Origin of the sequence: Azomonas macrocytogenes, from assembly GCF_014191985.1 — a bacterium.
GTDB lineage: Bacteria > Pseudomonadota > Gammaproteobacteria > Pseudomonadales > Pseudomonadaceae > Azomonas > Azomonas macrocytogenes.
On record NZ_JACHXI010000008.1, the window covers coordinates 57,672 to 142,476 of the forward strand.

Genomic DNA, 84,805 nt, shown 5'->3' on the forward strand with positions numbered 1-84,805 from the left:
AAGTCGCGCCGCGCCGGATACAAGGCGAACCACTGGCGCAGTTCGCCAAGCAAACGCCGCGAATCCTCGAAGCGAAAACGATGCGCCAACGCCCAGGCCAGGTTGAGTTGCAAACCAATCCGGTGCTCATCGGTAGTCATCGGCAATTGTTCGAGCCAACGCAGCAGGGTGTCGATATCGCCCTGTTCAGCCAGCGATTGCGCCCCCGGCTCAGCCCGGCCTGACGTGTATTCCACCTTGCCGGCGGCCAGTGCATGGCGAATCGCTTCAGCCCATAGGTTCTGACCAGCGAACCAGTTGCCGGCACGCTCGTGCAGTTCGGCAAGGCCCAGTTCGCTGCGACGACGCAAACGTGCTTGCAGGACTTCGGCAAACAAGTGGTGATAACGGAACCACTCGCCGCGGTCGTCCAATGCTGCAACGAACAAATTGTGCCGCTCGATCCAGGCGAGCATGGCATGGCCATCGCTGCGACCGATAACGGCATTACAGAGTTCGGCCGTGAAGCGATTGAGAATGGATGTCTGCACCAGAAAGTCGTCTACTTCGGCTGGCAGCAACTCGAACACCACATCTTGCAGATAACGATCCACCAGGCGCCCACCATGGCCCAGACTATCGATGGCGCGCTCGGGATCGCTCTTCATCGAAGGTGACAACGTAGCCATCTGCATGCCAGTGATCCAACCTTCGGTCAGCTCCAGCAGTCGCTGCGTCTGGACGCAGCTCAGGGCCAGCAAAGCGGAATCGGCAAAATAATACCGAGCCTCTCCAAGATCGAAACGCAGCTCGTTGGCTTCGATCTCGATCAGTTGGTTATACGAGCGCAATCGGCTCAACGGTAGCGGCGGTATGCAGCGACTACCAAGCAGCACATGCAGTCCAGCCGGTGCATGCTCCAGCAGGCAGGAAAAACTGCGATGGATCGCGCCGTCGCGGATCACGTGATAATCATCGACGATCAGAAAAATCGGCGTACCCACTGCTTGCAAGGCATTGATCAGATAACCCGGCAAGCGTTCTATCGATGGCAAATCAGCGACCAAAGGAGCGAGCTGCTCTCTGAGATTCGGATGCAGCCCTAACAATGCCTCAAGCAGATACCGGCAGAAGTATTCAGGCACATTGTCGCTTTCATCCAGGCTCAACCAGGCAACGGCCTCGCCGCGCCCGTGCAACAGATTTCGCCACTGGGCGAGCAACGTAGTCTTACCGAAACCGGCTCCGGCACAGACCAGTGCCAGGGTACGCTCTGCCAACGCATCGAGTTTTTCCAGAAGCCGCGGCCGAGCCAGCAGTACACCGGGTGAGCGCGGCGGTACGAGCTTGGTAGTGATCAATGGCAAGCCTTGCGCCAGACTGTAGGCAGCCTGGCCCTGAGCAGGTGAAAAGGTACAATCGGGATGGGAATGATCCATCGTTCATCTACCTCGGGCCGGTCGTTCCGGCCTGTTTTTATTTTTTAAGCAAGCGCGAGTGAAACGCCTTCGAAAAGCCTGGATCCGGATACTGGAAGCAGTCGATGGCTTTTCATCTTCACCGTTCAAATCATGGACTACAGACTAGGCTAGAACAGCAGGATTCTGCGCCGATACCTAGCCTACATTAGACGCAGATCAAGCGGATATTCGAGAATCAGACGCAACTCATCAATATTGGATTCAGCCGTATGGTCGCCGCTTACCCGGTGGGTAGCCTGAAACATTTTGAACGTAAGATTTTTCGCCAGTCCGCCCTGCACTATGTAGCTGAGCCAGAAATTGCGCTCCCAATGCCGACCATGGCGAATATTTTTATAAGCGCTATAACCCGATGCGACATCGCGCCCATCGATATCGCTGCCACGGACATAACGGGTAATGAGCGTCAAACCGGGAATCCCCATTGCCGCAAAGTCATAGTCATAGCGAAACAGCCAGACGCGCTCGTTGGGATTATTGAAGTCAGACACCTGCGAGTTGGTATTTAAAAAGTAATCCCAAGTGTGCCAGACGTAATCGAACGGCGAATCCTTATCGATCCGGGTGTGCGCCACAGTGAAAGAGTGAGGGCCCGCAGTCAGGCCAACCTGAGCGCTCCACGAATCGCTTCTGAAATGCCCCAATAACGCTTTGCCGGTATCGCGGGTACGGTAATAGCGAAGATTGGCATTAAGAACCAACCTGTCGTTCAATGGCTGGATCCAATCGGCATAAAAGGCTGACTGATTCCAGATGTTGTCGAGTCGGCCATGATGCAGCCGCAGCATGAAGCGACTGTCATAGTTGTAATCGATACCGCCATAGACAAAATCGTCAGCCTGCTTGAAAAGCCCACCATACGCCGTCCCCAGATCGTTGTTGTGACCAGTGGCCGTACGATCGCTTTCAGATGTCAGCTTGCCGCCCTGCAAGGTCATCCCCTTGATTGAAGTATTCCAGAACAGGGCGCCGCGGAAGCTTTGCGGCAGCAGGCGAATATCACTGGTATTGAGCACAGGACTGGCGGGACGGACATCGCCATAGCGAAGCTCGGTATCGAAAAAGCGCATCTTCAATTCGTAATCGACCCTGCCGAATTCGCTCTTGGACCGGCCATCGCGATTATGACCACGACGCGGCAGCAAGCCGGGACCACCGTTGCCATCACCTGCCAGACCCTCTCCCCCGTCCAGCTTCACACCATACAAACCACGCAGATCCAGACCGAACCCAACTGGACCTCGGGTAAAGCCGGATTCGAAATTAGCGATCACGCCATGCGCCCATTCGGCACGCCGGCCTTTCTTTTCCTTGGTATGCGGATTGACCACGCTGTCACCATTGCGGAAATCCTGGGAGAAATAAAAATTGCGATTGAGCGCATGGAAAGCAGCATCCTCGAAAAAACCTTCTCCCACTGCCAGTCCCGGTAAAGCGAAAGCTGCACAAAGGCTGAAGACACAGCCCGGATTCTTGTCGTAGCGCATGGATTCTTTCCTATCGGCCAGCCGCGACGATCCACAGGACAGCCGAAGCCGTACCCGCTGGAGACGTAATGCGGGAACCTGTCGAATTGGTTTTGTCGTTGGGCGGATCAGGGCAACTCAGCAATAGCGCGCGTGTGCCACTCGATATGGCTCCCACCAGAAGCCTCGCCAGCGTTCGGACGCTGCCGGACCAACGATGCCGCAAAGGCGCAATGGAAGGTGCTCATCCAGCCGTGGTTTGCGCTGCATAGCGAGCTGGCCGAGTGATTCGAGCCAGAGGTCAGCCAGTGTCGAGAACCTCGCCCGACGACAGGCCTGCAGGCCATGGGCGAAAGAAAAGATGCGATAGAAAGGGTGTCGAGCCATTGTCGATTTACCTTGGGGCCGGTCTGTTTGACCTGTTCTTGTTTTCGATTGGTCCCGCTGACCGGCAGTACTTGCCAATAGCCGCCGCGGAGAACGCATTACCCCGCAACGATAATACCCCGTCCCTCTTTCAGCTCCCCCCCATCCGGGTAGCTAGCCCCCGTTCGCTGATTTTTCTACGGTAGGAAATGGCAGATGACAGCCAGCTATCACGAACGAGTCGTGGTGAATCCGAAATAATAAGAGAGGGCCTCCCATGTCCCAGGACAAGCAGAAACTGCTGCACGCCTACCGCAAGATGCGTGAAATTCGTACCTTCGAAGAGCGACTTCACAAGGAAAATACTACCGGTGAAATTCCCGGTTTCATTCACCTCTACAGTGGCGAAGAAGCCATTGCCGTAGGTGTTTGCGAGCACCTCAGCGATCAGGATTACATCGGCTCCACCCACCGCGGCCATGGCCACTGCATTGCCAAGGGCTGCGATATCCGCGGCATGATGGCGGAAATCTTTGGCAAGGAAACCGGCCTCTGCCGTGGCAAGGGTGGTTCCATGCACATTGCCGACCTATCCAAGGGCATGCTCGGTGCCAACGCCATTGTCGGCGGTGCCCCGCCTTTAGTAATTGGTGCCAGCCTCACCGCCAAAACCCTTGGCACCGGCGGGGTCGGCGTTTCTTTCACCGGCGACGGCGGTTCCAATCAGGGGCTGGTATTCGAGGCCATGAATATGGCGGTGGTTCTGAAACTGCCCACCATCTTCGTCTTCGAGAACAATGGTTATGGCGAAGGCACCGGCCACGATTACGCGGTCGGCAGCCGAGACATCGCCGGACGCGCTGCTGGATTCGGCATGCCCTCGGTGAAAGTGGATGGTACGGATTTCTTCGCCGTGCATGAGGCAGTCGGCGAAGCGATCAGACGTGCTCGCGAAGGTGGCGGACCCAGTGCCATCGAAGCCATCGCGTATCGCTGGCATGGCCACTTCGAAGGTGATCCCATGCTCTATCGCGCCGATGGTGAAGTGGAACGCCTGCGCGCGGAAAAAGACCCGCTGAAGATCTTCCGTGCCCAATTGGGCAAACAGATCGCCGACGCGGAGTTCGACGCCATCGACGCCGAAGTCGAGGCACTGGTAGACGAAGCGGTGGCCAAGGCCCGGGCGGATAGCTATCCACCCGTGGAAAACCTTCTCACCGACGTTTACGTGTCTTACTAAGGAGCGATGGAAAATGGCGATCAGAACTTATCGGGAAGCGGTACGCGAAGCCCTGGCCCAGGAAATGGAGCACGACCCGCGCGTGGTGCTCATCGGCGAGGACCTGTGTGGCGGACAAGCCGGCAGCTCGCCGCTGGAGAAGAACAAGGAAGCCCTGGGTGGCGTACTGGGGGTGACCAAGGGTTTGTGGACCCAGTTCGGCTCGTCGCGGGTGATCGACACGCCGATCACCGAGTCGGCGATTGTCGGCATGGCTGCCGGCGCAGCGGTAACTGGCTTGCGTCCGGTAGCCGAGCTGATGTTCATGGACTTCTTCGGCGTCTGCCACGACATGCTCTACAACCAGGCGGCGAAATTCCGCTACATGTTCGGTGGCCGGGCGAAAACGCCATTGGTCATACGTGGCATGATCGGCGCCGGCTACTCGGCCGCGGCACAGCATTCGCAGTCACCCTACAACATCTTTGCCACCACACCCGGCCTCAAGGTGGTGGTCCCCTCCACGCCCTATGACATCAAGGGTCTGCTGATCCAGTCGATCCGCGATGACGACCCGGTGGTGTTCTGTGAGCACAAGGCACTTTATGACATTAAGGGTGAAGTCCCTGAAGAGAGCTACACCATCCCCTTTGGCGTAGCCAACTACACCCGTGAAGGCACCGATGTAACCATCATTGCCCTGGCCGCCATGGTCCACAAAGCCAACGCCGTGGCCGACAAGCTGGCCAAGGAAGGCATTTCGGTGGAAGTGGTCGATCCACGCACCATCTCGCCACTGGATGAAGAAGGCATCCTCGAATCGGTGAGCTCCACTGGCCGCGTGGTGATTGTCGACGAATCCGCCGCGCGCTTCGGTTTCGCCCATGATGTCGCTGCGCTGATCGCCTCTCAGGCATTCCACTTCCTCAAGGCGCCGATTGTCATGGTCACCCCGCCACACACGCCGGTACCTTTCTCGCCGCCACTGGAGCAGGCCTGGATACCCAGCGTGGACCGCATCGAGGCCGCCGTGCGGCAAGTGATGGAGGCCTGACATGAGTGCCATACAAGGTATCGAAGTACCGAAATGGGGCCTTTCCATGGAGGAAGGCACCCTGAGCAACTGGCTGATCGCCGAAGGCGACAGCTTCAAGGCTCACCAGGAAATCTGCGAGATCGAAACCAGCAAGATTTCCAATGTGATGGAAGCGCCATTCGATGGTGTCTTGCGGCGTATCGTCGCCAAGCCAGGCGAAACCCTGCCGGTAGGCGGATTGCTGGGGGTCGTTGCCGACGCGTCGGTTCCCGACGCCGAAATCGATGCGTTCATCGCTTCCCGAAGCCAGACCAATGGTGCGCCAGCCCCGGCAGTTGCAGCGGCCCCGTCGCCAGCGGCAGCTCCGCCAGCCAGTGCGCCAAAAGCCGATGCTCCAGCCGCTGCGCAGGCCAGCCGCCCGAGCGAATCCACTCAAGCAAGCGTAGAGCCTGCCGGCGCTACCCAAGTTCCACAGCCACTGCTCGGCAAGACCGATGCCGGTAGTGTGTTCGCAACACCACACGCCTTGCGCCTGGCGAACGAGTTGGGGATCGACTTGGGCAAGGTAAACGGCAGCGGACGCGGCGGACGGATCTCGCTGCAGGATCTGGAAAACGCCATCGTAAGCCAAGGTGGACGCCTGGCAACGCGCCAACCGGTGCGACGCAACGCCGGCCCGCCCCGATCCCGTGCCGACGATAGCCGTATCCCGGCCACGCCACTGGCACGTCGATTGGCGGTAAAGCTCGGCGTCAATCTCAACGACTGTCGAGCCACCGGCTCGCATGGACGGGTCTGTCAAGCCGATGTGGAGCTGGTACACCATGCTCGTCAGGAAAACCTGCCAGCCCCACAGCAAGCGCTGGTGCATGTGCCCGACAACAGCTCGTTCGGCACCCAGCCGCTGTCGGCCATGCGTCGTGCCATCGCCGCACGCCTGCAGGAATCCAAGCGCAACGCACCGCATTACCGACTGACGGTCGATCTGGATCTGGAGCGCATGTTGTCGTTGCGCCAGGAAATCAATGCCTCGGTACCGGGCGTAAAAGTCTCGGTCAATGACCTGCTGATCAAGGCCTGCGCCCAGGCATTGCTCAAAGTGCCGGATGTCAACGTGCAATACGACGAAGCCAGCCAAAGCATTCGCCGCTATGCCGATGCAGACATCGCTGTAGCCGTGGCCCTGCCGGCCGGATTGATTACCCCCATCGTACGGGCCGCCAACCGCAAATCGATTGCGGAAATCTCCGAGGAAATGCATCGACTGGCAACCAAAGCCAAGGCCGGTACGCTAAAACCCGATGAGTTCCAGGGCGGCACATTCAGCCTGTCCAATCTCGGCATGCTCGGCGTACGTCAGTTCGACGCCATCATCAACCCGCCGCAGGCCGCAATTCTGGCGATCGGCGCCGGCGAACAGCGCGTCGTCGTACATGAAGGAGAAATAGCGATCCGCAATCAGGTCACCGTCTCGCTGTCGTGTGACCATCGGGTCATTGACGGTGCCCTGGGCGCGACTTTCCTGCAGGAACTCAAGCGCCTGGTCCAGGCCCCAACCCTGATGCTGGCCTGAGGATACCGACATGACCAACGACTATGACGTACTGATCATCGGTGGTGGGCCAGGTGGCTACGTAGCGGCGATCCGCGCCGCTCAGCTCGGGCTGCGCACCGCTGTGGTGGAGAAGCAGCATCTGGGCGGCATCTGCCTGAACTGGGGCTGCATTCCCACCAAGGCTCTGCTGCGTGGTGCTGAAGTGGCCCATACGCTGGCCAACCTCGAACAGTTCGGTTTTGCCGTGGAGAACCCGCGTTTCGATATCGGCAAGCTCGTACAGCACAGCCGTACTGTCTCTGCGAAGCTCACCAGCGGTATCGAGTATTTGATGAACAAGAACGGCATTGAAGTGATTCGTGGCCGTGCCCGCTTGATCGATAAATGCATGGTTGCCGTAACCGACGACAAGACCGAAATTCGTCTACGCGCCGCTCATATCATCCTCGCCACGGGTGCCCGTCCCCGCGCACTGCCGGGTATAGAAGCAGATGGCGAACGGATCTGGACGTACTTCCAGGCCCTGGTCCCCAAGGAGTTGCCAAAGTCTCTGCTGGTGGTCGGCTCCGGTGCTATCGGCATGGAGTTCGCCAGTCTCTACAACGACCTCGGCTGCGAAGTCACGTTGGTGGAACTGGCCGAGCGGATCATGCCGCAGGAGGATGCCGAAGTCGCAGCGCTAGTGCACAAGCAGTTCGAGAAGCGTGGTATTCGCATCCATACCAGCGCAGCTCTCGCTGCAGTAGACAAAGGCGGCGAACAACTGGATTGCCGTCTGCGCCTGACCAACGGCAGCGAGCAATCTCTAGCTGTGGAGCGGGTGCTGTTGGCAGCCGGTATCCAGGCCAACATAGAGGATATCGGCCTGGAAGCGCTAGGCGTGGTCACCGAGCGCGGCTTCATCAAAACCGATCAATGGTGTCGCACCAACGTGTTCGGACTGTACGCCATCGGCGATGTCGCCGGTGCTCCGTGCCTGGCGCACAAGGCCAGCCATGAAGCCGTGATCTGTGTGGAGAAACTGGCTGGCCTCGAAGGCGTGCATCCACTGGATCGCGACTACATTCCCGGCTGCACTTACTCACGTCCACAAGTTGCCAGCCTCGGACTCACCGAAGAACAGGCCCGCGCCAAAGGCCACACGCTCAAGATCGGCCGCTTCAACTACCAGGCCAACGGCAAGGCGTTGGCAATGGGTGAGGCTGAAGGTTTCGTCAAGGCCATCTTTGACGCCGACAGTGGCGAGCTGCTTGGCGCCCATATGGTCGGCCCGGAAGTGACCGAACAGATCCAGGGTTTCGGCATTGCCCATAGTCTGGAGGCCACGGACGAGTCACTGCAAAAAGTAATCTTCGCCCACCCGACGCTTTCCGAAGCCATGCACGAAGCCGTACTGGCAGCTTGCGGACAAGCATTGCATCAATAAAAGGAGCCGATTTTTGAGAGCGTGAACCCACAACCGACAATAAATGAGGAGATGCACCATGCCAAACAAGACGAAGTCTGTCACTTCGCCGCAAAAATTCTTCATCGGCAAGAATTTTCTGGGCGATCTGGGCAAGCATGTCCGCCCACTGGGCAACAATGCGTACGTTATCTGTGACGAATTCATCCTGGATCGGGCGGTTACCCAGGCAGAACCCTCTTTCAGTGCGTTCGGCAAAGCGGTTTTCGAGCGCTTCGGCCTGGAATGCACGCAGAAGGAAATCGACCGCAACCGCGACCTGGCACGCAAGGCCGAGGCAGACGTAATCATCGGCATCGGAGGCGGCAAGACGCTGGATACGGCCAAAGCTGTCGCTTACCATGAAAAATTACCAGTGGTGATTTTCCCCACCATAGCGTCGACCGATGCACCCTGTACTGCGCTTACCGTGATCTACAACGAGCACCAGGAATTCGAGCGCTACCTGTTCCTACCCAACAATCCCGATCTAGTTCTGGCAGATACGGAAATCCTTGCCGCAGCGCCGACACGCTTCTTTCTTGCCGGCATCGGCGACGCGCTGGCCACTTATTTCGAGGCTCGTGCCTGCTATCGTGCCAATGGCGAAAACTTGACCGTGATGAAAATGAAGCCTTCGCGCACAGGGCTCGGCCTCGCCCGCCTCTGCCTGGATATCCTGCTGGAAAATGCCGTCCAGGCACGCTTTGCCGTGGACAAAAACCTTTCCACCCAGGCAGTGGAAAACACTATTGAGGCGACCATTTACCTGAGCGGCGTCGGTGTCGAAGCGGCCGGAATCGCTGCTGCCCACGCCATCCACAATGGCATGACTGTGGTGCCATCCCTGCATGGCGCACAGCACGGCGACAAAGTGACTTTCGGCGTACTGGCACAGTTGATCCTGGAAAACGCACCGAAGGAAGAATTGGAAACCGTCATCAACTTCATCAAGGCCGTCGGCCTGCCGCTGACCTTGGAGGATCTCGGTATGGATAGCTTTATCGAGAAAGAATGGCGCCAAGTCGCCGAGCTCGCCTGTGCCAAGGAAGATTCGATGGGCAACATGCCGTTCGACGTCACGCCAGATGATGTCTACAGCGCCATCGTTACCGCCAACGACATTGCCAATGCCCATAAAAAGCTACCGATTCAAGGCCCGATTCACACCTCGGCCATCGCTTGAATCAACCAACTCCGGCTCTGCCACTTCATGCGGCATGTCGGCAGGACCGGATATTCTCCCGGCTACAGGAACAACTCCAGGAAGGCATCTCGAAGATGCTTTTCTTTTCAAGCTTTTGCTCTTCAAATCCAGTAGAACTCCGTAGCCTCCCAACCTATCGGACAAATGAAAACATCACATAAGAGCAAGGCAAAGAACGGTTATCATTGAATCGCCGATTCGGAATCGGAAGCTCGATCAGGCAAAAACAGTGCAGCACTGCTCGATAGAAGCATACGACTCCCATATTCAAGGCACCTTCTTTCTCTCCGGAACGCCCCCCTGGTATTCCGGTGACGAATCATTGATCAAGGATATTCATGAAGACCGTCTGGATTGCCGATGCCGCCTATTTATTCAATTTTGCCAGAGCGCGAAATGGAATCGATTATCTCAAGCTCAAGAACGAACTGGAAAAAGCCAATGGCGGTCCTATTTATGAAAGCTACTATCTGAACTCTATTCAGGACCCCTCAACAGAGGCGCAGAATGCATTCCATTCATGGATAAAGTCGGCCCCGCCCAAGGGACCGAAAATGCGTGTGCAGCTATATAAGCTCAAGGACATGCACAACAAATGTCCCAATTGTGCGCACCAGTTCGATCGTCAGGTTCAAAAGGGAGTCGATGTCGGAATAGCTACGCTGATGATCAAACTGGCTGCGCAAGACATCTATGACCGTTTGATTCTCAGCGCAGGCGATGGAGATTTCGAGGATGCCATTTCCTATATAAAGTCGGATCTGCAAAAGGAAATCTGGGTAAACGGCGCAGAAGCAAGCCTGTCTACCGATCTGCAGTCCTATTCGGACCGTGTCTTATGGCTTGACGATATGCTTCCGACAATCGATAAATCGACTTGAACATCAACCACTACAATCAGAAATCTTCCAGTTATCAACAGAACATGAACATTCTGATAAAAGAAAACCCTAGCGGCCTCTGTAAAATTTAAAGTGCAAATATTCTCGTATTAAAATACTGATACATCTATACAAGAACCGTTGACTAAGACAATTCACTCTCAAGCTGTTTGGAAGCATATCCTGACTGAGCATCGCGTAGCATCGAATCCAAGTTCTTCTCGATGTTATTGCATAAAGTGGTCATTTGAATCTGATGTTCACTGACACGAAATGGGCTTTGCAAGTCCGTTCCAATCTTTTCAATAGCCAACAACATGAATCCCACGACCGTAGACGCCAATGGAGTAAACCAACCCAGGGTTTCTACCAAGCCAATAGGAACGATCAGGCAAAATAGTGTGATGAAAAAGCGCGGGAAATAAACATAAGGATAAGGAAGCGGCGTATTCGCGATTCGCTCCATCCCTCCCTGGCAGTTGGAAAGTTCTACCAACGTGGACTCCATGCGGGCAAGCCGAATACTGTCCAGCCTTCCTGCCTTGTACTCCTTGGATAACAAGGCAGTTGAAGTTGTCAGGATATCATTGGGGAAATTGTTCGTGCTTTGGCTCAAACGAATTTCCTCAGGATGGAGAAGCGCCTCGACCTCACTGGTGCAAGGCTCCCCTTTCAAATGCGTGGACAGGCATTTCACGAAAGCCACATGACGCTTGAGCAACAGAGGCTTCACTGGATTGAGTCCACTCTCTGTATCATCAATCAGAGTAAGTACCTGGCGCGCATAACTGCGTGAATTATTCGTCAAGGTTCCCCATAGAGTGCGAGCCTCCCACCAACGATTGTACGCACTTGAATTCCGGAAACTCGTCAGAACGACAAGAGCCGAGCCCAAGAGACTAAGAGGCATCGACGGCAGGCTCAGGCGCGGATCCAGGACCAGCATGTAATCTACTGTAACAAAAATATCCCAGAGTAATAGCCAGAACAGAGACCAGCCAACATAAGTGAAGGTTTTAATCAGTAATTGATATTTTTGAAGGAAAACTTTCGACACGAATATCGTCTCAAGTTGGATTGAAAGAACAAGCTTTTGGTCAATCGACTTTTAGTTAAGCAGCTGCAGATTAAAATAAAATTAATGCGAATACGAATGTATTAGATAAAACATCGTTCAAGGTAGGTCAAGAACGTTTACATGATTCACGAATAAAAATTTCAATCGATGGAGTATGGTCACATACGTAGCCAATAAAAAAGGGCGACTTTAGTCACCCTTTTCATTTTCATTCGAACTGAAATCGATCAGTTCTGGTTTTCCATCTGAGCACGAATCAGATCACCAATAGTGGTCGGACCGGGTGCATCAGTTTCATGCTTGCGCAGTTCCTTGATGGCATCTTTCTCGTCATCTACATCCTTGGCCTTGATGGACAAGCTGATGACTCGGCTTTTGCGATCAATGCTGATGATCTTGGCTTCGACTTCCTCGCCTTCCTTCAGGACGTTACGCGCATCTTCGACCCGATCACGGCTGACTTCGGAAGCTTTGAGAGTAGCTTCGATCTCATTACCCAGATCGATGATTGCGCCCTTGGCATCGACTTCCTTGACGATTCCGCGAACGATGCTGCCTTTATCATTCAGAGCCGCATAGTTGGAGAACGGATCATCCTCCAGTTGCTTGACGCCTAGGGAAATACGCTCGCGTTCCGGATCGACCGACAAAATGACAGTATCCAGCTCGTCGCCTTTCTTGAAACGACGTACGGCTTCTTCGCCCGGTTCGTTCCAGGAAATATCGGATAGATGTACCAAACCATCTATGCCACCATCGAGACCAATGAAGATACCGAAATCGGTGATCGACTTGATGGTACCGGAGATACGGTCACCTTTATTGAATTGGCCGGAGAACTCTTCCCATGGGTTTGGCTTGCACTGCTTGATACCCAGAGAAATACGACGGCGCTCTTCGTCGATATCCAATACCATCACTTCCACCTCATCGCCAACCTGAACGACTTTGGATGGATGGATATTCTTGTTGGTCCAGTCCATTTCGGAAACGTGCACCAGGCCTTCGACACCTTCTTCCAGCTCGGCAAAGCAGCCGTAATCGGTCAGGTTGGTCACACGAGCCATAACGCGCGTACCTTCCGGATAACGAGACTTTATGGCGACCCATGGATCTTCGCCCAACTGCTTCAGGCCCAGCGAAACGCGGTTGCGTTCGCGATCGAATTTGAGCACCTTGACTTCGATTTCGTCACCAACATTGACGATCTCGGACGGATGCTTGATACGCTTCCAGGCCATGTCAGTGATGTGCAGCAAACCATCCACACCACCCAGATCCACAAATGCGCCATAATCGGTAAGGTTTTTGACGATACCTTTGACCTGCTGGCCTTCCTGGAGGGATTCGAGCAGAGCTTCGCGCTCGGCACTATTCTCTGCTTCCAGTACGCTACGGCGGGAAACGACAACATTATTACGCTTCTGGTCGAGCTTGATGACCTTGAACTCGAGCTCTTTGCCTTCCAGGTGAGTAGTGTCACGCACTGGGCGCACATCGACCAGGGAGCCCGGCAGGAACGCACGAATACCGTTGATATCGACGGTAAAGCCACCCTTGACCTTGCCGTTGATGATGCCTTTGACAATTTCTTCGGCGTTGAACGCAGCTTCCAGAACTTGCCAGGATTCAGCGCGCTTGGCTTTTTCGCGAGACAGCTTGGTTTCACCGAAACCATCTTCGACCGCATCCAGGGCAACGTGAACTTCATCGCCCACCTTGATGGTCAGTTCACCCTGCTCGTTGTAGAACTGCTCGACCGGGATGACGCCCTCGGATTTCAGGCCAGCATGCACAGTGACCCAGTCACCATCGATATCGACAACAATACCGGTAATGATGGCACCCGGCTGCATGTCGAGGGATTTCAGGCTTTCTTCAAAAAGTTCTGCGAAGCTTTCGCTCATGTTGATTCCTGCTGTTTTCGGGCCGCGATTGCCCAACTTCCACATTCCAGACTAATGTGGGGTTCGTTCATATTAAAAAAGGCTGCGGGCCTGTCTGGTATCCCGCATTCCCCCTTGTACAACGGAGCCACAAAACGGTTCGCACTCTTCAGGCTATTTTAGACCGCCCGAATGCTTTAAAAGGTCCCGAATGGCAACCTCTTCGAGAATCCTGCCTAGTACCTGCTCGATGGAAAGCACCGTCGAGTCCAGCTGGATAGCATCGACCGCCGGTTTGAGCGGCGCCACTGTTCGTTGAGTATCGCGCGCATCACGCTTGCGAATATCATCGAGAAGACTGCCGAGGGTAACATCCGAGTCACTCTCCTTCAACTGAAGAAAGCGCCGACGAGCTCGCTCTTCGGCACTGGCAGTCAGAAAGATTTTCAGGGATGCATCTGGAAAAACGACCGTTCCCATGTCTCGCCCATCGGCTACCAACCCGGGCAGTTGGCGAAACGCATGCTGGCGTAGAAGTAACGCGCTGCGCACAGCGGGCCAGGCAGCAACTTGAGAGGCTCCAGCACCGACATATTCGCTACGGATCACATTGGTGACGTCTTCGCCTTCCAGCATGATACGCTGACTGTACTCTGCCTCGGCAGGAAGAAACTGGACATCGAGATGGGTAGCAAGCACCCTGAGCAGCTCTTCGTTGGCCAAGTCTATGCCATGGTTACTGGCAGCAAGCGCCAGCAACCGATATAGCGCACCTGAATCCAGCAGGTTCCAGCCAAGACGCATGGATAGCAGGCTGGCTACTGTACCCTTGCCAGAGCCACTGGGTCCGTCGATCGTAATGACCGGCGCTACCCTCTTCATGAATGAGTTTCCTCGCTCACCCGCATGCCGGCTTGATTGGCAAGAGCCAGGAAGTTGGGGAAGGAAGTGGCCACGTTCGCACAATCGTGGATACGAATCGGAGCGCTGGCACGTAACGCGGCGACGCTGAAGGACATGGCAATCCGATGATCACCACAAGACCAGACTTCGCCGCCCCCGATTGATCCACCTTCGATGACGATACCGTCGGAAGTCGGATTGGCCTTTACTCCAAGGATTTGCAGGCCATCCGCCATGACCTGGATGCGATCGGATTCCTTGACTCGCAGTTCTTCGGCGCCACGCAGCACAGTACGACCTTCGGCACAGGCTGCCGCGACAAACAGAACCGGGAATTCGTCGATCGCCAGTGGCACCAAATCCTCGGGAATGTCGATACCCTTGAGCTTGGCGGAACGCACGCGCAGATCGGCTACCGGCTCACCGCCGACTTCACGCTCATTGAGCAATTCGATATCGGCACCCATCAGCTTGAGAATATCGATCACGCCAGTACGAGTCGGGTTGATTCCAACATGCTCGATCAGCAAGTCGGAGCCTTCGGCAATACTGGCCGCAACCAGAAAAAAAGCTGCCGAGGAAATATCGGCCGGCACCTCTATACGGGTAGATCGCAGCGTGTGTCCGGAACTGATGGCAGCAGTACGGCCATCGACCCGAACCGGATAACCGAAACCCCGGAGCATCCGCTCGGTATGATCACGGGTAGGTGCAGGCTCGGTAACCGAAGTTTCGCCCGAGGCGTAGAGTCCCGCCAACAACAGACAGGATTTCACCTGGGCACTGGCCATCGGCATGCGGTAATGCATAGCCAGCAGGCGTTGCCCCCCCTTGATCTTCAGCGGAGGCTTGCCATCTTCGCCAGTCTCGATCCGGGCGCCCATTTCCCGCAGAGGCTTGGCAACACGATTCATCGGCCGCTTGGATAGCGAAGCATCACCGGTCAGCACCGTATCGAATGGTTGCGCGGACAGCAGTCCAGCGAGCAGGCGCATGGAAGTACCGGAATTGCCTAGATAGATAGGGCCAGGCGGCGGTTTCAGGCCGTTCAAACCGACACCGTAAACGATCACGCGACCCTGGTTCGGTCCCTCGATGACGACCCCCATGTCGCGAAAGGCCTGGATAGTGGCCAAGGCATCCTCGCCTTCGAGAAAACCTTCCACCTCCGTGACCCCTTCAGCCAGCGAACCCAGCATGATCGAACGGTGGGAAATGGATTTGTCGCCCGGCACGCGAATTTGTCCAGAAAGACTACCACCATGATTCGCCAGGAAAATCAGATCTTTGGAATGCATAACGTCCACGTAGGCCCTGCGGGCCAGAATTTTACTGAAATGTTCGCGCGCCACCCGGGCGCGCGTGAAAACACCCAACAGGCGATGCCCATCCCGTGTATCGACTGCTGCACGCAGCACATCGAGATCGCTACGAAAAGCATCCAGGACGCTCAGCACGGCGTCGCGATTGGCTTGGAAGATGTCGTGCCACATGACCGGATCACTACCGGCGATCCGGGTGAAATCACGGAAGCCGCCCGCTGCATAACGAAAGATTTCCAGGTTTTCGTGACGGCGTGCCAGCGAATCCACCAGGCCAAAGGCGAGCAAGTGCGGCAGATGACTGGTAGCCGCAAGCACCTCATCATGGTGCTCTACATCCATATGCTCCACCTCTGCCCCCAGCGTTCTCCAGAGTTGGTCGATCAATGCCAAGGCAGACCGATCCGCGCTCAGCAAAGGTGTCAGGATGACCTTGTGGCGCTGGAACAATGTACTTTTGGCAGCCTCGACTCCGCTCTGTTCGGAGCCGGCTATCGGGTGTCCTGGAATGAAACGAGCTGGCATTTCGCCGAAAACCCGTGTCGCACAGCGCACCACATTACCTTTGGCGCTGCCCACATCGGTTATCACTGCACCGTTCAGATCAAGCTTCGCCAAACTGGCAAGCACCTGCTCCATAGCCAAGATAGGTACGGCCAACTGGATTACATCGGCGCCCCGGCAAGCGTCTTCAAGCGTCTCGGTACAGCGATCCACAACCCCCAGGCACACAGCCATAGCGCGCGAGGAAGCATCCAGATCAAAACCAACGATCTCCCGGAACAAACCTTTCTCGCGCAAGCCCTTGGCGAAAGACCCACCGATCAAGCCAAGCCCTACGACCGCCAACCGGTCAAGAATGGGCTCACCCTGCCAAGCAGAGACCGACCTGCTCACGGCGCCAACACCTTGCGCAGTGCTTGTAGAAAACGCTCGTTCTCATGTTCGAGACCGATAGATACGCGCAAGAAATCAGGCATCCCGTAACCACCAATCGGTCGGACGATTACCCCCTCTTTCAACAATGCCTGGTTGATCGGCGCCGCATCACGAGCGAAATTAACAGCGATGAAATTGCCCCGCGAAGGAATCCAGTCGAGCTTCAACTCCCTCAGACCCTGCTCGATCTGCCGCATTCCTGCAGCATTGACCCGACGACCTTCCTGCAGATAATCGGTATCGCCCAGAGCAGCACAGGCAGCAACCAGAGCGAGACTGTTGACATTGAACGGCTGGCGTACCCGGTTGAGTACATCAGCAATTTGCGCAGAAGAAACAGCGTATCCCACACGCAATGCCGCCAGGCCATAGGCTTTTGAAAAAGTTCGCGAAACCAATAAGTTGGCGTGCCGGGCAAGATAACTCATACCATTCGGCAGCTCTTCACCCTCGGCATACTCGATGTAGGCTTCGTCCAGCACGACCAGCACGTTTTCCGGAACACGCTCCAGAAAAGCGCTCAGCGCATCCGGCCCGAACCAGGTTCCGGTGGGATTGTTCGGGTTGGCGAGAAAAACGACGCGTGTATCGGCATCGATGGCTGCGAGTATGGCTTCGAGGTCATGCCCCCACTGCCTGGCCGGAACCACTTTGCCCGTGGCACCTACCGCCTGAGTAGAAATGGGGTAGACGGCAAAAGCGTACTGGCTGAACACCGCATTCAGACCAGGTGCCAGATAGGCACGGGCAATCAGATCGAGAACGTCGTTGGAGCCGTTGCCAAGCGTGATCTGATTCATTTGCACGCCATGGCACTGGGCCAAGCGCTGCTTGAGCTCGAAGCCATTGCCATCCGGGTAACGGGTCAACTCCGGCAATTCAGCCCTGATCGCTGCCAACGCTTTTGGACTCGGGCCAAGCGGGTTTTCGTTACTGGCCAGCTTGATGATACCGGCCGGATCCAGATTCAGTTCACGCGCCAGTTCGTCAACAGGTTTGCCGGGCACATAGGGCGACAGTTTCTGCACACACGGCAGAGCCTGGGCAAGGAAATCGCAGGTCATAGAAAAGCCTCAAGCTGCAAGCCTCAAGCTGCAAGTAGAGCCCAGCGGTATCCGCCGCTTGCAACTCGAAACTTGCGACTTGAGGCCGTTATTCACAATACCGCCTTCGGATAGGAGCCCAGCACCTTCAATGCAACCGCTTCCTGGCCAATTTTCTCTAGAACGTCCTTGATCAGCGGATCCTGATGATGTCCAAGAAAATCGATGAAGAACACATAAGTCCATTTACCACTGCGCGACGGACGTGTTTCTATCCGAGTCAAATCGATGGCGTTCTCGTGGAAAGGCATCAATAGCTCGTGCAGAGCCCCCGGTTTGTTGCGCATGGATACAATGGCAGAAGTCTTGTCGTCACCGGTCGGCGGGACTTCCTGATTGCCGATGATGAGAAAACGTGTGGAGTTATCCGGGCGATCCTCGATCTTCTCGAACAATCTGGACAATCCATACAGCTGGGCTGCCATATCACCGGCGATGGCTGCGCTGTTCCACTCGCCTTTCACTCGCCTGGCCGCATCGGCGTTGCTGGAAACCGCCACGCGTTCCACGTTCGGATAATGCGCATCCAGCCACTTGCGACACTGAGCCAGGGACTGGGCATGTGAATAGATGCGCGTAATGCGATCCGTCGCGGTATTTTCTCCGACCAGCAGGTGCTGATGAATCCGCAACTCTACCTCACCGCAAATGACGATATCGTGCTCGAGAAAGCTGTCCAGCGTGTGGTTGACCGCACCTTCGGTAGAATTTTCGACGGGAACGACGCCGAAATTGACAGCACCGCTGACGACTTCGCGGAAGACTTCGTCGATGGCTGCCATTGGCGTACTGATCACCGCCTGACCGAAGTGCTTGAGCGCAGCAGCTTGGGTGAAGGTACCCTCCGGGCCGAGATAGGCAACTCGCAGTGGATGCTCAAGCGCCAGACAGGACGACATGATTTCCCGGAACAACCGGGCGATCTCCTCGTTGCCCAGCGGCCCTTTGTTGATCTCCATGATGTGCTTGAGTACCCAGGCCTCGCGTTCTGGACGGTAGAACACCGGTGTCTCACCGGGCTTGAGCACTGCCATCTTCACCCGCGCCACTTCCTCGGCACAGCGCGCACGTTCGCTGATCAGTTCGAGAATGCGCTCATCAAGGTTATCGATACGAACCCGCAAAGCCTTGAGCTGGTCGGCTTCGCTCATGTCAGCCACGCTCCTTCTCGAATTCAGCCATATAGGCCACTAGAGCCTCGACCGCATCCAAGCCGAGTGCGTTATAGATGGAAGCCCGCATACCACCTACAGAGCGATGTCCCTTGAGATTGAGCAAGCCACGCGCATCAGCCCCCACCAGGAAATCCTTGTCCAGGCGCTCGTCGGCCAAGCGGAATGGCACGTTCATCCAGGAGCGGGCATTCAATGCAATGGGGTTAGTGTAGAAACCGCTGCCATCGATGTAGCCATAGAGCAGATCCTTCTTCGCCCGATTACGCTGCTCCATCGCAGCCACTCCGCCCTGCCCCTTCAACCACTCGAAGACCAAACCGGACAGGTACCAGGAAAAAGTAGCCGGTGTGTTGTACATGGAACCATTGTCAGCTGCGATCTTGTAGTCGAGCATGGTCGGGCAGACAGTGCGAGCATGGCCGATCAGGTCCTCACGGACAATTACCACGACCAGACCGCTGGGGCCGATGTTCTTCTGTGCGCCGGCATAGATCAAGCCGAATCTGGACACGTCGAGTGGACGGGAAAGCAGATCCGAAGACATATCCACTACTAGCGGGACGTCGCCAGTTTGTGGAATCCAATCGAACTGCAGGCCGCCAATAGTCTCATTGGAAGCGTAATGAACATAGGCAGCATCAGGGGTCAGCCGCCACTCATTCTGTCCAGGGATGGCGAAATAGTCATAGGGACGGGCAGTTGCAGCGACATTGACGTTGCCATAACGCCGCGCCTCTTCAAGTGCCTTGCGCGACCAGATGCCGGTTTCGACATAATCGGCAGTGCCCTCTTCGGGCAGTAGGTTCAACGGAATCTCGGCAAATTGCTGGCTGGCACCACCTTGCAGAAACAGGATCTTGTAGTTCGACGGTACATCAAGCAGATCACGCAGATCCTGCTCGGCCTTGCTGGCGATGGCCATGTAGTCATCACTGCGATGGCTCATTTCCATGACCGACAGGCCCTTGCCCTGCCAATCCAGCAGTTCCGCCTGGGCGCGTTGCAATACGGCCTCGGGCAGCGCAGCCGGGCCGGCACAGAAGTTATAAGCGCGTTTGCTCACGTCGTTTTCTCTCAAGTCATTGATTGCCGGCAATTCGCCACCGCTTGCCTATGTGCAAAACGGTCAATCTTCGTTATCGCCCGAAATCACCTCGGGAGGCACATCGCCGATACCGCCCTGCAGTTCGTCTTCACCTGATCCAGCGCTGGTCACCGCTATTTCCTTTTCCACCCCCTCAGCATCGAAGTCCGCCTCGATCCCCTCTTCGTCAGAAGGCTCCTGAACGCGCTCGAGACCAACCAACTGCTCACCCTTACCCAGCTTGATCAAGGTCACGCCTTGAGTGTTGCGACCAAGCGACGACACTTCGCTGACACGGGTTCGGACCAAGGTACCCTGATCGGAAATCAGCATGATTTCTTCACCCTCGAGCACCTGGATGGCACCAATGAGCCGACCATTGCGCTCATTGGTGACCATGGCGATAACACCCTGACCACCGCGTCCGCGCTGGGGATATTCATCGATAGAGGTACGTTTGCCAAACCCGTTGACGCTGGCAGTCAGAATCTGCGTACCATCCTCGGGAATAAGCATGGAGATCAGGTGCTGCCCTTCACTCAGGCGCATGCCGCGTACACCGCGCGCAGTGCGCCCCATCGTGCGTACGTGACGCTCCTTGAAGCGGATGACCTTACCGCCATCGGAAAACAGCATGACTTCGCGCGCACCGTCGGTAATGGCCGCAGCGATCAGGCTGTCGCCCTCTTCCAGCTTCAGCGCGATAAGACCGACCGTACGCGGGCGGCTGAATTGCACCAATGGAGTCTTCTTGACTGTACCGTTAGCGGTAGCCATGAAGATATAGGCTCCCGTCGGTTCATCCTTGCCAGAGTCCTCGCCGTCTACCGCTTCATCGGTTTCGGCTTCATCCTCCGCTAACACCTCGTCAAACTCTTCCTGCTCTGCCAGTTCATCCTCGTTGACTGGAACCTGTTGGCGGACGGCTTCCAGATCCACAGGCAGCATGGCGGTAATGTGTTCGCCTTCGGCCAACGGCAACAGATTGACCAACGGCCGGCCACGGGCCGCGCGGGAAGCTTCGGGAATTTCGTAGGTCTTCTTCCAGTACACCTTGCCAAGGCTGGAGAACAGCAGCAACGTGGTGTGACTGTTGGCAACCAGCAGATGCTCGATGTAATCCTCGTCCTTCACTCCGGAAGCGGAACGCCCGCGACCGCCGCGACGCTGAGCCTGGTAGGCGCTAAGCGGCTGGCTCTTGGCATAGCCACCGTGGGAAATGGTGACCACGCGTTCTTCTTCGGTGATCAGATCGGCGATGGTCAGATCGACCTGGGAAGCGACGATTTCAGTGCGTCGTACATCACCAAATTCCGCCTTGACCTTTTCCAGCTCTTCGCGAATGACTTCCATCAGCCGCTCGGGATTGGTAAGGATGCGGATCAGCTCGCCGATCTGGGCGAGGATTTCCTGATATTCAGCCAGCAGCTTCTCATGCTCGAGGCCAGTCAGGCGGTGTAGACGCAGATCCAGAATTGCCTGCGCCTGCTCGGGCGAAAGATGGTATTTGCCATCGTGCAAGCCATAGCAAGGATCGAGCTCATCAGGACGACAGCTTTCCGCACCGGCCCGTTCGACCATCGCCATTACTGCGCTGGATTCCCAGGGCGTGGCGAGCAGACGTTCCTTGGCCTCTGCCGGTGTCGGTGAGGTCTTGATCAGTTCGATCACCGGATCGATATTGGACAGGGCAACGGCCTGGCCTTCGAGAATATGCCCGCGTTCGCGGGCCTTGCGCAGCTCGTAGACAGTACGGCGGACCACTACTTCGCGGCGATGGCGGACGAAAGCTTCGAGCATTTCCTTGAGGTTGAGGATGCGCGGACGGCCGTCTACCAAGGCCACCATGTTGATGCCGAATACGCTCTGCAACTGGGTCTGGGCATAGAGGTTGTTGAGGATCACCTCCGGCACCTCGCCACGACGCAGTTCGATGACCACGCGCATACCGTCTTTGTCGGACTCATCGCGCAGCTCAGTGATCCCCTCGATTTTCTTCTCTTTGACCAGCTCGGCGATTTTCTCGATCAGGCGCGCCTTGTTCAGCTGGTAAGGCAGTTCAGTCACGATGATCTGCTGCCGGCCACCGACCTTGTCGATATCCTCGACTTCGGCACGGGCACGCACATAGATGCGCCCACGACCGGTGCGGTAGGCCTCGATGATCCCGGCACGGCCATTGATGATGCCTGCAGTGGGAAAATCGGGACCGGGTATGTAGCGCATCAGGTCGTCGATGGAAAGCTCGCTGTCGTCCATCAGCGCCAGACAGGCGTCGATGACCTCGCTCAGGTTATGCGGCGGGATGTTGGTGGCCATACCCACAGCGATACCACTGGAGCCGTTGACCAGCAGGTTGGGCACCCGGGTCGGCAGGACGGCGGGAATCTTCAGCGAGCCGTCGTAGTTGTCGACCCAGTCGACGGTTTCCTTGTCCAGGTCGGCGAGCAACTCGTGGGTCAGCTTGAACATACGCACTTCGGTGTAGCGCATGGCAGCAGCCGAATCGCCGTCCACCGAACCGAAATTACCCTGGCCGTTGACCAACATATAACGCAAGGAGAAAGGCTGGGCCATACGCACGATGGTGTCGTACACCGCCGAATCACCGTGTGGGTGATATTTACCGATCACATCACCGACCACACGGGCGGATTTGAGGTAGGGCTTATTCCAGTCGTTACCCAGTTCGCTCATGGCATAGAGAACACGCCGATGCACAGGCTTGAGGCCATCGCGTACGTCTGGCAATGCCCGCCCGACAATCACGCTCATGGCATAGTCGAGGTATGACTGTTTCAGCTCATCTTCGATATTGACCGGGAGAATTTCTTTGGCCAGTTCGCCCATGAAAGCCTGATTCCTTAATAGTCGGGGGTGTTGCAGAAAGCGCAAAATAGTAACACAAGGCCGCTAGTCGCTGGAGGCTCAAGACAGGCAGAGAGCAGATTTCGATAACCTCTTCAACCTCGAGCCTCCAGTGCTTTTCCAGCAATCAATGCAAACGCTTGCGGCTCATCAGCTCGGTCATTTTTTCCGCATTCGGCCGCTCGACCACGCCCTTTTCGGTGACGATGGCATCGATTAGGTCCGCCGGGGTGACATCGAAGACCGGGTTGAACACTTCGACCTCGGCGGCGAAACGCTGACCATTGAATTCCAGCAACTCCTGGCCGGCACGCTCTTCGATGGGGATATCGTCACCGTTTTCCAGGCCCATATCGATGGTCGAGCTTGGTGCCACCACCATGAAGCGCACCCCATGATGCATGGCAGTAACGGCCAATTGGTAAGTACCTATCTTGTTCGCCACGTCGCCATTGGCGGTTATACGGTCAGCGCCAACGATGACCCAGGTGATTGCCTTGGTCTTCATCAAATGGGCAGCAGCGGAATCGGTGTTCAGGCTTACCGGGACACCTTCGCCAGCCAATTCCCAGGCAGTCAGGCGAGAGCCCTGCAACCATGGCCGGGTCTCGTCGGCATGCACCAGCTCCACCAATCCCTCCAGGTGGGCGGCGCGAATCACACCCAGCGCTGTGCCGAAGCCGCCGGTCGCCAAGGCGCCGGTATTGCAGTGAGTCAGCAGATTTTGCGGGGAAGCTTTGTGCTTGCGAATCAGCTCCACACCGAATTGAGCCATAGTCAGATTGGCTTCGCGGTCGGAATCATGGATCGCGATCGCTTCAGCTTCGAGCACGGCCAAGGGATCTTCCCCAGGCTTGAGACGCCCGAGCCGCTCGCGCATGCGGTTCAATGCCCAGAACAAGTTCACTGCCGTGGGCCGGGAATCGGCCAAAGACTGGAAATCCGCCTCCAGCGCCTCACGCCAGTCGCCTCCTGCGGCCAGGCGAGCCTTCAACCCCAGGACCAGGCCATAGGCGGCACTGATACCGATGGCAGGCGCGCCACGGACCACCATCTGCCGGATGGCATCGGCAACGGCAACAGCAGAATCGCAGACCAGCCAGCACTCTTGCATGGGTAATTTGCGCTGATCCAGCAAATGCAGCCCGCCATCCCGCCACTCGATGGATTTCACCTTCTCGGCAGCCAGCAAACGCTCGCGCATCGTCACCCCTTCCCTACCCGTTACGGAATAAAAAGCTGGTCATTATACGCAAAATATACGAACTCAGTTCGCTCGAATTCCTGTCCGAAGAAAAAGCCCCTCGCCTCGTAAACCTGCGTCTTGTCGCGCTCCAAAAGCGTTGGCTTTGTTTTAGACTCCTCACTTTCCTTGAATCAGTGATCATCGCTATGCCCAATACCCAACAGGAACCTCTCGATCTTCTATTGCTGCCGACCTGGCTAGTACCAGTGGAGCCCTGCGGCGTAGTGTTGACAGAGCATGCCCTGGGCATCCGGGGCGGACGCATCGCCTTGATTGCGCCGCGGGCCGAGGCCTTGAAGCACACGGCGAAAGAAACCCGTGAATTGCCGGATATGCTGCTCGCACCCGGCCTGGTCAACGCCCATGGCCATGCGGCAATGACCCTGTTTCGCGGCTTGGCCGACGACCTGCCGCTGATGACTTGGCTGAAGGAGCATATCTGGCCGGCGGAAGCCAAATGGGTAAACGAGGATTTCATCCGCGCCGGCACCGACCTGGCCATCGCCGAGCAACTGAAAAACGGCATTACCTGCTTCTCGGACATGTATTTCTTTCCACAGGTAGCCAGCCAGCGCATGCACGAAAGTGGTATTCGCGCACAGATCGCTATCCCGATCCTGGACTTTCCCATTCCGGGCGCCCACGACGCCGGCGAAGCTTTGCGCCAGGGGCTGCAGTTACATGACGATTTGAAGCAGCATCCGCGCCTGAACGTAGCTTTCGGGCCGCACGCCCCTTACACGGTCAGCGACGACAAGCTGGAAAGTATCCGTGTACTGGCCGCCGAAACGGATGCCGGCATCCACATGCATGTGCATGAAACCGCCTTCGAAGTAGAAGAGGCTGTAAAGCAGCACGGAGAGCGTCCGCTGGCACGATTGGCGCGACTGCAGTTGCTTGGACCACGCTTTCAGGCCGTACACATGACGCAGATAAACGACGACGATCTTGCCCTGCTGGTCAAACACAACTGCAGCGTGATCCATTGCCCCGAATCCAATCTGAAACTGGCCAGCGGCTTCTGTCCGGTCGAGCGGCTCTGGCAGGCAGGAGTCAACGTCGCGATCGGGACCGATGGCGCAGCCAGCAACAACGATCTGGATCTGCTTGGCGAAACTCGTACCGCAGCATTGTTGGCCAAAGCCGTAGCGGGTTCTGCTACAGCTCTGGACGCTCATCGGGCCTTGCGCATGGCCACCCTCAATGGCGCCCGCGCCCTGGGTCTGGACGATTGCATCGGCTCGCTCGAAGTGGGCAAGTCCGCCGACCTGGCAGCCTTCGACCTGTCCGGCCTGGGCCAACAACCGGTCTACGATCCAGTCTCTCAGCTGATCTATGCCTGTACTCGCGACAGCGTCCGGCATGTCTGGGTCGCCGGCAAGCAACTACTGGACGCAGGCTGCCTGACTCGCATGGATGAACAGCAACTGAAGGCCTCGGCACGCGAATGGGGAATCAAAATCGCAGCTGCCGATAAAAAATCATAGCGACAGGCAGATATTGTTGGAGCACCGGCCGGATACATCTGTCTACCGCTGAAAACCGGTGCTTTCTGTAATTGTCACTCAAACTTGCGCCAATTCAACGCATCCTCAAACGGACCAGATCATGAGCAACGTCGACCACGCCGAAATCGCCAAATTCGAGGCCCTCGCCCATAAATGGTGGGACCAGGAAAGCGAATTCAGAACCCTGCACGAAATCAACCCGTTACGCGTCAACTGGATCGACGAGCATATCGCCCTGGCCGGAAAGAAGGTTCTCGATGTCGGCTGTGGTGGTGGCATTCTCAGTGAAGCCATGGCTCGGCGTGGTGCCAACGTGACGGGTATCGACATGGGCGAAGCCCCGCTTTCCGTGGCTCGCCTGCACCAACTGGAATCAGGTCTGGAAGTGGATTATCGTCAGGTTACCGCCGAAGCGCTGGCCGATGAGATGCCAGGCGAGTTCGATGTGGTCACCTGCATGGAAATGCTTGAGCATGTACCTGACCCCGCTTCGGTAATCCGTGCCTGCCACAAGCTGACCAAACCCGGTGGCCAGGTATTTTTTTCCACCATCAATCGCAATCCGAAATCCTATTTGTTTGCTATCGTCGGCGCCGAGTACATTCTCAAACTGCTCCCACGCGGAACCCATGACTTCAAGAAGTTCATTCGTCCTTCCGAACTCGGCACCTGGTGCCGCGAATCCGGCCTGGAGATCAAGAACATTACCGGTCTCACTTACAATCCGCTGACTCGACACTACAAACTGGAAGCGGATGTCGACGTCAACTACATGATCCAGACCAGCAAGGAGATCTGATGCGTCTGCGCGCAGTTCTTTTTGATATGGACGGTACCCTGCTGGATACCGCTCCGGATTTCGTCGCGGTGATTCAAGCCATGCGCCAGGCCAGAAACCTTCCAGCGCTGGCCGAGCAGCAGGTCCGCGCCGTGGTATCGGGTGGTGCGCGGGCAATGGTGTTGGGCGCCTTCGATACCGATCCGCTATCCGCGCAATTCGAGACACTGCGCCTGGAATTCCTTGAGCGCTATTCGCAGCACTGTGCCGTCAAAAGCCGCCTGTTCGAAGGCATGGAGCAACTGCTGCGGGATATCGAGCACGCCAGCTTGCGCTGGGGTGTCGTGACCAACAAACCTGTCCGCTTTGCCGAACCGATCATGCAACAGCTTGGCCTGGCCTCGCGCTCGGCAGTCCTGATCTGCCCGGACCATGTGAGTAAGAGCAAACCAGATCCGGAGCCGGTGCTGCTGGCGTGCAGCCAACTTGGCCTGGACCCGGCTACGGTCCTGTTCGTCGGTGACGATCTGCGAGATGTCGAATCCGGTCGCGCAGCCGGCTGCAAAACAGCTGCGGTCCGCTATGGCTACATCCACCCGGAGGACAACCCCAACCACTGGGGTGCGGACATAGTGGTAGACCACCCCATGCAATTACGCGAAGTGCTTGACCAGGCATTGTGCAGCTGCTGAAAAAGCTTCAAGCCCTGACCGGCTTTGCCTGCCAGCTTCAAAAGGAGCCATCATGTTTGACTACACCGCCCCGCCCAACCTTTTGCAGAACCGGATCATCCTGGTCACTGGTGCTGGACGCGGTATCGGGGCTGCGGCGGCCAAGGCCTATGCCGCCCATGGAGCGACAGTCCTGTTGCTAGGCAAGACCGAAGAAAACCTTAATCGTATTTATGACCAGATCGAAGCAGCAGGTTATCCGCAGCCTGCAGTGATTCCTTTCGATCTCGAAACAGCCCGACCAGAGCAATACATCGAATTAGCTGACACGCTGGGAAAGAACTTCGGTCGACTTGACGGCCTGTTGCACAACGCTTCGATCCTGGGGCCGCGTACCGCATTGGAGCAGGTCAGCGGAGAAAGCTTCATGCAGGTCATGCAGATCAACGTGAATGCCATGTTCATGCTAACCAGCAACCTGCTGCCCTTGCTGAAGCAGTCTACCGATGCTTCAGTGATTTTTACATCGAGCAGCGTCGGCCGCAAAGGCCGGGCCTATTGGGGACCTTATGCAGTATCCAAGTTTGCCACTGAAGGCTTGATGCAAACCCTCGCCGACGAAGTCGAAAACGTCTCGTCCATACGAGCGAACAGCATAAATCCAGGTGCTACCCGTACGCAGATGCGCGCCCAAGCCTATCCTGGCGAAGATCCCGACTCCAAGCCGTGCCCCGCCGACATCATGCCGGTCTATCTTTATCTGATGGGCTCCGACAGCACAGGTGTTACCGGTCAGGCGCTGAATGCGCAGTAGGCACTGACAATAGAAAATTGCCAGCAAACCCATCGAAAAAACAACAGCAAAGTGCCATCATACCGGCAGAGATGCTCTAGCAACAGCATATTCAAAGTCATTGAATCAGTGCAATGCCATGATTAAAAAGGACTTTTAAATACATGGCAAAAATCCTGCTTAACACAGGATCAGCATATTCATGTGTTCAAGGAATGGGCATGCAAAAGCTACCGCCAATCAGCAATATTATCGATTTCGATACCAGCAGACTCCCACAGCTGGAAGTTACTCGTCAGCGCAACCAGGTGCAGCCGGTCAAGAACAACATAGCGGACCTCCACCGGCAACTGGTGCTACAACTACAGACCAGCCTGGAAGCCGATCGGCTGTTGAGCATGTTCTTCGATACTGTGCGTGGCTCAATACCTGTGCGCGGACTGAATTACCAGCATGCTAGCACTGACCTACATCTGGAACTGGGCGAAAACGCTATCCACTCCATGCACTACCGCCTGAATCACCAGGGAGAAAACCTGGGGGAGCTGATTCTCCGGTCCGATTGCCATTTCGACGAATCCCAACTCACACAACTGGAAGCGCTGCTACCCTGCCTGTTGTTTCCGCTACGCAATGCCCTGCTCTACCGTAGCGTGATTCTGGATGCCCTGCGCGATCCGCTGACAGGGGCCGCTAACCGGGTGGCAATGGACCAAACCCTATCCCGCGAGATAGAAATGGCTCGGCGCCGTGGCGGCCTGCCATTTTCACTACTCATGCTGGATCTAGATCATTTCAAAAGCATTAATGATCGCCATGGCCACCAAGGCGGGGACGAAGTACTGAAAGCAGTAGTTGCATGCCTTAAGTTACAGTTGCGCAATATGGATATGTTGTTCCGTTTCGGCGGTGAGGAATTTCTCGTATTACTATCGAATACGCCGCTCGAAGCAGCCGGGATCGTAGGCAACCGTCTGTGTGAAGCCGTGGAAACACTGCCTTTCGTTTATAAAGGCGAAGCAGTACCGGTTTCCATCAGTATCGGATGTGCCACTTACCGTTTTCCGGAAAGTCTGGACGACCTATTGCGTCGTGCTGATGACGCGCTTTATCAAGCCAAGCGCAACGGCCGCAACCAATTGCGCATGGCGATCTAATCAACGATCACGCTTGAAGCCCGGCCGCTGACCATCTCCTGTCGGCAAAGAACGGCGCTTGGCTGGCGCACTGAGCTCTCCAGCCGGCTTGCGTAACTCGTCCGCTTCCCGTTTTTTTTCTGGTTTGCGCTCCGATTTCGAACGCTCGGCCAAAGGTGCATCTCTACGTTCGCTGGCAGGCCTGGGCTTACGTATCGGCTTATCGGCAGACTTCGGGTGATTCGTCACATCCGCTTCATGAGCAGGGCGCAAGACACGCTGCCGCTCGCTACGCGGCAATGGTTTGGCCGCCTTGCGCTGCATGCGGTCCAACTTGTCGCGTATTTTGGTTTTCATCTCGGGAAGCGGAATCGCTGCCAACCCTACTTCCTGGCTCAGGATATCCACTTCAGCCTGATTCATTTCCCGCCAGCGTCCCATTGGCAGATCCGATGTAAGAAAGACCGGTCCGAAGCGAACGCGCTTCAAGCGGCTGACCACTACACCCTGGGACTCCCATAGCCGCCGCACTTCACGATTACGTCCTTCCATCACCACACAGTGAAACCAGTGGTTGAAGCCTTCGCCGCCTGGTGCTACCTGAATATCGGTAAAACGTGCCGGACCATCTTCCAGCATGACGCCGGCCTTGAGGCGTTCAAGCATCTCTTCGTCGACTTCGCCACGTACGCGCACCGCATATTCGCGATCCATCTCGTAGGATGGGTGCATCAAGCGATTGGCCAGTTCGCCGTCGGTAGTAAAGAGCAAAAGCCCTGTCGTGTTGATATCCAGCCGACCAATATTGATCCAGCGTCCTTCGCGTGGGTTTGGCAAGCGCTCGAAGATCGTGGGTCGCCCTTCTGGATCATCGCGAGTACAGATTTCACCTTCGGGCTTGTTGTAGATCAGCACACGGCGCACAATCCTGGCAGCGTCCTCGCGACGAACCAGCTTGTCGTCAACCACGATGGCATCGTCCGGTTCGACACGCTGACCAAGCGTGGCAACCTTGCCGTTGACCTTGACTCGTCCCTTGGCAATCCAGCCTTCTACGTCGCGTCGCGACCCCATGCCCTGGCGGGCAAGGACTTTCTGTAACTTTTCGCCGCGCGGCGGCTGTTCCTGGCACTCGGTCGTTTCGGTCATACGGGCACCTCCCGGTGTGCGATTAGGCATGAAAGGGCGCGCATGATACGCCGCCAATCAGTGTGACGCACGAAGACAAATCCGGATTTTCAGCAGAAAAAAGCACAATCCATCGGCCAGTCGGCCAGATGATGCTCGACCTGAAGCAGGCTTGCCCATTCAGGTTTCACGAATGGAGCGATCTTTCGCTCCGCAGCCACGGCAGATGCTCGCGTCTTAAGGGCACCAGTAAATTTCCAGTGGATAGTTCAGAAATGCCCGGATGGGCATCTGCAAGGGATTAGCCCGCAACGCCTGGTTCAATGCCTTGAGCTTGCCCTGGCCATGAATGGCCAGGCACTGCAAACGTGCCGACGCCAACAGAGGATAAGTCATGCTGATACGCTGCCGCGGCTCGACAGGTGCCACCATTGGCATGCACAAGTCGGGACAATCAGGATCAAGTGCTTGTTCCAGAAGAGCATTACCGGGAAAAAGCGAAGCGGTATGACCATCCTCCCCCATACCCAACACCAGCACATCGATGGGGCGCTTGAGCACTGAAACCGCTTGCCCAGCCTGTTTTGCCGCCGCTTCCAGGCTACTTGCCGGATAATACAGGCTGACGAATTCCGCCTTGGCCGCTTCGTTGCGCAGTAGATGGCGACGCAACAGATTTTCGTTACTGTCGTCGTGATCGACTGGTACCCAGCGTTCGTCCACCAGACTGATCTTTACCCTGCTCCAGTCGAGCGGACGGATGGAAAGCGCTTCGAAAAAAGGCACGGGGCTACGTCCACCGGATACCAGCAGACTGGCAACGCCCTCTGTCTGCACGGCAAAATCCAAGGCTTCAGCCACAGTACTGGCCAAGGCTTCGGCCAGCCGGCTGGTATCAGCCAGGCTATGAGCCATCACCCCAGTGGGCAGATCCAGATCAGAGATCGCCATACCATGACCTCCCGTCACAAGTAATCAAAATAATGGAAACCATTGGTCTCCAGGAACCAGTCCGTTCGGGCCGCACAAGGAACCTTCGCATCGGTAGAAATTCGTGGCTAGAAAACTCAGGCGTTCGAGAAAACATCCACAGACACTCTCACTATCCTTATCGTCTTGCTCATGCAAGAATTTTACTCGATCCAGCCAGAGTGACATCGAAGCGGGATTTCGACCACCCGGTAGCGGTACTGTTCCTCAAAGTTTTTGGTTTCAGGTATCCATATCCAGTTCCAAAGCCACGCAGGCGCCCTCCAGGCCGGGATATTTAGCCGTCACAAGCTGTACGGGAATACCTTCTACGTAAGCAGTCATCTGCCCTTTGTCGTGAAATCCCTGCAGGAAGCCACTGGTCATCAGAAAGTCGGCAAAGCGCGGCAACATACCGCCAGCCAGGTATACTCCGCCACGGGCACCCAGGGTCAATGCGCTGTCGCCAGCCACTCGTCCGAGCCAAACGCAGAATTGCCCCAATGCCCCGGCGGCACAGGTATCACCAGCCAACGCGGCCGTGGTCACATCGGCAGGGGTCTGCAAATGCGGCGTAAACCTGTCCAACTCGCAGATAGCCTGATAAAGCCGCAGCAGGCCCTTGCCGCACAGTACGCTTTCCGCTTCGACATGGCCGATATGCCGATGCAATACCTCCCAAAGTGCCGCCTCGCGAGATGAACCGATCGGCAAGGAAACATGACCGCCTTCACCGGGCAAGACGATCCAACCGCCATCAAGCTTGGGCACCAGGCTGGCAACCCCCAGACCAGTGCCCGGACCGATTACCAGTCGTGGTCGATCCAACTCCGCCTCGCCCTTGCAGACATCTATCCACTCGCCCTGCTGCAGCCGGGTCATGCCCAGTGCCATGGCAGCGAAATCGTTGATCAGCAGCAATCGTTTCAGATCCAGCTCCTGCGCGAAGGCCGATCTGCTCAAACGCCAGTGATTATTGGTGAAATGAAATTCATCGCCCTGTACTGGACCAGCGCAAGCCAGGCATACCTTCTCCAGGTCTTCGACCAGTAGGTTCTGCTCCTGCAAATAGGCACGAACAGCCTGTACCGGCTCAGGAAAATCGGCCGTCTGCAATACCTGCACAGCTTCAAGCCCTTGGCCACGCCAAAGCGCCAGGCGAGCGTTGGTACCACCTATATCGCCCACCAGAGAAAATTTCATCGCAAACTCTCCAGAGACTCGGTGAAGGCACTGGCACCCTGCTCTGCCGTGCTGAATGCGGCACGCATGAAGGCGAACAATTCGCGCCCGCAGCCGATACCGGTTCCGGCAGGCTGCACGATGGCTTCGCGGCGATCCAGTTCGGCCTGATCGACTTGCAGGATCAGTTCCCCCGTCTGGCCATCGACCCGGATGATGTCGCCATCACGAACCTTGGCGATCGGTCCCGCATCGACTGCCTCGGGACAAACATGGATGGCCGCCAGCACCTTGCCCGAAGCGCCAGACATACGCCCGTCGGTCACCAAGGCAACCTTGTAACCCCGATCCTGCAACACGCCGAGAAAAGGCGTCAATTTATGCAATTCCGGCATGCCGTTAGCCTTCGGTCCTTGGAAACGCACCACGGCGACAAAATCCCTCTCCAGCTTGCCTGCCTTGAAAGCATCGGCCAGTTCGACCTGGTCATGAAAGACCATCGCTGGCGCCTCAACAACCTGGTATTCGGGAGCCACGGCGGAAACCTTGGCCACGCTGCGGCCCATATTGCCATGCAGCACTCGCAAGCCACCTTCCGGCGAAAAAGGCCGCTCGGCAGGACGCAGAATGCTTTCGTCCAGGCTGTCGGTCGAAATTTCGCGCCAGGCCAGTTGGCCACCTTCCAGAAAGGGTTCTTGGTAATAGCGATGCAGCCCATGCCCGACTACGGTATTCACATCTTCATGCAGCAAACCGGCACCCAGCAGGGTCCGAATCATGAACGGTACGCCACCAGCGGCATGGAAGTGGTTCACGTCGGCCTGACCATTGGGGTAGACCTTGGCCAGCGAGGGCACTACTTCAGAGAGATCGGCCATGTCCTGCCAGGTCAGCAGGATACCCGCAGCCCGGGCGAAAGCAGGAATATGCAGGGTATGGTTGGTCGATCCTCCGGTTGCATGCAGGGCCACCACGGAGTTGACGATAGCCTTCTCATCGACGATCCGGCACAACGGCATGTATTCACCACCGTGGTGCGTCAGGCGAGTCACCTGGCGGGCCGCCGCGCGGGTCAGTTCGTCACGCAGCGGCGTGTAGGGATTGACGAAAGACGAGCCTGGTAGATGCAGCCCCATGATTTCCATCACGACCTGATTGGTATTGGCAGTGCCATAGAAAGTGCAGGTACCGGGACCGTGATAGGACTTCATCTCCGATTCCAGCAATTCGTCGCGGCTGACCTTGCCTTCGGCATACAGCTGGCGAACCTTGGCTTTCTCCTTGTTGGAAATGCCCGACTCCATCGGCCCACCGGGAACGAAGACCGTCGGTAGATGGCCAAAGCGCAGCGCACCGATCATCAACCCCGGCACGATCTTGTCGCAGATCCCCAGATAGAGCGCCGCATCGAACATATTGTGCGACAAGGCAACAGCCGTACTCATGGCAATGACTTCGCGGCTGGCCAGACTCATTTCCATACCGGGCTCGCCCTGGGTGACCCCATCGCACATGGCCGGGACACCACCGGCGAATTGGCCGACCGAGCCAATTTCACGTAGCGCACTCTTGATCATTTCAGGGAAATGCTCGTAGGGCTGGTGCGCGGAAAGCATATCGTTATAGGCGGAAATGATTCCTACATTGATCTCGTTCATCAAACGCAGGCGCTGCTTGTCCTCGCCAACCGTGCAACCAGCAACACCATGGGCAAAGTTGGCACATTGCAGCCGGCCGCGCTGGGGGCCGTCGCTGGCAGCCTGATCCATTATTGCCAGATAGCGCGATCGAGTTGCACGGCTACGTTCGATCAACCGTTCGGTGACTTCCTGAACTCGCGGATGCATGTGTTTACTCCTGCTGCTTGATCAGTATGGGAATAACCATAATCCCAATTGACAGCAAAGATGACCCGACGCTCGAAAAAATCGGCAAAAGACAGGGCAATCGACCACAGCCACACGCTAGAAATACCGCTGTTCTGCCTACGCAGGCGAAGTGGAAACCTCGACCAGATGGATTCAGACAGTTGCACTATCGTCCCGAGCGGTGGAAGGCAACGTCAGCGTTACCAGAAAACCACCTTCGGGGTGATTGCCGAAAACCAGCGTACCACCATGGCGCTCTACAGCTCGCTTGGCAATCGCCAGGCCCAGGCCATGCCCCGATGCGGTCTGCTTCGGGGCTCGGAAAAAGGGTGTGCCCAGTTGCAGCAGATCCTCCGCTGCCACACCCGGCCCATGATCGCGGATAGTTATCACGAGCTGTTCCTGCCCAGAAATGGCCCGTACTTCGATCGGCTTCCCGACAGGATTGAAACGCAGCGCATTGTTCAACAGATTCTCCAGCGCACGCTCAAGCATATTCGGCCAACCACATAACACCAGGCCCGGTTCGATATGAATATCGATATCCTGCTCCGGCGCTCGCAAGCTGGCATTGGCCTTGAGTTGGTTGAGCATTTCCGGCAGATCGATGACCAGCGCCGCCCCTGGGTCAGCATCCAGGCGCGCCAGAGCAAGAATTTCGCCGATCAGCGCTTCGAGACGATCACAGTCCTTCTCCAGGCGCGGCCAGATAGCCTTGCCTTCCTCAGGTGTAGCCCGTTCGGCCAGTGCCAGAGCGATGCGCAGACGTGCCAGCGGGGAACGCAACTCGTGGGAGACATCGCGCAACAGTTGCCGCTGACTATCGATGAGGCTCTGCAAACGCGCCCCCATGCGGTTGAAATCACTCGCCAGAACGCCCAATTCATCGCGGCGGCGAGACAATTGCGCCAGCGAATTCTGCTGGTAGGCCGTCTGCCCCAGATCATGCACGGCACTACGCAGGCGGTTCAACGGACGCGTGATGGAAAGAGTCAACAGCAAGCTGAAACCAGTCAGTACGATTAATGCGATAGCCACAGCACTGATCGGCCAGAACAGACTGCCACGCTGCCAGGCAAACAACTCACCATGAGGGATGCGATAGATGAAAAGATAGTTTTCACCAGTCTTGGAGCTAGAGTACTCCTCCGTCAAACGCCGCCAGGGCAGACGACGGGAATTCCCCGATTCACGCTGCTCATAGGCTTCGGCTCGAGGGGGAAAGGTTCCCCGCACCACCGGATGACCGTTTTCGCCAAGCACCTGGACATCAATGTGATGGCGCCGCTTCAGTCTCTCTAACAGCTCTTGCGAGTCGTACTGACCGCGAGCTTCGTAAACATTCGTCCATTTCTCGGCAAGATTCCGTACCCCGGGATGCCGGCTGAGAATCCAGGAATCCTGCTGCAAGGCATAACCCACCAGGGTTGCCAGGCCGGCAACCAGGGCGATGGCCAGCCAGAAGGTCGCCAGTATTCGCCAGAACAGTGAACGTAGAACCGTTCTCCAACTGCGAGGTTCTGTACGAAAAATCATGGGTCGGCCAGTTAAAGTAAAAGTAGGGAACAAGGCAGAACCGGACGGGAACAATCTCCCATTCGGGAAATGTGTCCAAGCCACTCGCTTTGCCAGTGAATGACTACAGCCAGACTTGCAGATCGCCAGGATCATTCGATCGAGCCCAAGCTTAGCAAGTCGTCAAGAAATTACTGTACCCAGGGTCTGTTGACGTTTCGGCGTGAACCGCCTTGCTGCATCAACAGGCCCAAGACCTATAACCTTGAAATCAGCCTTAAAACGCTTACTTAGCACGAGCACGCGTAGATTGCGCTTTTTGGCTGATTTCGCCTCGCCAGGTTCTCACTTGCCAGCATTTTCAGCCGCCGATCAGTGCTTCTGGTCGCGCTCGGCTTTCCATTTGAGAAATTCAGCGTACTCCTGGCGCTTGGCTTCTATTTTCTTCTGTTTTTCATCGAACTCTTTCTGCTGTTCAGGGGTGAGCAAGTTACGGATGGAGGCGCGGGTTTTATCACGACTTTCATCCATTTCCTTTTTCATCGCGGCCTTTTCGGCTTCCGGTAATTTGTCCAGATAGCGCTTAGTGATCTCATGACGGGATTTCATCTCCTCGCCCACCAGCTTGCGTATATCGCGAGACTGTTCTTTGCTGAGATCGAGATCCTCCAATATCGGTATACCACCGTGACCAGGACGACCAGCGTGGCTTTCAGGACCACTATGGCTGTCAGGACCACCATGGCCACCGGCCATGACCATGGCCGGCAGGGCTGTAGCGAGAATCAGGGCAGCAAGAGTTTTGCGATTCATGGTCTTTCCTCTTTGTTGATCGGTCGGTGACCGGATGACTCCAGTCTAGGTATTGCAAGGTCAACAGCCGTCAGCGCCACGTAAAGGAACGGTAAAGCAGAAGCGGCACAGAGCAGCCCTGTAAAGACCGGAGAAACCGCGGGGCCAGCCAAACCCTGTGCCGAACCGGGATCAGAGCCCCTGATAGAGATAACCGCGCCCGCGCAGCGCCACTATGCGTGGACGACCATCTGCGTGCGGGCCGAGCTTGCGCCGCAAATTGCTGACATGCATATCCAGGCTGCGATCGTACAGAGTGAGTTTGCGGCCGAGAGCGAATTGTGCGAGCGCCTGCTTGTCCACTGGCTCGCCCTGCCGTTCCAGCAACGCTTCCAGGATACGACCCTCACTCACAGTGAGACTTACCTCATGCTGGTCGATAGTGGCAACGCCACGCGCCGAGCTATAGCTGAGATCGCCCAGCTCCAGGTGATTGACTGCCACTGGCGACTGACTGCGCCGCAACACGGCCCGCAGGCGAGCAGTCAACTCACGAGGATCGCAGGGCTTGGCCAAATAGTCGTCGGCTCCCAGCTCCAGGCCAAGGATGCGATCCAGGGGCTCGCCACGGGCCGACAGCATCAGCACAGGGAGCTCCGGGTGCTCATTACGTAACTGCTTGAGCAATTCCAGACCACTGCCGTCCGGCAGCATGACATCCAGGATGACCGCATCGAAATTGGCTTCGACCAGCAAGGAACGGGCACTCTGACCATCATGGCAAGCCACGACAGCGAAGCCCTCCTGAGAAAGCCAGCTAACCAGCAGTTCGCACAATTCCTGGTCATCATCAATCAGCAACAACTCGCTCATGCCGATACCATCGCTCCCATTATTTGAGGCGATGACCATGCGTGCCCTGCATTGGCTGGTGCAGTCGGGTACCAAAACATCTGCAGGTTTTCCTTATCGAGGCATCTACAATCGAGCAGTCTTTTGCTCAAGGAAGTACACGCTTGAATGGTTTGACCAATAGAGAGGCATAGACACCTGCAGCCTGATACGGATCGGCGGCGGCCCATTGCTCGGCTGCCTGCAGTGAATCAAATTCAGCCACAACCAGACTGCCACTGAAGCCGGCGTCTCCAGGATCGTTGCTATCCACCGCCGGATGCGGCCCGGCGAGCACGAGCCGACCTTCGTCCTTGAGACGCACCAGACGAGCCAGATGGTCCGGACGAGCCGCCATACGCTTTTCCAGTGAATGGGGGATATCGGTGGAGATGATGGCGTAGAGCATGGAGGGTTTCCTTTGGAAATTAGCGAAAGGCGCATCCTGCTGGATGGCGCGACCGGGCAATTACAGGCCACGATGGAACCAGAAGTGTGCCAAAGGAGCCAGAATTAAAATGCGTTATTGAGGATTCGGCCACTCTCGATATTTCATCGGTTTGCCAGACCAGGATTGCCGACCGAGGTTAAATTCCAACGCATTGGGTTGGACAAGGCCATCTGGCGTAACCTGGCAACACACTTTGATGAGATCGACCGATAAACGGCGCAGCGGCAAGAGGCATAATACCAAACCCGCCTAGCGATAAATGGCAGGGATTTCGTGCCCATCAAAAATCAGCTCGTATCCATTTGGCGGAGGAAAAGCATGACAGTCGACCTGCACTGCCACAGTACTGCATCAGACGGCACACTGACACCCAGCGCCCTGGTGGAACGCGCCCATAGTCGTGGTATACGAACCCTGGCCCTGACCGACCACGACACGCTGGAAGGCCTCGATGAAGCCCGTACAGCGGCGCAGGCCATGGATATGCAACTGATCAACGGTGTCGAGCTTTCCTGCTGTTGGTCCGGCGTAACCATTCATGTGCTGGGCTATGACTTTTCCAGTGATATCCCGGTACTGCATCAGGCCATGGACGAATTACGCCATGGACGCTGGCAGCGAGCACAGGCCATCGCCGAGCGCCTTGCCGACAAAGGTATGCCGGGAGCGCTCGAAGGTGCTAGAGCCATTCAGCATGAACTGGGCGATAGCGAAAACGCCCCGGCACGACCGCATTTCGCTGAATTCCTGGTACGTACCGGGCATGTGCGCGACCGTACCGAAGCGTTCCGCAAGTGGCTGGGGGCCGGCAAATTGGGCGATATCAAGCAGCATTGGCCGACCCTGGAACAGACAGTCGCCACCCTACGCACTGCCGGAGCCTGGATCAGCCTGGCGCATCCTTGGCAGTACGAACTCACCAACAGCAAGCGCCGCCGCCTGGTCCTCGCATTTGCGCAAGCCGGCGGGCATGCCCTGGAAGTGGCCAATGGCATGCAACCACTGCAACAGGTAGGCGCGCTGTCGAAGCTGATTCGCGAATTCGGCCTGATGGCCAGCGCTGGCAGTGATTTCCATACGCCGAGCCTCTGGTCTGAGCTTGGTGTTTACCGTCCGTTACCGGATGACTTGCCAGCACTTTGTCGACGGTTCCGTCTTGATCGCTGTCGTCTCCTTTCCGAGCAGGGGGCTGCATGAGCCTATTTCTCCAGATTCACCCGGACAATCCTCAGCCGCGCCTGATCAAACAGGCCGTAGACGTCCTGCGAGCCGGCGGGATAGCTATCTACCCCACCGATTCGTCCTACGCCCTGGGCTGCACAATGGGCAACAAAACGGGGCTTGAGCGTATCCGCCGGATTCGCCAGCTGGACGACAAGCATAATTTCACCCTGATCTGCCGTGATCTCTCCCAGCTTGGGATGTTTGCCAAGGTCGATACAGCGGATTTCCGGCTGCTCAAGACTCATCTGCCAGGCCCCTACACCTTCATTCTCGATGCAACCCGCGAAGTACCACGCATGCTGCTGCACCCCAAGCGGCGGACCATTGGCTTACGCATGCCAGCCCAGCCGATCGCCCAGGCATTGCTGGCCGAACTGGATGAACCGATACTCAGCGTGAGCCTGATCCTGCCTGGGGAAACCTTGCCAATGAGCGATCCCTACGAAATGCGCGATATCCTTGAGAGTCAGGTCGATTTGATCGTCGATGGCGGTTATGGTGGGCTGGAGCCCTCCACGGTTATCAGCCTGGTGGACGAAGAGCCGGAAGTGATTCGCGTCGGTTGCGGCGATCCGGAGCCCTTCATGGAAAAGGCGTAGGTCCCTACCTAAGAAAAACCGCCACTCCCTACAATTACGCCATGATCCCTAGTTGTCCGCAGGAAGCTCCCTATTCATGTCATGTTCAGAGATCGAAGCCAACCCTGCAGAAGAACCACGGGCCAAAGTCTATGGCGAAGCTTTCGACCGGCTGCCACAAGACCTTTATATTCCACCCGATGCATTGGAAGTGTTTCTCGAGGTATTCGAAGGCCCGTTGGACCTTCTGCTCTATCTCATCCGCAAACAGAACATCGACATTTTCGATATTCCGGTAGCCGACATCACCCGCCAATACATGGGCTACGTCGAAATAATGAAGACCGTGCGTCTTGAGCTGGCTGCCGAATATCTGGTGATGGCCGCCATGCTGGCCGAGATCAAGTCGCGCATGCTGCTGCCACGCCCGCCAGCAATACAGGAAGAGGAAGACGATCCCCGCGCCGAGCTGGTTCGCCGTCTGCAGGAATACGAGCGCTTCAAGACGGCGGCGGCGGATCTGGATGCACTGCCCAGAATCGGCCGGGAACTGCACGTTCCACAACTGGAAGCGCCTGCCGCCAAAGCCCGCAAGCTGCTCCCCGATGTCTGTCTCGAAGAATTGCTGATGTCCATGGCCGAAGTGTTACGCAGGGCCGAACTGTTCGAGAGTCACCAGATCGAGCGCGAAATGCTCTCTACCCGAGAACGCATGAGCGAAGTGCTGGAGCGGCTTCGAGACGGACTGTTCGTCCCTTTCGTTGCTCTGTTCCGGATCGAGGAAGGCCGCCTGGGGATAGTGGTTACCTTTATGGCAGTGCTCGAACTGGTCAAGGAATCCCTGGTGGAACTGGTACAGAACGAGCCCTTCGCCCCCATTCATGTCCGCGCACGAATCGAATAAATGAACCTCTCCGCCCCCCAGGATCTCGCACCACTGCTCGAGGCTTTCCTACTGGCCACCGGTGGCCCGCTCTCTATCGAGCGTCTTGCCGAACTGTTCGAAGAAGTCGAACGCCCTTCCCCGGCCCTGCTCAGGCAAGCACTGGCGATTCTGGATGAATCCTGCCAGGGACGCGGCTTCGAGCTGCGCGAAGTCGCCTCGGGCTATCGCCTGCAGGTTCGCGAGCGTTTTTCCCCCTGGGTCGGCCGGCTCTGGGAAGAACGCCCACAGCGCTATTCCCGCGCATTGCTGGAAACCCTGGCTCTGATTGCCTACCGGCAACCCATTACGCGTGGCGAGATCGAGGAAATTCGCGGAGTCGCGGTCAACAGCCAGATCGTCAAAACCTTGCAAGAGCGCGAATGGATACGCGTGGTCGGCCATCGGGATGTGCCTGGCCGCCCCGCCATGTTCGCCACTACCCGGCACTTTCTGGACTATTTCAACCTGAAGAACCTGGATGAGCTGCCGCCCCTGGCTGTGCTGCGGGAAATGGATATCGAGCCTCTTTCCAACGAGGAAGCGCCCGACTCGGAGCCAATCCAGACCAATGCCGAATCGATAACACCAGTCGAAAAGGAACAAACCAGCTTTCGCACCCTTCTGGCCGAGTTGGACGACATGGAACAGGGGCTCAAGACGGATTTCAGCGACCTACGCCAGGAGGACGAACCGACCAACGAATTCGAACCCCAGGACACGGAACAGCCATAAGCCGAATTTTGCCTGTACGCCGGCTTATTGTGGCCATGCACCAACGAAATTCGCCCGTTCAAGAGCAGGGGCTGTGCGTAGACCCACCTCAGGTGTGCCAGCATAAATAAAGCCGATGATCCTCTCATGGGCTTCCAGGCCAAGTCCACGAGCCACAAACGAATCATAAGCAAACTCACCGGTACGCCAGATCGCGCCGATACCTTGCGCATGGGCTGCCAGTAACAAGCCATGCGCCGCGCAACCAGCAGCGAGCAACTGCTCGATCTCCGGAACCTTGGGATGCGGCTTCGGGCTGGCGATTACGACTATCAGCAATGGTGCACGCAATGGCGTCTTGCGTGCCTTGTCCAGGGCTGCAGGCTGGACTTGCGGATCGCGCGCCAGGGCTCTGGCAAACAACTCGCCGAGTCGCTCACGCCCCTCACCTGCAATAGTGAGAAATCGCCACGGTCGCAGCAAGGCATGGTCCGGTGCACGCAAGGCTGCACGAAACATTATATCCAGCTGTTCTGGTGTCGGCGCAGGCTCGCACAGCCCGGCAACCGAAACACGACCTGACAGCAGCTCCAGAGCCTCCATTGGTACCTCCTTGATAAAACGGCAAAATCGACGAATCTTTCTGCCATGAGACAATCGTGTGGCAACTAAGCTCAAGCACCTATTGCATAGAGCAAGCCGATCCGGTGAAAAACGTGGCTGCAATAGCGGATTCAGCGGTGGCAAGCATAGATAGCGCGAGCCACGTCGCCATGCGAATTGTGCTATTTATCGATCCAGAAAGCCTCGAACTTCCATGCCAACATAGGGATTACTTTCAGTTCATGAACGATGCAGCACTTGAATACCGTTTACAGCCTAGGCGACATGAGTAGAATTGCGCCCTTGTTTTCGAAGCCGAGCCCACCTCAATGGCCATGCCGACGCTGCGCATCATCGGATTCATTCTCGGCATTTTCCTGATTACGCTAGCCGTCGGCATGATCGTTCCGATGCTGGCGCTGTTGGCTTTCGAGCGTAAGGATGACCTGCAACCTTTCATCTGGGCAGGTCTGATTACTCTGCTCACCGGTCTGACACTGGTGCTACCCGGGCGACCTGCCCACATCCACTTGCGCCCACGCGACATGTATTTCCTGACCACCATCAGTTGGCTGGTGGTCTGCTGCTTCGCAGCCTTGCCGATGATGCTGATCCAGCACATCAGCTATACGGATGCCTTTTTCGAAACCATGTCGGGTATCACCACTACCGGCTCCACCGTACTCACCGGGCTGGACAGCACCTCTCCAGCGCTACTGATGTGGCGCTCCATGCTGCAATGGCTGGGCGGCATCGGCTTTATCGGCATGGCGGTGGCCATTTTGCCGTTGCTGCGCGTAGGCGGCATGCGCCTGTTCCAAACGGAATCTTCCGATTGGTCAGAAAAAGTCATGCCCCGCTCGCACATGGTCGCCAAATACATCGTCGGCATCTATGTAGTCTTCACTCTTGCAGCCATTCTGGCTTTCTGGCTCGCGGGTATGAAGCCGTTCGACGCACTCAACCTGGCAATGGCCTCGGTATCCACAGGAGGGTTTTCAACCTCCGACTCATCGATGGGAAAATTCAGTCCGGCCTCGCACTGGATCGCGATCTTCTTCATGGTGCTGGGCAGCTTGCCCTTTACGCTTTACGTCGCCATGCTGCGCGGCCAGCGCATGGCCATGCTGAAAGACCATCAGGTGCATGGTTTTCTCATTATCCTGCTGGCCATCAGTCTGCTGTTCAGCCTCTGGTATTGGCAGCACAGCCAGGAAAGCCTGCCAGATGCCATACGCATCGCAACCTTCAATGTAGTCTCGGTAGTCTCGACCACAGGCTTCGCCCTGGGCGATTACAGCCAGTGGGGCAATTTCGCGTTTATGACTTTCTTTTATCTGACCTTTATCGGCGGCTGCTCGGGCTCGACGTCGGGCGGTCTCAAAGTGTTCCGTTTCCAGGTCGCTTATGCCTTGCTCAAAGCCAACCTCAAGCAGTTGGTCCATCCACGTGCAGTGATCCGCCAGCAATATAATGGCCATGCTCTGGACGAAGAGATTGTCCGCTCGATCCTGACCTTTTCATTTTTCTTCACTGTCACCATCGCCTTGCTGGCGCTGTGCCTGACCTTGCTTGGGCTCGACCCCATCACAGCGCTGACTGGCGCGGCAACGGCCGTGTGCAATGTGGGCCCCGGGTTGGGGCCGATCATCGGCCCGGCAGGCAACTTCGCCCCCTTACCAGATCTAGCGAAGTGGCTGCTATCGCTCGGCATGCTATTGGGACGGCTGGAAATCATCACCGTACTGGTATTGCTGACCAGCAGTTTCTGGAAGCATTGATCGCTCATCGTTAGCGATCATTGTGTCCCAGCGAGCGCTGCGGATCGATCCGGTCACGCACGCGCTGCTTCAACTCCTTCGCTTCAGGGAAACCGCCGTCGGCCTTCCGCTCCCAGATCTGTACACCATCGCAAGTGATGCGAAAGATGCCACCCGTTCCAGGCTCCAGAACGACTCGGCCAAGACCGTCGGAAAAGGTACTCAACAGTTCCTGAGCCAGCCAGGCCGCACGCAATAACCACTGGCACTGACAGCAATAGCAGATAACGATCTCAGGCTTGGTCTCCGACATGATGCACCTCTGCTTCATGACACCAGTCCAGGAAAGGCTCTCAAGGTTCCCTGGGCAGAGCCCGTTTATGAGCGGTTTTATCGTAGGTTTGCACGATGATTCCAGCCACTTCGTCGTCCACCTCATGGCCGAGCAGGAAAGCATCGATATCGCGATAGGTAACCCCATGGGCCAGCTCATCCGGCTTGCCGGGATGCAATTCTTCCAAGTCGGCAGTAGGAACCTTATGAACCAGGGATTCAGGCGCCCCCAAGGCAGCTCCCAGTTGCCGCACCTGATCCTTTACCAGCCCGGTAAGAGGCGTGAGGTCACAAGCACCGTCGCCGAACTTGGTAAAAAAGCCCATGACCGCCTCGGCACCATGATCGGTTCCAATCACCAACCCCTGCCGGGCATTGGCAATGGTGTATTGCGCCACCATGCGTACTCGCGCCTTGGTATTGCCCAGCACGAAATCACGCATTGCTGGAGTCAATCCTTCCAACTCCCCCGTAGCGGCGGCCACAGCCTGCACAGCAGCCTTGATATTCACCGTATGGCATTCATCGGGCTTGATGGTATCGATAGCCAGCTGTGCTTCTTCTTCGTCATGCTGAACATCGTAAGGCAAGCGAACGGCCAGGAAGCGATAGTCATCCCCCTCACCGGCAGCGCGCATGGCTTCCACTGCCTTCTGCGCCAACAATCCAGTAGTAGTAGAATCAATGCCGCCACTGATACCTAGAACCAGAGTCTTCATACCTGAGTCGCGAAGGCACTGCTGGATAAAGCGTACCCGATGATCGATTTCCGCCTGTATTGCACCTTTCCCATCAAAGGGAGGGCAAATTTTCAAGGCTGCGGCGATTTCAAGCTGGCGACTATGCATCGGGAGCTCCTTCTGGCCAATGGCCGATCTGCGAAATGGTTGGCTTACGGTAATCCGACCGCAACCTGTCGAAAAAATCATGGTCATCGACTAATCGTCGCTCGCCGCCAGCCTCAGGGCAAGCGTGAAAGCAAAGCGGCCAACACACTGTTTGCGAAGTAAAACCAGCGTTCACAGGAGAAAAGCAGCGCGTGAGCGCAAGTTTTCGGTCATCGCTCAAAAAAAACCTGACCTATGCTTGAAAAATAACGGCAAAGAACCAATTCTGGAAAAGGTGCAGCAGGTATCGTGCAATCGAGCTGAACCGGATCACCATCATTGGTGTGCAATTCAGTCGCCACACCGATTCATTCACAGAAAGAGGCTATCGCTTCGCACAGTTCTCACAGATTGTCACAGCTAATATGTTTTACTTTTACTAATATATAACTGTAGACGCAATTCCATGACGGGTTGGCCTACAGCCTCTAGATGATGTAGCCTTGCCCATTGAAAAAAGGTTTTCAGGAAACTCCTGTATGCCACAGCCAATGAAGATCCAAACGCAGCGACAAGTACACTGCAAAGACTGCAGTCTTGCTCCTTTGTGTCTGCCGATCTCCCTGAACATGCAGGATATGGATGCTCTGGACGAGATTGTCAGGCGTGGTCGCCCGCTGAAAAAAGGGGAAGTCCTGTTTCGGCAAGGAGATCAGTTCGACTCGGTCTTTGCTGTTCGCTCTGGGACACTACGCACCTTCAGCGTTACCGATGGTGGCGAAGAGCAGATTACCGGCTTCCACCTGCCTAGCGAGCTTGTCGGCCTATCTGGAATGGATACCGAAAGCTATCCAGTCACAGCCCAGGCTCTTGAGACCACATCGGTCTGCGAGATTCCTTATGAGCGACTGGATGAGCTCAGCGTGCTCCTGCCTCAGTTGCGCCGTCAGTTGATGCGTATCATGAGTCGCGAGATTCGCGACGACCAGCAGATGATGATGTTGCTTTCCAAGAAGACAGCCGACGAACGCATCGCCACATTTCTGATCAACCTGTCGGCGCGTTTCAGCGCTCGCGGGTTTTCCGCCAATCAGTTTCGTTTATCCATGTCGCGTAACGAAATCGGCAACTTCCTTGGGTTGGCAGTAGAAACCGTATCGCGCGTGTTCACTCGTTTTCAGCACAACGGAATCATCGAAGCAGAAGGCAAGGAAATCAGGATAGTGGATTACATTTCGCTTTGTACGATGGCGGGTGGTTCAATAGAAATTTGAAACAACGCCCCATCTTGCTTGCCTTTTTGATAAGACGACTGGCATTTTATGTTCGTTATAGCGTCGAGGCCATAAATATAAATGGCCTGACACTATAACGATCTTCAGTGAATACCCCACCATCTCTAGATAAACCTTGCCATAGCAGCCTGGAATGATTCAGGCATGGAATATTCCTGCTTTCATTCGGTAGATCAGCCCTTCCCTCTTGCCTGTCAACAGCTACATGACTGACTGGCTAATAAAGCCTTGGTAAGGCTGTTTTTCTTTGGAACAGGATATCCAGCATTTTTAGTTTCATACTTGCTTAACTTATCCAGATAGTCGCACGGAAGCGCATGAGAAGCTGCACTGTTGATAATATAGTCAAGATATTCCTTACTAGGCGCTTTAAAATCTCCTAGCGTTGATTTTTTATAAGTAAAAGCTGGATATACAGTTCCATTTTCGCCGATTACATCCACCGGAAATTGGAAATATATCCCGGTACCGTCCAGGCGAGCAGCATGAAAAACATCCAGATAATCAACATCGTTACAGGAAACCTCGTATACCACACCAAAAATACTTTCTCCTGGTTGCTCGAGCAGGCTTTCCAAGCCACCATCCCAACGATCGGAATGTCCAAAAAAGGAAATTTTATGATCAGGTAATCTTGCCACACTAATAAACTTCGAATGATCACAACGAGAAACAATCTGATCGCTATTCATATCCGAACCATAAGCAAAATAAAAAATAGGTGCTTCGTTTTTAGGTGCCATTACGCTGTCTACCTTTGTCATTTTTGAAAGACATCAGCCCAGATTAGCTGACAGTTTTCCGGAGTTTTAACTTTGGCCAAACAGTAACTTTAAGCGCATGACCAGAATTTCCAGAATCATCAAACTCTGCAATCAGATTCAGCTCATCAAGTTTATGAGAAAACCATCTTGGGACGTGATCGCAAAGGATTTCAAATTTCCTGAACAGATTTTTTTCCATAAAAGGAATTAACACTAATCTTGAATTTAGTGTCTTATCTTTTTTCAGGACATTTTCAAGATCGATTCGGTAATAACCTTCCTCGATACATTCCGGAAGTACTATCGTTTTATCTTCGCAATTGCTATGATTATTTAGAAATGCTTGCTTCCTGCCACCTTCGCCTTTCTTGCACCTTCCTGACTCCGATTCAGCCTTGGCTTTTTCCTCAGCCAAAGCTAATTCCTTCTCTGCCTGGATGTTAATTTCCATCTGCTCGACATTAGTCAGCTGTTCTGTAATAGCGCCATTTGATCTCCACGTATGAAACCCCATTTCCTCCTGTAAAATGGAATACGGCAATCCTCTCACTTCATCAGAAAGTAATATTTTACAATCTTCCAGCTGAGTGACTAATCCTCTTAAGGCATCCTTTACTTCTGATATGTTCATATCATCGGACATTTCAAGAGGCACTTCTTTCTTTAATTTCCAGCATTCCAAAGACTTTTCATAAAGAAGAGCACTGCCACATTTGTAAAGAGTGGTCATTTCTTTATGTTCATCAACGTAGGCTGCAATTTTCATATGGGCTCCTTATCAAGTTCACCACAAACAATGAGGTTTGACGGAGGAGAAGTTACATCCGCAGAATATTCTGCGGATGTATTTCAAAATGAAGAGTGCGAAATCAATAATAATTACTGATTTCTTACCAGACGTTGAGCAGCCATTCCTTGTTCTTCTTGTGCTCCATGTCGGCGAACAAGGTATTGGCCATCTGCTCGGCCAGCCATATCGCTCCGCCATAGCCAACGGTCGGATAGCGATACAGCCCCGCACGATCGTAAGTGGGGAAGCCTACACGCAGCATGGGAATGTTGTAATCGATGGAAATGAACCGACCCTTGGAGTGACCCAGGATGAGATCGAGTTCGAGGCCCTCGTTCTTGATGCGGTTTTCCAGTTCCCAGAAGTCCGCATTCATGACGATTTCCATGTCGTAATCGACATTCTCTTTGAGCGCCACGACACGCGGATCGTTAGGATACTTCGAGTTGTCGTCGCCCAGCAGCAGCAAGACAGGCTTCATCTCCAGGTCCAGGCAGAACTCCGCCAGTCCGATCACCAGGTCAGGCGCGCCGTAGATCGCGACGCGCTTTTCCGCCAAGAACATGTGGGTCAAGTCCGCCAAGGCATCGAGAGCGACACCACGCTCACGCACCAGCGACTGGGGAATCGGCTTGCCGGTCACCTTCCTCAAGTTCTGCAGGAAGCTATCCGTATTGCGGATACCGATCGGCGTAGGTCCGACGACGGCCGGGATCTCGAATTTCTTCTGGAGGAATTCGGCCGCCTTGTTGCCTTCGTAACGGTTCAGGGCAAAGGTCGCCAAAGCGTTCCCGGTGTCGACCAGATCCTCGATGGTGGTGTTGCCGTGGGAAACCGCGCTGCCATCCGGCAGCACTGGGGAGTCGAAGCTTTCGATCTCGAACAGCACGTTGGCTTCGATATCCATTTCCGCTAGCAGGTGCTTGAGCTCCTTCACATCTCCCGGGTTGACCCAGCCGGTGAGCAGGTTGATCTTGTCGTTGGGGTTCTCTCTTTTGGCAAAGTGACGAACCACATCCCTGACTGCCACATCGTAGCCGCTGATCATGCTACCGACGAAGCTCGGCGTGTGCATGGCGATGAGGTGGACTTCCCGGTCGGCGAACTTCTCTTTCAGCAGCCCTTCGTTGAGCTTCTTGATCACCCCGTCGACGTCGTCGCCGATGATTTCCGTCGAGCAGGTGGTGATGATTGGCACCACCTTCACGTCAGGGTAGCGGCTCAGCAGTACGTCGACCGCTTCCTCGACCCGTCCGCAGGCACCGAACACCGCGCCGTCCTCGTGCAGAGAGGAGGATGCTAGCTCGAAGCTTTCCTTGAAATGCTGGGAAAAGATCAGGCGGACGAACATCACGCAACCCTGTCCACCGTGAACAATACCGATGCAATCCTTGATACCGATACTGACGAACTGCGCGCCGGCCGGCTGGCAGGTGAAGATCGGGTTGACGGTACCAACCCGGTCTTTTTCCTTGATTTCGCAGGACATATCTATCCCCTCTCAATAATTTTTGTCAGATAGCTCTTCGTTGAGCGATCCACTGATGGTCAGATAGTCCAAACGAGCCTTGAGCGTATCGATCAGCTGGGCCAGCTCATCCTTGGACATTGCATTGATCCAGGTATAACGCTCCCGGTAGGCATCCACCAAGGACACGGCATCCACCCAGTAGCAGCGGTCGGAAGGCGTGCTGAGGTCCACTGGCTCACCACAGAGCAACTGCTTGGTCTTCTTGAGGATTTCCTCGTTCTGACGCTCGCGGTCCCAGTTGCGGGAATGGAACTGCCAGAGGCAGTGCTTCATGATGAAGTCGATCAGTTCCTCGACCTTGTCATCCATGGGCGTAGCAGGCGGCGGTGCAACCCGCTCTTTTTTCGTCGTCGCGGCTTTCATACGGCTCTCCTCATGCTCCGGCAGCGGCCTTGGGCTCGAAGGTCGGGTACTCCTTCTCGCGCAAATGGGACACGCTGTCGTAATTTCCGGTGTATTGGCGCAGGGTCTCGGAATTGCGCACTTCCTCGCTCAGGTTGCCGTCGGAAAGCATCTGGCGAGTGAGGAAGCCGCTGTCTGTGGGAACCTCGTCCTTGCTGATATCGATCCCGGAAAGCTGATGGATCGGCGAGTAGATGGCGTTGTAGATGTCCCGGGCAAAACGCACCCAACCTTCGAAACCCTTGTAGGGGCCGTTGTGGTAGGCGTGGGCGTTGAGGTAGGGAACCCGGACCTTCTTGGCCACTTCGCCAGGACGCTTACCGGTCAGGATGATATCGGGCTTGAGCATTTCCAACGCTTCCAAGCCTTCCAGCTCGTTCGGGTCGTCGATGGCCAAGGTGCCTTCGCCGCAGCGGGCGATGCCTTTCTCCATGTCGCCCTGGTGGCCAAACTTGGTATATACCGAGACCACCTTGAGGCCCATCTCCTGCTCGATCACATGCGCCCAGTGCCACAGCTTGGAGCCGCCCGGCCATAGGCAGACCTTCTTGCCCATCAGGCGCTCCTTGTACCAGTCGAGCTCAGGCTTCCAGCGCGCCACTTCCACGTCGATGATGGCCTTGGCCCGTTCTTCGATACCGAAGAACATGCCGATCTTGCGCAACGAGTCGGCCAGCGGCTCGAAGCCGAAGCCATCGATGTCCAGGCGCGGGATGCCATAGCGCACGCGCAGTTCATTACAGATGTACTCGGCCGAGCGGGCACACTCCAGCACGTTCAGATGGGCGCGGTGCATGGCGCGCAGGCCATCATAGGAACCGTTGCCGGTGAAGGTGGACAGCACCTGGATACCCATGCGCTTGAAGTAGTCCACCATGACTTCCTGGTCGCCCTGGATGTTGTACTCGCCCACGTAGTTGATCACGTAGTCGCTGGTAATTTCCGGCTCTAGGTTACCGACCTTCTGGTTGATCCAGGCGATGTTGATCTTGTGGTGTCCGCCCGACTGGCTGGGGCCGGCGAAACCGGGCGAGTTGCAGACGAAGATGTCCACCTCCGGCATTTCCTCCATCACTTCTTCGGCGATGGCATTGATGTCATCGCCGATCAGTGCGGTGGCGCAGGTCTGGTAGATGCTCATCCGCTTGATTTGGGGAAAGGCCTTGAAGGCCTCGATGATGTTTTGCTTCAGCAACTTCTCGGCACCGAAGACGATGTGCTTTTCCTTCACATCGGTCGCGTAAGTGTACTTGAGCTGGAAGTTGTCGTTATCGCTGATATAACGCTTGGTCTGCCACGTATCGTAAGTACAGCCAACCGGACCATGGCTGATGTGAATTACATCTTTCATGGGGCTGCCAATCACGTGCTTCGCACCGCAATAAGCACAGCCACGCTCGGAAATCGAACCGGGAATGGTATTGAGATATCCCTGGGGAAGAGCATCCGCAATGGTTTCGCCCTTGCCCTTTATAACGACATGCTGTTTCCGCTCGGGAATGACTTTGCTACTTTCAAATTCATGATGAGGCATGACACAAGTCCCCTTTTTTGCCTTTGATGGAAAGCTGTTTCAATCAGCCATGCCGTACTTGACGACCATATCTTCGAGCTGATCCATAGTGAGAGGCTTTGGAATCACGAATTCTTCATTCTCGATAATCTTGCGTGCAAGTTCGCTGTACTCCAGCGCCTGATTTTGACTGGCATCGAACTCAGTTACGGTTTTCTTGTTGAACTCCGCCTTCTGCACGATATTGTCACGCGGCACGAAATGAATCATTTTGGAACCGATGGCCGCAGTGAACTCTTCAAGAAACTCCTTTTCCCCATCAACTTTACGGCTGTTGCAAATGATGCCACCGAGACGTACACCACTCTGCTTCGCGTATTTGACCAGGCCTTTGCAAATGTTATTTGCTGCGTAGATAGCCATCATCTCGCCGGAAGCGACGATATAGACTTCCTGAGCCTTACCATCGCGAATCGGCATGGCAAAACCACCACAGACCACATCGCCCAGTACATCAAAGAAGACAAAGTCAAGATCGTCGGTATAGGCACCGTTTTCTTCCATTAAATCAATGGCGGTAATCACCCCACGGCCCGCACAGCCAACACCCGGCTCAGGGCCGCCAGACTCGACGCACTGGATATCCATAAAGCCTTTTTTGATCACATCCTCATTAGTGATCTTTTCCGCACCCCTGTCGCGCAACATGTCCATCAGGGTATCCTGAGGCTTACCACCGAGAATAAGACGGGTTGAATCTGCCTTGGGATCGCAGCCATGGATAAAGACTTTCTTATCGTGGAAATGAGCTAATGCGGCGGCCGTATTCTGAGTCGTAGTTGATTTTCCGATACCACCCTTTCCATAAATTGCAACTTTACGAGTCATATCCTAAAGATCCTCTATAGTCAGTAGTAATTTGTAATCAGCACTTCATGCTAAACATGTAATAGCAATGGGCATGCCAAATTCAACAAAATAAAAATCAAGTAAGCACAACAACTGAAAAAACGTTATCACAGCGCCATCAACAATAGATAATGCGTTGTTTTTAAAAGAATAAAATAAAAAAACACATCCGTACCAAAATGATTAATTTACATAAATGTAATCTTTTTAAATAAAATTAACATTTACCTAAAGGCTTTATATCTCAGTAGAATTTTAAATTTCTGTATTAAGGTAAATTCCAAAATCAGTATTTACTGTTTGTGTAATTTTCACGGTTGACGGATAAATTTCACCCAAGTCAAAATTCGGCATACTCCGCTTGAAGGTGGCATACCAGCAGGCACAGATATCCAATCAAGCCCAAGCGAGCTTTAAAGAAAAGGTCATCAGGAATCAATAGGAGATAAGAGATAAGAGATAAGAGATAAGAGATAAGAGATAAGAGATAAGAGATAAGAGATAAATCAGGAAGTAAACAGACTCAGGATACTATCGAAGCCAAACGATAGTTATCCTGAAAGTGGAGGATTAAAGCCTTTCAGCAAGATATCATTTTGAGGAAAATGTAAACAAGGATAAACACGCGTCTTGTCCGATCAGTAATACATCGATTGATACATCAAGAGCACGTTCTAATCATCATCGCAGTCAGTAGAACCGGCAATACGAAAAGTTTTGTAGTTGATATTATGCCGCTCCATTCGAACACCCAACATACGTCGCGTCAATCCTAGTTCTTCAGCAGCCTTACCCATGCGGCCATTATTATTTTTCAACGATTCCACAATCATTTCATACTCAACTGCTCGAATTTTCTCTTCCAGCGTGATACCAAAGGCCGTACCGGTTTCTTTCGAGGTTTGCAAGGATGGAGGAAGATCATAGCTGTGAATAACGTCATCGTCAGAAAGAATGACTGCTCGCTCAAGAATGTTTTCCAGCTCACGCACATTTCCAGGCCAGTGATAGCTGACCAACATGTTAAGAGCAGGAGTCGAAATGCGTTTGATCTCTTTATTATTTTCTTTCGAAAAAGCAGTAACGAAATGGTCAGCCAAAGCGATTACATCGCTACCGCGTTCACGTAATGGTGGAACAGTGATAGGAAATACATTAAGTCGATAATAAAGATCTTCTCGAAAAGTTCCTTTTTCTACCATTTCGATAAGATTACGGTTAGTAGCAGCAATAATACGCACATCTATTTTAACAGGCTTACTTCCCCCTACTCTTTCGAATGTTTTCTCCTGCAATACACGTAATAGTTTTGCCTGTATCGACAGACTCAACTCTCCAACTTCATCGAGGAATATGGTACCGCCATCAGCCTGTTCGAAATAACCTTTGTGCATCATCAGAGCACCCGTAAACGAGCCTTTCTCATGCCCGAACAATTCACTTTCAGCCAGGTTATCGGGTAAAGCCGCACAATTGGAAATGATGAATGGCCCTTCGGTATTCGTACTATTGTAATGAATGGCACCAGCTACCAACTCTTTACCTACACCACTTTCCCCCAGAATCAGTACTGTAGCCCTGGTATTTGCAACTTTTTCGATAAGCCGATAAACCTCCTGCATAGGCTTTGAGTTGCCGATGATATTTGATGGCTTGAATTTTTTCTTCAGCGCATTCCTCAAGCGGGAATTTTCATTTTCCAAACGAACTTTATCAAAATTTTCAATCAGATATAGCTCGACCGCTGGAGCGATCATTGAGGCGATCATCGATAATAATTCGACATCTTGCTTGAGCAAGTGCTGATTCATATAAACACGCTCGGCACCGATAGTCCCCAATACTTTTTGAGCACGCATGATCGGCACACTCAGAAAAACTGTATTGGCTTTCAGATTTCCTTTTTTTTCTTTTTCATTATGCGCGCGGGTACGATCAAGAAAATCAGGATTATTATGTAGACGTCGAGCAATAATTGCTTTACCAGTCTCTACTACTTTACCGGTAATTCCCTCACCCGATGCATAAATACCACGCCTTTTCTCTTCATCTGTCAAACCAAAGCTGTCATGAATGGAAATGGTTTCAGAATAACAATCATAAAGCGTCACAATGCCTCGGTGCATTTTCAATGGACGCTGTTGCATAACATTCAAGATAATGGAAAGAGAATCGCCGAGATCGGAGCTACTAGTAATGCTTTGACTAATTTTATAAAGAATCGGCAGCATACTTATACGGCATTCACCGGTAAAGCAGTGGCTAAATTCCTCAATAAAATAGTCGACATCCAATTCCAAAGTAACTGTATCGCTTATCGGCATAACATATACCCTTATCAAGCTTTAATTTAATACGAGCAAATTCAGGGCCAAAAAAATACTGAACCATATAATTAGAAAAGTTACAAATTAGTATTTTGTTCACAGGGGAACTTTAACTTTCCACACATAACCTCAATAAACCTATACTACTAGATAAAACGATATTTCAACGCTTTTCAACATGACATCGATCAGCATCATCAATAGTTATGCGCAAAATCGTAAAATTCCCCTTACAAGCTGGCAATATTTACAGATCATTCAAAATCTTATGACGTCATGGAATAAAAGAAAACTTACACAACGAATTAATCCCAATCAAGGGATTGGGACGATCCAGAACCATCAAGATATTTTTTAAATTAAATCTACATACATGTTAATTTTTTTCTGGAATATACAGTCCCCGTACAATTCAACCAATCACCGGTTGGATATTTTCATACGCATTACCCCACAAACCAAACACACTCAATAAACACTTATAAATCAATAAAATATAAGTCATGTCGTTTCCACAAAAATCCTATACCTCATGCAAAACAATACCCATCAACAATAAATGGCATATTTACTGCTAGATTCAGTCGATAAAAAGCCAAAGTGCTATTTTTATAAATATCCAAATCTGCCATTAACAAATAAATAGAATATCAATTCAATTATTTCTCTTACATGAAGGAATGACCTCATGAAAAATATTCTTAAAGAAGAAGCTATCGATTCAAATTCTTCAGTGTCATCTCTTAGTGAAGAAGCACGATTTAAAATCATTACCGAAACAATCGAAAAATTACGTCCTAACCTACAGGCAGATGGCGGTGATATGGAAATCGTTGCAATTGACGGATACAAAGTACGCTTGAGGCTAAAAGGTGTCTGCGCCGGATGTACCGCAGCAGGAGAAACCTTGGGAGGTATTCGTCGGCACTTGATGCTCGCACTAGGAGAGAACGAGCCAATACTGGTACTACCCGAACTGAAGCAATAGTTATTCATTAGTTATTCATTACGAAAAGAAGCTATTTCGAATAACTACTTATCTAGACTGAGCATGTATAAAGTAATTTACTGAATTCATGCCAAGCGAATGCCATGAATATTCATATGGCAGATTGGCTGGGTTCCAAGGAAAACTAATGAGCGAAGATAAAATCAAGCAAGAAGCACCGAGTGCTCGTACTCACGTCAAGCGATATAATTGGCTAGCCCGATATGATCGTGAAACCGTAGAGGAAATACTCGATGCAGTACCTCTGGCGCATGTGGGTTGCATGATCAATGGGGTTCCCTTCGTTACCCCCACCTTTTTCTGGAGAGAAGGTGATCGAGTATATTGGCACGGTTCAGCAGCAGGACGTATGTTCAAAGTCCTGGAGCAACAGGATATCTGCATGACGGTATCGCTACTGGACGGCTTGGTGATAGCGCGCTCGGCCTACAATTTCAATTGTAACTTTCGTTCAGTGATGCTGGTGGGGCGAGCAGAGCTGATCACTGATGAAGCGGTCAAGACAGAGAAACTGAAAAACTTCGTTAATGGCTTGATCCCAAAAGAATGGGAGCGCTTGCGTCCGGTTCATCCAAAAGAGATCAAGGCTACAGCTGTAGCGTCGATGTCGATCACAGAAGCATCTTGTAAAATCCGGACGGGACCACCCCAGGATGATGAGGAAGACTATGAGTTTCCATCATGAGCAGGTGTCATTCCTATTCGCTATCAGGTTCTACCACCAGAACCCGATCCCCGAAATCTTCCACATATTGAAATGCCAGATGACATTTTGAAGTTTCGCTTGGGGTAAAGAATGAATGGGTAATTGGCCGGGTGCTTCCACGCTCGGCCACCCACTGGTCTTTCAGATGTCCTGGAACTCAGTTGAAAATAAACAAAAAAACTGTTGAAGGCAGCCGATCGGAACAGTGTCTTTTCTGACTGCGCCCCTATCAGAACCGGACGGGCTGCCTTCCTGCCAGGGCGTGTGCCAAAGTACCGCCGTCTACCAGATCCAGCTCCCCTCCCAATGGAACACCATGGGCGATGCGGCTGATGACCAGCCCCTTGGGAGCGAGCAATTGAGCAATATAATAAGCTGTTGCTTCGCCTTCCACAGTTGGGTTGGTCGCCAGGATCACTTCGCCGAACGCCCCGTTGTCGATCCGTTCGAGCAGTTCGGGAATACCAATGGCTTCAGGCCCCAAACCATCGAGGGGAGAAAGTTGTCCCTTGAGTACAAAATAGCGCCCACGATAGCCGGTCTGCTCGACCGCGAAGACATCCATAGGGCTCTGTACGATGCAAAGCAGGCCAGCGTCACGCGCCGGGTCGGCACATTGTTGGCACAGCTCGTTTTCACTTAGCGTTCGGCATTGACGGCAATAACCGACACCTTCCATCGCCGTAGATAGCGCCTGGGCCAAGCGCAATCCTCCGCTGCGATCGCGTTCGAGCAAATGCAAGGCCATGCGCTGGGCACTCTTGCGCCCGACTCCGGGAAGAATGCGCAGAGCATCGATCAATTGCTGGATAAGCGGGCTAAAACTCATCGGTCTCCCGGGCAGGCTGCACAAATCAAAATTGTGATGCTTACTCTACCAAGCTCTTGCGTTTTAACCCGCAGACTTGAAGTTTACAATCTGCTCAGAACGGCATTTTGAAACCGGGTGGCAACTGCATGCCAGCGGTCATTCCAGCCATTTTCTCCTGATTGTTCTGCTCGATCTTGCGTACGGCATCGTTCACTGCCGCGGCAATGAGATCTTCGAGCACTTCCTTGTCTTCCTGCATCAGGCTGTCATCGAGAGCAACGCGTTTGACATCATGCCGGCCATTCATCGTTACACTGACCAGACCGGCGCCGGACTGCCCGATCACTTCGGCATTTGCCAGCTCTTCCTGCATCTTCTGCATTTTTTCCTGCATCTGCTGCGCCTGCTTCATCAGGCCGGCCATGCCACCTTTCATCATGAGATATCACCTCGGGGGTCGGAATGTTCCAGGGGTTCGATGGTGCCATCGCGGATGGTCGCAGAAAACTGAGCCATCAACTCTTGCACCAGTGGATCTGATCGAATGGATAACTCGGCAGCGCGTTGCCGCTCCTGGCGCCGACGTGCAGCGGCCTGGGCCGGGGTTTCCTGCTGCGGCTTGCACAGCTGGATATCCATCTTGAGCGGGCGTCCATGATATTGATTCAATGCCTCGACCAATCGGCGCTGCTGGGTTGCGTTGAAAAGCGAACTTTGCTCGGGATCCAGATGCAGCAACCAGCAATCTTCCTGCACCGAAACCAGCGTGCAGTTTGCCGCAATACTGGCAGTCAAACCGGACAAGCCCAGCTTGGGTAGCAGTGCGATCCACTCTGCCGCCAGGCCGACCGCGGGCTGGGCGGCAAGTTGTGGCAGCTCAGGCCGTACCTCGGGCTCAGCGTTGAAATATTCGAGACAAGCTTCAGCCTGGGTTGCCACTTCAAAATAATCTTCGTCGGTCAACTGCGGCTCTTCATCATCGAGCCTCTCTACCGGCTCGGCACAAGCTACTGGCTCCAGCAATGCGCCATCAAACGGGGGGGCGACCCATTCTTCATTAGCAGTAACGATAGCTATTGTTGGTGGTTCGTCCCACGGTACATCGACTTTCTCGACATTCGGTAATGGGTCGCTAGCGACGATGGCTTCGTTCGCTGGAGCAGCAGGAATTTCCTGTACCTTTTCGCTTGCGCCTCGCGGAACCGGATGGCTCTGCCCTGTCGAGTCAGAGCCGCTTGCAGTTTGCGGCTGCATAGCCGCTGCGGCCACCGGACCAATAAGAGAATCAGTCGTGGCCGGGCTGATCCTCAAGTGCTTTAGCGAGGTTTTCGGAGCACCTGGCGCATCGGCCGGACGAAACGCCAGCATGCGCAGCAGCACCATTTCGAAACCACTGCGCGAGTCAGGCGCCAGCGGCAGGTCGCGCCGGCCGATCAACCCCATCTGGTAATAGAATTGTATGTCTTCGGCAGGCAATGCCTGGGCCAGAGCCAATACGCGCTCACGGTCGCCCTGGCCATTATCCACCGCATCCGGCAACAATTGGGCGATGGCTATCCGATGCAGCACATTGAGCATTTCGGCCAGGACACCGGCCCAGTCCGGTCCCTGCTCCGCCAATCGCTGCACCACCTCCAGCATTTCTCGGGCATCGCCTTCCAGCAATGCCTGCAGTACCTCATACACCTGGCCATGATCGAGTGTGCCCAGCATCGTTCGCACATCTGCTGCCAATACCTTGCCTTCACCGAAGGCAATAGCCTGGTCGGTAAGACTCATGGCGTCGCGCATCGAGCCGTCGGCAGCACGTCCCAACAGCCAGAGGGCATCCTGCTCGAAGGGAATGCCTTCGACACCGAGCACATGGCTCAAGTGCTCGACCACGCGCTCGGGCGGCATATTCTTCAGGGCGAACTGCAGGCAGCGCGACAGGATGGTTACCGGCAGCTTCTGTGGATCGGTGGTAGCCAGCAGGAACTTGACGTGCGGCGGCGGTTCTTCAAGGGTCTTGAGCAACGCATTGAATGAATGCGTGGAGAGCATGTGTACCTCATCGATGAGGTATACCTTGTAACGGCCACGGGTCGGCGCGTACTGAACGTTATCCAACAGCTCACGGGTATCTTCGACCTTGGTCCGGCTCGCTGCGTCCACCTCGATCAGGTCGACGAAACGCCCTTCATCGATTTCCCGGCAGACCGAGCACTGCCCGCAAGGCGTCGAGCTGACACCTGTCTCGCAGTTCAAGCACTTGGCGATGATCCGTGCAATGGTGGTCTTGCCAACGCCGCGGGTCCCCGTAAAAAGATAGGCATGGTGCAGGCGCTGGTTATCCAGTGCATTGATCAAGGCCTTGAGCACATGGGTCTGCCCGACCATTTCGCGAAACGAGCGCGGACGCCATTTTCGAGCAAGAACCTGATAACTCATATCACCATCGCGGGATGTAACACGGGAATGCGCAATCCTAGCGAAGCAGGCCGCAAATTGCATCTGCAAGGGCACCGCCAGCCAGAAAACCGCCTCAGCACAATGTGGCGCCCAGCGCACGGACGACCGTCGTCAACGCCGGATCGGCATCCTCCAGCATCACACGTAGCCCATCGGTTTCACGACGGACCGGATAGTGCTTGCGCAGTGCATCGAAGCCCGCTTTGCGGTCTGTCGCATCACCTGCCAGGACGCGGCGAAAATCGGCATCGTCGCGGCGCGGGTCGTAGACTGCCCGGCACAGAATCGCCAGCAGCTCCTGCGCGGTGGTGTTCTTGCTGAAACTCAGGCTGCTCAGCGCCGGTGCCGGCATGAGCGCAGCGAGATTCACTACCGGCGCGACGCCCAGGTATGCGCAAAAAGCCTGGTAGATCTGCCCGGTACCACGCAATTTGCCATCGAGGCTGTAGCCAGCGATATGCGGTGTGGCAATCCGGCAGAGTCCGGCTAAATCGGTATCGACCTCCGGCTCTCCTTCCCAGACATCCAATACCACGCCCAGATCCGAGCGTTGCAGCAGCAAGTCGCACAGCGCGTGATTATCGACCACAGCCCCGCGGCTGGCGTTGATCAGCCAGGCGCCGGGACGCAGCCGGGCCAGGGTTTTCGCATCGAACAGGTGAAAGGTGGGATTATCACCCTGCGAAGTCAGCGGTGTATGCACGCTGATCACGTCGCATTCATCGAGAATGCGTTCAAGCGTCACGAAATCGCCTGCCACTTCGCTTGCCTGCCGGGGCGGGTCACAAACCAGCAGATTCCAGCCCAGGGTGCGCAAGACCTCGACCAGGCGCCCACCCACCTGCCCTGCACCAACGACACCATAGGTACGCGAAGCCAGCTCGATGTCCTCCTGCTCCGCCAGAGTCAACAGGCTGCCGAGCACGTAATCCACCACGCCGCGCGCATTGCAACCGGGCGCGCTGGCCCAGGCAATTCCGGATTGGGCCAGATAATCCAGGTCGAGATGATCGGTACCGATGGTACAGGTGCCGATGAAACGTACAGCTGAGCCTTGCAAAAGCTCACGGTCGACTTGAGTCACCGAGCGCACCAGCAAGACATCGCAGCCAGCCACGGCGGAGCGTTCGATGGCTCGACCGGGCATTCGGCGAATGTCACCGAACCCACCAAAAAAAGCATCGACCAGGGGAATGTTTTCATCGGCAAGTATGCGCATGGATGGCTCCGGGAAAAGCTGCTGATAACCTGTACGCTATGGGTTGCAGATTACCGCTATTCAAGCCTTCCGGCACCGTCGGACACAGCGTAGACTGCGCGACTTTCCCGGATCCAGGTAATCCCGGACATGAATGCCGGACGGCTGCGCAGCGAGTTGCGCGCCCTTATCGCCCTCGCTACTCCAATCATGATTGCCCAGTTGGCCGGCACAGCCATGGGCTTTGCCGATACGCTGATGGCCGGGCAGGTCGGCGCGAAGGATCTGGCCGCCGTGGCGCTGGGCAATTCACTGTGGCTACCGGTCTTTCTCTTGATGAACGGTACCCTGCTGGCCACCACGTTGAGTGTGGCGCGGTACTTCGGTAAAAACCATTCCGAACGGATCGGCCCCTTGGTCCGCCAGGCTGCCTGGCTGGGCATCGTTATCGGCAGCCTGTGCACTGCCCTGTTATGGAATGCGCAACCCATCCTGCATCTGATGCAGATCGAGGACAGCCTGAGCGCGCTGACTATAGCCTATCTGCGTGCCCTGGCCTGTGGTTTTCCGGCGATGGCGCTGTATCAGGTGCTGCGCTGCCTCAGCGATGGCCTGGGGCATTCCCGGCCCGGCATGGTGACCGGTATCTGCGGGCTGCTGCTGAATATCCCACTGAATTACTGCCTCATCCACGGCAAGCTTGGTCTGCCCGCCATGGGCGCAGTGGGTTGTGGCTGGGCGACCGCCTGGGCAATGCTATTCATGCTGGGCGGCATGCTGTTCTGGGTACGGTATGCCGATTATTACCGGCCATGCCGGCTATTCCAGCGTTTTGATTGGCCGTCCTGGCCGCACCTTGGCCGTCTGCTATCGATAGGCTTGCCGATCGGCGTGGCAATTCTTGCCGAAGTCAGCGTATTTTCGGTCATCGCGCTATTGGTTGCCGGGCTGGGCGAAGCACCGGTGGCGGGCCACCAGGTTACCTTGAGCGTTACCTCAGTAGTGTTCATGATCCCGCTGTCACTTGGCATGGCTGTCACCGTCCGAGTGGGCCAGGCGCTCGGTCGCCAGGCGCCTGGCGATGCCTTGTTCATCGCCAAGGTCGGGATGGGGACAGCCCTTTGCTATGCCGGTGTGTCCGCCAGTTGCATCGCCTTGCTGAGCGAACGGATCGCCAGTCTTTATACCTCCGATCCGCAGATCATCGCCGTGGCATCCGGTCTGTTGCTGCTTGCAGCGCTGTTCCAGTTCTCCGATGGCCTGCAGATCACCGCTGCCGGTGCGTTGCGCGGCTACCAGGACACGCGCATGATCATGCTGCTTACACTCATCGCCTACTGGGGAATCGGTTTACCCATAGGCGCGATTCTTGGCCTGACCGACTGGTTCGGCCCGGCCAGCGGTCCATATGGACTCTGGCAAGGCCTGATCGTCGGCCTGAGCTGTGCGGCCCTGTTGCTGGGTATGCGCCTGTCGCACAGGGCACGGCGGGAAATCCTGCTGCGCAACGAGCCTCAAGACAACGCAGCGATCAATCCGGCTCCGCTCAGATCTTGAGCATCAGAACCATTGCACTGACTACCAAAAAACCGCTGAACAGCATACGCAACATCCGTTCGGGCAGCGTGTGAGCCAGTTTCACCCCAAAGCTGATGGTGATCAGACCGCCAATGGCCAGCGGTATGGCCATCCGCCAATTCACTTCGCCATGCATGGCATAGGTGAACAACGCAACCAGGGTGCTGGGTACTGCCAGCGATAGCGCAAGCCCTTGGGCAATGACCTGGGAAGCGCCAAACAGCGTAGTAAGCAACGGCGTGGCCACCAACGATCCGCCTACGGCGAAAAGCCCGCCCATGGCTCCTGAACCACCACCTATGACAAGAAACCACGGCCACCAGGGATAACGAAAACCGCCATTGCCTTTGCTCACAGCCGGTCGCAGCGCCTGGAATAGACTATAGGCGGCCAACACCAGCAAAAACAGAACGAAGATAATGCGCATGACTCCGGCATCCAGCGATATCGCCATGAGCGAACCGAGGATGGAACAGCAGAAACTCGGCAAGGCCAACGCCAGGGCGTGGCGAATATCGATATGGTTATGCTGATGGTAACGCCACAGGGCCAGCATCACATTGGGTGCCACCATGACCAGCGCCGTGCCCTGGGCCAGTTGCTGATCCATACCGAATACCACGCCCATAAGAGGAATCGCCAACAATCCACCGCCAATACCGAACAGCCCCCCCAAAGCTCCCAGGACCAGGCCAAGACCCAGATTCATCAGCACTTCAAGCACAAACATGGGGAAATCCTTCGAAACGAGCGCCTGAATCCTGCATTGGCCTCGCGAGAGCGGAACCGCATGGCCATGCATGCTGGCCATGCGGCAAATTACTGCGGAAGAATCTGCAAAGCCGCTTCGAGATCCCTTCCTCCTCGGGGTTTGATTCTGTAAAGCGGCTTTATACCAGCCCGCTGCAACTCAGCTACAACTCTTCTATTTCCTGAGTTACGCCCCATCCATCCAGTACGCCACCCAAGGGCTCGACGAGCCCCTCCAGGTTCTGCTCGAAACCATCGATGCCATCGTAGGTGGCATACATGATCTTGCTGACCTGCAGGTTCCAGCCGCCATCGTCGCGCGGAAAGACCTGAGTGTTGATGGATTCACCACGAAATCTGCTGGCGACCTGTCGCGCCCGATCCTCATCGGGAAAGATCGCGTAGAAATCGATCGCATGGATACGGGCAAAGTCGAAACCACTCTCCTTCATCTGGCGCAGAACGGTACCACTGACATCCTCGTAGGAGATGCTACCCATAGAAACCTCCTTTCTGGCGATGAGTGCTTACTTTCTTGAAAACCACACGGATCTGTTTTGGTTCGATTTCAGGCACCTGGTCGAATGGCCACATTCGGCTTACATCGGCAACCACGCTACCGGATCAGTGCGCGGCAGTGCTACCAGACCACGGCTACTCCAGATAACCTTCCGGCGGCGCCGGCAGACTCACCAGCAAGTTACGCAGGCCATCGCTCCACTGCTCTCGTACGCCCTCGAAATAGCGATCACCATCGACTATACGATAGCCTCTCGGCACAGTAAGCGTGTCCTTACGATACACCATCACATCCAGTGGCATACCTACTGACAGATTGCTGCGAATGGTTGAATCGAAGGAAATCAAGGCACAGCGAAGCGCCTGGTCGAGACAGGTATCGAACCGTAAGGCACGATCGATGATGGGCTTGCCGTACTTGCTTTCGCCAATCTGGAAATACGGCGTATCTGGCGTAGCGGAAATGAAATTACCCTGGGGATAGAGATTGAACAGAGCCGGTGGCTCGTCCTTGATCTGACCCGCCAACAAAAAAGAACACCCCATGTCGATGCCACTGTTCGCGGCAGCCGCCGCGTCGTGCTCGGTGATCTCGCGCATCGTCTCGCCGACCAGGCGAGCCGCCTCGAACAGGCTCGGAACATTGAGTAGATGGGCTCCTTCGCCACGCAGGCGCAAGCGCAGCAAATTGATCACCGATTGCGAGGTAGCCAGATTGCCAGCTGTCTGCAACACGATCAGCCGCTCGCCTGGCGTGCCGAAAGTGTACAGCTTGCGAAAAGTGGCAATGTGATCGACCCCGGCGTTGGTTCGCGAGTCGGAAACGAAAACGAGCCCATCGGCCAGGCTCATTGCGACGCAATAGGTCATAAGACTACTGTTCCTGGTCAAGCCTTGGAAAACACTGCGAAAGGCATTGACACATCGATGATAACGGTAAACGCCAGGCCACATGATCGTTTGCTTGCGGTCAAACACAGCATGGGCGACCTCTAGCGACTATTGCTGCTGTTGTTGCACGATCTGAATTTCCGCAGGCGATACGATCACATGTGCATGCATTTTTTCGTAGCCACCGCCCCGCCGCATACCACGCACCGGGCAGGCATCCAGGTAATCCATGCCCACTGCAAGCTTCAGATGGCGCTCCGGTTTGTTCAGCCGGTTGGTAATGTCGAAACTGTACCAGGCACCATTCAACCAGGCCTCGGCCCAGGCGTGACTAGCCACATGCCCGCAATCATCGGTAAACAAGTAGCCAGAGACATAGCGAGCGGGGATTCCCAGGGTGCGCAGGCAGGCAAGAAAGGCATGGGTGTGATCCTGGCAGACCCCGGCGCAACCGGCAAAAGCTTCGGCGGCAGTGCTTTCCACGTGGGTCGAGCCAGGGGTATAGGCCATATGCTCGCGCAGCGCTAGCATCAGATTGCCAAGGGCGGCACGGTCACGCTGCTCACCCACATTGCGCAAGGCGAACTGGCGCAAAGCCTGGTCGGCCTGGGTCAGATGCGTCGAACGCAGGAACGGCAAGGGCGAGCCATCATAACGCTCGGCCTCGCAGGCTTCGTCGATATCGACCTGGCCGCTAGCATGAATCCGGATCGTGTCGTGCGGCTCGTCGAGAGTCAGTACATGCAGGATATTGCCGTAGGGATCGACCTGGACCTGGGCCGGGCGCGGCAGGTCCAACTGCCAGCCAAGCACGCGCTGGCGTGGGCTTTCCTGCGGAGTCAGGCGCAGATACTGGATGCTGGCGCGAACCTGATCTTCATAGTAGTAGGCAGTATCGTGGCTAATGGAAAGTTTCATGCTGCCTCCAGATAAGCGCTGTGGATGGCGTTACCCAAGCGATGCATCTGGTCGATGGACTCGATGATCCAGTCGTGCAGGCCATGCTCGAAAACTTCATCGATTACGGTGTAGCGAACCCGTGCATCCAGCTCAGCCACCAGGCGCTGCGCCGGACGACCGTTGTCACCAGGCATGCCGGCAAGGATCTTTTGCATTTCTTCCAGGCAGGAACTCAGCGAGCGCGGCACATCCGCACGCAGCAACAATAGCTCAGCCACCTTGCGCGCCCGCGGCGAACCGCGATAAAGCTCGGCGAACGCTTCGAAGGAAGACAACGCCCGGAGCAAGGCACTCCACTGATAGTAGGCCCGTGCCGAACGGTCGTCGTGGTCCTCGCTGTCCTCGCCCAGCAGCTTGTAGCGGGCATCGAGTAGCCGCAGGGTATTGTCGGCACGTTCGATGAACGTACCCAGGCGGATAAAGTGATAGGCATCGCTGCGCATGATGGTGCCGACAGTGGCACCACGGAAAAGGTGCGAGCGCTCCTTGACCCATTCGCAGAAACGGCTGACGCCATAGTGCCCCAGCCCCTGCTCGGCAATGCTGCGCATTTCCAGCCAGGTCGCGTTGATGTTTTCCCACATGTCCGCGGTGATCCGCCCGCGTACGGCATGCGCGCTGCTGCGTGCCGCACTCAGGCAGTTGTACAGGCTGGCCGGATTTTCTGCATCGAGGGCAAAGAAATGCAGGATACGGTCAGCATTCAGCTGGCCGTGACGTTTCAGGTATTCGTTCATGGTTCCGCTGATCAGCAGCGGCATGGCTAGCTCGTCCAGGCCATCGCCCAGACCGCCCTGCGGCATCAACGACAGCGAATAGCTGACATCGAGCGTCCGAGCGAGGTTTTCCGCGCGCTCCAGATAGCGCGACATCCAGTAGAGATCATCGGCGGTACGGCTCAGCATTCGCAATCCTCCACAATCCAGGTGTCCTTGGTGCCGCCGCCTTGCGACGAATTGACCACCAGCGAGCCTTCGCGCAGCGCCACGCGGGTCAGGCCGCCGGGAACCAGGCGGGTTTCCTGGCCGCTCAACACGAACGGGCGCAAGTCGATGTGCCGCGGTGCGATGCCGTTCTCGACAAAGGTCGGGCAGGTCGACAGGCTCAGCGTGGGCTGGGCGATATAAGCTGCCGGGTTGGCCTTCAGACGAGCCCGAAAGGCCTCGATCTCCTTGCTGCTCGCCGCCGGCCCGACCAACATGCCGTAGCCGCCAGAGCCCTGGGTTTCCTTGACCACCAGCTCCGGTAGATGGGCCAGTACGTGCGACAGCTCGTCGGGCTTGCGACACTGCCAGGTCGGCACGTTAGAGAGAATCGGCTCTTCGCTCAGGTAAAAGCGGATCATGTCCGGGACGAAGGGATAGACCGACTTGTCGTCTGCCACCCCGGTGCCGATGGCATTGGCCAGGGTCACATTGCCGCTGCGATACGCCGACAGGAGACCGGGTACGCCAAGCACCGAATCTGCACTGAACGCCAGCGGATCGAGGAAGCCATCGTCCAGGCGGCGGTAGATGACATCGACCTGAACTGCGCCAGCTGTAGTGCGCATGTAGACCTTGTCGTCACGCACGAACATATCCGCGCCTTCCACCAGCTCGACGCCCATTTCACGGGCCAGGAAGGCATGCTCGAAGTAAGCGCTGTTATAGCGCCCCGGGGTCAATACGACGACGCAGGGATTGTCCAGCGGACTGGCGCTCTTCAGGGTTTCCAGCAGCAGGTTCGGGTAGTGGTTGATCGGTGCGATGCGTTGGGCGGCGAACAATTCGGGAAACAGCCGCATCATCATCTTGCGGTCTTCCAGCATGTAGCTGACACCGCTCGGCGTGCGCAGATTATCTTCCAGCACGTAGTAGGTACCGTCGCCATCGCGCACCAGATCAACACCGGCGATATGCGCATAAATGTCACGGTACAGATCGAGTCCCTGCATGGCCATCTGATAGCAGTCGTTGGCCAGCACCTGCTCCGGCGGGATGATCCCGGCCTTGAGAATGCGCTGTTCGTGATACAGATCGGCCAGAAACAGGTTGAGCGCTTTCACACGCTGGATACAGCCAGCCTCGACCATGCGCCATTCGCTGGCCGGAATGCTGCGCGGGATGGTATCGAAAGGAATCAGGCGTTCAGTGCCCTGCTTGTCGCCATAGAGCGTGAAGGTGATACCGGCCCGGTGGAACAGAAGATCGGCCTCGCGCCGGCGCTGGGCCAGGATATCGGGCGGCGTTTCCGCCAGCCAGCGGGCAAATTCCTGATAATGCGGCCGGCACTCGCCGTTCGCATCGTACATCTCATCGTAAAAACTGCGGCTCATGCGCGATTCCTTGTCCAATCGGGGCCCTGCGGTGCAAGCACCGCAGTATGTCAGTCAGCTTGACTCATCGAACGGGTTTTCGACACCAGGGAATCAACCGTTGTGTGACTTGCCGATCGCCTGCAGCACGTATTGCGGCAGGGCAAAGGCTCCCTGGTGAATATCGGAGTTGTAGTAGCGCGTAGTGATACCGCTGGCAACAAAACGCTGACGCAGGGTTGCCAAAGGCAGCGTGCGCTGCGCCGGGTCACAGGCGCCCCAGGCAAAGGTCATGGCGCCGCCGATATAGGTGGGAATCGCTGCCTGGTAGAAATGCCAGTCACGGAACAGGCCCGTCATGCGCTGGGCAGTCGTGCGCACCTCATCGAGTTGCATGAACGGCGTGCCGTTCTGGGTGACCAGAATGCCGCCATCGTTCAGGCAGCGCCGGCAGGCTTGATAGAAATTCTCGGAAAACAGCACCTCACCCGGCCCGATGGGATCGGTCGAATCCGAGATGATCACGTCGAACTTATCGTCGCTGGTCGCAACGAAACGCATCCCATCATCGATCACCAGTTGCAAACGCGGATCATCGAAGGCACCGCTAGAGTGCTGGGGTAAAAATTGCTTGCACATATCGACCACGGCACGGTCGATTTCGACCATGGTGATGTGCTCGACCTCCCCATGCCTGGCCACTTCGCGCAGGATGCCGCCATCACCGCCACCGATGATCAGCACGCGCTTCGCCTGCCCGTGGGCGAACAGCGGTACATGGGCGAGCATTTCGTGATAGATGAACTCGTCGGCCTCGGTAGTCTGGATCACGCCATCCAGGGCCATGACGCGCCCCATGCGCGCATTCTCGAAAATCACCAGATGCTGATGATCGGTACGCACTTCGTGCAGCAGCTTGTCCATCCGGAAGCGCTGGCCGTAGCCTTCGTAGAGGGTTTCCTGGTAGTCGGTCACGGCTGTCTCCTTTATCGGCAAGGGCGGCAAGGCCACTTCCATACCTGCCCGCGAAGAAAAGACCCTTATTCTACGTGCCTCACCAGGGTAGATGGAATTACCGGAGCGGGTCGCCAGCACGACATTCGGGCTGTACTTTTTCCAATCGTCCGTATTTCTCGCCATAATGAGGGCCGACATGGGCATCCAGCCCGTGGCATAGAAAAATTCACCCCCATGCTCTGGATACCCTTCACCCTGCTTGCCGCCTTTACCCAGGCCCTGCGTAACGCCCAACAGAAACAGCTCAGCGCCGATGTCAGCGCCATCGGTGTGACCCTGGCGCGTTTCATCTGGGCCATGCCCCTGGCCGGCCTTTACCTGCTGCTGCTGCACCTGACGATACCCAGCGAACTCCCTCACTTTAACGGCCGTTTCGTATTCGCCGTCATGGCTGCAGCCTTTGCCCAGATCGTGGCAACTATCCTGATGGTGCTGCTCTTCCAGCGCCGCAGCTATGCCGTTGGCGTCGGCCTGGCCAAGAGCGAAGCCCTGCTGGCGGCTATCCTCGGTGTTGCGTTCTTCGGCGCCCAGCTCGGCCTGCTCGGTTGGCTGGGCATCCTCGTTGGCGCCATCGCCGTATGGCTGATGAAAGGCAAGAGCAAACCCGATTCGACGGATCTCTCCACCCTGCTGCTCGGGCTCGCCAGCGGGCTGTGTTTCGCGCTGACCACTCTGTGGGTACGCGATGCCTGCCACCAGTTGACCCTGCCGTTCATGCATACCGCTGCCTGGGCGCTGCTATGGACCATCGGCATCCAGGTCACATCCCTGGTCACCTGGCTGGCACTACGCGATCCCGGCACTCTGGCCAAGCTCTGGCACCGGCCATCACTGGTGTTACGCATCAGCCTGTCCAGTTCCATCGCTTCCCTGTGCTGGTTCACCGCCGTCAACTTGGAAAACGTCGGCCTGGTGAAGACGCTTGGGCAGATCGAAGTGTTCTTCACCCTGCTGCTGTCCCAACACTGGCTAAAGGAGCAGGTTTCCGGACGCGACCGGCTGGGCCTGCTGCTGATTATCATCAGTGCGGTATTGGTGATCTGGCCTTCGCTGCCAGGCTGAAAGGAATGGTTATAAGTCGGTCAACGCTTCGAAAACACACTTTCGCCCGGTATGACCAGCCTGATACGATGAGAACACTTCTTAATTGCACCAATATCCTCCCGAGCCTTTGCAGAGTGGATTGCCGACCGCCATGGCACAGCCGCCTTTCCAGCAAACCATCCATAATCTCTACAGCGAACACCATGGTTGGCTGTTCGCCTGGCTGCGCAGAAAACTGGGTTGTACCCAGCACGCCGCCGACCTCGCCCAGGATACCTTCGTGCGCATCCTCGCCTCGCGCGACGCCGCCCTGGGCAACCTCCGCGAACCCCGCGCCTACCTGACCACCACCGCGCGCCGGCTACTCATCGACCACAGCCGCCGCAAGCGGATCGAAAACGCCTACCTGCGCGAACTGACGCTGACCGCCGAAGCCCTGGCGGGCTTCCAGTCCCCGGAACAGATCCTCGCCACCCTGGAAGCTCTGGAGCAGATCACCTTCGTCCTCGACGGACTCGGCGAAAAACCCCGCCAGGTATTCTTGCTCTATTTCCTCGACGGCCTGCCCCAGGCCGAAATCGGCCAGCGTCTGGACATCTCCGAGCGCATGGTGCGCAAGCACCTGGTACATGCGCTCCTGCACTGCCAGCAGACTCTGGACGTCTGAACCTTGACTCCGGAAGACCGGGCCATTGGCGAACAGGCTGCCGAGTGGCTGATCCACCTGAACGAGGAAGACCTCGACGCCGCCGAACGCCAGCGCTTCGCAGCCTGGAAAAACCAGGACCCGCGCCATGCCGCCGCCATCGAACGCCTGCAAGGCTTTGTCGGCCAGATGCAGACCTTGCGCCCGCAAAAAACCTCGGCACACGCTGCTCTCGACGCCGCCTTCGGCCAGCGTAAACGCTCACGTGGCAAACGTGGCCTGCAAACCCTGCTCTTGCTGCTCGTCCTCGCCCTGCCAGCCGCCGCCTTGCTACTGCACGACAGCCCGTTCGGCTATCTACTGGCCGACCTGCGCACGGCACCCGGCGAATGGCGCAGCCAGGTACTGGCGGATCACACACGTCTCGATCTGGCCGGCAACAGTGCTGTCGACCTGCGCTTCGACACTCGTCAACGGCGCATCGAACTGCTCAAGGGCGAAATTCTTGTGGAGGTCGCCCCGGATACCCGGCGGCCGTTCGTCGTCGAGACCGAGCACGGCCGGATGCGTGCGCTCGGCACACGCTTCCTGGTCCGCCGCGAGGACGGCGCCACCCGGCTGATCATGCTTGAATCGCGCGTTGCCGCCCATGGCTCTGCCTCCCCGGCAGAAGTCGAAGTGGTAGCCGGCGAACAGGCACTCATCACCCCGTCGACAGTGCGCCTGGACGCCAGCATCGACCCGCACGGCATCGACGCGGCCTGGAATCGGCACCAACTGGTCGTGCAGGATCGCCCGCTACCGGAAGTGCTCGACGAACTGGCCCGCCAGCATAGTGGCTTCCTCTACTTCAACCGCCAGGCCCTGGAGCACCTGCGTGTGTCCGCCGTACTGCCCCTGGACGATCCCCAACGAGCCCTGAATCTGATTGCCGAAACGCTGCCAATACAGGTGCGCATTTTCAGTCCCTGGCTAGTGCTGATCGGGCAGGATGAGGAAAGCCCAGACGCGCAGGCTGCGCCCCGGCGTCAGGGCGGTTTCCGGTAAAACCCGGTCAACCTCGAAGCCTGGAGATATGCAGGGTGGATGGACGAACCCATCCAGTGTTTCGCACACCGGCTAGACGAGCAAAGTGTCGTTCACTTAGCACCTGTTGACGCTACTGGCACGGCCGCGCCGGAACTCGCGACAGTAGTATTAACAGGCCCTGGCACGGGAGACCGGAAAGGCTGAGGAAACTCATCCGGCCGCGATGCGGTGGGGCTCAATTATCCGGGCCTTGGCACCTAGAAAATAAAATAATTCTTATTTTGTTCCGCTTTTCTGTTTCTGTCCGTCAAGGGAAATATCGACATTCGACAGGAACCCGCCACCATGCACCCAAGAACGCGCCACCCGGACGGCAACCCCCTCTTCGCGCCCCTGGCCCTGGCCATTCACCTGGGCTTCTCCTCTGTTGTGGGCACCACCCTGGCGCTGCCGGCCAAGGCCGCCGACAGCCAAGACGCCCGCCTCCGCTACGACATTCCCGCCGGCCCCCTCGGCGAAGCGCTCAATCGCTTCGCCCAGCAGGCCAGTATCGCCATTTTGTTCCGGGCACAGAATGTCGCCGGTCTTTCCAGTCCGGGCCTGCAGGGCAACTATGGCATCGAGGAAGGCTTCACCCGGCTTCTGCAAGGCAGCGGTTACGCCGCCGTCCGGGGCGCCAACGGATACGCACTGGTAGCCGTTCCTGAAACGGATAAGTCAGCAGAAAACAGCATGGAGCTGGATGCCATGCGGGTAGAAGACAACTCACTCGGCACCATCACCGAACATACCAAGTCATATACGCCTGGCACCGTCGCCTCCGCCACCCGTTTGGTACTGACACCGCGAGAGACACCACAGACGGTCACTGTGGTCACCCGCCAGCATATGGATGACTTCAATCTCACCAGCATCGACAAAGTGATGCAGCACACGCCGGGGATCACGGTCACTTCACGGGACAGCGAACGATCCGAATATTATGCACGAGGTTTTGCCATCACCAACTTTCAATACGATGGCATTCCTATTCAGCGGCTAGTCCAATACTCCTCAGGCAATACCCTGAGCGACATGATTGCCTATGATCGTATCGAAATTATCAAAGGAGCTAGCGGTATCACCACTGGCAGCGGCGGGCCTGGAGCTACTCTTAATCTGGTGCGCAAAAAACCCACTCATGAACTTTCCGGACATGCCACGGCGGAGGCGGGCCGTTGGGATAATTACCGTACCGAGTGGGATTTGGGAGGACCTTTAAGCGAAAGCGGCAATATTAGGGGCCGAGTTGTCGGAGCTTTTCAGGATCAGCATTCCTTTATGGATCACTATAAAACGCAGACCAAAGCCTATTATGGCATCCTGGAAGTTGATCTTTCTCCAAATACGTTGCTCACGTTCGGCGCCGATTACAATCAAAGTACCCCAACCGGTTCTAGCTGGGGAGGAATTCCGCTTTTCGACGCCCAGGGTGATGAAGTCCACGTGTCCCGCTCCTTTAATCCTGGGGCCAGTTGGAGTGCTTGGGAACAATTCAGCCGTTCTTATTTTACCCAGTTGGACCATAATTTTGACAATGGTTGGGTAAGCAGAGCTTATTATACCTACCAAACCAATGGCTATGATGCACAAATAGGATCAATAGGTTATAGCAGGCCTGAAAATCCTTATCTTTTATCCGGTCGTTATCGAGGAAAAACCAAAAGCCAAGCATTGGAAGTTTATGCAAGTGGCCCCTTTGAATTATTGGGTCGCGAACATGACCTAGTAATTGGAGCCAGTGCCTACCGTAACCATTGGCAAGGTAATGACTGGAGATCGGCTAGATCCACTATAGAAGACTTCTATGGTTGGAGTGGCGAAGTCCACAAGCGCGATTGGGGATCAGTCACAAACAGTAATGATCAATTAACACTCCAACGGGCTGTTTATGCCACAGCTCATCTTAAACCTACCGATAAGCTTGCCTTTACATTAGGTGCCCGGGTTACCAATTACCGCTTGAGCAGGGATGTCTATGCCAAAAAGACCGGTGAAGTCACGCCTTTTGCGGGTGTAGTTTACGATCTCAACGATAATTTTTCGCTATATGCCAGCTATACCAGCATCTTCTTGCCATCGAATTATCGTGATGAAAATGGTGGCATCCTTCAACCGGATGAAGGTGATAGCTATGAGGGGGGTATAAAAGGAGAATGGTTCAATGGACGTTTGAATGCCAGCTTGGCTTATTTTGAAATTCGTGAAGATAACCGTGCCGAATACGCTGGATTTAACACTGAAAGAAACGAATCCTATTTTCAAGGAATCAAGGCTAAAACCAAAGGGTTGGAGTTGGAAGTTTCGGGTGAATTAACGCCAGGCTGGAATATCCAGGCAGGTTATACTTGGATGACGATTCGGCGTGATGACAATAATAGAAAAATAACTACTGAAACCCCCGAACATCAGTTCAAAGCATATACGACCTATCGACTACCAGGGATATTTAAAAAATTAACCATTGGTGGTGGAGCCAATTATCAGGGAACGACTTGGATGGATGTTTCTAATCCTGTTAAGGGAACTGTACAAAATCACCAAGAGGCTTTTTGGTTAGTCAATCTAATGAGCAAATACCAAATTACCGATAAACTTTCCGCCACTCTTAACATTAACAATTTATTTGATAAATTTTACTATACTAACATTGGTTATTATAATACAAAAGCTTACGGAGAGCCTCGCAACATGATGCTAACTACCCGCTGGGATTTTTAAGATTCATTACAGGCAAAAACCGCTGTTTTATACAGCAAACTCTTCAAACCTAACGTCGCGACAATAAAATTGACTCCCACGATTACCACTTGCCCGACACGAAAGCTTTATTTGCTTTCGTGTTTTTTCATTCTGACTATCCAACTCGAGAAACCATACAGTTAATCGCTGACGCATCAAGTGATACTCGGGCAAGCCAACTGCACATCCAAGTCGGGCCAATACAGCGGCCCGCTATCATAAACCTCGTTATCGGCAAAGCGGCCTCCACGACACTCTCCTGAACCACTCCAAAACACTTCCAGTCAGAACGATAACAGTAGCCGGGAGATTCGCACCGAGTGAACTCACGCGGTCTTCAAGCGTGCCATTCAGCCGTTTGCCATTCATCTCGCCAGGGAAAAGTGCGCCTTAGAAAGGCTTACTGAGTCATTTATCAAGCCGAAGACTATTTCCAAGTCTCTTTCGTTATATACATATAAATATTCAAACAACAATCAATAGTCATTTGTTACATTTCATATTTTATGTAAAAAAATATTAATTTATTGATTTTAATAAATAAAAATAGAAAAAATAACAAGGTTATGTTTTGCAACAATTACCTTTGTTTTTTTATAAATAATTATATTGTAAAAGCATGCCGCCAACGTATGACATGCCTGCTTGTCCGTTACAGCATTTTAATTGGTACAAGCAAGTCCTGATTTGTATTCAGCAACAATTAGTTTCGTTTCTTTGAAACAGTTACATAATATTAAAAGGAAACTCTCCTTAATGAATAAATCCTTTTCCACTCTGTCCATCATAGCGGGTACTTTCGGTCAATTTCTTTGCGGGCAGGCAAGCGCCGAGTTTCTGAAGGACAGTAAAGCCGCACTCACCTTGCGAAATTTCTACATCAACCAAGATCCTCGTACTATCGACCGTCCCCGAGTCGAGCAATGGGGGCAGGGATTCATTCTTGATTATAAATCCGGCTACACTGAAGGCCCGGTGGGCTTCGGCCTCAACTTGCTGGGCACTTATGCAATCCGTCTGGATGATGGCGGCCGCACGGGCAAATCCGATCTGAAACGCATGCCTGGCGAGACATTTCCCCAGAGCAACGGAAAATCGGTCAATGAGTTCGGCAGGCTGGGCGTAACCGCCAAGATGCGCTATTCAGCGACCGAACTACAGGCCGGAACCATACTGCCTAAAGTGCCGGTAGTAACCTACAACGATGGTCGCCTGTTGCCACAGACGTTTGAAGGCGTCCAGATAACCTCAAAGGAAGTCGACAACGTACTCATCACTGCCGGCCGGCTGGAACGCTCCACGGAACGGAACTCCAGCAATAGCGACAGCCTGTCCATCATGGGATCGAACAATCGCCAAACCGGAAAATTCAGTAATCAATTTTACTACACAGCCATTGAATACAAACCCGTCAAGAATCTGCAGCTGCAATACAATTTCGGAAAACTACAAGACTTCTATAAACAGAATTTTTTCGGCCTGATCCACGACCTGCAATTCCCGGTCGGCTCGCTGAAAACCGATCTGCGTTATTTCCATAACGAAGCCACCGGAAAGAACGCTTCCCGCTCCGGGCGGGCAGAGGGTTATCGCTCCAACGGCCACTGGAATACAGGAGACCCCGACCGATACAAAGTGGACAACAAGCTTTGGAGCGCGCAGTTCATCTATAGCCTCAGTGGACACAGCCTGAAAGCAGGCTACCAAAAGGTAACCGGCAAAAGCGATTTTCCCAGCATTGCTCCAGACGGTGGTACCGGCCGCCCGACTTACGTGATCACTCGCTCCAATACGCAGGCAGCGCAATTTTTCAGCGCCGGTGAAAAAACCTGGCTGGTCGGATATGGTTATGACTTCGCCAAGCTCGGCCTCCCTGGCCTGAAGTTCGACACCACCTACTATAAAGGTAGCAACATCAAAGACGTGGGTAACGATGCTCGCGAGTGGGCACGCGACATCAACCTGAGCTATCAGGTGCAGAATGGAATGCTCAAGGGTCTGGGCGTTGTCTGGCGCAACGGTATATGGCGCGGCAATGACAGCAGTGCGTTCGCGGTCGACCGCGATGAAAACCGTGTAATAGTCAACTACACACTCAATCTGCTGTGACGTGGGAGCTCTCGCTTGGTGTTTTCGTAGCCGCTCCCGGGTAAAGCGTCTGGCGTTTTCAATGCCGATGTGAAGATCCACTCGCCATCGATTCGCAATCCCTCTCGATGCCTCGATGACGAAACGCCCGGCTTGAACCTGCTTGCAGCGTTTACCGCATCCAGTCCGTTCACGAAAGCGCTGCACAATCGGCGTGACGGGTTAGCCCTTGGCTAATCCGCCACCGTCACGTGCCTGCTCAGACGCGTACATTGCCGCGAGGCCCCATCAATGCCCAGATGATCAGGCCGAGCACCGGCAAGATCAGGATCAGCAGAACCCACAACACTTTCTTGCCGGTATCCGCCGAGCTGCGGACTACGTTGAGAACGGCCCAGATATCCAGCGCCAGTATGATCAGGCCAAGTATTCCGCCGAAGAAATCCATTCGCCAAACTCCCGTATCAGTAAGTACCTGATGTAGGACGCCTCGACCGATACCAAGGTTCAGCGAATTTCAGAAGACGGACGGATCGATTGCCGCGAAGCTGGCCACTGTCTCGTGCCCGCCCAACACACCGCCTTCGCGCGCCAGGCCAAGAGTACGCATACCGGCTGCACGGGCGGCATCGAGTTCCTGGAGCACATCGGAGAGGAACAGGATCTCCCCCGCCGGCAGGCCGATGGCGCTGGCGATGCGTTCATAGGAGGCCGTTTCGCGCTTGGCACCGCTGGTGGTGTCGAAATAGCCGGAAAATAATGGCGTCAAATCACCTGCTTCAGAACAACCGAAAATCAGCTTCTGTGCCTGGATCGAACCGGACGAATAGACATACAGAGCATATCCCTCTGCCTTCCAGCGGCGCAGCGCAACTACTGCATCCGGGTAGACATGCCCCTTGAGCTCGCCTGCTTCGTAGCCTTGCTGCCAGACCATGCCCTGCAGTGCCTTCAGCGACGTAGCCTTGCGATCGGTTGCGATCCACTCCAGCAGGATTGCCACGACGCGTTGCGTGTCGGCATCGGCCTCACCACTCTCGGCGCGTACGGCAGCAAGTTGTGCAGCCACCTCGGCAACGCCGGCGCGGGCGTGGATGAAAGCCGGCAAATGCTCGCGCGCATAGGGAAAGAGCACGTCGAAGACAAAACTCACCGCGCTGGTAGTACCCTCGATATCAGTGAGAATGGCCTTGACTGTCATCCGACCTCCTCCAGACGCGGGAAGTGGCTGGCGATATCGCTGCCGGTAGGTTGTGCCACCCAGCCTTCGGGATTGTTGAACAGGCGAATGGCGACGAAGCTGGGACTTTCACCCATATCGAACCAGTGTCGAGTACCCGCCGGGACCGAGATCAGATCGTTCCGTTCGCACAGCACGTTATAGACATAGCCGTTCACATGCAGGGTGAACAGACCGCGTCCGGCGACGAAGAAACGCACCTCGTCTTCACCATGCTGGTGTTCGTCGAGGAATTTTTCGCGCAGCGCTTCCCGCTGCGGATGCTTGCGATCCATGCTGACCACATCAACCGTGATATAGCCGCGCTCGGCTTTCAACTGGTCGATTTGCGAGCGATAGGCCGCGATCACCTCTTCCTGACTGGCACCGGGAACGACCGGGGTCTCGGCCTGCCAACGTTCGAAACGGATGCCAACCTCGGCCAGCGTGGCCGCGATGTCTTCGGCATGGGTCAGTGCCTTGAGGGGTTGTTGAGGAAAATCCTCGTGATAGACGCTCAGGATGCTCATAGGGTATCTCCTAACGCTCCACAGAACCGGCACACACTGCCATCGGGAGCCGCATGTTATCAGGGCTGGCGGGCAAGTGGGCCAAGTGCTTTGATCTTCAGTTCGCACTCGAACAGAAACTCGAAGGCCTCCACCTGTCGTAGCGCATCACTTACCTTCGTCCCCCAGGTATAGAGACCGTGGCCGCGAATCAGATAGCCGACGCAGTCGGGATGCGCATCCAGCCACGGCTGGATCTTCGCTGCCAGGCGGGCGATGTCCTGATCGTTATCGAAGATTGGCACCAATACCTGGCTTTCATGGGTCGAAACACCACTAAAAGCCTTCTGTAATTCGTAATCGGCAAAAACCAGTGAATCGCTGAGTGTCAGACGGGACAGCACCGTGGCATTTACCGAATGGGTGTGCAGAACTGCACCGATATCCGGCCGGCTACGATACAACTGGGTATGCAACAGCGTTTCCGCCGAAGGTTTCTTGTCTTGCTCCAGGCTGTTGCCGTGCATGTCCACAGCCAGCAGATCGTCGGCGCCCAGGATGCCCTTATGCTTGCCGGATACGGTAAGCAGCGCCTCGGTACTGGTCAGGCGTGCCGAATAATTGCTGCTGGTGGCCGGCGACCAACCGCGAGCGTAGAGAAAGCGTCCGGCCTCGATGATGGCCTGGGACAAATATTCGCGTGAGGCAGTCATGCCCGTTCCTCTTGCAATCGAATGGCAATGATAACGGCTGCGACCAGCGCTGCCAGGCTGGCCATGCCGAAAGTCCAAAATGGACCAAGGCTGCTCCAGCTGTAACCAGCATACAGGGCCCCCAGAGCACCACCGATGCCGGACACAGAGGCATAGAGCGCCTGCCCCTGCCCTTTCTGCCGGGAATCGAAGCTACGCTGGACGATATTCACGGCAGCAACGTGGAAACTGCCGAAAGTCGCAGCATGCAGGATCTGCACGAACAGTAGTACCGGCAGTTGTTCCCCCAGACCTCCCAGCAAGGCCCAGCGCAACGCGGCAAACAGGAAACTGGCGATCAGGATCTGGCGCAGGCTGAAGCGCTTGAGCACCTTCGCCATCACCAGAAACAAGAGGATTTCCGCCACCACGCCAAGCGACCACAGCAGGCCGATGGTGCCACGACCATAACCCAGGCTCTCCAGATAAATGCTGATAAACGTGTAGTAAGGCCCGTGAGACAGTTGCATCAGTGCCGCACAGACATAGAAAGCCGGCACCCCAGGACGCAGCAACTGGCGCCAAAAACCACCTTCGGCAGATATCTCGCGCGGCTCAGGCCGGGTACGGGGAATCCAGAGCGTTGCCAGTACGATGCCGGCCATGACCAGGACAATGCTTTGCGGCCAGTAATCGAGACTCAGATGCTCGAATAGCCCACCCAGCCCGGCCACCGCCACGATAAACCCAACACTGCCCCACAGGCGCAGCTGGCTATAGCGCGCCGCCTGTGCATGCAGATGGGCAAAGACGATGACCTCGAACTGCGGCAGTACCGCATGCCAGAAAAACGCATGCAGCGCCATCACCAGTGCCAGCCAGGCATAACTGTGTCCGATGAAAATCGGCAGAAAGGACAACAGCGTGCAGATCGCCCCCAGACGCACGATAGCCAGTCGCTGCCCACTGGCATCGCCCAGCCAGCCCCAGAGGTTGGGAGCAAAGCAGCGCATCAGCATCGGGATCGCCAACAGCTCGCCGATCCGCGCAGCGGAAAACCCCAGATGCGCGAAATACAGGCCGAAGAACGGCGCTGTCGCGCCGAGCAAGGCGAAATAGAAGAAGTAGAAGCTGGACAGGCGCCAGTAGGGCAAAGGCAATGAGGTCATTTCCCAAGTGGCAGGTATGAAAAAGTCGCTGCAGGCATCAGGTAACAGCGAATGAAGCTTGATTCACCGCCGCCCTGCCGCCTAAAGCTGCCTCAACACCGGTGTTTCGACAGCGACATCGGCATTCTGCGCGCGCTGGCGCAGCAAATGATCCATCAGGACAATGGCCAGCATGGCTTCGGCAATAGGGGTAGCACGGATACCGACACAAGGATCATGGCGACCTTTGGTGACAATTTCCACCGGCTTGCCATGGATATCGATGGAGCGCCCAGGCGTGGTGATGCTGGAGGTGGGTTTGAGCGCCAGATGCGCGACGATCGGCTGCCCGGAAGAAATCCCGCCGAGCACACCGCCAGCGTTATTGGAGAGAAATCCCGCCGGCGTCAGCTCGTCGCGATGCTCGGTGCCACGTTGGGCGATACTGGCGAAACCGGCACCGATCTCCACGCCCTTGACCGCGCCGATGCTCATCAACGCATGGGCCAGGTCCGCATCGAAACGGTCGAAAATCGGCTCGCCAAGGCCAGGCGGTACGCCTTCGGCAATCACGGTGATTCTCGCACCGACCGAATCCTCGTCGCGGCGCAGCTGATCCATGTAGGCTTCCAGCTCTGGCACCTTATCCGGATCGGGACAGAAAAAAGCGTTCTGCGCAACACTATCCCAGCTCTTGAAAGGAATCTCGATCGGGCCGAGCTGGCTCATATAGCCACGCACGACAATGCCACAACTCGCCAGATACTTGCGGGCAATGGCGCCGGCGGCTACGCGCATGGCGGTTTCGCGCGCCGAGCTGCGACCACCGCCACGGTAGTCGCGGATGCCATACTTATGGTGGTAGGCGTAATCGGCGTGGGCCGGGCGAAACAGTTCCTTGATCGCCGAATAATCCTTGGATTTCTGGTCGGTATTGCGAATCAGCAAGCCAATGGGGCAGCCCGTGGTCTTGCCCTCGAATACCCCGGAAAGGATTTCCACCTCATCGGCTTCCTGGCGCTGCGTAGTATGACGGCTGGTACCCGGCTTGCGCCGGTCGAGATCGTGCTGCAGATCCTCAGGGCCGAGCTCCAGCCCCGGCGGGCAGCCGTCGACGATGGCCACCAGGGCCGGACCATGGCTTTCGCCTGCGGTGGTGACGGTGAACAGTTTGCCGAAAGAATTGCCGGACATGCACGTGCTCCGCGAATCAACCTCGAATGGAAGAGCAGCATTATAGGGTGTGCCATCGATTATTGCCCCCGTTGCGAGAGAGCCTGATTTTGCGCAGGACAAGACACGCGCAGAAATCGGGTTATTCCAGACGAACGATGCACAACGCAGCACTGCGAACCAGGGCAGCCCAGTTTCGCCAGTTGGCCATCAAGGGCATACTTGTTGAACCACGGCATCCGACCTCGCCTGCCTGTCTCCTCGCAAACCGGATGTAACCAACCGATGCGTTCCTTCATCCTTCTTCTGGTAAGCCTGCTGATGACATTCACTGTTCGTGCAACGACCTTGCAGCAACAGATCGTCAAACTGGATACCGACAGCGGTGCGCTCTACGGCACGCTGTTGATACCCAAGGTCAGCGAACCGCCGCCGGTAGCCTTGCTGATCGCCGGTTCCGGCCCCACCAATCGCGACGGCAATAATTCCTGGGCGCGCAACGACAGCCTCAAGCTGCTGGCCCAGGCCCTGGCCCAGCGCGGAATCGCCAGCCTGCGCTATGACAAGCGCGGGGTCGAAGCGAGCTACGATGCCGGCCCGGACGAAAGTCGCTTCACCGTCGAACACTTTACCCAGGATGCCATCGAGTGGGGGCATCAGTTGAAATCCAGTGGCCGCTTCTCACGACTGATTTTGATCGGCCACAGCGAAGGTGCCTTGCTCGCCAGCCTGGCAGCAGAATCCGCCGGAGCCGAAGCCCTGGTATCTATCGCTGGTAGTGGCCGCCCGATCGATACCCTGTTGCTGACGCAACTGCAGAGCAAGCAATTGCCGCCACTCGTCCTGGCCTACAGTAAATGGCTGATCGCCGAGCTCGGTGCGGGGCGCATCCATACGGACGTACCGCAACCTTTGATGGAATTGTTTCGGCCCAGTGTGCAGCCATACCTGATTTCACTGTTCCGCCAGGACCCGGCCCTGGCATTCGGCCAACTCAAGATCCCTGCGCTGATCGTCCAGGGCCGCAACGATATCCAAGTGAGCGTCGAAGACGCCGAAGCCCTGCACCGGGCCAAGCCGGATGCCGAGTTGGTCTTGCTCGAAGGCATGAATCACGTACTGCGCATCGTCCCGAACAATAATATAGAGCAGCAGTTGGCCAGCTATGCCAACCCCAACCTGCCGCTGGCGCGGGGGTTGCCTGCGGCAATAGCTGATTTCATCCAGCGAAATTGAGTATTCCTGCATCAGGAAGAAATGTATTCATGCCACGCTACTGGCGGCAGCCATTATCGTCTTGCGGAAATAGAGGATAAGAAAAAAGCCCTGACCGGCTGGCCAGGGCTTTATCCGAGCGCTGCCAGGGCAGCGGTTTTTTACCGATGAATCGCCCTAGGAGGCAACTGCATGTCGCAGCGCCTGGGGATTCCAGGAAAACGTCGGTACGGAACCAAAAAAGGCATCGCGCTGCTGGATGACGATATCCAGGGCTCGGCTCGGCAACAGGTCGACATCGTCGAATGTGATGAGCTGACCCGGCTCTACGGCTCTTTTCAGTATGCTCTTGCTCAGTAGACCGATCGGGACATAGTTGAAGTTGTCCGTCAGTTTCACCGCTTCACCGCGGAATTGGAAACCACCGATGCCACGGTCGATCATCGTGCCAGCCTTCATCGGCTTCTTGGCAATGGCTGCCACACCCAGGGTCGGAGAAGTGGAGTTGTTCAAAAGAATATCGCCACCGGCGAGCACCCGACGCACGGTTTTACCCACTTCCAGCGAGCAAAGATGGAAAGGCCGCGTCAGTACATAATAAGGACCAGGGCCAAGCTTGAAGTATTCAATGGCCGGAGCCTGCTCTTCATCGTGCCGACAGACGATGAATACGCCACCAGCCGGGTAGCCGCTAGGCATCACGTAATCGACAATGGGTTGCCCCATCCGGTCGGCCATCATGCCCAGAATGCTGGCACTGTCATTCAGGTTAGTAGAAGCCAGGCCCTCCAGCCCCTGGCGGGTAATGGTGGCGCCGAGACCATTACCGACGATAACTTGCTCTATCTGTACCTTGGTGCCATCAGTAAACGATGTGGTCTGGTCGATGCTCAGACCCTGGCGTTTCGCCCAATAAGCCATGTCCTCTGGACTGGGATCGAGATTCAGAAACCCCTTCATATTGCCGAAAACCAGCGGTTTGAAGCCCATCTGCAGCGCGTCTTCGTGCAAGGCCGCCAGCGATCCTGGCTGGTCACCTTCGGCCTCGGTCATGAACCCTTTACTTGCCAGATAAGAGCCAGTCGTCACCTGTAGTTCGGCATTGACCGTAACGACAGGAAGATTAGCTTCGAAAGCATGTTCGATCACCTCGGTACCGTGGAAGACATTTCCACTGCACTCAACAATGATGTCGGAGTTTTCTACCAGATCATCCAGGGAGTTGGTGAGAGCGTTAGCCAGTGGGAAGCTGCTTAGCGTATCCAGTTTCCTGCGGGTGAGCACTCTGGAAATTTCCAGATCCTGATAATGATTCTTGATGAGACGCACGAATGCGTGCGAGATCATCCCGGTTCCAGAAACTCCGATTCTCTTCTTTGCGTTCGACTTATACATATTGCTGATCCATGCGTTATGGGACGTCATGGAATGAGACAGCGGCTTTGAAAAGAAAGTTTGACGCTCTTAAGGCCAAATGACGAAATATCGACTATGGCTGCAGGCGCTGCCAAAGCGCTTGAAGAACAGGAAGGATCGACCAACTAACATAAAAATCAAATAAAATCAATGATTAATAATTAACTCAAGACCTTGAATAAATAACCGATCAGTAAACACGTACCACACATGATCCATCTCTATATATCCCCTTCCCTATACAGGAAAGGTATTTTCAAGGAACAGAGCCAGTTCTTCGGCCCGTTCGCTCTTCGTATTGGTTGGCAATATTTTTCGGTGTGTTGCATGTCTGGGTGCCTCAACCCGCAAGAGCATGAAGCACCAGAACGGGGTACGACTAACGTGAAAATTTACGAGCGTGTCAACCAGACTGCTGTATTGCCCGGCAATTTGTCTTCCTGTAACGCTTCACTTGACAGCAACACTTTCCTGTCTGCCGGCAAGGCTACAGCCTTGGTTCCGAAATTGATCATGATGCGCAGATCGCCGTTATCAAATGCCAATACACCCTTATCGGCATCGAGCCACTGTACCTGGCCATTACCCAGAGAATATTTGTGGCGCAATTGTAGGATCTGCCGATACAGCTCCAGTGTGGAACCTGCCACGCCTTCCTGGCGGTCTACCGCATAGCGCGTATACGAAGCGGGTTGCGGTAGCCAGGTTTTGTCACTTGGACCAAAACCAAGGGACGGAGCTCCAGCTTTCCAAGGCAGTGGAACACGGCAACCATCGCGACCATATATTCCTTCTTTATCCTTGTTGCGGAAGAATTCCGGATCCTGGCGGTATTTGTCCTCCAGCGTGGTATGTTCCGGTAGACCCAGCTCCTCGCCCTGGTAGATGTAGGCCGAGCCAGGTAGGGCCATGGTCAGCATGGATAATGCCCGGGCCCGTCGCAGCCCCAATGCTTCGTCCGGTTGTTCGCTGGCGGCACCAATGCCCCTGGGATGGATGCCAGGCTTGCTTTGGCCGTAACGCGAAGGCGTACGCACTACATCGTGGTTGGAGTTTACCCAGGTAGTGGGTGCGCCCACTGTAGCCGCTAGGGCCATGGAGGAGTCGATGACTTTTCTGAATGCGCTTGCATCCCAACCTTCGAGCAACAGGTAGTCGAAATTGAAGGCCTGCTGCATCTCATCGGGGCGAATGTACTTGGGTCTGGACTGCGTGCCGACCACCGCTTCGGCCACCATCATGCGCTC

At 55.4% G+C, this 84,805-nt stretch carries 75 protein-coding genes (1 of these 75 running past the window's edge); 26 read left to right on the forward strand and 49 right to left on the reverse strand.

Annotated elements, in window-relative coordinates; all coding sequences use genetic code 11:
• The 3 genes from FHR87_RS09635 to FHR87_RS09645 all read right to left on the reverse strand — a co-directional run.
• Positions 1 to 1,418 carry the 5' portion of a winged helix-turn-helix domain-containing protein gene (locus FHR87_RS09635; RefSeq protein WP_183166514.1) on the reverse strand. Its footprint begins 1,312 nt before the window's first position, so 1,418 of the gene's 2,730 nt are visible here — the first part of the coding sequence; the start codon lies at positions 1,416 to 1,418; the stop codon falls past the left edge of the window.
• Positions 1,419 to 1,600: 182 nt separating this feature from the next.
• Positions 1,601 to 2,947, reverse strand: coding sequence for an OprD family porin (locus FHR87_RS09640; RefSeq protein ID WP_183166515.1), 1,347 nt, complete (start codon positions 2,945 to 2,947; stop codon positions 1,601 to 1,603).
• A 117-nt stretch (positions 2,948 to 3,064) separates the two neighbouring features.
• Positions 3,065 to 3,313, reverse strand: coding sequence for a hypothetical protein (locus FHR87_RS09645; RefSeq protein WP_183166516.1), 249 nt, complete (start codon positions 3,311 to 3,313; stop codon positions 3,065 to 3,067).
• A 256-nt stretch (positions 3,314 to 3,569) separates the two neighbouring features.
• On the opposite strand from FHR87_RS09645, the gene FHR87_RS09650 reads away from it, so the two are divergent.
• The 6 genes from FHR87_RS09650 (at position 3,570) to FHR87_RS09675 (ending at position 10,634) form a co-directional block, all read left to right on the forward strand.
• Entirely contained in the window at positions 3,570 to 4,532 is a 963-nt protein-coding gene (locus tag FHR87_RS09650) for a thiamine pyrophosphate-dependent dehydrogenase E1 component subunit alpha (RefSeq protein ID WP_183166517.1), read from the forward strand.
• Between the two features lie 13 nt (positions 4,533 to 4,545).
• Positions 4,546 to 5,565 (forward strand): alpha-ketoacid dehydrogenase subunit beta, encoded by a 1,020-nt coding sequence (locus FHR87_RS09655; RefSeq protein ID WP_183166518.1) that lies wholly within the window; start codon positions 4,546 to 4,548, stop codon positions 5,563 to 5,565.
• A 1-nt stretch (position 5,566) separates the two neighbouring features.
• A complete protein-coding gene (locus FHR87_RS09660; RefSeq protein ID WP_183166519.1) occupies positions 5,567 to 7,120 on the forward strand; it encodes a 2-oxo acid dehydrogenase subunit E2 in 1,554 nt (517 codons plus the stop codon).
• 10 nt (positions 7,121 to 7,130) lie between these two features.
• Positions 7,131 to 8,528 carry a dihydrolipoyl dehydrogenase gene (gene lpdA, locus FHR87_RS09665; RefSeq protein ID WP_183166520.1) on the forward strand — a complete coding sequence of 466 codons (1,398 nt, stop codon included), beginning with the start codon at positions 7,131 to 7,133 and terminating at the stop codon, positions 8,526 to 8,528.
• 58 nt (positions 8,529 to 8,586) lie between these two features.
• Complete coding sequence (locus FHR87_RS09670) at positions 8,587 to 9,732, forward strand: glycerol dehydrogenase (protein ID WP_183166521.1); 1,146 nt, start codon at positions 8,587 to 8,589, stop codon at positions 9,730 to 9,732.
• 359 nt (positions 9,733 to 10,091) lie between these two features.
• On the forward strand, positions 10,092 to 10,634 hold the full coding sequence (locus FHR87_RS09675; protein ID WP_183166522.1) for an NYN domain-containing protein: 543 nt from the start codon (positions 10,092 to 10,094) through the stop codon (positions 10,632 to 10,634).
• A gap of 145 nt (positions 10,635 to 10,779) precedes the next feature.
• On the opposite strand, the gene FHR87_RS09680 is transcribed toward FHR87_RS09675, so the two are convergent.
• The 9 genes from FHR87_RS09680 to mtnA all read right to left on the reverse strand — a co-directional run bounded on the left by FHR87_RS09680 (position 10,780) and on the right by mtnA (position 24,196).
• Positions 10,780 to 11,691 (reverse strand): bestrophin family protein, encoded by a 912-nt coding sequence (locus FHR87_RS09680; protein ID WP_183166523.1) that lies wholly within the window; start codon positions 11,689 to 11,691, stop codon positions 10,780 to 10,782.
• A 248-nt stretch (positions 11,692 to 11,939) separates the two neighbouring features.
• Positions 11,940 to 13,619, reverse strand: a complete 1,680-nt coding sequence (gene rpsA, locus FHR87_RS09685) for a 30S ribosomal protein S1 (protein WP_183166524.1) — start codon at positions 13,617 to 13,619, stop codon at positions 11,940 to 11,942.
• A 153-nt stretch (positions 13,620 to 13,772) separates the two neighbouring features.
• Positions 13,773 to 14,480 (reverse strand): (d)CMP kinase, encoded by a 708-nt coding sequence (gene cmk, locus FHR87_RS09690; RefSeq protein ID WP_183166525.1) that lies wholly within the window; start codon positions 14,478 to 14,480, stop codon positions 13,773 to 13,775.
• Positions 14,477 to 16,720 (reverse strand): bifunctional prephenate dehydrogenase/3-phosphoshikimate 1-carboxyvinyltransferase, encoded by a 2,244-nt coding sequence (locus FHR87_RS09695; protein ID WP_183166526.1) that lies wholly within the window; start codon positions 16,718 to 16,720, stop codon positions 14,477 to 14,479. The genes cmk and FHR87_RS09695 overlap by 4 nt, the downstream gene beginning before the upstream one ends.
• Positions 16,717 to 17,826 carry a histidinol-phosphate transaminase gene (hisC, locus tag FHR87_RS09700; RefSeq protein WP_183166527.1) on the reverse strand — a complete coding sequence of 370 codons (1,110 nt, stop codon included), beginning with the start codon at positions 17,824 to 17,826 and terminating at the stop codon, positions 16,717 to 16,719. Before hisC ends, FHR87_RS09695 begins: the two co-directional genes overlap by 4 nt.
• Before the next feature lie 92 nt (positions 17,827 to 17,918).
• On the reverse strand, positions 17,919 to 19,016 hold the full coding sequence (pheA, locus tag FHR87_RS09705; RefSeq protein WP_183166528.1) for a prephenate dehydratase: 1,098 nt from the start codon (positions 19,014 to 19,016) through the stop codon (positions 17,919 to 17,921).
• 1 nt (position 19,017) lies between these two features.
• Entirely contained in the window at positions 19,018 to 20,103 is a 1,086-nt protein-coding gene (gene serC, locus FHR87_RS09710) for a 3-phosphoserine/phosphohydroxythreonine transaminase (RefSeq protein WP_183166529.1), read from the reverse strand.
• 63 nt (positions 20,104 to 20,166) lie between these two features.
• The gene (gyrA, locus tag FHR87_RS09715) at positions 20,167 to 22,974 is read right to left on the reverse strand and encodes a DNA gyrase subunit A (protein WP_183166530.1); all 2,808 of its coding nucleotides are present in this window, start codon (positions 22,972 to 22,974) and stop codon (positions 20,167 to 20,169) included.
• 145 nt (positions 22,975 to 23,119) lie between these two features.
• The gene (gene mtnA / locus FHR87_RS09720) at positions 23,120 to 24,196 is read right to left on the reverse strand and encodes an S-methyl-5-thioribose-1-phosphate isomerase (protein ID WP_183166531.1); all 1,077 of its coding nucleotides are present in this window, start codon (positions 24,194 to 24,196) and stop codon (positions 23,120 to 23,122) included.
• A 188-nt stretch (positions 24,197 to 24,384) separates the two neighbouring features.
• Between mtnA and FHR87_RS09725 the strand changes: the two genes are divergently transcribed.
• The 5 genes from FHR87_RS09725 (at position 24,385) to FHR87_RS09745 (ending at position 29,145) form a co-directional block, all read left to right on the forward strand.
• The gene (locus FHR87_RS09725) at positions 24,385 to 25,725 is read left to right on the forward strand and encodes a TRZ/ATZ family hydrolase (protein WP_183166532.1); all 1,341 of its coding nucleotides are present in this window, start codon (positions 24,385 to 24,387) and stop codon (positions 25,723 to 25,725) included.
• A 121-nt stretch (positions 25,726 to 25,846) separates the two neighbouring features.
• On the forward strand, positions 25,847 to 26,545 hold the full coding sequence (gene ubiG / locus FHR87_RS09730; protein WP_183166533.1) for a bifunctional 2-polyprenyl-6-hydroxyphenol methylase/3-demethylubiquinol 3-O-methyltransferase UbiG: 699 nt from the start codon (positions 25,847 to 25,849) through the stop codon (positions 26,543 to 26,545).
• Positions 26,545 to 27,216, forward strand: coding sequence for an N-acetylmuramic acid 6-phosphate phosphatase MupP (mupP, locus tag FHR87_RS09735; RefSeq protein WP_183166534.1), 672 nt, complete (start codon positions 26,545 to 26,547; stop codon positions 27,214 to 27,216). Before ubiG ends, mupP begins: the two co-directional genes overlap by 1 nt.
• Positions 27,217 to 27,268: 52 nt before the next feature.
• Positions 27,269 to 28,009, forward strand: a complete 741-nt coding sequence (locus FHR87_RS09740) for a YciK family oxidoreductase (RefSeq protein WP_183166535.1) — start codon at positions 27,269 to 27,271, stop codon at positions 28,007 to 28,009.
• A gap of 200 nt (positions 28,010 to 28,209) precedes the next feature.
• Positions 28,210 to 29,145 carry a GGDEF domain-containing protein gene (locus FHR87_RS09745; protein WP_183166536.1) on the forward strand — a complete coding sequence of 312 codons (936 nt, stop codon included), beginning with the start codon at positions 28,210 to 28,212 and terminating at the stop codon, positions 29,143 to 29,145.
• Here the strand turns inward: FHR87_RS09745 and rluB are convergent, their stop codons facing one another.
• From rluB to FHR87_RS09785, 8 genes are all read right to left on the reverse strand, one after another.
• Positions 29,146 to 30,273, reverse strand: a complete 1,128-nt coding sequence (gene rluB / locus FHR87_RS09750) for a 23S rRNA pseudouridine(2605) synthase RluB (RefSeq protein WP_183166537.1) — start codon at positions 30,271 to 30,273, stop codon at positions 29,146 to 29,148.
• Between the two features lie 216 nt (positions 30,274 to 30,489).
• Complete coding sequence (pgl, locus tag FHR87_RS09755; RefSeq protein ID WP_183166538.1) at positions 30,490 to 31,203, reverse strand: 6-phosphogluconolactonase; 714 nt, start codon at positions 31,201 to 31,203, stop codon at positions 30,490 to 30,492.
• Between the two features lie 261 nt (positions 31,204 to 31,464).
• Entirely contained in the window at positions 31,465 to 32,424 is a 960-nt protein-coding gene (locus FHR87_RS09760; protein WP_183166539.1) for a glucokinase, read from the reverse strand.
• On the reverse strand, positions 32,421 to 34,250 hold the full coding sequence (gene edd / locus FHR87_RS09765; RefSeq protein WP_183166540.1) for a phosphogluconate dehydratase: 1,830 nt from the start codon (positions 34,248 to 34,250) through the stop codon (positions 32,421 to 32,423). Before edd ends, FHR87_RS09760 begins: the two co-directional genes overlap by 4 nt.
• A gap of 174 nt (positions 34,251 to 34,424) precedes the next feature.
• Positions 34,425 to 35,807: a sensor histidine kinase gene (locus FHR87_RS09770; RefSeq protein ID WP_183166541.1), complete on the reverse strand. Its 1,383-nt coding sequence runs from the start codon at positions 35,805 to 35,807 to the stop codon at positions 34,425 to 34,427.
• A gap of 351 nt (positions 35,808 to 36,158) precedes the next feature.
• Positions 36,159 to 36,599 carry a Spy/CpxP family protein refolding chaperone gene (locus tag FHR87_RS09775; protein ID WP_183166542.1) on the reverse strand — a complete coding sequence of 147 codons (441 nt, stop codon included), beginning with the start codon at positions 36,597 to 36,599 and terminating at the stop codon, positions 36,159 to 36,161.
• 171 nt (positions 36,600 to 36,770) lie between these two features.
• On the reverse strand, positions 36,771 to 37,451 hold the full coding sequence (locus FHR87_RS09780; RefSeq protein WP_183166585.1) for a response regulator transcription factor: 681 nt from the start codon (positions 37,449 to 37,451) through the stop codon (positions 36,771 to 36,773).
• A 127-nt stretch (positions 37,452 to 37,578) separates the two neighbouring features.
• Positions 37,579 to 37,878: a YciI family protein gene (locus FHR87_RS09785; protein ID WP_183166543.1), complete on the reverse strand. Its 300-nt coding sequence runs from the start codon at positions 37,876 to 37,878 to the stop codon at positions 37,579 to 37,581.
• A 360-nt stretch (positions 37,879 to 38,238) separates the two neighbouring features.
• Here FHR87_RS09785 and FHR87_RS09790 point away from each other — a divergent pair, with 360 nt between their 5' ends.
• The 4 genes from FHR87_RS09790 to scpB all read left to right on the forward strand — a co-directional run bounded on the left by FHR87_RS09790 (position 38,239) and on the right by scpB (position 41,379).
• Complete coding sequence (locus FHR87_RS09790; RefSeq protein WP_183166544.1) at positions 38,239 to 39,117, forward strand: PHP domain-containing protein; 879 nt, start codon at positions 38,239 to 38,241, stop codon at positions 39,115 to 39,117.
• Entirely contained in the window at positions 39,114 to 39,743 is a 630-nt protein-coding gene (locus FHR87_RS09795) for an L-threonylcarbamoyladenylate synthase (RefSeq protein WP_183166545.1), read from the forward strand. Before FHR87_RS09790 ends, FHR87_RS09795 begins: the two co-directional genes overlap by 4 nt.
• A gap of 76 nt (positions 39,744 to 39,819) precedes the next feature.
• Entirely contained in the window at positions 39,820 to 40,626 is an 807-nt protein-coding gene (locus tag FHR87_RS09800) for a segregation and condensation protein A (RefSeq protein ID WP_183166546.1), read from the forward strand.
• A complete protein-coding gene (scpB, locus tag FHR87_RS09805; RefSeq protein WP_183166547.1) occupies positions 40,627 to 41,379 on the forward strand; it encodes an SMC-Scp complex subunit ScpB in 753 nt (250 codons plus the stop codon).
• 24 nt (positions 41,380 to 41,403) lie between these two features.
• Here the strand turns inward: scpB and FHR87_RS09810 are convergent, their stop codons facing one another.
• A complete protein-coding gene (locus tag FHR87_RS09810) occupies positions 41,404 to 41,961 on the reverse strand; it encodes a nitroreductase family protein (RefSeq protein ID WP_183166548.1) in 558 nt (185 codons plus the stop codon).
• A 329-nt stretch (positions 41,962 to 42,290) separates the two neighbouring features.
• On the opposite strand from FHR87_RS09810, the gene FHR87_RS09815 reads away from it, so the two are divergent.
• On the forward strand, positions 42,291 to 43,742 hold the full coding sequence (locus FHR87_RS09815) for a TrkH family potassium uptake protein (RefSeq protein ID WP_183166549.1): 1,452 nt from the start codon (positions 42,291 to 42,293) through the stop codon (positions 43,740 to 43,742).
• Positions 43,743 to 43,752: 10 nt separating this feature from the next.
• Here the strand turns inward: FHR87_RS09815 and FHR87_RS09820 are convergent, their stop codons facing one another.
• Positions 43,753 to 44,034 (reverse strand): Rdx family protein, encoded by a 282-nt coding sequence (locus FHR87_RS09820; RefSeq protein ID WP_183166550.1) that lies wholly within the window; start codon positions 44,032 to 44,034, stop codon positions 43,753 to 43,755.
• 40 nt (positions 44,035 to 44,074) lie between these two features.
• A complete protein-coding gene (nadE, locus tag FHR87_RS09825; RefSeq protein ID WP_183166551.1) occupies positions 44,075 to 44,902 on the reverse strand; it encodes an ammonia-dependent NAD(+) synthetase in 828 nt (275 codons plus the stop codon).
• A gap of 518 nt (positions 44,903 to 45,420) precedes the next feature.
• On the opposite strand from nadE, the gene fnr reads away from it, so the two are divergent.
• Positions 45,421 to 46,155, forward strand: coding sequence for a fumarate/nitrate reduction transcriptional regulator Fnr (fnr, locus tag FHR87_RS09830; protein WP_183166552.1), 735 nt, complete (start codon positions 45,421 to 45,423; stop codon positions 46,153 to 46,155).
• 215 nt (positions 46,156 to 46,370) lie between these two features.
• On the opposite strand, the gene FHR87_RS09835 is transcribed toward fnr, so the two are convergent.
• From FHR87_RS09835 to FHR87_RS09865, 7 genes are all read right to left on the reverse strand, one after another.
• Positions 46,371 to 46,919, reverse strand: a complete 549-nt coding sequence (locus FHR87_RS09835) for a gamma-glutamylcyclotransferase family protein (protein ID WP_183166553.1) — start codon at positions 46,917 to 46,919, stop codon at positions 46,371 to 46,373.
• Positions 46,920 to 46,962: 43 nt separating this feature from the next.
• Positions 46,963 to 47,706 carry a Fe-only nitrogenase accessory protein AnfO gene (gene anfO / locus FHR87_RS09840; RefSeq protein ID WP_183166554.1) on the reverse strand — a complete coding sequence of 248 codons (744 nt, stop codon included), beginning with the start codon at positions 47,704 to 47,706 and terminating at the stop codon, positions 46,963 to 46,965.
• Positions 47,707 to 47,830: 124 nt separating this feature from the next.
• The gene (anfK, locus tag FHR87_RS09845) at positions 47,831 to 49,219 is read right to left on the reverse strand and encodes a Fe-only nitrogenase subunit beta (RefSeq protein ID WP_183166555.1); all 1,389 of its coding nucleotides are present in this window, start codon (positions 49,217 to 49,219) and stop codon (positions 47,831 to 47,833) included.
• A gap of 12 nt (positions 49,220 to 49,231) precedes the next feature.
• The gene (gene anfG / locus FHR87_RS09850; protein ID WP_221189796.1) at positions 49,232 to 49,624 is read right to left on the reverse strand and encodes a Fe-only nitrogenase subunit delta; all 393 of its coding nucleotides are present in this window, start codon (positions 49,622 to 49,624) and stop codon (positions 49,232 to 49,234) included.
• A gap of 10 nt (positions 49,625 to 49,634) precedes the next feature.
• Positions 49,635 to 51,197, reverse strand: coding sequence for a nitrogenase iron-iron protein, alpha chain (anfD, locus tag FHR87_RS09855; protein ID WP_183166556.1), 1,563 nt, complete (start codon positions 51,195 to 51,197; stop codon positions 49,635 to 49,637).
• Between the two features lie 39 nt (positions 51,198 to 51,236).
• Positions 51,237 to 52,064, reverse strand: coding sequence for a nitrogenase iron protein (gene nifH / locus FHR87_RS09860; RefSeq protein ID WP_183166557.1), 828 nt, complete (start codon positions 52,062 to 52,064; stop codon positions 51,237 to 51,239).
• A gap of 695 nt (positions 52,065 to 52,759) precedes the next feature.
• Positions 52,760 to 54,409 (reverse strand): sigma 54-interacting transcriptional regulator, encoded by a 1,650-nt coding sequence (locus FHR87_RS09865; RefSeq protein WP_221189797.1) that lies wholly within the window; start codon positions 54,407 to 54,409, stop codon positions 52,760 to 52,762.
• A gap of 691 nt (positions 54,410 to 55,100) precedes the next feature.
• On the opposite strand from FHR87_RS09865, the gene FHR87_RS09870 reads away from it, so the two are divergent.
• The gene (locus FHR87_RS09870; RefSeq protein WP_183166558.1) at positions 55,101 to 55,400 is read left to right on the forward strand and encodes a NifU family protein; all 300 of its coding nucleotides are present in this window, start codon (positions 55,101 to 55,103) and stop codon (positions 55,398 to 55,400) included.
• A gap of 148 nt (positions 55,401 to 55,548) precedes the next feature.
• Positions 55,549 to 56,106 (forward strand): pyridoxamine 5'-phosphate oxidase family protein, encoded by a 558-nt coding sequence (locus tag FHR87_RS09875; RefSeq protein WP_246335963.1) that lies wholly within the window; start codon positions 55,549 to 55,551, stop codon positions 56,104 to 56,106.
• Between the two features lie 250 nt (positions 56,107 to 56,356).
• Here the strand turns inward: FHR87_RS09875 and recR are convergent, their stop codons facing one another.
• From recR to pdxB, 4 genes are all read right to left on the reverse strand, one after another.
• On the reverse strand, positions 56,357 to 56,956 hold the full coding sequence (gene recR, locus FHR87_RS09880) for a recombination mediator RecR (RefSeq protein WP_183166559.1): 600 nt from the start codon (positions 56,954 to 56,956) through the stop codon (positions 56,357 to 56,359).
• A gap of 94 nt (positions 56,957 to 57,050) precedes the next feature.
• Positions 57,051 to 57,377: a YbaB/EbfC family nucleoid-associated protein gene (locus FHR87_RS09885; protein WP_183166560.1), complete on the reverse strand. Its 327-nt coding sequence runs from the start codon at positions 57,375 to 57,377 to the stop codon at positions 57,051 to 57,053.
• Positions 57,374 to 59,368 carry a DNA polymerase III subunit gamma/tau gene (gene dnaX, locus FHR87_RS09890; RefSeq protein ID WP_183166561.1) on the reverse strand — a complete coding sequence of 665 codons (1,995 nt, stop codon included), beginning with the start codon at positions 59,366 to 59,368 and terminating at the stop codon, positions 57,374 to 57,376. Before dnaX ends, FHR87_RS09885 begins: the two co-directional genes overlap by 4 nt.
• Positions 59,369 to 59,462: 94 nt before the next feature.
• Positions 59,463 to 60,608 carry a 4-phosphoerythronate dehydrogenase PdxB gene (gene pdxB, locus FHR87_RS09895; protein ID WP_183166562.1) on the reverse strand — a complete coding sequence of 382 codons (1,146 nt, stop codon included), beginning with the start codon at positions 60,606 to 60,608 and terminating at the stop codon, positions 59,463 to 59,465.
• A gap of 129 nt (positions 60,609 to 60,737) precedes the next feature.
• Between pdxB and FHR87_RS09900 the strand changes: the two genes are divergently transcribed.
• Positions 60,738 to 62,144: an MATE family efflux transporter gene (locus FHR87_RS09900; RefSeq protein WP_183166563.1), complete on the forward strand. Its 1,407-nt coding sequence runs from the start codon at positions 60,738 to 60,740 to the stop codon at positions 62,142 to 62,144.
• On the opposite strand, the gene FHR87_RS09905 is transcribed toward FHR87_RS09900, so the two are convergent.
• The 7 genes from FHR87_RS09905 to speE all read right to left on the reverse strand — a co-directional run bounded on the left by FHR87_RS09905 (position 62,134) and on the right by speE (position 68,556).
• A complete protein-coding gene (locus FHR87_RS09905; RefSeq protein WP_183166564.1) occupies positions 62,134 to 62,895 on the reverse strand; it encodes a sulfite exporter TauE/SafE family protein in 762 nt (253 codons plus the stop codon). The genes FHR87_RS09900 and FHR87_RS09905 overlap by 11 nt on opposite strands.
• 184 nt (positions 62,896 to 63,079) lie before the next feature.
• Positions 63,080 to 63,415, reverse strand: coding sequence for a ribonuclease E inhibitor RraB (locus tag FHR87_RS09910; RefSeq protein ID WP_183166565.1), 336 nt, complete (start codon positions 63,413 to 63,415; stop codon positions 63,080 to 63,082).
• Positions 63,416 to 63,569: 154 nt separating this feature from the next.
• Positions 63,570 to 64,304 carry a proteasome-type protease gene (locus tag FHR87_RS09915; protein WP_183166566.1) on the reverse strand — a complete coding sequence of 245 codons (735 nt, stop codon included), beginning with the start codon at positions 64,302 to 64,304 and terminating at the stop codon, positions 63,570 to 63,572.
• A gap of 129 nt (positions 64,305 to 64,433) precedes the next feature.
• Positions 64,434 to 65,243: a transglutaminase family protein gene (locus tag FHR87_RS09920; RefSeq protein WP_183166567.1), complete on the reverse strand. Its 810-nt coding sequence runs from the start codon at positions 65,241 to 65,243 to the stop codon at positions 64,434 to 64,436.
• Positions 65,240 to 66,190 (reverse strand): alpha-E domain-containing protein, encoded by a 951-nt coding sequence (locus tag FHR87_RS09925; RefSeq protein ID WP_183166568.1) that lies wholly within the window; start codon positions 66,188 to 66,190, stop codon positions 65,240 to 65,242. Before FHR87_RS09925 ends, FHR87_RS09920 begins: the two co-directional genes overlap by 4 nt.
• A complete protein-coding gene (locus FHR87_RS09930) occupies positions 66,184 to 67,602 on the reverse strand; it encodes a circularly permuted type 2 ATP-grasp protein (RefSeq protein ID WP_183166569.1) in 1,419 nt (472 codons plus the stop codon). The genes FHR87_RS09925 and FHR87_RS09930 overlap by 7 nt, the downstream gene beginning before the upstream one ends.
• A gap of 93 nt (positions 67,603 to 67,695) precedes the next feature.
• Positions 67,696 to 68,556: a polyamine aminopropyltransferase gene (speE, locus tag FHR87_RS09935; RefSeq protein WP_183166588.1), complete on the reverse strand. Its 861-nt coding sequence runs from the start codon at positions 68,554 to 68,556 to the stop codon at positions 67,696 to 67,698.
• Between the two features lie 216 nt (positions 68,557 to 68,772).
• Between speE and FHR87_RS09940 the strand changes: the two genes are divergently transcribed.
• The 5 genes from FHR87_RS09940 (at position 68,773) to FHR87_RS09960 (ending at position 76,207) form a co-directional block, all read left to right on the forward strand.
• Positions 68,773 to 69,660, forward strand: a complete 888-nt coding sequence (locus FHR87_RS09940) for an EamA family transporter (protein WP_183166570.1) — start codon at positions 68,773 to 68,775, stop codon at positions 69,658 to 69,660.
• A gap of 133 nt (positions 69,661 to 69,793) precedes the next feature.
• Positions 69,794 to 70,309: a sigma-70 family RNA polymerase sigma factor gene (locus FHR87_RS09945; RefSeq protein WP_183166571.1), complete on the forward strand. Its 516-nt coding sequence runs from the start codon at positions 69,794 to 69,796 to the stop codon at positions 70,307 to 70,309.
• Between the two features lie 3 nt (positions 70,310 to 70,312).
• A complete protein-coding gene (locus FHR87_RS09950) occupies positions 70,313 to 71,335 on the forward strand; it encodes a FecR family protein (RefSeq protein ID WP_183166572.1) in 1,023 nt (340 codons plus the stop codon).
• A 327-nt stretch (positions 71,336 to 71,662) separates the two neighbouring features.
• Positions 71,663 to 74,077: a TonB-dependent siderophore receptor gene (locus tag FHR87_RS09955; protein ID WP_183166573.1), complete on the forward strand. Its 2,415-nt coding sequence runs from the start codon at positions 71,663 to 71,665 to the stop codon at positions 74,075 to 74,077.
• Between the two features lie 777 nt (positions 74,078 to 74,854).
• Complete coding sequence (locus tag FHR87_RS09960; protein WP_183166589.1) at positions 74,855 to 76,207, forward strand: OprD family outer membrane porin; 1,353 nt, start codon at positions 74,855 to 74,857, stop codon at positions 76,205 to 76,207.
• A gap of 238 nt (positions 76,208 to 76,445) precedes the next feature.
• On the opposite strand, the gene FHR87_RS09965 is transcribed toward FHR87_RS09960, so the two are convergent.
• The 6 genes from FHR87_RS09965 to aroC all read right to left on the reverse strand — a co-directional run bounded on the left by FHR87_RS09965 (position 76,446) and on the right by aroC (position 80,948).
• The gene (locus FHR87_RS09965; RefSeq protein WP_183166574.1) at positions 76,446 to 76,634 is read right to left on the reverse strand and encodes a PLDc N-terminal domain-containing protein; all 189 of its coding nucleotides are present in this window, start codon (positions 76,632 to 76,634) and stop codon (positions 76,446 to 76,448) included.
• A 69-nt stretch (positions 76,635 to 76,703) separates the two neighbouring features.
• A complete protein-coding gene (mtnC, locus tag FHR87_RS09970) occupies positions 76,704 to 77,387 on the reverse strand; it encodes an acireductone synthase (RefSeq protein WP_183166575.1) in 684 nt (227 codons plus the stop codon).
• Complete coding sequence (locus FHR87_RS09975) at positions 77,384 to 77,935, reverse strand: 1,2-dihydroxy-3-keto-5-methylthiopentene dioxygenase (RefSeq protein WP_183166576.1); 552 nt, start codon at positions 77,933 to 77,935, stop codon at positions 77,384 to 77,386. Before FHR87_RS09975 ends, mtnC begins: the two co-directional genes overlap by 4 nt.
• 59 nt (positions 77,936 to 77,994) lie before the next feature.
• Positions 77,995 to 78,627 (reverse strand): methylthioribulose 1-phosphate dehydratase, encoded by a 633-nt coding sequence (locus FHR87_RS09980; RefSeq protein WP_183166577.1) that lies wholly within the window; start codon positions 78,625 to 78,627, stop codon positions 77,995 to 77,997.
• Positions 78,624 to 79,775, reverse strand: coding sequence for an MFS transporter (locus FHR87_RS09985; protein WP_183166578.1), 1,152 nt, complete (start codon positions 79,773 to 79,775; stop codon positions 78,624 to 78,626). Before FHR87_RS09985 ends, FHR87_RS09980 begins: the two co-directional genes overlap by 4 nt.
• Before the next feature lie 81 nt (positions 79,776 to 79,856).
• Positions 79,857 to 80,948: a chorismate synthase gene (gene aroC / locus FHR87_RS09990; protein ID WP_183166579.1), complete on the reverse strand. Its 1,092-nt coding sequence runs from the start codon at positions 80,946 to 80,948 to the stop codon at positions 79,857 to 79,859.
• A gap of 264 nt (positions 80,949 to 81,212) precedes the next feature.
• Between aroC and FHR87_RS09995 the strand changes: the two genes are divergently transcribed.
• Positions 81,213 to 82,163 carry an alpha/beta hydrolase family protein gene (locus FHR87_RS09995; RefSeq protein WP_183166580.1) on the forward strand — a complete coding sequence of 317 codons (951 nt, stop codon included), beginning with the start codon at positions 81,213 to 81,215 and terminating at the stop codon, positions 82,161 to 82,163.
• 156 nt (positions 82,164 to 82,319) lie between these two features.
• Here the strand turns inward: FHR87_RS09995 and FHR87_RS10000 are convergent, their stop codons facing one another.
• The gene (locus FHR87_RS10000) at positions 82,320 to 83,489 is read right to left on the reverse strand and encodes an NAD(P)-dependent oxidoreductase (protein WP_183166581.1); all 1,170 of its coding nucleotides are present in this window, start codon (positions 83,487 to 83,489) and stop codon (positions 82,320 to 82,322) included.
• A 461-nt stretch (positions 83,490 to 83,950) separates the two neighbouring features.
• Positions 83,951 to 84,805: alpha-amylase family glycosyl hydrolase (locus FHR87_RS10005; protein ID WP_183166582.1), on the reverse strand; the 855-nt coding region annotated here is incomplete at its 5' end.

What these genes read in the sequence shown, in the direction of transcription:
- rluB (WP_183166537.1), bottom strand. Translation starts at nt 30,273, where the DNA reads ATGACCGAAACGACCGAGTGCCAGGAACAGCCGCCGCGCGGCGAAAAG.
- rpsA (WP_183166524.1), bottom strand. Translation starts at nt 13,619, where the DNA reads ATGAGCGAAAGCTTCGCAGAACTTTTTGAAGAAAGCCTGAAATCCCTC.
- FHR87_RS09945 (WP_183166571.1), top strand. Translation starts at nt 69,794, where the DNA reads ATGGCACAGCCGCCTTTCCAGCAAACCATCCATAATCTCTACAGCGAA.
- FHR87_RS09800 (WP_183166546.1), top strand. Translation starts at nt 39,820, where the DNA reads ATGTCATGTTCAGAGATCGAAGCCAACCCTGCAGAAGAACCACGGGCC.
- FHR87_RS09815 (WP_183166549.1), top strand. Translation starts at nt 42,291, where the DNA reads ATGGCCATGCCGACGCTGCGCATCATCGGATTCATTCTCGGCATTTTC.
- FHR87_RS09915 (WP_183166566.1), bottom strand. Translation starts at nt 64,304, where the DNA reads ATGACCTATTGCGTCGCAATGAGCCTGGCCGATGGGCTCGTTTTCGTT.
- FHR87_RS09865 (WP_221189797.1), bottom strand. Translation starts at nt 54,409, where the DNA reads ATGCCGATAAGCGATACAGTTACTTTGGAATTGGATGTCGACTATTTT.
- pheA (WP_183166528.1), bottom strand. Translation starts at nt 19,016, where the DNA reads ATGAGCGAAGCCGACCAGCTCAAGGCTTTGCGGGTTCGTATCGATAAC.
- FHR87_RS09740 (WP_183166535.1), top strand. Translation starts at nt 27,269, where the DNA reads ATGTTTGACTACACCGCCCCGCCCAACCTTTTGCAGAACCGGATCATC.
- FHR87_RS09905 (WP_183166564.1), bottom strand. Translation starts at nt 62,895, where the DNA reads ATGTTTGTGCTTGAAGTGCTGATGAATCTGGGTCTTGGCCTGGTCCTG.
- mtnA (WP_183166531.1), bottom strand. Translation starts at nt 24,196, where the DNA reads ATGCGCGAGCGTTTGCTGGCTGCCGAGAAGGTGAAATCCATCGAGTGG.
- FHR87_RS09725 (WP_183166532.1), top strand. Translation starts at nt 24,385, where the DNA reads ATGCCCAATACCCAACAGGAACCTCTCGATCTTCTATTGCTGCCGACC.
- FHR87_RS09785 (WP_183166543.1), bottom strand. Translation starts at nt 37,878, where the DNA reads ATGCTCTACGCCATCATCTCCACCGATATCCCCCATTCACTGGAAAAG.
- FHR87_RS09780 (WP_183166585.1), bottom strand. Translation starts at nt 37,451, where the DNA reads ATGAGCGAGTTGTTGCTGATTGATGATGACCAGGAATTGTGCGAACTG.
- FHR87_RS09670 (WP_183166521.1), top strand. Translation starts at nt 8,587, where the DNA reads ATGCCAAACAAGACGAAGTCTGTCACTTCGCCGCAAAAATTCTTCATC.
- nifH (WP_183166557.1), bottom strand. Translation starts at nt 52,064, where the DNA reads ATGACTCGTAAAGTTGCAATTTATGGAAAGGGTGGTATCGGAAAATCA.
- anfO (WP_183166554.1), bottom strand. Translation starts at nt 47,706, where the DNA reads ATGAAAATTGCAGCCTACGTTGATGAACATAAAGAAATGACCACTCTT.
- FHR87_RS09985 (WP_183166578.1), bottom strand. Translation starts at nt 79,775, where the DNA reads ATGACCTCATTGCCTTTGCCCTACTGGCGCCTGTCCAGCTTCTACTTC.
- FHR87_RS10000 (WP_183166581.1), bottom strand. Translation starts at nt 83,489, where the DNA reads ATGATCTCGCACGCATTCGTGCGTCTCATCAAGAATCATTATCAGGAT.
- mtnC (WP_183166575.1), bottom strand. Translation starts at nt 77,387, where the DNA reads ATGACAGTCAAGGCCATTCTCACTGATATCGAGGGTACTACCAGCGCG.
- FHR87_RS09875 (WP_246335963.1), top strand. Translation starts at nt 55,549, where the DNA reads ATGAGCGAAGATAAAATCAAGCAAGAAGCACCGAGTGCTCGTACTCAC.
- aroC (WP_183166579.1), bottom strand. Translation starts at nt 80,948, where the DNA reads ATGTCCGGCAATTCTTTCGGCAAACTGTTCACCGTCACCACCGCAGGC.
- FHR87_RS09975 (WP_183166576.1), bottom strand. Translation starts at nt 77,935, where the DNA reads ATGAGCATCCTGAGCGTCTATCACGAGGATTTTCCTCAACAACCCCTC.
- ubiG (WP_183166533.1), top strand. Translation starts at nt 25,847, where the DNA reads ATGAGCAACGTCGACCACGCCGAAATCGCCAAATTCGAGGCCCTCGCC.
- FHR87_RS09660 (WP_183166519.1), top strand. Translation starts at nt 5,567, where the DNA reads ATGAGTGCCATACAAGGTATCGAAGTACCGAAATGGGGCCTTTCCATG.
- FHR87_RS09775 (WP_183166542.1), bottom strand. Translation starts at nt 36,599, where the DNA reads ATGAATCGCAAAACTCTTGCTGCCCTGATTCTCGCTACAGCCCTGCCG.
- FHR87_RS09810 (WP_183166548.1), bottom strand. Translation starts at nt 41,961, where the DNA reads ATGGAGGCTCTGGAGCTGCTGTCAGGTCGTGTTTCGGTTGCCGGGCTG.
- FHR87_RS09650 (WP_183166517.1), top strand. Translation starts at nt 3,570, where the DNA reads ATGTCCCAGGACAAGCAGAAACTGCTGCACGCCTACCGCAAGATGCGT.
- FHR87_RS09645 (WP_183166516.1), bottom strand. Translation starts at nt 3,313, where the DNA reads ATGGCTCGACACCCTTTCTATCGCATCTTTTCTTTCGCCCATGGCCTG.
- dnaX (WP_183166561.1), bottom strand. Translation starts at nt 59,368, where the DNA reads ATGAGTTATCAGGTTCTTGCTCGAAAATGGCGTCCGCGCTCGTTTCGC.
- hisC (WP_183166527.1), bottom strand. Translation starts at nt 17,826, where the DNA reads ATGACCTGCGATTTCCTTGCCCAGGCTCTGCCGTGTGTGCAGAAACTG.
- gyrA (WP_183166530.1), bottom strand. Translation starts at nt 22,974, where the DNA reads ATGGGCGAACTGGCCAAAGAAATTCTCCCGGTCAATATCGAAGATGAG.
- FHR87_RS09760 (WP_183166539.1), bottom strand. Translation starts at nt 32,424, where the DNA reads ATGAAATTTTCTCTGGTGGGCGATATAGGTGGTACCAACGCTCGCCTG.
- FHR87_RS09965 (WP_183166574.1), bottom strand. Translation starts at nt 76,634, where the DNA reads ATGGATTTCTTCGGCGGAATACTTGGCCTGATCATACTGGCGCTGGAT.
- FHR87_RS09960 (WP_183166589.1), top strand. Translation starts at nt 74,855, where the DNA reads ATGAATAAATCCTTTTCCACTCTGTCCATCATAGCGGGTACTTTCGGT.
- FHR87_RS09870 (WP_183166558.1), top strand. Translation starts at nt 55,101, where the DNA reads ATGAAAAATATTCTTAAAGAAGAAGCTATCGATTCAAATTCTTCAGTG.
- FHR87_RS09745 (WP_183166536.1), top strand. Translation starts at nt 28,210, where the DNA reads ATGCAAAAGCTACCGCCAATCAGCAATATTATCGATTTCGATACCAGC.
- nadE (WP_183166551.1), bottom strand. Translation starts at nt 44,902, where the DNA reads ATGCATAGTCGCCAGCTTGAAATCGCCGCAGCCTTGAAAATTTGCCCT.
- anfG (WP_221189796.1), bottom strand. Translation starts at nt 49,624, where the DNA reads ATGAAAGCCGCGACGACGAAAAAAGAGCGGGTTGCACCGCCGCCTGCT.
- FHR87_RS09790 (WP_183166544.1), top strand. Translation starts at nt 38,239, where the DNA reads ATGACAGTCGACCTGCACTGCCACAGTACTGCATCAGACGGCACACTG.
- FHR87_RS09955 (WP_183166573.1), top strand. Translation starts at nt 71,663, where the DNA reads ATGCACCCAAGAACGCGCCACCCGGACGGCAACCCCCTCTTCGCGCCC.
- FHR87_RS09995 (WP_183166580.1), top strand. Translation starts at nt 81,213, where the DNA reads ATGCGTTCCTTCATCCTTCTTCTGGTAAGCCTGCTGATGACATTCACT.
- FHR87_RS09795 (WP_183166545.1), top strand. Translation starts at nt 39,114, where the DNA reads ATGAGCCTATTTCTCCAGATTCACCCGGACAATCCTCAGCCGCGCCTG.
- fnr (WP_183166552.1), top strand. Translation starts at nt 45,421, where the DNA reads ATGCCACAGCCAATGAAGATCCAAACGCAGCGACAAGTACACTGCAAA.
- edd (WP_183166540.1), bottom strand. Translation starts at nt 34,250, where the DNA reads ATGCATCCGCGAGTTCAGGAAGTCACCGAACGGTTGATCGAACGTAGC.
- scpB (WP_183166547.1), top strand. Translation starts at nt 40,627, where the DNA reads ATGAACCTCTCCGCCCCCCAGGATCTCGCACCACTGCTCGAGGCTTTC.
- FHR87_RS09835 (WP_183166553.1), bottom strand. Translation starts at nt 46,919, where the DNA reads ATGGCACCTAAAAACGAAGCACCTATTTTTTATTTTGCTTATGGTTCG.
- FHR87_RS09640 (WP_183166515.1), bottom strand. Translation starts at nt 2,947, where the DNA reads ATGCGCTACGACAAGAATCCGGGCTGTGTCTTCAGCCTTTGTGCAGCT.
- lpdA (WP_183166520.1), top strand. Translation starts at nt 7,131, where the DNA reads ATGACCAACGACTATGACGTACTGATCATCGGTGGTGGGCCAGGTGGC.
- FHR87_RS09925 (WP_183166568.1), bottom strand. Translation starts at nt 66,190, where the DNA reads ATGCTGAGCCGTACCGCCGATGATCTCTACTGGATGTCGCGCTATCTG.
- recR (WP_183166559.1), bottom strand. Translation starts at nt 56,956, where the DNA reads ATGAGTTTTAGCCCGCTTATCCAGCAATTGATCGATGCTCTGCGCATT.
- pdxB (WP_183166562.1), bottom strand. Translation starts at nt 60,608, where the DNA reads ATGCGCATACTTGCCGATGAAAACATTCCCCTGGTCGATGCTTTTTTT.
- FHR87_RS09770 (WP_183166541.1), bottom strand. Translation starts at nt 35,807, where the DNA reads ATGATTTTTCGTACAGAACCTCGCAGTTGGAGAACGGTTCTACGTTCA.
- FHR87_RS09920 (WP_183166567.1), bottom strand. Translation starts at nt 65,243, where the DNA reads ATGAAACTTTCCATTAGCCACGATACTGCCTACTACTATGAAGATCAG.
- anfD (WP_183166556.1), bottom strand. Translation starts at nt 51,197, where the DNA reads ATGCCTCATCATGAATTTGAAAGTAGCAAAGTCATTCCCGAGCGGAAA.
- FHR87_RS09655 (WP_183166518.1), top strand. Translation starts at nt 4,546, where the DNA reads ATGGCGATCAGAACTTATCGGGAAGCGGTACGCGAAGCCCTGGCCCAG.
- FHR87_RS09900 (WP_183166563.1), top strand. Translation starts at nt 60,738, where the DNA reads ATGAATGCCGGACGGCTGCGCAGCGAGTTGCGCGCCCTTATCGCCCTC.
- pgl (WP_183166538.1), bottom strand. Translation starts at nt 31,203, where the DNA reads ATGGCGATCTCTGATCTGGATCTGCCCACTGGGGTGATGGCTCATAGC.
- FHR87_RS09930 (WP_183166569.1), bottom strand. Translation starts at nt 67,602, where the DNA reads ATGAGCCGCAGTTTTTACGATGAGATGTACGATGCGAACGGCGAGTGC.
- mupP (WP_183166534.1), top strand. Translation starts at nt 26,545, where the DNA reads ATGCGTCTGCGCGCAGTTCTTTTTGATATGGACGGTACCCTGCTGGAT.
- cmk (WP_183166525.1), bottom strand. Translation starts at nt 14,480, where the DNA reads ATGAAGAGGGTAGCGCCGGTCATTACGATCGACGGACCCAGTGGCTCT.
- FHR87_RS09980 (WP_183166577.1), bottom strand. Translation starts at nt 78,627, where the DNA reads ATGACTGCCTCACGCGAATATTTGTCCCAGGCCATCATCGAGGCCGGA.
- FHR87_RS09885 (WP_183166560.1), bottom strand. Translation starts at nt 57,377, where the DNA reads ATGATGAAAGGTGGCATGGCCGGCCTGATGAAGCAGGCGCAGCAGATG.
- FHR87_RS09910 (WP_183166565.1), bottom strand. Translation starts at nt 63,415, where the DNA reads ATGGGTAGCATCTCCTACGAGGATGTCAGTGGTACCGTTCTGCGCCAG.
- FHR87_RS09820 (WP_183166550.1), bottom strand. Translation starts at nt 44,034, where the DNA reads ATGTCGGAGACCAAGCCTGAGATCGTTATCTGCTATTGCTGTCAGTGC.
- anfK (WP_183166555.1), bottom strand. Translation starts at nt 49,219, where the DNA reads ATGTCCTGCGAAATCAAGGAAAAAGACCGGGTTGGTACCGTCAACCCG.
- FHR87_RS09940 (WP_183166570.1), top strand. Translation starts at nt 68,773, where the DNA reads ATGCTCTGGATACCCTTCACCCTGCTTGCCGCCTTTACCCAGGCCCTG.
- FHR87_RS09675 (WP_183166522.1), top strand. Translation starts at nt 10,092, where the DNA reads ATGAAGACCGTCTGGATTGCCGATGCCGCCTATTTATTCAATTTTGCC.